General features: G+C 65.3%; 97 protein-coding genes, 1 tRNA gene, 4 pseudogenes and 1 riboswitch (2 of these 103 cut by a window edge). Of the genes and pseudogenes, 81 read left to right on the forward strand and 21 right to left on the reverse strand.

Features of this window, described 5'->3' with window-relative positions; translation table 11 throughout:
- The 5 genes from ugpB to ugpQ form a co-directional block, all read left to right on the forward strand.
- A protein-coding gene (ugpB, locus tag NP80_RS14585; protein WP_006411272.1) for a sn-glycerol-3-phosphate ABC transporter substrate-binding protein UgpB crosses the window boundary here: on the forward strand, positions 1-389 show its 3' portion. 946 nt of this gene lie to the left of the window's left edge; only the last 389 of its 1335 coding nucleotides appear in the window; the start codon falls outside the window, past its left edge; it ends in the stop codon at positions 387-389.
- A gap of 92 nt (positions 390-481) precedes the next feature.
- Positions 482-1366, forward strand: coding sequence for a sn-glycerol-3-phosphate ABC transporter permease UgpA (ugpA, locus tag NP80_RS14590; protein ID WP_035947782.1), 885 nt, complete (start codon positions 482-484; stop codon positions 1364-1366).
- Complete coding sequence (gene ugpE / locus NP80_RS14595) at positions 1363-2208, forward strand: sn-glycerol-3-phosphate ABC transporter permease UgpE (protein WP_006407001.1); 846 nt, start codon at positions 1363-1365, stop codon at positions 2206-2208. Before ugpA ends, ugpE begins: the two co-directional genes overlap by 4 nt.
- Before the next feature lie 31 nt (positions 2209-2239).
- On the forward strand, positions 2240-3325 hold the full coding sequence (locus NP80_RS14600) for a sn-glycerol-3-phosphate import ATP-binding protein UgpC (RefSeq protein WP_045593833.1): 1086 nt from the start codon (positions 2240-2242) through the stop codon (positions 3323-3325).
- Between the two features lie 19 nt (positions 3326-3344).
- A complete protein-coding gene (ugpQ, locus tag NP80_RS14605) occupies positions 3345-4121 on the forward strand; it encodes a glycerophosphodiester phosphodiesterase (RefSeq protein WP_006400612.1) in 777 nt (258 codons plus the stop codon).
- Positions 4122-4261: 140 nt separating this feature from the next.
- Here ugpQ and NP80_RS14610 read toward each other — a convergent pair whose 3' ends face one another.
- Entirely contained in the window at positions 4262-4993 is a 732-nt protein-coding gene (locus tag NP80_RS14610; protein ID WP_006406998.1) for an OmpW/AlkL family protein, read from the reverse strand.
- 192 nt (positions 4994-5185) lie between these two features.
- Between NP80_RS14610 and NP80_RS14615 the strand changes: the two genes are divergently transcribed.
- The 5 genes from NP80_RS14615 (at position 5186) to thpR (ending at position 14839) form a co-directional block, all read left to right on the forward strand.
- Complete coding sequence (locus NP80_RS14615; protein WP_006400610.1) at positions 5186-5899, forward strand: transposase; 714 nt, start codon at positions 5186-5188, stop codon at positions 5897-5899.
- Positions 5900-6188: 289 nt separating this feature from the next.
- Complete coding sequence (locus NP80_RS14620; RefSeq protein ID WP_006400609.1) at positions 6189-10892, forward strand: glutamate synthase-related protein; 4704 nt, start codon at positions 6189-6191, stop codon at positions 10890-10892.
- A gap of 85 nt (positions 10893-10977) precedes the next feature.
- The gene (locus tag NP80_RS14625; RefSeq protein WP_006400608.1) at positions 10978-12444 is read left to right on the forward strand and encodes a glutamate synthase subunit beta; all 1467 of its coding nucleotides are present in this window, start codon (positions 10978-10980) and stop codon (positions 12442-12444) included.
- A gap of 326 nt (positions 12445-12770) precedes the next feature.
- A complete protein-coding gene (locus NP80_RS14630; protein ID WP_006410085.1) occupies positions 12771-14258 on the forward strand; it encodes an alanine/glycine:cation symporter family protein in 1488 nt (495 codons plus the stop codon).
- Positions 14255-14839, forward strand: coding sequence for an RNA 2',3'-cyclic phosphodiesterase (gene thpR / locus NP80_RS14635; RefSeq protein WP_006406994.1), 585 nt, complete (start codon positions 14255-14257; stop codon positions 14837-14839). The genes NP80_RS14630 and thpR overlap by 4 nt, the downstream gene beginning before the upstream one ends.
- On the opposite strand, the gene NP80_RS14640 is transcribed toward thpR, so the two are convergent.
- The 4 genes from NP80_RS14640 to NP80_RS14655 form a co-directional block, all read right to left on the reverse strand.
- Positions 14836-16128 (reverse strand): D-amino acid dehydrogenase, encoded by a 1293-nt coding sequence (locus tag NP80_RS14640; RefSeq protein WP_006410088.1) that lies wholly within the window; start codon positions 16126-16128, stop codon positions 14836-14838. The genes thpR and NP80_RS14640 overlap by 4 nt on opposite strands.
- 25 nt (positions 16129-16153) lie before the next feature.
- The gene (locus NP80_RS14645) at positions 16154-17416 is read right to left on the reverse strand and encodes an MFS transporter (protein ID WP_006406992.1); all 1263 of its coding nucleotides are present in this window, start codon (positions 17414-17416) and stop codon (positions 16154-16156) included.
- Between the two features lie 162 nt (positions 17417-17578).
- Positions 17579-18346 carry an SDR family NAD(P)-dependent oxidoreductase gene (locus NP80_RS14650; RefSeq protein ID WP_006410084.1) on the reverse strand — a complete coding sequence of 256 codons (768 nt, stop codon included), beginning with the start codon at positions 18344-18346 and terminating at the stop codon, positions 17579-17581.
- A complete protein-coding gene (locus NP80_RS14655) occupies positions 18343-20112 on the reverse strand; it encodes an ABC transporter ATP-binding protein/permease (RefSeq protein WP_006406990.1) in 1770 nt (589 codons plus the stop codon). The genes NP80_RS14650 and NP80_RS14655 overlap by 4 nt, the downstream gene beginning before the upstream one ends.
- 268 nt (positions 20113-20380) lie before the next feature.
- A riboswitch (TPP riboswitch) is annotated at positions 20381-20502 on the forward strand.
- A 221-nt stretch (positions 20503-20723) separates the two neighbouring features.
- Between NP80_RS14655 and NP80_RS14660 the strand changes: the two genes are divergently transcribed.
- The 29 genes from NP80_RS14660 (at position 20724) to tatC (ending at position 42232) form a co-directional block, all read left to right on the forward strand.
- Positions 20724-21860 (forward strand): FAD-dependent oxidoreductase, encoded by a 1137-nt coding sequence (locus NP80_RS14660; protein ID WP_006410087.1) that lies wholly within the window; start codon positions 20724-20726, stop codon positions 21858-21860.
- Positions 21861-21892: 32 nt separating this feature from the next.
- Positions 21893-22090, forward strand: a complete 198-nt coding sequence (thiS, locus tag NP80_RS14665; RefSeq protein ID WP_006400598.1) for a sulfur carrier protein ThiS — start codon at positions 21893-21895, stop codon at positions 22088-22090.
- Positions 22091-22127: 37 nt separating this feature from the next.
- Positions 22128-22943 carry a thiazole synthase gene (locus NP80_RS14670; protein ID WP_006400597.1) on the forward strand — a complete coding sequence of 272 codons (816 nt, stop codon included), beginning with the start codon at positions 22128-22130 and terminating at the stop codon, positions 22941-22943.
- Positions 22940-24055 (forward strand): thiamine phosphate synthase, encoded by a 1116-nt coding sequence (thiE, locus tag NP80_RS29640; RefSeq protein ID WP_045593840.1) that lies wholly within the window; start codon positions 22940-22942, stop codon positions 24053-24055. Before NP80_RS14670 ends, thiE begins: the two co-directional genes overlap by 4 nt.
- A 94-nt stretch (positions 24056-24149) precedes the next feature.
- Complete coding sequence (locus tag NP80_RS14680) at positions 24150-24971, forward strand: ABC transporter ATP-binding protein (protein WP_006400595.1); 822 nt, start codon at positions 24150-24152, stop codon at positions 24969-24971.
- The gene (gene mlaE, locus NP80_RS14685) at positions 24968-25735 is read left to right on the forward strand and encodes a lipid asymmetry maintenance ABC transporter permease subunit MlaE (RefSeq protein WP_006400594.1); all 768 of its coding nucleotides are present in this window, start codon (positions 24968-24970) and stop codon (positions 25733-25735) included. The genes NP80_RS14680 and mlaE overlap by 4 nt, the downstream gene beginning before the upstream one ends.
- 24 nt (positions 25736-25759) lie before the next feature.
- On the forward strand, positions 25760-26329 hold the full coding sequence (mlaD, locus tag NP80_RS14690) for an outer membrane lipid asymmetry maintenance protein MlaD (RefSeq protein WP_006400593.1): 570 nt from the start codon (positions 25760-25762) through the stop codon (positions 26327-26329).
- 30 nt (positions 26330-26359) lie between these two features.
- Positions 26360-27313, forward strand: coding sequence for an MlaA family lipoprotein (locus NP80_RS14695; protein WP_006406985.1), 954 nt, complete (start codon positions 26360-26362; stop codon positions 27311-27313).
- 111 nt (positions 27314-27424) lie between these two features.
- Positions 27425-28054, forward strand: coding sequence for an MlaC/ttg2D family ABC transporter substrate-binding protein (locus tag NP80_RS14700; protein WP_012467727.1), 630 nt, complete (start codon positions 27425-27427; stop codon positions 28052-28054).
- Complete coding sequence (locus NP80_RS14705) at positions 28051-28326, forward strand: STAS domain-containing protein (protein WP_006400590.1); 276 nt, start codon at positions 28051-28053, stop codon at positions 28324-28326. The genes NP80_RS14700 and NP80_RS14705 overlap by 4 nt, the downstream gene beginning before the upstream one ends.
- Before the next feature lie 192 nt (positions 28327-28518).
- Positions 28519-29445, forward strand: coding sequence for an ABC transporter ATP-binding protein (locus tag NP80_RS14710; RefSeq protein WP_006406984.1), 927 nt, complete (start codon positions 28519-28521; stop codon positions 29443-29445).
- Positions 29442-30263 carry an ABC transporter permease gene (locus NP80_RS14715; RefSeq protein ID WP_006400588.1) on the forward strand — a complete coding sequence of 274 codons (822 nt, stop codon included), beginning with the start codon at positions 29442-29444 and terminating at the stop codon, positions 30261-30263. The genes NP80_RS14710 and NP80_RS14715 overlap by 4 nt, the downstream gene beginning before the upstream one ends.
- Before the next feature lie 51 nt (positions 30264-30314).
- Positions 30315-30554: a BolA family protein gene (locus tag NP80_RS14720; protein ID WP_006406983.1), complete on the forward strand. Its 240-nt coding sequence runs from the start codon at positions 30315-30317 to the stop codon at positions 30552-30554.
- A gap of 13 nt (positions 30555-30567) precedes the next feature.
- Complete coding sequence (gene murA / locus NP80_RS14725; protein WP_006400586.1) at positions 30568-31917, forward strand: UDP-N-acetylglucosamine 1-carboxyvinyltransferase; 1350 nt, start codon at positions 30568-30570, stop codon at positions 31915-31917.
- On the forward strand, positions 31914-32567 hold the full coding sequence (gene hisG, locus NP80_RS14730) for an ATP phosphoribosyltransferase (protein ID WP_006406982.1): 654 nt from the start codon (positions 31914-31916) through the stop codon (positions 32565-32567). The genes murA and hisG overlap by 4 nt, the downstream gene beginning before the upstream one ends.
- 24 nt (positions 32568-32591) lie before the next feature.
- On the forward strand, positions 32592-33908 hold the full coding sequence (gene hisD / locus NP80_RS14735) for a histidinol dehydrogenase (protein WP_006411133.1): 1317 nt from the start codon (positions 32592-32594) through the stop codon (positions 33906-33908).
- Positions 33909-34017: 109 nt separating this feature from the next.
- A complete protein-coding gene (hisC, locus tag NP80_RS14740; RefSeq protein ID WP_006411134.1) occupies positions 34018-35091 on the forward strand; it encodes a histidinol-phosphate transaminase in 1074 nt (357 codons plus the stop codon).
- Between the two features lie 65 nt (positions 35092-35156).
- The gene (gene hisB, locus NP80_RS14745; RefSeq protein ID WP_006400582.1) at positions 35157-35744 is read left to right on the forward strand and encodes an imidazoleglycerol-phosphate dehydratase HisB; all 588 of its coding nucleotides are present in this window, start codon (positions 35157-35159) and stop codon (positions 35742-35744) included.
- A gap of 62 nt (positions 35745-35806) precedes the next feature.
- Positions 35807-36427, forward strand: a complete 621-nt coding sequence (locus NP80_RS14750; RefSeq protein ID WP_006400581.1) for a YchE family NAAT transporter — start codon at positions 35807-35809, stop codon at positions 36425-36427.
- Positions 36424-37065, forward strand: a complete 642-nt coding sequence (hisH, locus tag NP80_RS14755) for an imidazole glycerol phosphate synthase subunit HisH (RefSeq protein WP_006400580.1) — start codon at positions 36424-36426, stop codon at positions 37063-37065. The genes NP80_RS14750 and hisH overlap by 4 nt, the downstream gene beginning before the upstream one ends.
- Before the next feature lie 163 nt (positions 37066-37228).
- Positions 37229-37984: a 1-(5-phosphoribosyl)-5-[(5-phosphoribosylamino)methylideneamino]imidazole-4-carboxamide isomerase gene (gene hisA / locus NP80_RS14760; protein WP_006400579.1), complete on the forward strand. Its 756-nt coding sequence runs from the start codon at positions 37229-37231 to the stop codon at positions 37982-37984.
- 128 nt (positions 37985-38112) lie between these two features.
- The gene (gene hisF, locus NP80_RS14765; protein WP_006406979.1) at positions 38113-38886 is read left to right on the forward strand and encodes an imidazole glycerol phosphate synthase subunit HisF; all 774 of its coding nucleotides are present in this window, start codon (positions 38113-38115) and stop codon (positions 38884-38886) included.
- Entirely contained in the window at positions 38886-39302 is a 417-nt protein-coding gene (gene hisI / locus NP80_RS14770; RefSeq protein WP_006411137.1) for a phosphoribosyl-AMP cyclohydrolase, read from the forward strand. Before hisF ends, hisI begins: the two co-directional genes overlap by 1 nt.
- On the forward strand, positions 39299-39664 hold the full coding sequence (locus NP80_RS14775; RefSeq protein ID WP_006400576.1) for a phosphoribosyl-ATP diphosphatase: 366 nt from the start codon (positions 39299-39301) through the stop codon (positions 39662-39664). The genes hisI and NP80_RS14775 overlap by 4 nt, the downstream gene beginning before the upstream one ends.
- A gap of 71 nt (positions 39665-39735) precedes the next feature.
- Positions 39736-40128 carry a DUF4870 family protein gene (locus NP80_RS14780; protein ID WP_006400575.1) on the forward strand — a complete coding sequence of 131 codons (393 nt, stop codon included), beginning with the start codon at positions 39736-39738 and terminating at the stop codon, positions 40126-40128.
- 31 nt (positions 40129-40159) lie between these two features.
- A complete protein-coding gene (locus NP80_RS14785) occupies positions 40160-40525 on the forward strand; it encodes a histidine triad nucleotide-binding protein (RefSeq protein ID WP_006400574.1) in 366 nt (121 codons plus the stop codon).
- Between the two features lie 91 nt (positions 40526-40616).
- On the forward strand, positions 40617-40847 hold the full coding sequence (gene tatA, locus NP80_RS14790; RefSeq protein WP_006400573.1) for a Sec-independent protein translocase subunit TatA: 231 nt from the start codon (positions 40617-40619) through the stop codon (positions 40845-40847).
- 24 nt (positions 40848-40871) lie between these two features.
- On the forward strand, positions 40872-41408 hold the full coding sequence (gene tatB / locus NP80_RS14795) for a Sec-independent protein translocase protein TatB (protein WP_006411135.1): 537 nt from the start codon (positions 40872-40874) through the stop codon (positions 41406-41408).
- A 41-nt stretch (positions 41409-41449) separates the two neighbouring features.
- Positions 41450-42232: a twin-arginine translocase subunit TatC gene (gene tatC / locus NP80_RS14800; RefSeq protein WP_006400571.1), complete on the forward strand. Its 783-nt coding sequence runs from the start codon at positions 41450-41452 to the stop codon at positions 42230-42232.
- Between the two features lie 170 nt (positions 42233-42402).
- Here the strand turns inward: tatC and NP80_RS14805 are convergent, their stop codons facing one another.
- Positions 42403-43611 carry a Do family serine endopeptidase gene (locus NP80_RS14805; RefSeq protein WP_006400570.1) on the reverse strand — a complete coding sequence of 403 codons (1209 nt, stop codon included), beginning with the start codon at positions 43609-43611 and terminating at the stop codon, positions 42403-42405.
- A gap of 21 nt (positions 43612-43632) precedes the next feature.
- Between NP80_RS14805 and NP80_RS14810 the strand changes: the two genes are divergently transcribed.
- The 8 genes from NP80_RS14810 to NP80_RS14845 all read left to right on the forward strand — a co-directional run bounded on the left by NP80_RS14810 (position 43633) and on the right by NP80_RS14845 (position 49669).
- Positions 43633-44379: a Nif3-like dinuclear metal center hexameric protein gene (locus tag NP80_RS14810; protein WP_006406975.1), complete on the forward strand. Its 747-nt coding sequence runs from the start codon at positions 43633-43635 to the stop codon at positions 44377-44379.
- Positions 44380-44597: 218 nt separating this feature from the next.
- Positions 44598-45218, forward strand: coding sequence for a ubiquinol-cytochrome c reductase iron-sulfur subunit (gene petA / locus NP80_RS14815; RefSeq protein WP_006400568.1), 621 nt, complete (start codon positions 44598-44600; stop codon positions 45216-45218).
- Positions 45215-46597, forward strand: coding sequence for a cytochrome b (locus NP80_RS14820; protein WP_088930118.1), 1383 nt, complete (start codon positions 45215-45217; stop codon positions 46595-46597). The genes petA and NP80_RS14820 overlap by 4 nt, the downstream gene beginning before the upstream one ends.
- 21 nt (positions 46598-46618) lie before the next feature.
- On the forward strand, positions 46619-47377 hold the full coding sequence (locus NP80_RS14825; protein WP_006400566.1) for a cytochrome c1: 759 nt from the start codon (positions 46619-46621) through the stop codon (positions 47375-47377).
- 94 nt (positions 47378-47471) lie between these two features.
- Positions 47472-48083, forward strand: coding sequence for a glutathione S-transferase N-terminal domain-containing protein (locus NP80_RS14830; RefSeq protein WP_006400565.1), 612 nt, complete (start codon positions 47472-47474; stop codon positions 48081-48083).
- Positions 48084-48155: 72 nt separating this feature from the next.
- On the forward strand, positions 48156-48677 hold the full coding sequence (locus tag NP80_RS14835; RefSeq protein ID WP_006406974.1) for a ClpXP protease specificity-enhancing factor: 522 nt from the start codon (positions 48156-48158) through the stop codon (positions 48675-48677).
- 19 nt (positions 48678-48696) lie between these two features.
- Positions 48697-48772: transfer RNA gene (locus NP80_RS14840), tRNA-Thr, on the forward strand.
- 693 nt (positions 48773-49465) lie between these two features.
- The gene (locus NP80_RS14845; protein ID WP_006400562.1) at positions 49466-49669 is read left to right on the forward strand and encodes a hypothetical protein; all 204 of its coding nucleotides are present in this window, start codon (positions 49466-49468) and stop codon (positions 49667-49669) included.
- A 112-nt stretch (positions 49670-49781) separates the two neighbouring features.
- Here the strand turns inward: NP80_RS14845 and NP80_RS14850 are convergent, their stop codons facing one another.
- The gene (locus NP80_RS14850) at positions 49782-50582 is read right to left on the reverse strand and encodes a transporter substrate-binding domain-containing protein (protein ID WP_035947651.1); all 801 of its coding nucleotides are present in this window, start codon (positions 50580-50582) and stop codon (positions 49782-49784) included.
- A 321-nt stretch (positions 50583-50903) separates the two neighbouring features.
- Here NP80_RS14850 and NP80_RS14855 point away from each other — a divergent pair, with 321 nt between their 5' ends.
- From NP80_RS14855 to NP80_RS29650, 5 genes and pseudogenes are all read left to right on the forward strand, one after another.
- Entirely contained in the window at positions 50904-54083 is a 3180-nt protein-coding gene (locus tag NP80_RS14855) for a type VI secretion system Vgr family protein (protein WP_006411144.1), read from the forward strand.
- Positions 54084-54139: 56 nt separating this feature from the next.
- On the forward strand, positions 54140-58783 hold the full coding sequence (locus tag NP80_RS14860; RefSeq protein WP_006411145.1) for an RHS repeat-associated core domain-containing protein: 4644 nt from the start codon (positions 54140-54142) through the stop codon (positions 58781-58783).
- A 593-nt stretch (positions 58784-59376) separates the two neighbouring features.
- Positions 59377-59975: pseudogene (locus NP80_RS14870) on the forward strand (RHS repeat-associated core domain-containing protein); the annotation flags it as partial.
- Between the two features lie 29 nt (positions 59976-60004).
- Positions 60005-60430: an SMI1/KNR4 family protein gene (locus tag NP80_RS14875; RefSeq protein WP_035489409.1), complete on the forward strand. Its 426-nt coding sequence runs from the start codon at positions 60005-60007 to the stop codon at positions 60428-60430.
- Positions 60426-60560: pseudogene (locus NP80_RS29650) on the forward strand (RHS repeat-associated core domain-containing protein); the annotation flags it as partial. The gene NP80_RS14875 and the pseudogene NP80_RS29650, both read left to right, overlap by 5 nt.
- Before the next feature lie 67 nt (positions 60561-60627).
- Here NP80_RS29650 and NP80_RS14880 read toward each other — a convergent pair.
- The gene (locus tag NP80_RS14880; protein WP_045593854.1) at positions 60628-61887 is read right to left on the reverse strand and encodes an IS256-like element IS1356 family transposase; all 1260 of its coding nucleotides are present in this window, start codon (positions 61885-61887) and stop codon (positions 60628-60630) included.
- A 328-nt stretch (positions 61888-62215) separates the two neighbouring features.
- On the opposite strand from NP80_RS14880, the pseudogene NP80_RS31595 reads away from it, so the two are divergent.
- Positions 62216-62532: pseudogene (locus NP80_RS31595) on the forward strand (DUF7716 domain-containing protein).
- 85 nt (positions 62533-62617) lie between these two features.
- Here the strand turns inward: NP80_RS31595 and icmH are convergent.
- The 3 genes from icmH to tssJ form a co-directional block, all read right to left on the reverse strand.
- Entirely contained in the window at positions 62618-63400 is a 783-nt protein-coding gene (gene icmH / locus NP80_RS14885) for a type IVB secretion system protein IcmH/DotU (protein ID WP_006406963.1), read from the reverse strand.
- A complete protein-coding gene (gene tssK / locus NP80_RS14890; protein ID WP_006409507.1) occupies positions 63397-64743 on the reverse strand; it encodes a type VI secretion system baseplate subunit TssK in 1347 nt (448 codons plus the stop codon). Before tssK ends, icmH begins: the two co-directional genes overlap by 4 nt.
- Positions 64744-64845: 102 nt before the next feature.
- The gene (gene tssJ / locus NP80_RS14895; protein WP_006400550.1) at positions 64846-65445 is read right to left on the reverse strand and encodes a type VI secretion system lipoprotein TssJ; all 600 of its coding nucleotides are present in this window, start codon (positions 65443-65445) and stop codon (positions 64846-64848) included.
- A gap of 387 nt (positions 65446-65832) precedes the next feature.
- On the opposite strand from tssJ, the gene NP80_RS14900 reads away from it, so the two are divergent.
- The 19 genes and pseudogenes from NP80_RS14900 to NP80_RS29660 all read left to right on the forward strand — a co-directional run bounded on the left by NP80_RS14900 (position 65833) and on the right by NP80_RS29660 (position 91235).
- Entirely contained in the window at positions 65833-66465 is a 633-nt protein-coding gene (locus NP80_RS14900) for a tetratricopeptide repeat protein (RefSeq protein ID WP_006406961.1), read from the forward strand.
- 35 nt (positions 66466-66500) lie between these two features.
- Positions 66501-67016 carry a type VI secretion system contractile sheath small subunit gene (gene tssB / locus NP80_RS14905; RefSeq protein WP_006406960.1) on the forward strand — a complete coding sequence of 172 codons (516 nt, stop codon included), beginning with the start codon at positions 66501-66503 and terminating at the stop codon, positions 67014-67016.
- Between the two features lie 15 nt (positions 67017-67031).
- Positions 67032-68522, forward strand: coding sequence for a type VI secretion system contractile sheath large subunit (gene tssC / locus NP80_RS14910; protein ID WP_006400547.1), 1491 nt, complete (start codon positions 67032-67034; stop codon positions 68520-68522).
- A gap of 71 nt (positions 68523-68593) precedes the next feature.
- A complete protein-coding gene (locus tag NP80_RS14915) occupies positions 68594-69097 on the forward strand; it encodes an Hcp family type VI secretion system effector (protein WP_006400546.1) in 504 nt (167 codons plus the stop codon).
- Positions 69098-69159: 62 nt separating this feature from the next.
- The gene (gene tssE / locus NP80_RS14920; RefSeq protein WP_006406959.1) at positions 69160-69645 is read left to right on the forward strand and encodes a type VI secretion system baseplate subunit TssE; all 486 of its coding nucleotides are present in this window, start codon (positions 69160-69162) and stop codon (positions 69643-69645) included.
- 78 nt (positions 69646-69723) lie between these two features.
- Entirely contained in the window at positions 69724-71559 is a 1836-nt protein-coding gene (gene tssF / locus NP80_RS14925; protein WP_035946276.1) for a type VI secretion system baseplate subunit TssF, read from the forward strand.
- Positions 71523-72623: a type VI secretion system baseplate subunit TssG gene (tssG, locus tag NP80_RS14930; protein ID WP_006406957.1), complete on the forward strand. Its 1101-nt coding sequence runs from the start codon at positions 71523-71525 to the stop codon at positions 72621-72623. The genes tssF and tssG overlap by 37 nt, the downstream gene beginning before the upstream one ends.
- Positions 72624-72667: 44 nt before the next feature.
- On the forward strand, positions 72668-75337 hold the full coding sequence (gene tssH, locus NP80_RS14935) for a type VI secretion system ATPase TssH (protein WP_006409508.1): 2670 nt from the start codon (positions 72668-72670) through the stop codon (positions 75335-75337).
- Between the two features lie 38 nt (positions 75338-75375).
- The gene (gene tssA / locus NP80_RS14940) at positions 75376-76497 is read left to right on the forward strand and encodes a type VI secretion system protein TssA (RefSeq protein WP_006409504.1); all 1122 of its coding nucleotides are present in this window, start codon (positions 75376-75378) and stop codon (positions 76495-76497) included.
- Positions 76498-76565: 68 nt separating this feature from the next.
- Positions 76566-79127: a type VI secretion system Vgr family protein gene (locus tag NP80_RS14945; RefSeq protein ID WP_006409501.1), complete on the forward strand. Its 2562-nt coding sequence runs from the start codon at positions 76566-76568 to the stop codon at positions 79125-79127.
- Positions 79127-80167 (forward strand): DUF4123 domain-containing protein, encoded by a 1041-nt coding sequence (locus tag NP80_RS14950; protein ID WP_045593861.1) that lies wholly within the window; start codon positions 79127-79129, stop codon positions 80165-80167. Before NP80_RS14945 ends, NP80_RS14950 begins: the two co-directional genes overlap by 1 nt.
- A 189-nt stretch (positions 80168-80356) precedes the next feature.
- Positions 80357-81193 carry a DUF3304 domain-containing protein gene (locus NP80_RS14955; protein WP_035947934.1) on the forward strand — a complete coding sequence of 279 codons (837 nt, stop codon included), beginning with the start codon at positions 80357-80359 and terminating at the stop codon, positions 81191-81193.
- Positions 81186-83468 (forward strand): DUF2235 domain-containing protein, encoded by a 2283-nt coding sequence (locus NP80_RS14960; RefSeq protein ID WP_045593864.1) that lies wholly within the window; start codon positions 81186-81188, stop codon positions 83466-83468. The genes NP80_RS14955 and NP80_RS14960 overlap by 8 nt, the downstream gene beginning before the upstream one ends.
- A gap of 295 nt (positions 83469-83763) precedes the next feature.
- Positions 83764-84582 carry a DUF3304 domain-containing protein gene (locus tag NP80_RS14965; protein ID WP_006411840.1) on the forward strand — a complete coding sequence of 273 codons (819 nt, stop codon included), beginning with the start codon at positions 83764-83766 and terminating at the stop codon, positions 84580-84582.
- Positions 84575-86329: a DUF2235 domain-containing protein gene (locus tag NP80_RS29655; RefSeq protein WP_006411839.1), complete on the forward strand. Its 1755-nt coding sequence runs from the start codon at positions 84575-84577 to the stop codon at positions 86327-86329. The genes NP80_RS14965 and NP80_RS29655 overlap by 8 nt, the downstream gene beginning before the upstream one ends.
- Positions 86214-87053: a DUF4123 domain-containing protein gene (locus NP80_RS14975; protein ID WP_226823110.1), complete on the forward strand. Its 840-nt coding sequence runs from the start codon at positions 86214-86216 to the stop codon at positions 87051-87053. Before NP80_RS29655 ends, NP80_RS14975 begins: the two co-directional genes overlap by 116 nt.
- Positions 87054-87199: 146 nt before the next feature.
- Complete coding sequence (locus NP80_RS14980) at positions 87200-88033, forward strand: DUF3304 domain-containing protein (protein WP_035947193.1); 834 nt, start codon at positions 87200-87202, stop codon at positions 88031-88033.
- A complete protein-coding gene (locus tag NP80_RS14985) occupies positions 88026-90308 on the forward strand; it encodes a DUF2235 domain-containing protein (protein WP_045593872.1) in 2283 nt (760 codons plus the stop codon). Before NP80_RS14980 ends, NP80_RS14985 begins: the two co-directional genes overlap by 8 nt.
- Positions 90309-90361: 53 nt before the next feature.
- Positions 90362-91235 (forward strand): annotated as a pseudogene (locus tag NP80_RS29660) (DUF3304 domain-containing protein).
- 75 nt (positions 91236-91310) lie between these two features.
- Here the strand turns inward: NP80_RS29660 and NP80_RS14995 are convergent.
- From NP80_RS14995 to NP80_RS15010, 4 genes are all read right to left on the reverse strand, one after another.
- Entirely contained in the window at positions 91311-92270 is a 960-nt protein-coding gene (locus tag NP80_RS14995; RefSeq protein WP_035946653.1) for an OmpA family protein, read from the reverse strand.
- Between the two features lie 4 nt (positions 92271-92274).
- A complete protein-coding gene (gene tagF, locus NP80_RS15000; RefSeq protein WP_006400525.1) occupies positions 92275-93264 on the reverse strand; it encodes a type VI secretion system-associated protein TagF in 990 nt (329 codons plus the stop codon).
- Positions 93261-97190 (reverse strand): type VI secretion system membrane subunit TssM, encoded by a 3930-nt coding sequence (gene tssM, locus NP80_RS15005; protein ID WP_045593875.1) that lies wholly within the window; start codon positions 97188-97190, stop codon positions 93261-93263. Before tssM ends, tagF begins: the two co-directional genes overlap by 4 nt.
- Positions 97191-97488: 298 nt before the next feature.
- Entirely contained in the window at positions 97489-98334 is an 846-nt protein-coding gene (locus NP80_RS15010) for a M15 family metallopeptidase (RefSeq protein WP_006406946.1), read from the reverse strand.
- Between the two features lie 121 nt (positions 98335-98455).
- Here NP80_RS15010 and NP80_RS15015 point away from each other — a divergent pair, with 121 nt between their 5' ends.
- On the forward strand, positions 98456-99442 hold the full coding sequence (locus NP80_RS15015; RefSeq protein WP_045593878.1) for a hypothetical protein: 987 nt from the start codon (positions 98456-98458) through the stop codon (positions 99440-99442).
- Positions 99443-99653: 211 nt separating this feature from the next.
- Positions 99654-100682 (forward strand): transporter, encoded by a 1029-nt coding sequence (locus tag NP80_RS15020; RefSeq protein ID WP_012467450.1) that lies wholly within the window; start codon positions 99654-99656, stop codon positions 100680-100682.
- Positions 100683-100808: 126 nt separating this feature from the next.
- On the opposite strand, the gene NP80_RS15025 is transcribed toward NP80_RS15020, so the two are convergent.
- Positions 100809-102980: a M1 family metallopeptidase gene (locus tag NP80_RS15025; protein WP_006411754.1), complete on the reverse strand. Its 2172-nt coding sequence runs from the start codon at positions 102978-102980 to the stop codon at positions 100809-100811.
- A gap of 643 nt (positions 102981-103623) precedes the next feature.
- Here NP80_RS15025 and NP80_RS15030 point away from each other — a divergent pair.
- From NP80_RS15030 to NP80_RS15040, 3 genes are all read left to right on the forward strand, one after another.
- Complete coding sequence (locus tag NP80_RS15030) at positions 103624-104121, forward strand: LEA/WHy family protein (RefSeq protein ID WP_035948168.1); 498 nt, start codon at positions 103624-103626, stop codon at positions 104119-104121.
- Positions 104122-104230: 109 nt separating this feature from the next.
- The gene (locus NP80_RS15035; RefSeq protein ID WP_006411752.1) at positions 104231-105364 is read left to right on the forward strand and encodes a methyltransferase; all 1134 of its coding nucleotides are present in this window, start codon (positions 104231-104233) and stop codon (positions 105362-105364) included.
- Between the two features lie 89 nt (positions 105365-105453).
- The gene (locus NP80_RS15040) at positions 105454-106344 is read left to right on the forward strand and encodes a class I SAM-dependent methyltransferase (protein ID WP_006406939.1); all 891 of its coding nucleotides are present in this window, start codon (positions 105454-105456) and stop codon (positions 106342-106344) included.
- A gap of 50 nt (positions 106345-106394) precedes the next feature.
- Here NP80_RS15040 and NP80_RS15045 read toward each other — a convergent pair whose 3' ends face one another.
- Positions 106395-106967 carry a DUF1415 domain-containing protein gene (locus NP80_RS15045; RefSeq protein ID WP_006406938.1) on the reverse strand — a complete coding sequence of 191 codons (573 nt, stop codon included), beginning with the start codon at positions 106965-106967 and terminating at the stop codon, positions 106395-106397.
- Between the two features lie 55 nt (positions 106968-107022).
- On the reverse strand, positions 107023-107643 hold the full coding sequence (locus NP80_RS15050) for a TetR/AcrR family transcriptional regulator (protein WP_006411753.1): 621 nt from the start codon (positions 107641-107643) through the stop codon (positions 107023-107025).
- Between the two features lie 212 nt (positions 107644-107855).
- Here NP80_RS15050 and NP80_RS15055 point away from each other — a divergent pair, with 212 nt between their 5' ends.
- The 3 genes from NP80_RS15055 to NP80_RS15065 all read left to right on the forward strand — a co-directional run bounded on the left by NP80_RS15055 (position 107856) and on the right by NP80_RS15065 (position 111297).
- Entirely contained in the window at positions 107856-109139 is a 1284-nt protein-coding gene (locus NP80_RS15055; RefSeq protein WP_006400511.1) for an MFS transporter, read from the forward strand.
- 145 nt (positions 109140-109284) lie between these two features.
- Complete coding sequence (locus NP80_RS15060; protein WP_006406934.1) at positions 109285-109890, forward strand: nitroreductase family protein; 606 nt, start codon at positions 109285-109287, stop codon at positions 109888-109890.
- A 156-nt stretch (positions 109891-110046) separates the two neighbouring features.
- Positions 110047-111297 (forward strand): Hsp70 family protein, encoded by a 1251-nt coding sequence (locus NP80_RS15065; RefSeq protein WP_035948474.1) that lies wholly within the window; start codon positions 110047-110049, stop codon positions 111295-111297.
- A 111-nt stretch (positions 111298-111408) separates the two neighbouring features.
- Here NP80_RS15065 and NP80_RS15070 read toward each other — a convergent pair whose 3' ends face one another.
- Positions 111409-111612 (reverse strand): cold-shock protein, encoded by a 204-nt coding sequence (locus tag NP80_RS15070; RefSeq protein WP_006400508.1) that lies wholly within the window; start codon positions 111610-111612, stop codon positions 111409-111411.
- Positions 111613-112034: 422 nt separating this feature from the next.
- Here NP80_RS15070 and NP80_RS15075 point away from each other — a divergent pair, with 422 nt between their 5' ends.
- Positions 112035-113633, forward strand: a complete 1599-nt coding sequence (locus NP80_RS15075; protein ID WP_006400506.1) for an APC family permease — start codon at positions 112035-112037, stop codon at positions 113631-113633.
- A 144-nt stretch (positions 113634-113777) separates the two neighbouring features.
- Here the strand turns inward: NP80_RS15075 and NP80_RS15080 are convergent, their stop codons facing one another.
- Complete coding sequence (locus NP80_RS15080; RefSeq protein ID WP_006406932.1) at positions 113778-114569, reverse strand: DODA-type extradiol aromatic ring-opening family dioxygenase; 792 nt, start codon at positions 114567-114569, stop codon at positions 113778-113780.
- 218 nt (positions 114570-114787) lie between these two features.
- Positions 114788-115343 carry the 3' portion of a UbiX family flavin prenyltransferase gene (locus NP80_RS15085; protein ID WP_006400504.1) on the reverse strand. It continues 41 nt past the right edge of the window, so only the last 556 of its 597 coding nucleotides appear in the window; the start codon falls outside the window, past its right edge — the gene reads right to left on this strand; the stop codon is at positions 114788-114790.

A 115343-nucleotide genomic window follows, 5' to 3' on the forward strand; every position in this document is an offset into this window, starting at 1 on the left:
GCCTGTGGGTGCTGGCCGGCAAGGATCCGGCGACGTACAAGGGGGTCGCGAAATTCCTCGCGTTCCTCGCGTCGCCGCCGATCGCCGCGAAGTGGCACCAGGAGACGGGCTACCTGCCGGTCACGACCGCCGCCTACGACCTCACGCGCCAGCAGGGCTTCTATGCGAAGAATCCGAGCGCCGAAACCGCGATCAAGCAGATGCTGAACAAGCCGCCGCTGCCCTATACGAAGGGGCTGCGCCTCGGCAACATGCCGCAGATCCGCACGGTCGTCGACGAAGAGCTCGAGCAGGTGTGGGCGCAGAAGAAGTCGCCGAAGGACGCGCTCGACGCGGCGGCGTCGCGCGGCAACGAACTGCTGCGCCGCTTCGAGAAGTCGGGCGGCTGAGCCCGTCTCGCGCCGTGCCGCGGGCCGCGTCGCACATGCGCCGCGCGCCGCGGCGCGGCTTCGTTTCCGTTTCGTCTGACCGGATCTCCGCGATGCAATCCCGTTCCCGTTTCGGCACGAGCCTGCTGCCGTATCTGCTGATCGCGCCGCAGCTCGCGATCACCGCCGTGTTCTTCCTCTGGCCGGCCGGCGTCGCGCTGTGGCAGTCGACGCAGATGCAGGACGCGTTCGGCACGTCGAGCGAGTTCGTCGGCCTCGCGAACTTCGCGCACCTGTTCGCGGATCCGCTCTATCTCGATTCGTTTCGCACGACGCTGGTGTTCAGTGCGCTCGTCACGGTGAGCGGGCTGATCGTGTCGCTGCTGCTCGCCGCATGTGCGGATCGCGTGACGCGCGGCGCGCGCGCGTATCGCACGCTGCTGATCTGGCCGTACGCGGTCGCGCCGACGATCGCGGCCGTGCTTTGGGCCTTCCTGTTCAACCCGAGCATCGGGCTCGTCACGTATGCGCTCGCGAAGCAGGGCATCGTGTGGAACCATGCATTGAACGGCGGGCAGGCGATGTTCCTCGTCGTGCTGGCGTCGGTGTGGAAGCAGGTCAGCTACAACTTCCTGTTCTTCTACGCGGGGCTGCAGGCGATCCCGCGCTCGCTGATCGAGGCGGCCGCGATCGACGGCGCGGGCCCGGTGCGGCGCTTCTTCAACATCGTGCTGCCGCTCCTGTCGCCGACGAGCTTTTTCCTGCTCGTCGTGAATCTCGTCTACGCGTTCTTCGACACGTTTCCGGTGATCGATGCCGCCACCGGCGGCGGCCCGGCGCAGAGCACGAAGACGCTGATCTACAAGATCTTCGCGGAAGGCTTTCAGGGCCTCGACATCGGCAGCTCCGGCGCGCAGTCGGTCGTGCTGATGATCATCGTGGTCGGGCTCACCGTGATCCAGTTCCGCTTCGTCGAACGCAGGGTGCAATACGCATGATCGAGAATCGCAAGGGCTTCGACCTGTTCTGCCACGCGGTGCTGATCGCCGGCGTCGTGCTGATCGTGTTTCCGGTGTACGTCGCGTTCTGCGCGGCGACGATGAACGCGCAGGAAGTGTTCACGGTGCCGCTGTCGCTCGTGCCGAGCACGCATCTGTTCGAGAACGTCGCGTACATCTGGGGGCACGGCAGCGGCGGCACGACCGCGCCGTTCGGCCGATTGCTGCTGAACAGCTTCGCGATGGCGCTCGGGATCGCGGTCGGCAAGATCGCGGTGTCGATCCTGTCCGCGTACGCGATCGTCTATTTCCGCTTTCCGTTTCGCAACGCCGCGTTCTGGCTGATCTTCGTCACGCTGATGCTGCCGGTCGAAGTGCGGATCTTTCCGACCGTGCAGGTCGTGTCGACGCTGCATCTGACGAACAGCTATGCGGGGCTCACGCTGCCGCTGATCGCGTCGGCGACCGCGACCTTCCTGTTCCGCCAGTTCTTCATGACGCTGCCCGACGAGCTGATGGACGCCGCGCGCATCGACGGCGCGGGCCCGCTGCGCTTTTTCTGGGACGTCGTGCTGCCGCTGTCGAAGACGAGCATCGCCGCGCTGTTCGTGATCACGTTCATCTACGGCTGGAACCAGTATCTGTGGCCGATCCTGATCACGACGGAGGCGTCGCTGTCGACGGCGGTGGTCGGAATCAAGACGATGATCGCGAGCGGCGACGCGGCGACCGAATGGCAATACGTAATGGCGGCGACGCTGCTGGCGATGGTGCCGCCGCTCGTCGTCGTGCTGGCGATGCAGCGCTGGTTCGTGCGCGGCCTCGTCGACTCCGAAAAATGAACGACGCACGCAAACGGGAGATGGATCGGGTATGGCTGCGCTGAGCTTGAAGGGCGTCAGGAAATCGTATGACGGCAAGCAGCACGTGCTGCACGGCATCGACGTGGAGATCGCCGACGGCGAATTCATCGTGCTGGTGGGCCCGTCGGGTTGCGGCAAGTCGACGCTGCTGCGGATGATCGCGGGGCTCGAGACCGTGACCGACGGCGAGATCGCGATCGGCGGGCGCGTCGTGAACGCGCTCGAGCCGAAGGATCGCGACATTGCGATGGTGTTTCAGAACTACGCGCTGTATCCGCACATGACGGTCGCGCAGAACATGGGCTATGGGCTGAAGATCCGCGGCATCGACCGCGCGACGATCGACGCGCGCGTCGCCGCGGCCGCGAAGATCCTCGAGCTCGAAGCGCTGCTCGCGCGGCGGCCGCGCGAGCTGTCGGGCGGTCAGCGGCAGCGCGTCGCGATGGGGCGTGCGATCGTGCGCGAGCCGTCGGTGTTTCTGTTCGACGAGCCGCTGTCGAATCTCGACGCGAAGCTGCGCGTGCAGATGCGCCTCGAGATCCAGCGGCTGCACGCGCGGCTCGCGACGACGAGCGTCTACGTGACGCACGACCAGATCGAGGCGATGACGCTCGCGCAGCGCGTGATCGTGATGAACCGCGGCTACGCCGAGCAGATCGGCGCGCCGGTCGACGTGTACGAACGGCCGGCGACGATGTTCGTCGCGGGCTTCATCGGATCGCCGGCGATGAATCTGCTGCACGGCCGGCTGTCGGACGACGGCGCGACGTTTACCGTCGCGGGCGGCGGGCCGGCGCTGCCGGTGGCCGGCGCGCCCGGCATCGGCGGCGCGATCGCGACCGGCCGCGACTGGGTGCTCGGCGTGCGTCCGGAACACATGACGCCGCAGCCCGGCGTCCCGCACGCGACGCTGCCGGTCGATTCGTGCGAACTGCTCGGCGCCGACAATCTCGCGCACGGCCGCTGGGGCAGTCACGACGTCGCGGTGCGGCTGCCGCACGCGGAGCGTCCGGCGCGCGGCAGCGCGCTGGCGGTCGCCCTGCCTGCGCACCGGCTGCATTTCTTCGATCCCGAAACCGGCCGGCGCGCCGACTGAATCCGCAGAGAGGCTGACGATGACTTCCCGCTCCGACTGGCCCTATCCGCGCGTGGTCGCGCACCGCGGCGGCGGCACGCTCGCGCCCGAGAACACGCTCGCGGCGCTCGACGAAGGTGCGCGGCGCGGCCATCGCATGGTCGAGTTCGACGCGAAGCTGTCGGCCGACGACGTCACGTTCCTGCTGCACGACGACACGGTCGAGCGCACCTCGAACGGCCGGGGCGCCGCCGCAGGCATGCGCTATGCGGCGCTCGCGGCGCTCGACGCGGGCGCGTGGCGCGACGCGCGCTTTGCCGGCGAGCGGATGCCGACGCTCGAGGCGGCGGCCGCTCGCTGCATCGCGCTCGGTCTCGCGGCGAACGTCGAGATCAAGCCGTGCCCGGGCCGCGAGCGCGACACCGGGCGGCGCGTGGCCGCCGATGCGGCCGCATACTGGCGCGGCGCGGCGGTGCCGCCGCTGCTGTCGTCCTTCTCGTTCGAGGCGCTGCGCGAGGCGCGCGAGACGGCGCCCGAGCTGCCGCGCGGGATGCTGTACGAAACGGTGCCGCCGGACTGGCACGCGCAGGTCGTCGACGCGCTCGGCTGCGTGTCGCTGCACGCCGACCATACGCGTCTCGACGAAACGCAGGTGCGCGCGATCAAGGCGGCCGGGCTGCGCATCCTGGTTTACACGGTGAACGACCTCGCGCGGGCGCGTGAGCTGGTGCGCTGGGGTGTCGACGCGGTCTGCACGGACCGGATCGACCTGATCGGCCCGCACGCGCTCGACGACGTCGTGCAGGGCGCGGCCTAGCGCGCCAACGAGCCTGACGCGAAAAGACGACGCCCCGGCGCGGTTTGGCCGGGGCGTTTTGCATCGCGGAGACGTTACGGCGGGAAAATTCCGCTACAAATTGCAGCGGGATTAACCATTCCCCAAATATTCGACTACGCTTAGAAACGGTAGCCGACGTTCAGGTACGTGACGATCGGGTTCAGCGAGATGTGGGCTTTCGAGGTTTCGGTCAGCGTGCCGACCTGCGTGCGGCGAGCGGTGGTGAAAGTCGCGGTGACGCTCACCGGCACGTACGAAATCGACAGGCCGGCGAACCAGTGCTTCGTGAAGTTGTACGTGAAGCCTGCGTTGAAGACCGGGGCCCACTGATTGCTCGTCGTTGCACTGGTGGGGCCGCCGAGCACGCCGTTCTCGAACGCGGTGTTCGTGATCTTCGCGCCGGTGAACCAGACGTACGTCGCGCCGATGCCGACATACGGGCGGAATTTCGCGTTCGCGTCGTTGAAGTGGTAGCGCAGCAGCAGTGCGGGGCTCCACTGATACGCGCGGCCGAGCACGCCGAAGTTCGCGAACTGACCTTTTCCGGTGATGTCGAACTTCGGCGGCACACCGAGGACGAATTCGGTGGAAATGTGGTCGGTGAGGAAGTAGCCGGTCGCCAGGCCGAGCGTGTCGGCATCGTTGATGCCCGCACCGGTGTTGGGAACGGACTGATTGACGGGCGTGCCGCCGACGCCATAGACAAAGAGCGGGTCGCTGCTGTCCTGCGGGGACAGGTGAAACCAGCCGGTGCTGACGTAAAAACTACCTGCAGATTGTGCGTGTGCCGTGCCGCCCGCCAGTGCGAATGCGAGCGCCGCGGCCCCCGTAATGGCCAGTTTTCGTTTCATTGTGTCTCCTCCGATCAAAGGCGTGCTCATTATGACGACTGCGTTTAAAACCAAACAAGCTCGTAAGCTAGAGTTTTCTCCCTAGGTTTAGTACGACCGTACGCTTTCGCGCACCGCCGCGCGGGCATTCTACGCAGGTGCGCACATTCGGACCCCCGGGTATTTCCTAACGCGTTCAAACGGACATTCAGCATGGCACGGTTAGCACGACTCTACGTACCCGACCAGCCGCAGCACGTGATACTGCGCGGCCTGGATCAGCAACCCGCGTTCGTTGACGACCAGGACTACGAACTCTTCATCGATTGTCTGAAGGCCGCCGCACGCGATCATCACCTCTCGGTGCACGCCTACGTGCTGCTGCCGCGTCAGGTTCAGCTGCTCGTCACGCCGAGCGACGAGGCGAGCCTGCCGAAAGCGATGCAGGCGGTGGGGCGCCGCTACGTCGCGCATTTCAACCGGCGCTACTCGCGGCGCGGCACGCTGTGGGAAGGCCGCTACCGCGCGACCGTCATCGAAGGCGAACGCTATTTCCTGCTCGCGAGCCGCGTGGTCGAATTGAGCCCGGTGCGCGCGCAGCTCGTCGCGACGCCCGATGCATACCGATGGTCGAGCTACCGGCACCACGTCGGGCTCACCGTCGACAGCCTGATCACCGACCATCCGCTCTACTGGGCGCTCGGCAACACGCCGTTCGAGCGGCAGCGCGCCTACAAGGAGCTGTGCGAGCAGCCGCTCGACGAGCGTCAGGCCGACCAGTTGCAGCAGGCGACGCTGAAGGGCTGGGTGCTCGGCGGCGAAACCTACCGCGAATGGGCTGCGCGCACCGCCAATCGGCGCGTGTCGCCGCTGCCGCGCGGACGCCCCAGAAAGGTGCGCGAGAACACGCCGCCGATCCAGCAGTAAGGGCCGACGGCGGCCACGGAAGCGGCGCTGCGGGCGCCGCTTCTTTTTGCACCAAAACGATACGTCCCCAATAAAACAGCACCAGATCAAGGCGCGCTTTTAAATGGCGTTCGATCAAGCGGTTTTTGTTGCTATTCCTTTGATTCGTCGCGTATATTCCGAATTCCGGTGGCCCGGGCGAAGCGCGCCCTTCCATCGTCGGCCGCGCCGTCTCCCGCCGGGAGCGGGATCGGCGGCAAACAACAAAATGGTTCAACGGCCCTCCGGGCCCCTTTACGACGGTGTCCCCATGAACGACCACCAGCAGCCGCTCGCCGCGGTGCCCGCCGCACAAGGTCTCTACGACCCGCAAAACGAACATGACGCCTGCGGCGTCGGCTTCGTCGCCCACATCAAGGGCAAGAAGAGCCACGAGATCATTCAGCAAGGGCTGAAGATCCTCGAGAACCTCGATCACCGCGGCGCGGTCGGCGCCGATCCGCTGATGGGCGACGGCGCGGGCATCCTGATTCAGATTCCCGACGCGTTCTATCGCGAGGAGATGGCGAAGCAGGGCGTGACGCTGCCGCCGGCCGGCGAATACGGGGTGGGGATGATCTTCCTGCCGAAGGAAAACGCCTCGCGTCTCGCGTGCGAGCAGGAGCTCGAGCGCACGGTGAAGGCCGAAGGGCAGGTCGTGCTCGGCTGGCGCGACGTGCCGGTCGACCACACGATGCCGATTTCGCCGGCCGTAAAGGCCAGCGAGCCGCTGATCCGCCAGATCTTCATCGGCCGCGGCAAGGACATCATGGTGACCGACGCGCTCGAGCGGAAGCTGTACGTGATCCGCAAGACCGCGAGCCACCGCATCCAGGCGCTCAAGCTCAAGCACGGCAAGGAATACTTCGTGCCGTCGATGTCGGCGCGCACGGTCGTCTACAAGGGGCTGCTGCTCGCGGGCCAGGTCGGCGTGTACTACCGCGACCTGCAGGACGAGCGCGTCGTGTCGGCGCTCGCGCTCGTGCACCAGCGCTTCTCGACCAACACGTTCCCGGCGTGGGAGCTTGCCCACCCGTACCGGATGATCGCGCACAACGGCGAGATCAACACCGTGAAGGGCAACGTGAACTGGCTGAACGCGCGCACCGGCGCGATCGCGTCGCACGTGCTCGGCGACGATCTGCCGAAGCTCTGGCCGCTGATCTATCCGGGCCAGTCGGACACCGCATCGTTCGACAACTGTCTCGAACTGCTCGTGATGGCCGGCTATCCGCTCGTGCACGCGGTGATGATGATGATCCCGGAAGCGTGGGAACAGCACACGCTGATGGACGAGAACCGCCGCGCGTTCTACGAATATCACGCCGCGATGATGGAGCCGTGGGACGGCCCGGCCGCGATCGCGTTCACCGACGGCCGTCAGATCGGCGCGACGCTCGACCGTAACGGGCTGCGTCCGGCGCGCTACATCGTCACGGACGACGACCTCGTGATCATGGCGTCGGAAGCCGGCACGCTGCCGATTCCGGAATCGAAGATCGTCAAGAAGTGGCGTCTGCAGCCGGGCAAGATGTTCCTGATCGACATGGAACACGGCCGCATCATCGACGACAAGGAGCTCAAGGACAATCTCGCGAACGCGAAGCCGTACAAGAGCTGGATCGACGCCGTGCGCATCAAGCTCGACGAGATCGAGCCGAAGGCCGAGGAAGTCGCGGCCGGCCGCGCGCAGGGCGCGTCGCTGCTCGATCGCCAGCAGGCGTTCGGCTACACGCAGGAAGACCTGAAGTTCCTGATGGCGCCGATGGCGCAGCAGGGCGAGGAAGCGGTCGGCTCGATGGGCAACGACTCGCCGCTCGCGGTGATGTCGAACAAGAACAAGACGCTCTATCACTACTTCAAGCAGCTGTTCGCGCAGGTCACGAATCCGCCGATCGACCCGATCCGCGAGAACATGGTGATGTCGCTCGTGTCGTTCATCGGCCCGAAGCCGAACCTGCTCGACACGAACAACATCAACCCGCCGATGCGTCTCGAAGTGTCGCAGCCGGTGCTCGACTTCAAGGACATCGCGAAGATCCGCGCGATCGATCAATACACGGGCGGCAAGTTCAGCGCGTATGAGCTGAACATCTGCTACCCGGTCGCGTGGGGCAAGGAAGGCATCGAGGCTCGCCTCGCGTCGCTGTGCGCGGAAGCCGTCGACGCCGTGAAATCCGGCTACAACATCCTGATCGTGTCGGACCGCAAGACGGACGCCGAGCATGTCGCGATTCCGGCGCTGCTCGCGACCTCGGCGATCCACACGCACCTCGTCCAGCAAGGCCTGCGCACGAGCACGGGTCTCGTCGTCGAAACGGGCTCGGCGCGCGAAACGCATCACTTCGCGCTGCTCGCCGGCTACGGCGCGGAAGCCGTGCATCCGTACCTCGCGATGGAGACGCTCGCGAAGATGGCCGAAGGGCTGTCGGGCGACCTGTCGCCGGAGAAGGCCATCTACAACTTCACGAAGGCGATCGGCAAGGGCCTGCAGAAAGTGATGTCGAAGATGGGCATCTCGACGTACATGTCCTACACGGGCGCGCAGATCTTCGAAGCGCTCGGCCTGTCGAGCGACCTCGTCGAGAAGTACTTCAAGGGCACCGCATCGAAGGTCGGCGGGATCGGCCTGTTCGAAGTCGCGGAAGAGGCGATCCGCCTGCACCGCGACGCGTTCGGCGACAACCCGGTCCTGCGCGACATGCTCGACGCGGGCGGCGAGTACGCGTACCGCGTGCGCGGCGAAGACCACATGTGGACGCCCGACTCGATCGCGAAGCTGCAGCACGCGACGCGCAGCAATTCGTACCAGACGTACAAGGAATACGCGCACCTGATCAACGATCAGACCAAGCGTCACATGACGTTCCGCGGGCTGTTCGAGTTCAAGGTCCAGCCGACCAAGGCGATCCCGATCGACGACGTCGAACCGGCGAAGGAAATCGTCAAGCGCTTCGCGACGGGCGCGATGTCGCTCGGCTCGATCAGCACCGAAGCGCACGCGACGCTCGCGATCGCGATGAACCGGATCGGCGGCAAGTCGAACACCGGCGAAGGCGGCGAAGACGAGAACCGTTATCGCAACGAGCTGCGCGGCATTCCGATCAAGGCCGGCGAGACGCTGAAGTCGGTGATCGGCGACGAAGTCGTCTCCGACATTCCGCTGAAGGAAGGCGATTCGCTGCGCTCGAAGATCAAGCAGGTCGCGTCGGGCCGCTTCGGCGTGACGGCCGAGTATCTCGCGTCGGCCGACCAGATCCAGATCAAGATGGCGCAGGGCGCGAAGCCGGGCGAAGGCGGCCAGCTGCCGGGCCACAAGGTGTCCGAGTACATCGGCAAGCTGCGTTATTCGGTGCCGGGCGTCGGCCTGATTTCGCCGCCGCCGCACCACGACATCTACTCGATCGAGGATCTCGCGCAGCTGATTCACGACCTGAAAAACGTGAACCCGGCCGCGAGCATCTCGGTGAAGCTCGTGTCGGAAGTGGGCGTCGGCACGGTCGCCGCAGGTGTCGCGAAGGCGAAGGCCGATCACGTCGTGATCGCCGGCCACGACGGCGGCACCGGCGCATCGCCGCTGTCGTCGGTCAAGCATGCGGGCACGCCGTGGGAGCTCGGCCTCGCGGAAACGCAGCAGACGCTCGTGCTGAACCGCCTGCGCGGGCGCATCCGCGTGCAGGCCGACGGTCAGATGAAGACCGGCCGCGACGTCGTGATCGGCGCGCTGCTCGGCGCGGACGAATTCGGCTTCGCGACGGCGCCGCTCGTCGTCGAAGGCTGCATCATGATGCGCAAGTGCCACCTGAACACGTGCCCGGTCGGCGTCGCGACGCAGGATCCGGTGCTGCGTGCGAAGTTCAAGGGCCAGCCCGAGCACGTCGTCAACTACTTCTTCTTCGTCGCCGAGGAAGTGCGCGAGATCATGGCGCAGCTCGGCATCGCGAAGTTCGACGATCTGATCGGCCGCGCGGATCTGCTCGACATGCGCAAGGGCATCGAGCACTGGAAGGCGAAGGGGCTCGACTTCTCGCGCGTGTTCTACCAGCCGGAAGGCTGCGAGGAGGTCGCCCGCCGCCACGTCGAAAGCCAGGATCACGGGCTCGAGCGCGCGCTCGACCACGTGCTGATCGAGAAGGCGAAGGCCGCGATCGAGAACGGCGAGCATGTGTCGTTCATCCAGCCGGTGCGCAACGTGAACCGCACGGTCGGCGCGATGCTGTCGGGCGTGATCGCGAAGAAGCACGGCCACGACGGCCTCGCGGACGACGCCGTGCACATCCAGCTGAAGGGCACGGCCGGCCAGAGCTTCGGCGCGTTCCTCGCGAAGGGCGTCACGCTCGATCTCGTCGGCGACGGCAACGACTACGTCGGCAAGGGGCTGTCGGGCGGCCGCATCATCATTCGTCCGACCAACGACTTCCGCGGCAAGTCCGAGGAAAACATCATCTGCGGCAACACGGTGATGTACGGCGCGCTCGAAGGCGAAGCCTTCTTCCGCGGCGTCGCGGGCGAACGCTTCTGCGTGCGCAACTCGGGCGCGACGGCGGTCGTCGAGGGCACGGGCGACCACGGCTGCGAATACATGACGGGCGGCACGGTCGTCGTGCTCGGCGAGACGGGGCGCAACTTCGCGGCCGGCATGTCGGGCGGCGTGGCCTACGTGTACGACCCGGACGGCACGTTCGCCGCGAAGTGCAACAAGTCGATGGTCGCGCTCGATCCGGTGCTGCAACAGGCCGAGCAGGAGCGCACGGTCGACCGCGCGCTCTGGCATGCGGGCATGACCGACGAAGCGTTGCTCAAGGGGCTCGTCGAGCGTCACTTCCAGTTCACCGGCTCGCCGCGCGCGAAGTCGCTGCTGGAAAACTGGGACGCGGCGCGGCGCCAGTTCGTGAAGGTGTTCCCGCACGAATACAAGCGCGCGCTGGGCGAGATCGGTGCGAAGAAGGCGGCGAAGGAAGCGCTGGCCGCCTGAGCGACGAACGACATAGCGAAGGCCGCGCGCGCATGAACGCCGCGCGCGGCTCCCCCACCCGATACATCGAACAGAAGAGCACCTTATGGGCAAGGCAACCGGTTTTCTGGAGTTCGAACGCCGCCACGAGGCGTACGAAGCACCGCTCACGCGCGTGAAGCACTACAAGGAATTCGTCGCGGCGCTGTCCGACGCGGACGCGAAGATCCAGGGCGCGCGCTGCATGGACTGCGGCATCCCGTTCTGCAACAACGGCTGCCCGGTCAACAACATCATTCCGGACTTCAACGATCTCGTTTACCGCCAGGACTGGCAGCAGGCGATCGAAGTCCTGCATTCGACGAACAACTTCCCCGAGTTCACGGGCCGCATCTGCCCGGCGCCGTGCGAAGCCGCGTGCACGCTCGGCATCAACAACGATCCGGTCGGCATCAAGTCGATCGAGCACGCGATCATCGACAAGGCGTGGGCCGAAGGCTGGGTGAAGCCGCAGCCGGCCGCGCACAAGACGGGCAAGAAGGTCGCCGTCGTCGGCTCGGGCCCGGCGGGCCTCGCGGCTGCGCAGCAGCTCGCGCGCGCGGGCCACGACGTGACGGTGTTCGAGAAGAACGACCGGATCGGCGGCCTGCTGCGTTACGGGATTCCCGATTTCAAGCTCGAGAAGTGGCTGATCGATCGCCGGATGCGCCAGATGGAAGCGGAAGGCGTGACGTTCCGCACGAGCGTGTTCATCGGCAAGGATCCGCTGCCGGAATCGATCGGCAATCTCGCGAAGGAAACGATCTCGCCGGAGACGCTGAAGGAGGAGTTCGACGCGGTCGTGATCGCGGGCGGCTCGGAGACGCCGCGCGACCTGCCGGTGCCGGGCCGCGAACTGGCCGGCATCCATTTCGCGATGGACTTCCTGCCGCAGCAGAACCGCGTGAATGCCGGCGACAAGCTCGTCGATCAGTTGCTCGCGAAGGGCAAGCACGTCGTCGTGATCGGCGGCGGCGACACCGGTTCGGACTGCGTCGGCACGTCGAACCGCCACGGCGCGAAGCACGTCACGCAGTTCGAACTGCTGCCGCAGCCGCCGGAAGAGGAAAACAAGCCGCTCGTGTGGCCGTACTGGCCGATCAAGCTGCGCACGTCGTCGTCGCACGAGGAAGGCTGCGAGCGCGACTGGGCCGTCGCGACGAAGCGCTTCGAAGGCAAGAACGGCAAGGTCGAGAAGCTCGTCGCGGCGCGCGTCGAGTGGAAGGACGGCAAGATGCAGGAAGTGCCGGGCTCGGAGTTCGAGATGAAGGCCGATCTCGTGCTGCTCGCGATGGGCTTCACGCAGCCGGCCGCGCCGGTGCTCGAGGCGTTCGGCGTCGCGAAGGATGCGCGCGGCAACGCGCGCGCGGCGACCGAAGGCGATCGCGCGTACTACACGTCGGTCGACAAGGTGTTCGCGGCCGGCGATATGCGCCGCGGCCAGTCGCTCGTCGTCTGGGCGATCCGCGAAGGCCGCCAGTGCGCGCGCTCGGTCGACGCGTACCTGATGGGGCATTCGGAACTGCCGCGCTGAGCATCGCGAGCGGGTTTCGATGAAGCCGGGCGTCCGAGAGGGCGCCCGGTTTTTTTTCGGCCGCACGCCTGCGTGCATGCGGTTTCTTGACCGCGTTTCTTCGGCTTCGGCAAGCTTCGCCTCGCCGCCATCGACGCTGCGCCCTGACGCCACGAGCGCCGCATTTTCGCGAAGCATCGCCTAACCTGATCACATTCGACGGCTATTTTTCGCGATCGCGAATCCTTTCGGTTTGTAATGATCCTCGCAAACTGTCATATCATGTCGCCCCTCCGGCCGCTGACGGCCGCCGCCGCATGTTACTGACCTATTTGTAAGGACACTGGATGGAAGCACTCGTGCATGGGCTGATCGACGCCGTCAACGGCGTGCTGTGGAACTACGTGCTGATTGCGCTGCTGCTCGGCGTGGGCGCGTGGTTTACGCTGCGGTTCCGGATGATTCAGCTGAAGGCGTTGTTCCTCAGCATCCGGCTCGTCGGCAGCAAGGGCGAGCCGGGCAGCATCTCGTCGTTCCAGGCATTCGCGACGGGGCTGGCGAGCCGCGTCGGCACCGGCAATATCGCGGGCGTCGCGGTCGCGCTGACGGTCGGCGGGCCGGGCGCGATCTTCTGGATGTGGATGACGGCGCTGGTCGGGATGTCGTCGGCATTCGTCGAGGCGACGCTCGCACAGATCTTCAAGGTGTCGCATCCGGACGGCTCGTATCGCGGCGGTCCCGCATACTACATCCAGACCGGCCTGCGCTCGCGCGGCTTCGGCGTGCTGTTCTCGCTGTCGCTGATCCTCGCGTTCGGCTTCGTGTTCAACGCGGTGCAGGCCAATGCGATCGCCGACGCGTTCGACACATCGTTCGGCTGGCGCCGCGAGACCGTCGGCCTCGGCCTCGTGCTGCTGACCGCGCCGATCATCTTCGGCGGGATCCGACGCATCGCGTCGGTCGCGCAGGTGATCGTGCCGGTGATGGCGATCGGCTATCTCGCGCTCGCGGTCTACGCGGTCGCGACGCACATCACGCTGGTGCCCGGCGTGATCGCGTTGATCGTGAAGAGCGCGTTCGGCCTCGAGCAGGCGGCCGGCGGCCTGACCGGCTATGCGGTCGGCCAGGCGATCGCGATCGGCGTGAAGCGCGGGCTGTTCTCGAACGAGGCCGGCATGGGCAGCGCGCCGAACGCGGCCGCGACGGCGGGCACGCGGCATCCGGTCACGCAGGGGCTGATCCAGATGCTCGGCGTGTTCGTCGACACGATCGTGATCTGCAGTGCGACCGCGTTCGTGATCCTGCTGTCCGGCCAGTATGAGCTCGGCACCGGCATGGAAGGCGCGGCGCTCACGCAGCGCGCGATCTCGAGCCACGTCGGCGACTGGGGCGGCATTTACATGGCCGTCGCGATCTTCTTCCTCGCGTTCTCGTCGGTGATCGGCAATTACGCGTATGCGGAGGGCAACGTCGACTTCATCACGAAGCGGCGCGGCGTGCTGCCGCTGTTCCGCGTCGCGGTGCTCGGCATGGTGATGTTCGGCAGCGTCGGGCAGCTGCCGCTCGTCTGGGCGATGGCCGATACGAGCATGGGGCTGATGGCGATCGTCAACCTGATCGCGATCGTCGCGCTCGGCAAGTACGTGCACGCCGCGTGGCGAGACTATCGTCGCCAGCGTGCGGCAGGCGTCGCCGATCCGGTCTTCACGCGCAACACGATTCCCGAACTCGCGCGCGTGCTGCCGGCCGACGTATGGGGCGAGCACGGCCCGCTACCGCAGCGCCCGGCGGCCGATGCGGTCGGCGGGCCGCGCGTGGCGGTGCGCGAATCATGAACGGCGACCGGCTGCGCGTGTTCGTCGCGCTGATGCCCGATGCGGCGTCGCGCGATGCGCTGCACGCGTTGCCTGTCACACGCGGCGCGCGGCGCACGCTCGCCGCGCAACTGCACGTCACGCTCGCGTTCATCGGCGCGATCGAGCGCGATCGATGCGACGCGCTCGCGGCGCGTCTGCCGGCGCTCGCCGCCGCGCATCCGTTGCCGCCGCAGCCGGTCGAGCGCATCGCGTGGTGGCCGAGCCTGCCGCGGGCGCGGCTGATCGTCGCCGAACTCGCGCGCGAGTCCGCCTGTGCGGCGCTCAACGCGGCGCTGGCGGCGTCGCTCGCCGAACTCGGCCTGCCGGCCGATCCGCGTCCGTTCCGGCCGCACGTGACGCTCGCGCGATTGCCGCGCGAGGCGGTCGGGCAGCCCGCGCACGGCGGCGCGCCGGGGCGGCCGGTCGCGCTGCGCTTCGATGCGCTGACGCTGTTCGAAAGCCGGCTGTCGCACGAAGGCGTATCGCATCGGCCGATCGTGTCGGCGCCGATCGCGTGCCTCGAGCACCGCGGGCCCGGCGAGCCCGGCGAGCGGACCTAACGCGCGTAGCGCGCGAGCGTCAGGCCGGACAGATCGATCTCCGGTTCGCGGCCGGTCACGAGATCCGCGAGCACCTTGCCCGATCCCATCGACATTGCCCAGCCGGTCGAACCGTGGCCGACGTTCAGCCAGAGACCCTCGATTCCGCTCGCGCCGAGCAGCGGCGGCCCGTCGGGCGTCATCGGCCGGCGGCCGGCCCAGAAGCGTACCGACGCGCGGTCCGCCGCATGCGGAAACCAGTCGTCGAGCACGGTCATCAGCGTGTCGAGCGCGCGCTGCCGCAGTGCCGCGCGCCGGTTGCCGAGTTCCGCGGTGCCGGCCACGCGCAGCGTCGGGCCGAAACGCGTGATCGCCGTCTTCAGCGATTCGTCCATCAGCGCGGCCCGTGGCGCGCGTTCGTCGTCGACGACGGAGAGCGTCGCCGAATAGCCCTTCACCGGATACAGCGGCACGTCGATGCCGTAGCGGCCCAGCAGATCGGCACTGTCGACGCCGAGCGCGACGACGATCGCATCGGCGGCGAGCACCGCATCGCCGCGGGCGTCGCCGTTGCCGCCATGCGGACCGGTCGGCGCGATGCACACGCCGCGCGCACGCCGCCCGGCGACGTCGAGCGCACGCACGTCGGTGCCGAAGCGAAACGCCACGCCGTTCGCTTCGCAGAGCGCCCGCAGTTCGCGCGTGAAGCGCGCGCAGTCGCCGGCTTCGTCGTCGGGCAGGTAGATGCCGCCGACGGGCGCCTGCCGCGCCCAGCGCAGCCCCGGTTCGACCGCGATGCAGCCGGCCGCGTCGAGCTCGTGAAACGCGATGCCGGCATCGCGCAGCACGTTCAGTGCGGGCTGCACCATGTCGACGTCGAATGCGCTGCGCAGCAGCTGCAGATAGCCGCGGCTCGCGCCGTAGTCGAACGGATGCCGCGCGCGAAACGCATGCAGACACGCGCGGCTGTAATACGCGATGCGCTGCATCCGCTGCTTGTTCGCGCGGAACCGTTCGAATTCGCATTCGCGCAGCCAGCGTGCGATCCAGCGCCATTGCGCGGGATCGAGCGTCGGGCGGAGGATCAGCGGCGACGCGGGCCGAAACAGGTATTTGACGAGCTTGCCCGGCATCCCGGGCGCGGCCCACGGCGTCACGTAGCCGGGCGCGATCACGCCCGCGTTGCCGAAGCTCGTCGCCTGCGCGACGTCGGCCTCGCGTTCGATCACGGTGACGTCGCAGCCCGCTTCGCGCAGGTGCCAGGCGGTAGCGACGCCGATCACGCCGGCGCCGAGGACGATCACATGCATGCGGTACCCGGCGCGAAACGGCGGTTCACGATGCGACGGCCGGATCGTCGGCCAGCGACTTGCCGCGCGTTTCCGGCAGCACGAGCGCGGCGACGATCACGAGCAGATAGCCGCCGCCGGCGACGAATCCGATCGCCTTCACGAGCGACATCGACTGCGACAGCGAGCCGACGAGGATCGGAAAGAACGAGCCGAGCCCGCGGCCGAGGTTGTAGCAGAAGCCCTGGCCCGAGCCGCGGATCGCACCCGGATAGAGTTCGGACAGATACGCGCCGACGCCCGCGAAGATGCCCTGCACGACGATGCCAAGCGGAAAGCCGAGCGCGAGCATCGCGGTGTCGGTGATCGGCAGCATCGTATAGGCCATCCCGAGCGTGAAGGATCCGATCGCGAACAGGATGAACGATGCGCGGCGGCCGAGCCGGTCGGACAGGATCGCGCCGACCACGTAGCCGACGAACGATCCGACGATCAGCACGACCAGATAGCCGCTCGTGTTGAATACGGACAGGTGCCGGACGGTTTTCAGATAGGTGGGCAGCCAGGTCGTGATCGCGTAGTAGCCGCCGAGCATGCCGGTGCACAATGCGCTGCCGAACAGCGTCGCGCGCAGATGCGGCGGCGAGAAGATCTCGAGGAAGTGGCCCGACACGCGGCCTTCGTCGCGTGCGCGGCGCGTGGCCGTGTAGATGTCGGGATCGCTGACGTTGCGGCGGATATACAAAATCCACAGCGCGGGTGCGATGCCGATCCAGAAGCACGCGCGCCACGCGACCGGTTCCGGCAGCAGCGCGAAGAAGGCCCAGTAGAGAATCGCGGCCGCGGCCCAGCCGAACGACCAGCTGCTCTGCACGGTGCCGACCGCCTTCGCGCGATGCTCGGGCGAGCGGATCGTTTCGGCCATCATGATCGTCACGACCGACCATTCGCCGCCGAAGCCGAAGCCCTGCAGCGTGCGCGTCGCGAGCAGCTGCCAGAACGAGTGCGTGAAGCCGGACAGGCACGTGAACAGCGCGAACGTCGCGATCGTCCACTGCAGCACGCGCACGCGGCCGTAGCGGTCGGCGAGGATGCCGGCGACCCAGCCGCCGATCGCGGACGAGATCAGCGAGCTCGTCGCGATCATGCCGGCCTCGCTCTTCGTCATGCCCCAGGTCGCGATCAGCGTCGGAATCAGGAACGAGTAGATCATGAAGTCGAACGCGTCGACTGCATAGCCGCCGAAGCCCGCATACAGCGTGCGGCGCTCGCGCGACGACAGTTCTCGAAACCACTGGATTGCCTGCATGCCGCTGTCTCCCGTCCCGTTCGTCATCGTGGTGCCGTGTGGCGGCTATTGTACGGTCGGGATCGCGTGTGCCAAAAAGGCTGACGCGAGGCGGTGCGATCGGCGAGGCGGGAAGGCGGGATGCGACGCAAACCGTTGCGGTCGCAACGGTGCACGCGCACGTCAGAGCGTCAGGCCGCCGTCGACATGCACGACCTGACCGGTGATCTGTCGCGCCGCGTCGGAGAGCAGGAACGCGATCAGCGCGGCGACATCGTCGGGTTCGGCGATCCGGCCGAGCGGCGTCGCGTGCGCTGCGTGCGCCCACGCACCGGCGTTGTCGGCGCTCGGGCCGCGGTCCTTGCGCGTGAAGCCCGGCGCGACCGCGTTGACGGTGATCGCGCAAGCCGCGAATTCGGCGGCCGCGCTGCGTACCAGCGATTCGAGCGCGGCCTTCGCCGCCGCGGTCGCGGCGAACGGCGCGTCCGCGCGATAGCGGTGTGCGACGAACGAGCTGACCGCGACGATCCGCGCCGCGGCCGACGCTTCGAGCAGCGGCCGCGCACGCGATGCGAGCGCCGCGAATGCGCCCGGCATCGCCGCAAACGCGGACGCGAGCGCATCGGCGGACAGATCGGACACGGACTGCCGCGCCGCGAAGCCGGCGTTCGCGACCAGATGGTCGAGCCCGCCGAATTCCGTAGCGGTCGTATCGACGAGCCGGGCCGCGACGCCCGGATCGGCGAGATCGCCGGTCAGCGCGATGCATCGTGCGCCGGCGGCCGTGCACGCGTGCACGACGTCGGCGAGCCGCGTACGCGACGCGTCGTCCGCGCCGCGCGCGTGCAGCGCGAGCACGACGCCCGGTGCGGCGAGCCGGCGCGCGAGCGCCGCGCCGATCCCCGAACCGGCGCCGGTGATCAGTGCGATGCGCGCCGCGCGCGCGCTCACGCGGCCACCTTGTCGCTGTCGTTCACGCGCTCGACGTTGATCGTACCGCCGTGGAACGCGGCCAGCGATTCGCGGTGCGCGATGCTGACGATCGCGGCCTTCGGCAGCCGCTCGGCGAACAGGCGATAGAGCCGCGCCTCGTTGTCGGCATCGAGCGCGCTCGTCGCTTCGTCGAGGAACAGGAAGTCGGGCTTGTGCAGCAGCACGCGCGCGCCGGCGAGACGCTGCTGTTCGCCGGGCGACAGCACGCGCGTCCAGTGCGCGGTTTCGTCGAGCCGGTCGACGTAGTCTTCGAGGTGGCATGCGCGCAGCGCGTCGCGGCACGCGTCGTCACCGAACGCATCGGGCGCCGACGGATAGGCGAGCGCCGCCTTCAGCGTGCCGATCGGCAGATAGCTCGATTGCGGGACGAACATCATGCGCGCGCCGACCGGTGCGTCGATCGCGCCGTCGCCGAACGGCCACAGCCCGGCGAGCGCGCGCATGAACGTGCTCTTGCCGGAGCCCGACTTGCCGACCACGAGCCAGCGCGAACCCGGCTCGATCGTCACGCTGCCGATGTTGGCGAGCGCGTTGCCGTTTGGCAGTGCGAGCTTCAGCGACGACGTCGACAGCTTCGCGGCATTCACATAGTGCAGGTTGATGCCGCCGTGCTCGGTCGCGGGCGACAGGCTTTCCTTCAGATGCGAGGTGCGCATCACGCGCTTGAATTCGCGCAGACGGTTGACGGTCGCGCGCCACTCGACCAGCGTGCGATAGCTGTTGAGGAACCACGAGAACGAATCGCTGACCGTGCCGAATGCGGACGAGATCTGCATCAGCACGCCGAGCGTGAAGGCGCCCGCGAAGTAGCGCGGCGCTGCGACGACGAACGGGAAGATGATCGCGATCTGTCCGTAGAACGCGTTCACGAACGTCAGGCGCTTCGTGTATTTCATGACGCGCCACCAGTTGTCGCGGATGCGCAGGAAGAGGCCCTGCGCATTGCGGTTTTCGGTGTCTTCGCCGTCGTAGAACGCGATCTGCTCGGCATTTTCGCGCACGCGGATCAGCCCGAAGCGGAAGTCCGCCTCGACGCGCTGCTGCTGGTAGTTGATCGACACGAGGGGCCGGCCGACCTTCTGGATCACGAGCGAGCCGACCACCGCGTAGAGCGCGGCGGCCCACACCATGTAGCCGGGGATCGAGACGGGCGTGGCGCCGAGCGACAGCGTCAGCGCGCCGCCGAGCGTCCAGAGGATCGTGATGAACGACGCGAGCGTGACGACCGTCGAGAGCAGATCGAGCGACAGCGACAGCGTGGTCGTCGCGAACGCCTGCAGGTCGTCGGCCACGCGCTGGTCGGGGTTGTCGGCGAGGCGGTCGCGTTCGATGCGGTAGAACGCGCGGTCGCCGAGCCATTCGCCGAGAAAGCGGTCGGTCAGCCACTGGCGCCAGCGGAAGCCGAGCATCTGCCGCAAGTACAGCCCGTACACCGCGAGGATGATGAAGCCGAACGCGAGCATCGAGAACTGCATCATCAGATGCGGGAAATCGTGCACGTTCTTGGTCTGCAGCGCGTTATAGAACTGCGCGTTCCACTTGTTCAGCTGGACGTTGATCCAGACGACGCAGAGATTGATCGCGATGATCGTGACGAGCAGCGCCCACGCGACTTTCCATTCGGACGACACCCAGTAGGGCTTGATGAGGCTCCATGCGGATACCGGGCGCTCGTCCTGCGGCGCGTCGGAGGCGGAGCGGACGGGATCGATCGATTGGGTCATGTGCTTCCTGATGAGTGGCCGGCGCACGGGCCGGGCGAAGCCGGGCGTGCGCCGCGAGACGGCATGCCGGGACGAGTGCTCGCCGACGGCGGGCGTCCGGATGGTGACCCGCGCGTCTTAAACGGCACTTAAAGGCCGGCGGTGGCGCAACAACCGGCCGCTCGCGCGGCCGGCCTGCCGGGCATTGTGCCAGAGCGGCGCCGCGCGACGTCGATTTGCCGAACGGGGACAGTTTGCGACGTTTTCCGCTTTTATGGTCTAATGGCCGACGACGAAACAGGGGTGCTTCGTGCGCGGCCGACGGTGTTCCGGGCGGCGCGGCGAGGCTGAGAAAGACCCTTCGCACCCGATCCGGGTAATACCGGCGAGGGAAGTTTCTGATCCCGCCGGGCCGCGCTGGCTGCCATCCCATTGTCAGCGCCCGAGTCCCGCCCGGCCGGCCTTTGCTGCCGGTTTCGTCCTTTTGGGTACGCGCGCCGCGCGTTACGGAAGGAACCGATGACCGATCAATCTTCAGTTGTTTCAGTCTGTCGCGCGGGTTCGCGCGCCGCTTCGCCGCATGCGTCGGCGTGCGCCGGGCGCGCGCGGGCGGGCGGCGCGGAGGGCGCGCGATGAACGTTCACGATTCGCGGCCCGACTTCGCGATCCTCGGCGGCGGCCTCGTCGGCCGGCTGATCGCGTGGCGGCTCGCGGGCGACGGGCATCGCGTCGCGCTGTACGAGCGCGGCGGCCCGGACGGCGAGCGTTCGGCGGCGTGGATCGCGGCCGCGATGCTCGCGCCGCTCGCCGAAGCGGCCAGCGCCGAACTGCTGATCACCGAGCTCGGCGCCGCGTCGCTGGCGCGCTGGCCGCAGTGGCTCGCCGAACTGCCCGAACCGGTGTTCTTCCAGCAGCACGGCACGCTCGTCGTCTGGCATCACGCCGACCGCGCGGAAGCGCCGCTGTTCGAGCGCCGCGTGCGCGCGAATGCGCCGGCCGACCTGTTCGACGGTGGCTTCGTCACGCTCTCGGGTGCGCAGGTCGACGCGGCCGAGTCCGCGCTCGCGGGCCGTTTCGCACGCGGCCTGCTGCTGCCGCGCGAAGGTCAGCTCGACAACCGGCAGGCGCTGCGCGCGCTCGCCGCGGGGCTCGCCGAACGCGGCGTCGACACGCACTGGCACGCGGCGGTCGACGACGCCCACCTGCCGGCTGCGCATTTCACGATCGACTGCCGCGGGCTCGGCGCGAAACCGGCGCTGCCGGCGTTGCGCGGCATCCGCGGCGAAGTCGCGCGCGTGCATGCGCCGGGCATCGGGCTCACGCGTCCGGTGCGGCTGCTGCATCCGCGCTACCCGCTGTACATCGCGCCGAAGCAGGACGATCTCTATGTGATCGGCGCGACGGAAGTGGAGGGCGAGGACATGTCGCCCGTGAGCGTGCGTTCCGCGCTCGAGCTGCTGAGCGCCGCGTTCTCCGTGCATCCCGCATTCGGCGAGGCGCGCATCCTCGAGCTGAACGCGCAGTGCCGGCCGACGCTGCCCGATCATCGCCCGGCCGTGATCTGGGACGGCGCATCGACGCTGGCCGTCAACGGCCTGTACCGGCACGGCTTCATGATCGCGCCGGAAGTCGCGCACGCGGCCGTCGCGCTCGCGCAGGCCGCGCTCGACGGCACGCTGCGCGATCCCGACGCGTTCGCCGCATGGCGCGACGCGGCGCGCTGGCCGACGCTCCTTCATCACCGCGACGACGCGCGCCAGCCGGCCTGACGCACGCCGCCGCCCGATTCCGACGAAGCCTCATGGACATCCAGATCAACCAACAGACCCTGACGCTGCCCGACGGCGCGACGGTCGCCGACGCGCTGGCCGCGTACGGCGCGCGCCCGCCGTACGCGGTCGCGGTGAACGGCAACTTCGTCGCGCGCACGCAGCACGCGGCGCGCACGCTCGCGGCGGGCGACCGGCTCGACGTCGTGCACCCCGTCGCGGGCGGCTGAACGCCGCCGGTTCGTCCCGCTCTTCCAGGAAAACGACATGACGTCCCTCACCCCCGCCGACGCGCTGACGCTGTACGGCGAAACCTTCGCAAGCCGCGTGCTGCTCGGCACGTCGCGCTATCCGTCGCTGCAGTCGCTGTCCGATTCGATCGCCGCGTCGCGGCCGGGCATGGTCACGGTCGCGCTGCGCCGCCAGATGACGGGCGGCACGGCCGAAGCCGGCTTCTTCGATCTGCTGAAGCGCCATGCGGTGCCGTTGCTGCCGAACACGGCCGGCTGCCAGACCGTCGCCGAGGCCGTGACGACCGCGCACATGGCGCGCGAAGTATTCGAAACCGACTGGATCAAGCTCGAACTGATCGGCGACGACTACACGCTGCAGCCGGATCCGGTCGGGCTGATCGAGGCGGCCGCGCAACTGATCAAGGACGGCTTCAAGGTGCTGCCGTACTGCACCGAGGATCTGGTGATCGGCCGCCGCCTGCTTGACGTCGGCTGCGAGGCGCTGATGCCGTGGGGCGCGCCGATCGGCACCGGCAAGGGCGTCGTCAATCCATACGGCCTGCGTGTGCTGCGCGAGCGGCTGCCCGATGTGCCGCTGATCGTCGACGCGGGGCTCGGCGTGCCGTCGCACGCCTGTCAGGTGATGGAGTGGGGCTTCGACGGCGTGCTGCTGAATACGGCCGTGTCGCAGGCGACGCACCCGGAAATCATGGCGCGCGCGTTCGCGCAGGGCGTCGAGGCCGGCCGCGCCGCGTATCTCGCCGGCCCGATGGACGCACGTGAAACCGCGCACGCGAGCACGCCGGTCGTCGGGATGCCGTTCTGGCATCAGGACGGAGGCGGCGCATGAGCGCGCGTTTTGCCGACGCCTTCTGGCCGCCCGCCGACGAGCTCGCCGAAGCGGCCGAACGCATCCGTGCGCGGCTCGGCGACTGGCCGCGCGCCGCTGCGCCGTGGCGGCTCTGCATGACCGCGCCCGACGCGCCGGCCGACGGCGACGTGCTGATCGTGTCGCGCGGCGATCGCGCGGGGCAGGCGCGCGCATCGGCCGTGTCGCGGCCCGCATCGCCGAACGCCGTCGCGATCGAATTCGACGAGCGCGGCGCGGCGCTGCACGCGGCCGGCGCGCGCTACGCGCTCGATGCCGCGCATGCGCTCGCGGACGACTGGATCGCGGCGCTCGCCGCCTTTCTCGATTGCGGTTTCGCGCCGCTCGACGCGCTGGTGCTCGCGCTCGCGTGGCGCGACGGCGACGAGACGCGCGCCGACGACGCATGGCCCGTCGACGCCGCGCAGTTTCCGCGCGTCGCCGGGCTGCCGGCCGCCGCCGAGCCGGCATTCGCGCCATGCCCGGCGCGCCTGGGCCTCTATCCGGTCGTACCGGACGCCGAGTGGGTCGAACGCGTGCTCGACTGCGGCGTGCAGACGGTACAGCTGCGCGTGAAGGGCGCGGCGCCGGACGCGCTGCGCCGCGAAATCGCGCGCGCGGTCGCGGCGGGCCGCCGCTATCCGGATGCGCGCGTGTTCATCAACGATTACTGGCAGATCGCGGCAGATGAGGGCGCGTACGGCGTACATCTCGGTCAGGAAGATCTCGAAACCGCCGATCTCGCCGCGCTCGCACGCGCGGGGCTGCGGCTCGGGCTGTCGAGCCACGGCTATTACGAGATGCTGCGCGCACTGCACGAACGGCCGAGCTACCTCGCGCTCGGGCCCGTGTTCGCGACCGCGACCAAGGCCGTTGCCGCGCCGCCGCAGGGGCTCGCGCGGATTGCGCGCTACGCGCGCTTCGTCGGCTCGAGCGTGCCGCTCGTCGCGATCGGCGGCGTCGGGCTCGACGCCTTGCCGGCCGTGCTCGCGACCGGCGTCGGCAGCGTCGCGGTGGTCAGCGCGGTGACCGGCGCGGCTGATTACCGCGCGGCGATTACTGCGCTGCAGCGGTGCTTTGTGCCCCCTATTTGACAATCGTTGACCGCGCGGTCGGGAAAGGCGTCACGACATCATTCCGAGGCAGGCCCTATAATTCGGCGTTCTGCGTAAAAGGACTGTCCGCTCCGTGAGCCCCTCTCCTACCGAGACACTGCTGGAACTTCGCGACGTCGACTTTGGCTACGGCGACCGCCTCGTGCTGTCGAACCTGAACATGCGCTTCGGGCGCGGGCAGGTGGTCGCGGTGATGGGCGGGTCGGGTTGCGGCAAGACGACCGTGCTGCGCCTGATCGGCGGGCTCGTGCGCGCGCGTCGCGGCCAGGTGCTGTTCGACGGCGCCGACGTCGGCGCGCAGACGCGCGACGGCCTGTACGCGCTGCGCCGCAAGATGGGGATGCTGTTCCAGTTCGGCGCGCTGTTTACCGACATGTCGGTGTTCGACAACGTCGCGTTCGCGCTGCGCGAGCACACCGACCTGCCCGAAGAGCTGATCCGCGACCTCGTGCTGATGAAGCTGAACGCGGTGGGCCTGCGCGGCGCGCGCGACCTGATGCCGTCCGAGGTGTCGGGCGGCATGGCGCGCCGCATCGCGCTCGCGCGCGCGATCGCGCTCGATCCGCAACTGATCATGTACGACGAGCCGTTCGCGGGCCTCGACCCGATCTCGCTCGGCATCACCGCGAATCTGATCCGCACGCTGAACCAGGCGCTCGGCGCGACGTCGATCCTCGTCACGCACGACGTGCCGGAATCGTTCGCGATCGCCGACTACGTCTACTTCCTGGCCAACGGCGGCGTGCTCGCGCAGGGCACGCCCGACGAGCTGCGCGCCTCGACCGATCCGAGCGTGCGTCAGTTCATCGACGGCGCGCCGGACGGCCCGTTCAAATTTCACTACACGAGCCCGCCGCTGGCGGCGGATTTCGGGCTCGGCGGAGGACGCGCATGATCAGCGCGATCGGACGTTACGTCATCGGCGGCCTCGAACGCGCGGGCTACGGCACGCGGCTGTTCGTGCGTCTCGTGCTCGAATTCTTCCCGTTGCTGCGCCGGCCGCGGCTCGTCACGAAGCAGATCCACTTCCTCGGCAACTACTCGTTCGTGATCATCGCCGTGTCGGGGCTGTTCGTCGGCTTCGTGCTCGGGCTGCAGGGCTATTACACGCTGAACCGCTACGGCTCCGAGCAGGCACTCGGGCTGCTCGTCGCGCTGTCGCTCGTGCGCGAGCTCGGCCCGGTCGTCACGGCGCTGCTGTTCGCGGGGCGCGCGGGCACGTCGTTGACCGCCGAGATCGGGCTGATGAAGGCCGGCGAGCAGCTGACCGCGCTCGAAATGATGGCCGTCGATCCGATCAAGACGGTGATCGCGCCGCGTATGTGGGCCGGGATCATCACGATGCCGCTGCTTGCGGCGATCTTCAACGCGGTCGGCGTGCTCGGCGGCTATTTCGTCGGCGTCGTGCTGATCGGCGTCGACCCGGGCGCGTTCTGGTCGCAGATGCAGGGCGGCGTCGAAGTGTGGGCCGACGTCGGCAACGGCGTGCTGAAAAGCATCGTGTTCGGCTTCGCGGTGACCTTCATTGCACTGTTTCAAGGGTACGAGGCGAAGCCCACGCCCGAGGGCGTGTCGCGCGCGACGACCAAGACCGTCGTGTTCGCATCGCTTGCCGTACTCGGTCTCGATTTCCTGCTGACCGCGCTGATGTTCAGCTAAGCCTCAGCCAAGCCAAATTTTGGGATGACGATGAAAAAGACTGCTCTCGACTTCTGGGTCGGCCTGTTCGTGGTGGTGGGGTTCGTTGCGCTGCTGTTCCTTGCGCTGAAGGTCGGCAACATGAGCTCGCTGTCGTTTCAGCCGACGTATTCGGTGAGGATGAAGTTCGACAACATCGGCGGGCTGAAGCCGCGTGCGGCCGTGAAGAGCGCCGGTGTCGTGGTCGGCCGCGTGAAGTCGATCGGCTTCGATCCGAATACCTATCAGGCGGTCGTGACGGTCGATCTCGACAGCCAGTATCCGTTTCCGAAGGATTCGTCCGCGAAGATCCTGACGTCGGGCCTGCTCGGCGAGCAATATATCGGACTCGATCCGGGCGGCGACACCGAGATGCTGAAGTCGGGCGACACGATCGCGATGACGCAGTCGGCGATCGTGCTCGAAAACCTGATCGGGCAATTCCTGTACAGCAAGGCGGCCGACGCGGGCGGCTCGAAGCCGGCTGCAGGCGCAGCGGGGGCGCCCGGCGCGCCGGCCGCACCGGCTCCCGTGCCGGTGCCGGCGTCGGCGGTCGCGGGTTCGGCCGCACAATAAACACACAAGAGAACAAAGAGGGTAACCAACATGCAGACGATCCGGATCAGGCACGCCGCGCTCGCGGCTGTGGCCGTCGCCGCGTTGAGCGGCTGCGCGACCGTGCAGACGCCGACCAAGGGCGATCCGCTCGAAGGCTTCAACCGCACGATGTACAAGTTCAACGACACCGTCGACACGTACGCGCTGAAGCCGGTCGCGAAGGGCTATCAGTACGTGGTGCCGCAGCCGGTGCGCGACAGCGTGACGAACTTCTTCTCGAACATCGGGGACGTCTATATCGCGGCGAACAACCTCGTGCAGCTGCGCATCGCGGACGGCGTCGGCGACCTGATGCGCGTCGTGATCAACACGGTATTCGGCGTCGGCGGCCTGTTCGACGTCGCGACGATCGCGAAGCTGCCGAAGCACACGGCCGATTTCGGGATCACGATGGGCCGCTACGGCGTGCCGTCGGGCCCGTACCTCGTGCTGCCGCTGCTCGGCCCGAGCACGCTGCGCGATGCGGCCGGCCTGGGCGTCGACTACGTCGGCAATCCGCTCACCTACGTGAAGCCGGACAGCGTGAGCTGGGGGCTGTACGGCGTGAACCTCGTCAACACGCGCGCGAACCTGCTCGGCGCGGGCGACGTGCTCGATGCCGCGGCGCTCGACAAGTATTCGTTCGTGCGCAACGCCTATCTGCAGCGCCGCCAGATGCTGATCAACAACGCACGCGGCGAGGCCGGCGCGCCGGCGTCGAACGACGCGCTGCCGCAGTACGAGCTGCCGGACGACACGGCGGCCCCGGCGGCAGCCGGCGCAGCAGGCAGCGCGGGTGCCGCGGCGGTCGGCGGCGCGGCCGCGCCCGCGGGCGCATCGGCTGCCGAGCCGGCCTCCGGCGCAGCCGCGCCGAACCCGGCCAGCGCAACGACGGTGCCGCCGATGCAGGTGACGCCGCCGGCACCCGGCGGTCTGCGCCTGCCGAGCTTCCGGCTGCACTGACCGGCTTACAATCGTTACAGCCGGAAACGATTCAGTCGGTAGCGCACGCGAACTTGCGCGTAAGCTACCGGCTCCAACCTTCGCATCGACTCACTCATGCAGGTCACTATGATGAAAAAACTGTTCCTGATCCCCGTTTTCGCGGCGCTGTTCTCGTTCGGCAGCGCAGCCCACGCGCAAGTCGACCAGTCGAACCCGCAGGCGCTGATCAAGACGGCGACGCAGCAGGTCCTCGATGAAGTGAAGCAGCAGACGATCAAGCCGGGCGACACGAATCGCATCATCTCGATCGTCAACAAGGACATCCTGCCGTACACCGATTTCCGCCGTACCACGCAGCTCGCGATGGGCCGCAACTGGCGCACGGCGACGCCCGAGCAGCAGCAGCAGGTGCAGGAGCAGTTCAAGCTGCTGCTGATCCGCACCTACTCGGGCGCGCTCGCGCAGCTGAAGCCGGACCAGCAGATCCAGTACCCGCCGTTCCGTGCCGATCCGGCCGATACCGACGTCGTCGTGCGTACGGTCGCGATGAACAACGGCCAGCCGGTGCAGATCGACTACCGTCTGTACAAGACGGCGAACGGCTGGAAGGTGTATGACCTGAACGTGCTGGGCGCGTGGCTGATCCAGACGTATCAGCAGCAGTTCAACGAGAAGATCCAGCAAAGCGGCGTCGACGGCCTGATCAAGTTCCTGACGCAGCGCAACCAGGAGCTTGCCGCCGGCAAGCAGGCATCGTGAGCGGCTTCGAAGCCGGCCCCTCGCTGACCGTCGCGAGCGCGAAGACCGCGCTCGCGGCCGGTCTCGCACACGTCGCCGCGGGCGCCACCGCGGTCGATTGCGCATCGCTCGCGCAGTTCGATTCGTCCGCGCTCGCGGTGCTGCTCGCATGGCAGCGCGCCGCGAAAGCGCGCGGCGCCACTCTCGACATCCTCCATCTCCCGCCGAAGCTCGCCAGCCTTGCGCGCGCCTATGGCGTCGACGCCCTGATCGACGGCAACGCGCGACATTGACGCTGTCCGACCGGAGCCTGCCGCGCCGCCCGGCGCGCGCATGCTCGACGCGGCGCGCCCGCCGCATCGGCTTCGCCAGCCGGTTTGCCCTATAATCAAGCGTTTTGCGGGGCTGCCAATCGGCGTCCGTCCCCCATTTTCTTTCGCAGCAAGCACAGAATAGGCGTCGCGGCCGATGCGCCGCGCACAGTCATGTCAGCCATAGAAATCCGTCACGTCAAGAAGCGCTACAAGTCGCTTCAGGCGCTCAAGGGCGTCAGCCTGTCGGTCGAGGAGGGCGAGTTCTTCGGTCTGCTCGGCCCCAACGGCGCCGGCAAGACCACGCTCATCAGCATCCTCGCCGGGCTCGCCCGGGCCGACGAAGGCAGCATCTCGGTGCGCGGCCACGACGTCGTCAAGGACTTCCGCGGCGCGCGTCTTGCGCTCGGCGTCGTCCCGCAGGAGCTCGTGTTCGATCCGTTCTTCACCGTGCGCGAGACGCTGCGGATCCAGTCCGGCTATTTCGGGCTGCGCCGCAACGACGACTGGATCGACGAAGTGATGGCGAACCTCGACCTGACCGAAAAGGCCGACGCGAACATGCGTGCACTGTCGGGCGGCATGAAGCGCCGCGTGCTGGTCGCGCAGGCACTCGTGCACCGGCCGCCGGTGATCGTGCTCGACGAGCCGACGGCCGGCGTCGATGTCGAGCTGCGCCAGACGCTTTGGAAATTCATCTCGCGGCTGAACCGCGAAGGTCACACGATCGTGCTGACGACGCACTATCTCGAGGAAGCGCAGTCGCTCTGCGATCGCATCGCGATGCTGCGGCGCGGCGAGGTGGTTGCGCTCGATCGCACCGACGCGCTGCTGCGGCGCTTCGCGGGATTGCAGCTGTATCTGCGCTTTGCGACCGGCGCGCTGCCGGCCGAGCTGCGCGGGCTCGAGACCGATCCGGCCGCGCGCGCGCCGCGCGAGCATCTGCTGAGGCTGTCGAGCTACGACGATGTGGAACGGATTCTCGCGCAGTGCCGCGCGGCCGGCTGCACGTTCGACGAGATCGAGGTCCGCAAGGCCGACCTCGAGGATGTGTTCGTTCAGGTGATGAACGGCGGCGAGGTGATCGAGGGACTGGCATGAAACAACAACCGACGCAGCCGCTGCGCGCACTGCCCGCCGATGCGGCGGCCCGGCAGGTCGCCGGAAGCGGCTTTCGCACGCTGTTCTACAAGGAGCTGCTGCGCTTCTGGAAGGTATCGTTCCAGACGGTCCTGGCGCCCGTCGTCACCGCGCTGCTGTATCTGACGATCTTCGGCCACGCGCTGTCGGGCCGCGTCGAAGTGTATCCAGGCGTCGAGTACGTGAGCTTTCTCGTGCCGGGCCTCGTGATGATGAGCGTGCTGCAGAACGCGTTCGCGAACAGCTCGTCGTCGCTGATCCAGTCGAAGATCACCGGCAACCTCGTGTTCGTGCTGCTGCCGCCGCTGTCGTACCGCGACATCTTCGGCGCGTACGTGCTCGCGTCGGTGGTGCGCGGGCTGACGGTCGGCGCGGGCGTGTTCGTCGTGACGATCTGGTTCATCCCCATGCATTTCGCGGCGCCGCTGTTCATCGTCGCGTTCGCGCTGCTCGGCTCCGCGATCCTCGGCACGCTCGGGCTGATCGCCGGCATCTGGGCCGAGAAGTTCGACCAGCTCGCCGCGTTCCAGAACTTCCTGATCATGCCGCTGACGTTCCTGTCCGGCGTGTTCTATTCGACGCACTCGCTGCCGCCCGTGTGGCGCGAGGTCTCGCGTCTGAATCCGTTTTTCTACATGATCGACGGCTTCCGCTACGGGTTCTTCGGCGCGTCCGACATCCACCCGTTCACGAGCCTCGCGATCGTCGCCGGTTTCTTCGTGCTGCTCGCGATGTTCGCGATGCGGCTGCTCGCGACCGGCTACAAGCTGCGTCATTGATATCGAATGGCAGCGGCCGCAGCAGGCGGCGCGCGCCGACAGGAGCCTTTCATGTTGCCGACTCCCGAACAGGTCAAGCAATACATCGCAGGCGGGCTCGCCTGCACGCATCTGGAAGTCGAAGGTGACGGCCAGCATTTCTTCGCGACGATCGTGTCGCCGGCCTTCGAAGGCAAGCGGCCGATCCAGCGCCATCAGCTCGTGTATGCGGCGCTCGGCGACCGCATGAAGCAGGAAATCCACGCGCTCAGCATGAAGACGCTGACGCCCGCCGAATGGCAGAACGCATAACCGGAAAAACTGAGTGCAAGTCACCGTCAACGAGCGCGACGCCGTGCAGAGCGTCGCGACGGCACACCCGGCCGCCAACGGGGAAACGCAGGGGCAGGGGATGGACAAGCTCGTGATCGAAGGCGGCCGCCGGCTCGCGGGCGAGATCGTCGTGTCGGGCGCGAAGAACGCGGCGCTGCCGATTCTGTGCGCGGGGCTGCTGAGCGCCGAGCCCGTGCACCTCGACAACGTGCCGAATCTGCAGGACGTGCGCACCACGCTGAAGGTGCTCGGCCAGATGGGCGTGAAGAGCGAGACCGACGGCTGCCGCGTGCAGCTCGACGCGTCGCGCGTCGACAATCTCGTCGCGCCGTACGAGCTCGTGAAGACGATGCGCGCGTCGATCCTCGTGCTCGGCCCGCTGCTCGCGCGCTTCGGCGAGGCGAAGGTATCGCTGCCCGGCGGCTGCGCGATCGGTGCGCGGCCCGTCGACCAGCACATCAAGGGGCTGCAGGCGATGGGCGCCGAGATCAGCATCGAGCACGGCTTCATCGAGGCGCGCGCGAAGCGCCTGAAGGGCGCGCGCATCGTGACCGACATGATTACGGTGACGGGCACCGAAAACCTGCTGATGGCCGCCACGCTCGCCGACGGCGAGACCGTGATCGAAAACGCGGCGCGCGAACCGGAAGTGAGCGATCTCGCACACTTGCTGGTCGCGATGGGCGCGAAAATCGACGGCATCGGCACCGACCGCCTCGTGATCCAGGGCGTCGAGCGCCTGCACGGCGCGCACCACGCGGTGATTCCGGACCGCATCGAGGCCGGCACGTTCCTGTGCGCGGTCGCGGCGGCGGGCGGCGACGTGACGCTGACCGGCGTGCGTCCGCACATCCTCGACGCGGTGATCGACAAGCTCCGTGAAGCCGGCGTGACGGTCGAGGAAGGCGATCGCTGGCTACGCGTGAAGATGGATCGCCGGCCGAACGCGGTGACGATCCGCACGTCCGAATACCCGGCGTTTCCGACCGACATGCAGGCACAGTTCATGGCGCTCAATTCGGTGGCGACCGGCACCGCGCAGGTCGTCGAAACGATCTTCGAGAACCGCTTCATGCACGTGCAGGAGCTGAACCGCCTCGGTGCGAACATCACGGTCGACGGCAACACGGCGCTCGTGACGGGCGTCGACAAGCTGTCGGGCGCGAACGTGATGGCGACCGATCTGCGCGCCTCCGCGAGCCTCGTGATCGCCGGGCTGCGCGCCGAAGGCGAGACGCGCGTCGACCGCATCTATCACCTCGATCGCGGCTACGACCGCATGGAAGCCAAACTGACCGCCGTCGGCGCGAATGTGCGCCGCGTCTCCGGGAGCCAAGCATGAGCGCGCCGCTGACCCTCGCCCTGTCGAAGGGCCGCATTTTCGAGGAAACCCTGCCGCTGCTGGCCGCAGCCGGCGTGCAGGTTGCCGAGGATCCGGAAACGTCGCGCAAGCTGATCCTGCCGACGACCGATCCGAACCTGCGCGTGATCATCGTGCGCGCGAGCGACGTGCCGACCTACGTCGAATACGGCGCGGCCGATTTCGGCGTGGCCGGCAAGGACGTGCTCGTCGAGCACGGCGGCTCGGGGCTGTATCAGCCGATCGATCTGAACATTGCGCGCTGCCGGATGTCGGTCGCGGTGCCGGCCGGCTTCGATTACGCGAACGCGGTGCGCCAGGGCGCGCGGCTGCGCGTCGCGACGAAGTACGTCGAAACGGCGCGCGAACACTTCGCCGCGAAGGGCGTGCACGTCGACCTGATCAAGCTGTACGGCTCGATGGAGCTCGCGCCGCTCGTCGGGCTCGCGGACGCGATCGTCGATCTGGTCAGCTCGGGCGGCACGCTGAAGGCGAACAATCTGGTCGAGGTCGAGGAGATCATGGCGATCTCGTCGCGTCTCGTCGTGAACCAGGCTGCGCTGAAGTTGAAGCGCGCGGCGCTCAAGCCGTTCCTCGACGCGTTCGAACGCGCGTCGCAGAATGGCGTATGAGCGCATCACCGTAACGGAACTCCCATGTCCATCACCATCCGCAAACTCGATTCGACGAGCGAAGGCTTCGACGCCGCGCTGCGTGCGGTGCTCGCGTTCGAAGCGAGCGAAGACGAGGCGATCGAGCGCTCGGTCGCGCAGATCCTCGCCGACGTGAAGTCGCGCGGCGACGCCGCGGTGCTCGAGTACACGAACCGCTTCGACCGGCTGAACGCGGACAGCGTCGCCGCGCTCGAACTGCCGCAGGACGCGCTGCAGGCCGCGCTGGACGGCCTCGAGCCGAAGGCGCGCGCCGCGCTGGAAGCGGCCGCCGCGCGCGTGCGCGGGTACCACGAGAAGCAGAAGATCGAATGCGGCACGCATAGCTGGCAGTACACGGAAAGCGACGGCACGGTGCTCGGCCAGAAGATCACGCCGCTCGATCGCGTCGGCCTCTACGTGCCGGGCGGCAAGGCCGCGTATCCGTCGTCGGTGCTGATGAACGCGATTCCCGCGCGCGTCGCGGGCGTCGGCGAGATCGTGATGGTGGTCCCGACCCCGGACGGCGTGAAGAACGACCTCGTGCTCGCCGCCGCGCTGCTCGGCGGCGTCGACCGTGTGTTCACGATCGGCGGCGCGCAGGCCGTCGGCGCGCTCGCGTACGGCACCGAGACCGTGCCGGCCGTCGACAAGATCTGCGGGCCCGGCAATGCGTACGTCGCGTCGGCGAAGCGCCGCGTGTTCGGCACGGTCGGCATCGACATGATCGCCGGCCCGTCGGAGATCCTCGTGCTGTGCGACGGCACGACCGATCCGAGCTGGGTCGCGATGGACCTGTTCTCGCAGGCCGAGCACGACGAACTCGCGCAGTCGATCCTGCTCTGCCCGGACGCGTCGTTCATCGAGCGCGTCGAGAAGGCGATCGCCGAGCTGCTGCCGTCGATGCCGCGCCAGGACGTGATCCGCGCGTCGCTCGAAGGGCGCGGCGCGCTGATCAAGGTGCGCGACATGACGGAAGCATGCCGGATCGCCAACGACATCGCGCCCGAGCACCTCGAGATTTCCGCGCTCGAGCCGCAGCAATGGAGCCAGCAGATCCGCCATGCGGGCGCGATCTTCCTCGGCCGCTACACGAGCGAGAGCCTCGGCGACTACTGCGCGGGGCCGAACCACGTGCTGCCGACGTCGCGCACGGCGCGCTTCTCGTCGCCGCTCGGCGTGTACGACTTCATCAAGCGCTCGAGCCTGATCGAGGTCAGCGCGGAAGGCGCGCATACGCTCGGCGAAATCGCGGCCGAACTCGCGTACGGCGAGGGCCTGCAGGCGCACGCGAAGAGCGCCGAGTTCCGGATGAAGGGGTGACCGGCCGCCGGAACCGCGTTCCGGCGCCGCGCAGGAGACGAGCGCAGGGCGGCAGCCGCCGCCTTGCCGACCATTTGACGCCGGCGCGATGCACGCCGGCTTGCCTACCATGACGACGCCACAAGACATCATCCGCCGCGACGTGCTCGCCATGACGAGCTATCCGGTGCCGGACGCGAGCGGGTTCGTGAAACTCGACGCGATGGAGAACCCGTACCCGCTGCCCGAGCCGCTCGCCACGGCGCTCGGCGAACGGCTCGGGCGGGTCGCGCTGAACCGCTATCCGGCGCCTCGCCCGGCCGCGCTGCTCGACAAGCTGCGCCATGCGATGGGCGTGCCCGGCACGTGCGACGTGCTGCTCGGCAACGGTTCCGACGAAATCATCAGCATGATCTCGGTCGCGTGCGCGAAACCGGGCGCGAAGGTGCTCGCGCCCGTGCCCGGCTTCGTGATGTACGAACTGTCCGCGCGATTCGCGCAGCTTGACTTCGTCGGCGTGCCGCTGAAGGCCGACCTGACGCTCGACGTCGATGCGATGCTCGCGGCGATCGCCGAGCATCGGCCGGCCATCGTGTATCTCGCGTATCCGAACAACCCGACCGGCACGCTGTACGACGATGCCCACATCGAGCGCATCCTGCGCGCGGCGACGCACAGCCTGATCGTGATCGACGAGGCGTACCAGCCGTTCGCGCAGCACAGCTGGCTGCCGCGCGCGGGCGAGTTCGACAACGTCGTCGTGATGCGCACGGTGTCGAAGCTCGGCCTCGCGGGGATCCGGCTCGGCTACCTGGTCGGCCGGCCTGCGTGGCTCAACGAATTCGACAAGGTGCGCCCGCCGTACAACATCAACGTGCTGACGCAGGCAACCGCCGACTTCCTGCTCGACCATCTCGACGTGCTCGACGCGCAGGCGGCCGAATTGCGTGCCGAGCGCGCGCGGCTCGCGCAGGCGGTGGCCGCGCTGCCGGGCGCGACGGTGTTCCCGAGCGCCGGCAATTTCCTGCTGGTGCGCGTGCCCGACGCGGCTGCCGTGTTCGACGCGCTGCTCACCGAGCGGGTGCTCGTCAAAAACGTGAGTAAAATGCATCCGTTGCTGGCCGAATGCGTGCGGCTGACCGTCGGTTCTCCCGACGAAAACGCGCGCCTGCTGGCTGCCCTGAAACTCGCGCTGCCCGATTGACGCCACGGCGCGGCGGCGCGCGACGATCAATCCCCATTTACATCAGACTCATTCAAGGAATTGCCATGCGTGTGGCGGAAGTCGTTCGCAATACCAGCGAAACGCAGATCCGTGTGAAGCTCGATCTCGACGGCACCGGCCGGCAGAAGCTGGCCACCGGCGTGCCGTTTCTCGACCATATGCTCGACCAGATCGCGCGACACGGTCTGGTCGACCTCGAGGTCGAAGCGCATGGCGACACGCATATCGACGATCACCACACGGTCGAGGACGTCGGCATCACGCTCGGCCAAGCCGTCGCGAAGGCGATCGGCGACAAGAAGGGCATCCGCCGCTACGGCCACGCGTACGTGCCGCTCGACGAAGCGCTGTCGCGCGTCGTGATCGACTTCTCGGGCCGTCCCGGCCTCGAATTCCACGTGCCGTTCACGCGTGCGCGGATCGGCACGTTCGACGTCGATCTGTCGATCGAATTCTTCCGCGGTTTCGTGAACCATGCAGGCGTCACGCTGCATATCGACAACCTGCGCGGCATCAACGCGCACCATCAGCTCGAGACGGTGTTCAAGGCGTTCGGCCGCGCGCTGCGCGCGGCGGTCGAACTGGACGAGCGCGCGGCCGGGCAGATTCCGTCGACCAAGGGCAGCCTCTGAACTGACGACCGGACGGACGGCAAGGACAAGCTCACGGCTTCGGCGCAACGCGCCGGCTTGCGATGGATCTGCTCAAATCGTTCATTTCGCTGCTCGCGCTGATCAATCCGGTCGGCGCGGTGCCGTTCTTCCTGAGCCTGACTGCGCAGCAGAACGAAGCGGAACGGCGCCGCACGATCCGGATCGCGTCGGTATCGGTGTTCTGCGTGATGACGGTGACGGTGCTGCTCGGGCAGCAGATCATCCGCTTCTTCGGGATTTCGGTCGGCTCGCTTGAAGTCGGCGGCGGGATCATCATGTTGCTGATGGCGATCAGCATGCTGAACGCGCAGATCGGCAACACGCGCTCGACGCCCGAGGAACGCGACGAGGCCGAACTGAAGGACAACATCGCGGTGGTGCCGCTCGCGATCCCGCTGCTCACGGGCCCCGGCTCGATCAGCACCGCGATCGTGTATGCGGCGAATGCGCATCACTGGTATGAGCGGGCCGGGCTCGTCGCGATCGGCGCGATTCTGGCACTGCTGTGTTTCGTTGCGATGCGGCTCGCGGAGCCGATCGCGAACTGGATCGGCCGTACCGGCATCAACATCGCCACGCGGCTGATGGGTCTGATGCTGTCGGCGCTGGCGGTGGAATTCATCGTCAATGGACTGAGGGCGCTACTGCCTGCACTGAGATGAAAACTTCGATTGCGATTGTGGATTATGGGATGGGCAACCTGCGCTCGGTCGCGCAGGCGCTCAAGAAGGCCGAGCCGGCCGCCGACGTGGCGATCGTCGATACGCCGGCCGCGATTCGCGCAGCCGACCGCGTCGTGCTGCCGGGCCAGGGCGCGATGCCGGACTGCATGCGCTGCCTCGGCGAGTCGGGCCTGCAGGAGGCCGTCGTCGAAGCGTCGCGCACGAAGCCGCTGCTCGGCGTGTGCGTCGGCGAGCAGATGCTGTTCGACTGGAGCGCGGAAGGCGACACGAAGGGGCTCGGGCTGCTGCCCGGCAAGGTCGTGCGCTTCGAACTCGACGGGCGGCTGCAGGACGACGGCTCGCGCTTCAAGGTGCCGCAGATGGGCTGGAACCGCGTGCGCCAGTCGCGCGCGCACGCGCTGTGGGACGGCGTGCCCGACGATGCGTATTTCTATTTCGTGCACAGCTATTACGTGATGCCGGACGATCCGGCGCATACGGTCGGCGAAACGGCGTACGGCGCGCCGTTTACGTCCGCGGTCGCGCGCGACAACATCTTCGCGACCCAATTCCACCCGGAAAAAAGTGCGGAGGTCGGGTTGCGTCTGTATCGCAACTTCGTACACTGGAAACCGTAAACGTGGTGCGCGAACCACAGTCGACGGGCCGGAAACGCCCGTCGTACGGGGCTCGCGCGCGTAGGCGCCGAAAGAGTTGTACTAAACTAGCGAGACGGCGCGGCACCGGTTTGGCCGGTACGCGCCGGATTCTTTTCTTTTTCCACGACGACACCCGATTGCTATGCTGCTGATTCCGGCCATCGATCTCAAAGACGGTCAGTGTGTGCGCCTCAAACAGGGCGATATGGACCAGGCCACGATTTTCTCCGAGGACCCGGCGGCGATGGCCCGCAAGTGGGTCGATCTCGGCGCCCGGCGGCTGCATCTCGTCGACCTGAACGGCGCATTCGCCGGCAAGCCGAAGAATCTCGATGCGATCGAAGCGATCCTCGACGAAGTCGGCGATGAAATCCCGGTGCAGCTCGGCGGCGGCATTCGCAGCCTCGAGACGATCGAGAAGTATCTCGACGCGGGCCTGTCGTACGTGATCATCGGCACGGCGGCCGTGAAGGACCCGGGCTTTCTGCGCGACGCATGCACGGCGTTCCAGGGCAACATCATCGTCGGCCTCGACGCGAAGGACGGCAAGGTCGCGACCGACGGCTGGAGCAAGCTGACCGGCCACGAAGTGATCGACCTCGCGCAGAAGTTCGAGGATTACGGTGTCGAATCGATCGTCTACACCGACATCGGCCGCGACGGAATGCTGCAGGGCATCAACATCGACGCGACCGTGAAGCTCGCGCAGGCGGTCGGCATCCCGGTGATCGCGAGCGGCGGCCTGTCGAACCTCGAAGACATCGACAAGCTCTGCGAAGTGGAAGAAGAAGGTGTCGAAGGTGTGATCTGCGGTCGCGCGATCTACTCCGGCGATCTCGATTTCGCGGCCGCGCAACGGCGTGCCGATGAACTGAACGGCGAGCTCGACGACGCCTGAGCGCGTTCTTCGCTTTCGCCGGGGCCGCCTGCGGGCGGCCCGACCGGGCGTCTCGTGCGAGACGTCCGCAACCGGCCGCCCGACCGGCCGTAACCGGCCGTCCCCGTCGCGGCATTTGGCGCAACATCATGGCTCTAGCTAAACGCATCATCCCCTGCCTGGACGTGACTGCCGGGCGTGTCGTCAAGGGCGTCAACTTCGTCGAACTGCGCGATGCGGGCGACCCCGTCGAGATCGCCCGCCGCTACGACGAGCAGGGCGCCGACGAACTGACGTTCCTCGACATCACCGCGACGTCCGACCAGCGCGACCTGATCTTGCCGATCATCGAGGCCGTCGCGTCGCAGGTCTTCATCCCGCTGACGGTCGGCGGCGGCGTGCGCGCCGTCGAGGACGTGCGGCGCCTGCTCAACGCGGGCGCGGACAAGGTCAGCATGAATTCGTCGGCAGTCGCGAATCCGCAGCTCGTGCGCGACGCGGCCGACAAGTACGGTTCGCAGTGCATCGTCGTCGCGATCGACGCGAAGCGCGTGTCGGCCGACGGCGAGCCGCCGCGCTGGGAAGTGTTCACGCACGGCGGCCGCAAGGGCACGGGCCTCGACGCGATCGAATGGGCGCGCAAGATGGCCGAGTTCGGCGCGGGCGAGATCCTGCTCACGAGCATGGACCGCGACGGCACGAAGTCGGGCTTCGACCTCGCGCTCACGCGCGGCGTGTCCGACGCGGTGCCGGTGCCGGTGATCGCATCGGGCGGCGTCGGCTCGCTGCAGCATCTGGCCGACGGCATCAAGGACGGCCGTGCGGATGCGGTGCTCGCCGCGAGCATCTTCCACTACGGCGAGCACACGGTCGGCGAAGCGAAGCGCTTCATGGCCGAGCAGGGCATCCCGGTGAGGCTGTGATGAATACCGAAACGAAACCGCTGCCCGCGTGGCTCGACAAGGTCCGCTGGGACGACAACGGCCTCGTGCCCGTGATCGCGCAGGAAGCGTCGACGAACGACGTGCTGATGTTCGCGTGGATGAACCGCGAAGCACTGGCGAAGACGATCGAGACGCGGCGCGCGGTCTATTATTCGCGCTCGCGCAAGCGCCTGTGGTTCAAGGGCGAGGAGTCGGGCCACGTGCAGCACGTGCACGAGGTGCGGCTCGACTGCGACGAAGACGTCGTACTGCTGAAGGTCGAGCAGGTGTCGGGCATCGCCTGCCACACCGGCCGGCATTCGTGCTTCTTCCAGAAATTCGAAGGCACCGTCGACGCAGGCCAGTGGGTCGCGGTCGATCCGGTGCTGAAAGACCCCGAACATATCTACAAATGACGCAATCGACCGAAGACACGCTGCTGCGCCTCGCCGGCGTGATCGACAGCCGCAAGGGCGGCGATCCCGAACAATCGTACGTATCGCGCCTGTTCCACAAGGGCGACGACGCTGTGCTGAAGAAGATCGGCGAAGAGGCGACCGAAGTCGTGCTGGCCGCGAAGGACGTGCGCCAGGGCGGCGCGCCGTCCGCGCTGGTCGGCGAGGTCGCCGATCTCTGGTTCCATTGCCTCGTGATGCTGTCGCATTTCGATCTGAGCCCGGCCGACGTGATCGCCGAGCTCGAGCGGCGCGAAGGGCTGTCGGGGATCGAGGAGAAGGCGCTGCGCAAGCGCCGCGAGCGCGAGGCAAACGGCGGCTGACGTACGCCGACCCGCGCCGATGGCGGTCGTGCGGTAAGCTGTAAGAATTGTCATCTGACGGGGGTAGCATCATGACCGATACGTCGAGCCAGTTTCCGCCGCCGGCGGTGTCCGCCGCGGCGGAGGCCGAGCGCCTGAAGGGGCTGCGCACGCTCACGCACGTGCTGTACGCGCTGTACGCGATCCATTGGCTGACCGGCGGGATCACGGGCATCATCGCGATCATCATCAACTACGTGAAGCGCGGCGACGTGGCCGGCACGCCGTACGCCGATCACTTCGAGTGGCAGATCCGCACGTTCTGGCGCGCGCTGATCGCCTACGTGATCGGATTCGCGCTCGCGTTCGTGGCGGTCGGGTTCGCGGTGATGTTTGTCACGTGGATTTGGACGCTGTACCGTATCATCAAGGGTTGGCTGTACCTGAACGACAACAAGGCGCTCGATCCGCAGGCCTGGTTCTGACGGGCCGCGTGCGGGCACCAGCAGGAGCAACATGAGTCACGATCCGAATTGCCTGTTCTGCAAGATCGCGGCAGGCGAAATCCCGAGCACGAAAGTGCACGAGGACGACGAATTCGTCGCGTTCCGCGACATCCGCCCGGCGGCCGACACGCACGTGCTCGTGATCCCGCGTCGCCATCTGCCGACGCTGTCGGCGGCGACCGACGACGACGCGCCGATGCTCGGCCGGCTGATGGTGCTCGTCGCGCGGCTTGCCGATCAGCTGGGCGTCGCGTATACGGGCGGCGAAACGGGTTTCCGCACCGTGATCAACACGGGCCCCGGCGGCGGGCAGGAGGTTTACCATCTGCACGCGCACATCCTGGCCGGCCCGCGCCCGTGGCAGCGGATGGGTTGACGGCGCGGGGCATTTTCCGCATTGACAGTCGAAGCCGGCGCGTCGCCGGCGATTTGCGCCGCGCGCGGCGTGGTTGAGGAGAGGTTTCATCATGGGTGGATTGAGCATTTGGCACTGGCTGATCGTGCTGCTGATCGTCGCGCTGGTTTTCGGCACGAAGAAGCTGCGCAACATCGGCAACGATCTCGGCAGCGCGGTGAAGGGCTTCAAGGACGGCATGAAGGACGGCGATGCGCCGGCCGACGCGCAGCAACTGCCGCGCTCGGGCACGGTGGACGTGAACGCGAAGGAAGCGACGCGTTCCGATTCGAACAAGGCGTAACGCCGGCGCTGACAGGCATTCGCGATGCTGGATCTCGGTCTTTCGAAGATGGCGCTGATCGGCGTCGTCGCGCTCGTGGTGCTCGGCCCCGAGCGCCTGCCGCGCGTTGCGCGCACGGCCGGCGCGCTGTTCGGCCGCGCGCAGCGCTACATCAACGACGTGAAGGCCGAGGTCTCGCGCGAAATCGAGCTCGATGCGCTGCGCACGATGAAAAGCGATTTCGAGACGGCGGCGCGCAACGTCGAGACGACGATTCACGACAACCTGCGCGAGCACGAGAAGGACCTCAACGAATCGTGGAATGCGGCGATCGGCGGTCTGAACGACGCGGTGCACGGCACGTCGGCTTCGTCGGAATCCGATCCGCAGCCGGCCGCCCCGACATGGCGCGGCAGCGTCGCGGCGTCGGCGCCGAAGCGGCGCAACTGGCGCGTGAAGCAGAGCGCGACGCCGGTCTGGTACAAGCGCGCCACGACGCGCCGCACGCACGTGCAATCGGGCGCGGCGCGCGTCGCGCGGCACCAGCCGGCGAGCCTGCGCCGGCCGGCGCGCTTCTTCTGAGCTGAGCGCATGCGCGCTCGTCAATCCTACCGAGGGCCGGTGTGAGCGACCCCCAGCAGAATCCGGACGACGCTCCGGAAGAAACCTTCATTTCCCATCTCGTCGAGCTCCGCGATCGCATCATCCGCGCGGGGCTGGCCGTCATCGTCGTGTTTCTCGGGCTCGTCTACTGGGCGCCCGACATCTTCCGGCTGCTCGCGCGGCCGCTGATGGAGAATCTGCCGAAGGGCGGCAAGATGATCGTCACCGACGTGACGGGCTCGTTCTTCGTGCCGATGAAGGTCACGATGCTCGTCGCGCTCGTGATCGCGCTGCCGGTCGTGCTGTACCAGATCTGGGCATTCGTTGCGCCCGGGCTGTACCAGCACGAGAAGAAGCTCGTCGCGCCGCTCGTCGGCAGCAGCTACGTGCTGTTCCTCTGCGGGATGGCGTTCGCGTACTTCCTCGTGTTCCCGACGATCTTCCGCGTGATGGCGCACTACAACGCCCCGCTCGGCGCGGAGATGTCGACCGATATCGACAACTACCTGAGTTTCGTGCTCGGGATGTTCATCGCGTTCGGTGTCACGTTCGAAGTGCCGATCGTCGTCGTGCTGCTCGTGCGGATGGGCGTGCTGACGCTGCAGAAGTTGAAGGAAATCCGGCCGTACGTGATCGTCGGCGCGTTCGTCGTCGCGGCGGTCGTCACGCCGCCGGACGTATTCTCGCAATTGATGCTCGCGTTGCCGCTCGTCGTGCTGTACGAGGCCGGCATTCTCGCCGCGCGATTCTTCGTGCCGAAGCCGAGCGCCGAGGCCGAAGCGGAGAACGGCGCCGCGAGTTGAGCGGCGGGCCGGTCATGCCGCCGACGTGCGCCGCGCCGCTTGCACGTCGCGCTCGAAAGTAGAAAGGGCAGCCTGCCGGCTGCCCTTTTTCGTTGCGTGTCCGCCGTTTGCGATCGCGGCGGCTGCCGGCCCGCGCACCGCGGTGCGCCATGCCGGCCGCGCGGCGCGCGTTACTCGGTGTCGCTGTCCTGATCGTCGAGCGTCTGCTTCGGCGGCGGCGGACGCTTGCCGATCACGACGTTGACGTCGAATTGCTTGCCCTTGCGCACCACGTGCACCTTCGTCGACGTGCCGGGCTTGATCTGCGCGACGACGTTCAGCAGCTTCGTCGTATCGGTGATGTCCTCGCCGTTGACCGTCACGAGGATGTCGCCCGGCTTGATGCCGGCCTTGTCGGCCGGGCCGCCCTGCAGCACGCCCGCGACGATCGCGCCCGATTTCTGCTGGAGCCCGAACGACTCGGCGATTTCCGGCGTCACGTCCTGCGGTTCGACGCCGATCCAGCCGCGCGTGACCGAGCCGGTCGTGATGATGCTCTCGAGCACCGTGCGCGCGGTCGACACCGGAATCGCGAAGCCGATGCCGAGCGAGCCGCCCGAGCGCGAGTAGATCGCCGTGTTGATTCCGAGCAGGTTGCCGTTCACGTCGACGAGTGCGCCGCCCGAGTTGCCGGGGTTGATCGGCGCGTCGGTCTGGATGAAGTTCTCGAACGTGTTGATCCCGAGGTGGTTGCGGCCGAGCGCGCTGATGATGCCCATCGTGACCGTCTGGCCGACGCCGAACGGGTTGCCGATCGCGAGCACGACGTCGCCGACGCGTGCTTGGTCGGAGCGGCCGAGCGTGATCGTCGGCAGGTTCGTCATGTTGATCTTCAGCACCGCGAGATCGGTTTCGGGATCGCTGCCGATCACCTTCGCGGTCGCGGTACGGCCGTCGGCGAGCGCGACTTCGATCTGGTCGGCGCCGTCGACGACGTGCTGGTTCGTTAGAATGTAACCTTCCGGGCTCACGATGACGCCCGAGCCGAGATTGGCCGCCGGTTCGTCCTGCTGCTTGCGCGCGTTGCGGTCGCCGAAGAAATAGCGAAACAGCGGATCTTTCGCGCGCGGATCGGGCGGCAGCGAGCCGTCTTTGCTCGAGAATACGTTGACGACTGCCGGCATCGCCTTTTGCGCGGCATCGGCGTACGACGTGGTCGCCGCTGCACCGCCGATGCTGCCCGGCGCGACTTCGCGCAGCGCGACGATCGGCGTGGCGAGCTGCTTGCCGAGCTGTCCCTGACGTTGCAGCCATTGCGGCTTGAGCGTCACGACGATGAACATCAGCGCGAGCAGCACCGTGACCGCTTGCGCGAAGAACAGCCAGAAGCGTCTAAGCATCTGAATGGATTAGAGGTTTATATGGATCGGATCGAACTTGAATTGTACTTGAACAATACCCTCGAAACCGCGCGCTTCAAGGACTATTGCCCGAACGGGCTGCAGGTCGAGGGGCGCCGCAAGATCGAGAAGATCGCGACCGGCGTGACGGCTTCGGTCGCGTTTCTCGAGGCGGCGCTCGAGTGGGGCGCCGATGCGGTCCTCGTCCATCACGGCTATTTCTGGCGCAACGAGGCGCCGCAGATCACCGGCCGCAAGTACCAGCGCCTGAAGCTGCTGCTGGCGAACGACCTGAACCTGTTCGCGTTCCATCTGCCGCTCGACGCGCATCCGGAGTTCGGCAACAACGCGCAGCTCGGTGCGAAGCTCGGCCTGATCGGCGAGTCGCATTTCGGCGACGGCGATCTCGGCTGGATGGCCACGCTGCCGATGCCCGTCACGCTCGAGCACTTCGTCGCGAAGGTCGAGAACACGCTCGGCCGCGCACCGCTCGTGCTCGGCGATCGCGACATGCAGCTGCGCCGCATCGCGTGGTGCACCGGCGCGGCGCAGAGCTATTTCGACGCGGCGATCGAGGCCGGCGCCGACGTGTACCTGACCGGCGAGGTATCCGAATTCGTCACGCATACGGTCGCGGAGAGCGGCGTCGCCTACGTTGCCGCAGGGCACCATGCGACGGAACGCTACGGAATCCAGGCACTTGGTGCGCATTTGTCGGAGCAATTCGACCTCGAACACCTGTTCATCGATATTCACAATCCGGTCTGACGGCCGGAATTGCGGCGGCGCATCGAAAAGCGTCTATGAAGCGCTCGCTTAAAACGCCTGTGAGTTAACTGCTCCTATAGTGGGGGAAAACCCTTGACTATCAATCACTTCGAGGGGATTTTTGCCGTCGGGCCTTGTAAATGGCGACTCCATTCGCGCAAACTAGCGGCGGAATGGAAAGTCGTGACGGTAAATCCAACTCAGAAGTGGGGCGTGTGATGCGAGACAAGGAAGAGAAACGCGTCGACAGCGGCCGCCGTACCTGGCTGATTGCGACATCCGTAGCAGGTGGCGTAGGAGGCGTTGCCACCGTCATACCTTTCGCGGCGTCGCTGGCGCCGTCCGCGAAAGCCAAAGCGGCCGGGGCGCCGGTCGAGGTCGATATCAGCGGCCTGAAGCCCGGCGAAATGATCACCGTGCCGTGGCGCGGCAAGCCCGTGTGGGTCCTCAATCGTACCGACGCGATGCTGGCCGACGTGGTCAAGGCCGACAAGGAAGTCGCCGACCCCAACACGAAATCCCCGTATTCGATGCCGTTGCCCGCGTACTGCGCGAACGAATATCGCTCGCGGGCCGATCGCAAGAACATTCTCGTCGTGATGGCCGTGTGCACGCACCTCGGCTGCACGCCGAGCCAGCGCTTCACGCCGGGTCCGCAGCCGAACCTGCCGGACGACTGGCCGGGCGGTTTCCTCTGCCCGTGCCACGGTTCGACGTACGACCTTGCCGGCCGCGTGTTCAAGAACAAGCCGGCGCCTCAGAATCTCGACATCCCGCCCTATATGTTCACGTCGGCGACGACCCTCGTGATCGGCAAGGACGAGAAAGGAGAAGCGTGATGGCCGACAACAAGGAAGTCTCCACGACAGGTCTCACCGGCTGGATCGACCAGCGCTTCCCGCTGACGACCACCTGGAAGAAGCACGTTTCCGAGTACTACGCGCCGAAGAACTTCAACTTCTGGTACTTCTTCGGCTCGCTCGCGCTGCTGGTGCTCGTCAACCAGATCGTCACCGGCATCTTCCTGACGATGAACTACAAGCCCGACTCGATGCTCGCGTTCGCATCGGTCGAGTACATCATGCGCGAGGTGCCGTGGGGCTGGCTGATCCGCTATATGCACTCGACGGGCGCGTCGATGTTCTTCGTCGTCGTGTATCTGCACATGTTCCGCGGGCTGATGTACGGCTCGTACCGCAAGCCGCGCGAGCTCGTCTGGATCTTCGGCTGCGCGATCTTTCTCTGCCTGATGGCCGAGGCATTCTTCGGCTACCTGCTGCCGTGGGGCCAGATGTCGTTCTGGGGCGCGCAGGTGATCGTGAACCTGTTCTCGGCGATCCCGTTCGTCGGCCCCGACCTGTCGCTGTGGATTCGCGGCGACTACGTCGTGTCGGACGTCACGCTGAACCGCTTCTTCGCGTTCCACGTGATCGCGATTCCGCTCGTGCTGGTCGGGCTCGTCGTCGCGCACCTCGTCGCGCTGCACGAGGTCGGATCGAACAACCCCGACGGCATCGAGATCAAGGCGAAGAAGGACGCGAACGGCATTCCGCTCGACGGCATCCCATTCCATCCGTACTACTCGGTGCACGACTTCTTCGGCGTCTGCGTGTTCCTGATGGTGTTCGCGCTGATCGTGTTCTTCGCGCCGGAAATGGGCGGCTACTTCCTCGAGTCGAACAACTTCGTGCCGGCGAACCCGCTGCAGACGCCGCCCGAAATCGCGCCGGTCTGGTATTTCACCGCGTTCTACGCGATGCTGCGCGCGACCACCGACCCGTTCAAGATCGTGCTAATGATCGTGATCGCGCTGCTCGGCGTGCTTGCGCTGATCCGCGCGCGCGGCAAGTGGAAGATCGGTCTGCCCGTGCTGGCCGCCGCGATCGTCGTGTTCATGTATCTGACGGAGTCGAAGTTCTGGGGCGTCGTCGTGATGGGTTCGGCGGTGATCACGCTGTTCTTCCTGCCGTGGCTCGACCGCAGTCCGGTGAAGTCGATCCGCTACCGGCCGCTGTTCCACAAGGTGTTCCTCGGGATATTCGTCGCCGCCTTCTTGACCCTCGCGTTCCTCGGCACACGGCCGCCGTCGCCGGCCGCGACGCTGATTGCGCAGGGCTGCGCGCTGATCTATTTCGCGTTCTTCCTCGGCATGCCGGTCTGGACGCCGCTTGGCACGTTCAAGCAGCCGCCGGAACGGGTGCGCTTCAAGCCCCATTAACGTGAGCGAGGAGAGAACGACATGAAGAAACTGCTTTCGACGCTCGCGCTGATCGGCGCGACCGCGTGTGCGCTGCTGGGCGCGCCCGCCGCGTCGGCGGAGGGCAATTTTCCGCTCGACCGGGCGCCCGATAACACGGAAAATCTCGTTTCGCTTCAGCACGGCGCGCAATTGTTTGTAAACTATTGCCTGAACTGCCATAGCGCGAACCTGATGCGCTACAACCGTCTGACGGATCTGGGCATATCCCAGAAGGAGATCGAAAAGAATCTCCTGTTCACGACCGACAAGGTCGGCAACACGATGACCGTCGCGATGCGGCCCGAAGACGCGAAGAACTGGCTCGGCACCACGCCGCCCGACCTGTCGGTCGAGGAGCGCGCGCGCGGCCGCGACTGGCTGTATACGTATCTGCGGAGTTTCTACCGCGACGATACGCGGCCGACCGGCTGGAACAACGCGGTGTTCGAGAACGTCGGCATGCCCCATGTGCTCTGGCAGTTGCAGGGGCAGCGCGCCGCGAAATTCGAGGAAAAGACGGACGAGGAGACGGGCGAGAAGGTGCGTACGCTCGTCGGCTTTCAGCAGGTCACGCCGGGCACGCTGTCGCCGCCCGATTATGATGCTGCCGTTGCCGACCTGGTGGCGTACATGACGTGGATGGCCGAGCCGGCTCAGCAGACCCGCAAGCGCCTCGGCGTATGGGTGCTGATCTTTCTCGGTGTCCTGACTTTCCTGGCCTGGCGGCTCAATGCCGCGTACTGGAAAGATATCAAGTAATCACGCCTGACCGGCGTGGGGCCGGCGCAACGCGAAACTCGCGCAACGGGTTTCGCCGCGCGCCGGCCCTCGGCTTTTTTGAGGAAACGCAAATATGATGGTTCTGTATTCCGGCACAACTTGCCCGTTCTCCCAGCGTTGCCGGCTGGTGCTGTTCGAGAAGGGCATGGACTTCGAGATTCGCGACGTCGACCTGTTCAACAAGCCGGAAGACATTTCGGTGATGAACCCGTACGGCCAGGTGCCGATTCTCGTCGAGCGCGACCTGATCCTGTACGAATCGAACATCATCAACGAGTACATCGACGAGCGCTTCCCGCATCCGCAACTGATGCCGGCCGACCCGGTGCAGCGCGCGCGTGCGCGTCTGTTCCTGCTTAACTTCGAGAAGGAACTGTTCGTCCACGTCAGCACGCTCGAGAACGAGAAGGGCAAGGCGGCGGAGAAGAACCACGAGAAGGCGCGCCTCGCGATCCGCGATCGCCTGACGCAGCTCGCGCCGATCTTCGTGAAGAACAAGTACATGCTCGGCGAGGAATTCTCGATGCTCGACGTCGCGATCGCGCCGCTGCTGTGGCGTCTGGATCACTACGGGATCGAGCTGTCGAAGAATGCTGCGCCGCTGATGAAGTATGCCGAGCGGATCTTCAGCCGTCCGGCGTACATCGAAGCACTGACGCCGTCCGAAAAGGTCATGCGTCGCTGATGATGCAATGAAGGCATGACGGGGCGGGCAGTGCGGGATGCCGCCTTGCCCGCCCCGGGTTCGAGGATTGTGATGCAAGAGATTTCAACGAAGCCTTATCTGCTGCGCGCGCTGTACGAGTGGTGCACCGATAACGGTTACACGCCGCATATCGCGGTGAGAGTCGACAATTCGACACGCGTGCCGCGTCAGTTCGTGCGTGACGGCGAGATCGTGCTCAATATCAGTTTCGAGGCGACGAGCCAGCTGCAGATGGGCAACGAGTGGGTCGAGTTCACTGCGCGGTTCTCCGGAAAGGCGCACAAGATCGAGATTCCCGTGGCGAACGTGCTCGCGATCTATGCGCGCGAGAACGGGCAGGGGATGGCGTTTCAGGTCGATGCGGTGGCCGGTGAGGGCGAGGACTCCGGTGCGTTCGACGACGATGCCGAGCACGCGGACGATGCGCAGCGCGGCGAGTCGTCGGCCGGGCTGACGCCGGTCGGCGATGCAGGTGCCAACGAGGAGCCGTCGGAGGGCGCGGACGAGCCGCCGAAGAGCGACGGCGACGGGTCGAAAGGCAGCAGCAGGCCTCGCCTCAAGATCGTGAAATGAGGTAGAATCTCGCGCTTACGCCGGCTTAGCTCATCTGGTAGAGCAGTTGATTTGTAATCATCAGGTGGCGGGTTCGAGTCCTGCAGCCGGCACCAGTAAAATCAAGGGGTTACGCGATGTTTGCGTAACCCCTTCGCATTTCCGATAAGCCGCTCGCGTTTCCAAACGATGAGACCGTGCTCGCAGACGGCTCGTCCAAGTTGACGGGCGCGCACGAATCGCCATCGCGCGGAGGTCAAGCTGTCGGCCGGGCCGACGCGTGCCACAACGGCAAATCCGATAAAACCGACCCTGCCGTTTTCCCGTATCCCCGGGCTTGAGGTTTTCGGCTCCGTTGCCGCGATCCCCGTCGTGTTCCGGCACTACGGCGCCAACCCGATGCATATCATCGGCCGCAATCAGATGGACGGCGAAACCGGCCGCGCACATACCGCCTCGTTGCTCCCCCGTTTTCATGTCACGGTCGCGTCACGATGCGGCCATAAGGTTGCTCCTTCCTGGCGCGGCCTCGCGTGCAATTCGGGTGCCAATGTATTGTTTCCCGGGCTTTTTTGCCAGACAGAAAGGCTCCCGCGACATCCGTACATGCGTACCTGAATCCGCGGCGATACGTTCGCGCGTCAGGACGTGCGCAACCCTCGAGCGACGACGTGCCCGCGTCGCCTAAGGGCGTCCGGGATCTCGCTCCCTGCAACGCGTACCGTTTCGTGCATGGCACCGTTCATTCAAAGACACGATCGACGCCGATTCATCCTGAATGAATCGCGAACGATCAGGAGACAACCGTCATGTTGAGTCCGCATGAATTTTCGATGCTGCTTCGCGTCGCCCGCGCGCCGGACAGCGTCGATCGATCCAACCCGGCTTTCACCGTTCTCGTCGAAAAGCGTCTGGTTGACGATACGCAAGCGCGCATGAGCGCGGTAGCGGCGCGCCCCGCATTGACGCCGATCGGCCAGATGCTGCTCGCGCGCTTCGACGAGGCGGCTTGACGGAGACGAAACGGAGGAGACCGGAACAGAAGAGCCCGGTACAGAACCGCAGAAACGCGTCACGCCGCCGCACCGGCGAACGGCGTGACGCAACGAAACCGCGGCGAACCGCTTACTGGGCGACCGGCACCGTCACATCGCTGCCGAACCAGTGCATCGAGATCTTCTTCAGCATGCCATCCTTGCGCAGCGACTCCAGCGCATCGTTGATCGCCTTCTCGAACTTCGGATTGCCCTTGCGGAACGGGATCGCCATCTCCTGCTTGCCGCCGTTCAGCACCGCACCGGCACGCAGCGGCAGATTCGACGTCTTGATCATGTACGGCAGCATCAGCCGATCGTCGAGCGTCGCCTCGATCCGGCCCGCGGCCAGGTCGCGCAGCTTTTCCGGCGCGCCCGGATACGTCTGCACCTCGATGCCGGGCACGCTGCGCGCCATCTGATCGTAGTTCGTGCCGAGCGTCACGCCGAGCTTCTTGCCCTTGAAATCCTCGAGCGACTTGAAGTCGCGCTTGTCGTCCTTGCGCTGGATCAGCTGTGCAGCCGAATACGTGTACGGCTCGCTGAAGTCGAGTGCTTCCTTGCGCTGCGGCGTAATCGTCACCTGGTTCACGATCACGTCGAACTTGCCGGCCTGCAGGCCCGCGATGATGCCGCTCCATTCGGTCGGGATGAACTGCGTCTTCACGCCGAGCTTGCCGGCCACCGCATTGGCGACGTCGACGTCGAAGCCCTCGAGCTGCCCCGACGTGCCGCGCGAGTTGAACGGCGGATACGTGCCTTCGAGGCCGACGCGCAGCACGCCGGCCTTCTTCACGGAGTCGAGCAGGTCTTCGGCGTGGGCGGCGACAGCCGTAAAGCCGAGGGCCGACGCAAGCAGCAGGCCCGACAGCAGGAACTTCGTACGTTTCATCGCGGATCTCCAGTAGTTCAGTGTGTGGTTGGGCGAGCCCGGGCAGCGGTCGCGGCCGGAATACGGCACGTCGACACTACTCGCAACTGGGCCGCGCCGAAAGTCGAATTGGCCCTGATTGCAATCGATTTCAACGGCAAAAAGCAACGGCGACGGATCCGCGCGGTGGCACGCAAAACGATTTTTGGCGCGTTCGAATTACCGCTCTTTTAAATCAGGTCAGTTTTACGAGAAACGCCGAGATTTGTCTGTAAAATCGCGCGAGCGAAGTCGAATGCTCGCGCCGCCGAGGGTGCGTCAAAAGAAGAAAAGGCCGTAGCCATGAACATGCAGAACACAATTGCCGCATTGCGCGGCGGGTTGCTTCAGCGGGACCGGCTGTTGAAGCTCGATACGCCGCTGGGAGCCAATGTCCTCACCGTACAGCGCGCGGTCGGGCGTTCGCGCATTGGGCGCGCGTACGAATTCGCGCTCGACGTGCTGTCGACCGACAGCGATCTGGAACTCAAAAAACTGATCGCGCAGCCGATCACGCTCTGGCTCCAGCAGGCCGATCGCAGCTACCGGCCGATCAACGGCTACGTGCATACCGCGCGCCGACTCGGCGCCGACGGTGGGCTGACAACCTATCAGCTCACGTTCGCCGATTTCACCCATTTTCTGAAGTTTCGCCGCGATCAGCGCATCTGGAACGACGCGGCAGTCGATCAGATCATCTCCGACGTCCTGAACTGCCATCCGCAAGCGCAGGGCCACTTCCGCTTCGCGCTATCCAAGCCGCTGCCGAACCGCTCGTACACGCGCCAGCACGATACCGACTGGCATTTCATCCATCGGTTGCTGGAGGACGAGGGGCTCTATTGCACGTGGCAGCAGGCCGACGACGGCAAGTCGCATACGCTCGTGATCACCGACAACCTGCAGGCGTTTGCGCCGCTGTCGCCGGAGACCGTGCGTTTCTATCGCGGCGGGGCGGCGAGCGAAGCCGACGCGTTCACGCAATGGTCGGGCACGCGCACGCTGCAGAGCGTGACGCGCACGACGCGCACGTTCGACTACAAGAATCCGTCGCAGCCGTCGAACCCGAAGGGCACGTCGCTGCCGACGATGGCCGGTCAGGGCGAATTGCCCGACCAGCTCGAAGTCTACGAATACACCGGCGCGTACACGTATCTCGACCAGACACGCGGCGACCATCTGACGAAGATCCGGATGGAGGAGTGGGAATCGCAGGCCAAGCGCTTTCATGGCGCGGGCGGCGTGCGTGCTATCGATGCGGGCCGGCGCTTTACGTTGGCGGACCATCCCGAACACGATCGCGATCCGGCGGACCAGCGCGAGTTCGCGACGATCGAAGTCGCATGGTGGATCGAGAACAACCTGCCCGTGTCCGAGAGCGATTCGAATTTTCCGCACAGCCTTGCGTCGTCGCTCGCACAGGTACGCGCTCGATACGGGGACATGCGAGAACTTCAGGTGCCGCATCCCGACGGTTCGCTCGGCTTCTATCTCGTCGAAGTCGAGGCGCAGCGCACGAGCGTGCCGTATCGCAGCCCGTTCGAGCACGCGAAGCCGAAGATGCACCTCGAGACGGCGATCGTCGTTGGTCCGCAGGGCGAGGAGGTCTATACCGACGAGCTGAACCGGATTCGCGTGCAGTTCGTATGGGATCGCCTCAATCCGGGCAACGAGAACGCATCGTGCTGGGTGCGTGTGGTGCAGTCGGACACCGGCGGCGGCTACGGCGGCGTGCACGTGCCACGAATCGGCGAGGAAGTGCTGATCGACTACGTCGGCGGCGACTGCGACCGGCCGCTTGCGGTCGGGCGCGTGTACAACGGCGCGAACAAGCCGCAGTGGCATAGCGACGGCATTCTGTCCGGATATCGATCGAAGGAATACGCGGGCGGCGGCTACAACCAGCTCGTGATGGACGACGCCACCGGGCAGAACCGCGTGCAACTGATGAGCAGCAGCGCGAACAGCCTGCTGCATCTGGGCTACATCATCGATCAGAACGGCAATGCGCGCGGCTCGTATCTCGGCAGCGGGTTCGATCTGCGCTCGGATGCGTACGGTGCGGTGCGCGCGAGTCAGGGGCTGTACGTGACCACGCATCCAAAGGCGGCGAACAGCCAGCCGCTCGACGTGAAGGAAGCGCAGCAGCAGCTCGTGACCGGCGAGAGCCTGATCGAAGCGATGTCGGGCGTGAGCGAACAGCATCAGGCGGAAAGCCTGAAGGAAGCGCACGACACGATGCGCGCATTCGCGGACGCGACGCAAAGCAGCGTGTCGGGCAGTGCGTCGGGCGGGCGTACTGCGGGCGGTGGAACGGGCAGCGCGAACGCATTCAAGGAACCGGTGATGCTGTTCGGCAGCCCCTCGGGGATCGCGATGTCGACGCAGCAGTCGGTGCACATGGTCGCGAACGATCACGTGAACGTCGCGAGCGGGCAGAGCGTGCACGTGGCCGCAGGCAAGTCGCTGATCGCGAGCATCGGACAGAAGCTGAGCCTGTTCGTGCAGAACGCGGGGATGAAGCTGTTCGCGGGCAAGGGCAAGGTGGAGATCCAGGCGCAGTCGGACAACGTCGAAGTGACTGCGCAGAAGGCGGTAAAGGTTGTGTCCGCAACCGACAGGATCGAGATCGCGGCCGATCAGGGGATTCTGCTGACGAGCGGCGGCGGCTATATCCGTATTCAAGGCGGGAACATCGAGATTCATACGCCGGGTGCGGTCGATGTGAAGGGCGCGTCGCATACGTTCGCGGGGCCGGCGAGCATGGGCTATCCGTTGCCGAGCCCGAGGCCCGATCAGCCGGGGCAATTGGAACTGTTTCACAAGTATGCGAACGGCGAGGCGGTGAAGGGCGGCTTGTTCACGGTGAAGGACGTGAACGGCGCGGTGCTGAAGAAGGGGGCGCTCGACAACAGCGGCTATACGGTTGTGAGCGGACTGCCGCCCGGCGCAGTGCGTGTCGAATTCGGAAAGGATCCGCGCGAGTCGGATCAGCCGGCGAACTACTTCAAGGAAGCGAAGTGGCCGGCCGAGCCTGTCACGCCGTCGCCGGACGGTGCGCAGGCCGCGGCAGCCGGTCAGCTCGCCAGCCAGTTGAAGGGAATGGCGCCCGCGGCTGCGACGGCTGCGGCGGGGCTGGCGAGTGGAGGCGACGCCGGTGCTGCGTTGGGCGGACTGGCGAGCTCCGCGTTGCCGGCTGCGGCGGCTGCGCTGGGCGGCGCGGGTGCGGTGTCCGCGTTGCAGACCGCTTCAAGCTTGGGCAGCGCCGCGAAGCAGGTGGCGGGGATGGTGCAGGCCGCGCGTCAAGGCGGCCTCGCGGCCTTGGCTGCGCCAGCCGCGAATGCTGCATCCGGGGCGCTGCAGGGCGCTTTGCCCGGTGTGGCGGGGATCGCCGGCAAGGGCGCTACGGCGATGGCATCGGCTGGCGGCGCCGCCGGCATGAAGTTGCCGACCAGCGGCTTCGGCGGCCCGCTTAAATCCTGAGAGGGCGGCGTATCGGCCGTCGAGAACAACAAATCGCGATTTGAACGAAAAACGACATGGCACAGCAACTTCCACCGGGCGCCGAGAAAGAACAGGCCGTTACCTGGCTTAGCGATGTTTCGCCAAAGGACGTCGCCGCAGTCGGCAACCGCTTCGACGCGTGGTTGCGCCGGATCAGCGGCAACCACATTACGTTCGAGGACGTGAAGACTTTTGCCGGCGCGGTGCCGATCGTCGGCAACATCATGGCGATGGTCGACGCGCTTGGCGATATTGCCGAGATCGTCGAGAAACGCGGCGGCCAGGTGCTCGATTACATGAGCCTCGCGATCAATCTTCTCGGCATCATTCCGATTCCGCCAACGCTTGCGCCGTTCCGGATGTCGGCGCGTCCGCTACTCGCGCTCGTTCGTCACGAATTACTGGCAACGCGCAACAATCTCGGTGCAGCGATCATCTCCGTGCTGGTCACGCACATCAACGCGACATGCGCGACCGAAATCGAGGATTTTCTCAACAAGCTGAAGGCCGGACTCACCGAGCTGCTCGACGGTTGCGCGTCGAAGTGCGAAGAGATCATGATCGCGCTGGCGAACGGCATGGACAAGGCGCTGCACGGGCAGCTCTTCGACGCCGGCGGCAATCTGAGACGTCAGCAGCAGCTCGCGAAGAAGATCGCCGACGATCGGCCGTGGTACAGCCCAAGCCGCGTCGGTGACGGCATCCAGTTCGCATACGAGGGCACCAAGGCACTTGGCAAGAAGGTAGCGAACAAGACGGCGGGCACGATGGCGAAGCTCGCGCCGGACGCGTGGCTGGAGCCGTTTCGCGGCACGGTGACCTTCCTGCGGACCGAGGCGCCGAAGGTCGCAACGTCGATCCGTTCGCTCGCCGGGAGCGAAGAAGGCAAGATGATGTGGCTCGTGTTGCAGTTGATCGAGGCCGTTGGGCGTGTGAAGGCGCGCGCGAAGCTCCATGAACAGAGTGCGGACGTCAAGGCCGCCGGAAAGAGTCAGGCGAAGAAGACGCGCGGCCAGGAGGGGCTGGAGAAAACCGACGCGCAGGCACCGGCCGAAGGGCAGGGAAAGAGCAAATGCAAGGCTTGCGGCATCGGCGGGTCACCGGCTTCCATCGATTTCGCGTTCGGCGATGAGACGTTCTCGCACGTGGATTTCGATCTGCCGGGCGCGTTGCCGCTCGTATGGGAGCGTACCTATCGCTCGCGGCTGTCTGCATATGACAGCGGCGAGCTGGGTGCACGCTGGATCACGCCTTATACGACGCGCATCGACGTCAAGAACGACCGGTGGATCTACCGCGATGCAGAGGGGCGCAGCATCGACTACCCGGCACTCGCGGCCGGAGCGGTGCACGACGATCTGTCGGAGAACCTGACGCTGTCGCGGCTCGACGATACGTGGGCGACGATCGCATACGGCCATGACGTTCTGCATGTATACGAACGCCGAGGCGATGCGTTCCGGCTCGCGATGCAGAAAGATCGCGCCGGGAACACCGTCACGTTGGACTACGATGCGCTTGATCGCCTCGCGCGCCTGATCGACGCGAGCGGCAATGTGCTTGCGCTCGAGCATGACCGGCATGGCCGGATCGTACAGATCGAGCAGGTGCTCAAGGACGGTGAGCGCCGTACGTTGGCGAGCTATGAATACGATGCGAACGGTGATCTCGTCCGTGCGGTCGACCGCCATGGCAATGCACGGACGTATCAATATCACCGGCATCTTGTGACGCGCTATACAGATCGAACGGGCCGCGGCATGTCGCTCGAATGGGATGGCGCGGATGCCGAAGACAACGCGGACGCGAAATGCATTCGTGAATATGCGGATGACGGCAGCCTGGACATTCGGCTCGCATGGAATCCGAACATCCGCCTCACATACGTGACCGATGCGCTTGGTCGGATGACGCGGTACTACTTCAACATTCACGGCTATGTGTACCGGATCGTGTATCCGGATGGCAATCAGGAGTGGTTCCGTCGCGACGCGAATCACAATCTGGTGCTGCATATCCGGCAGGATGGCAGCATCGAGCGCAGGGAATACGACGCACGCGGCAATCTCGTTCGGCACGAACGCGCCGACGGCAGCATCATCGAGATGGCGTACGACGACAAGGACCAGATGATCCGGCTCGTCGATCCGAATGGGCACGTGTGGCAGCGCAAGTACGACGATGCGGGCAATCTCGTCGAGGAGATCGATCCGCTCGAGCACGCGACGAAGTATGCGTACAACGATAAGGGGTTGCCGACGCAGATCACCGATGCGAAGGGCGGGACCAAGACGCTCGAATACAACGACGCCGGGCAGCTCACGAGCTACACCGATTGCTCCGGAAAGAAGACGGAGTGGCAGTACGACGATATCGGACGCGTGGTGGAGGCCAAGGATGCGTCCGGCGGCGTGGTCGCTTATGGTTACGGACCTAACGGGCAGCTGTCGGAGATTCGTTCTCCCGCCGGCGTCGAGCACGTGCAGTACGACGCCGAAGGCAGATTGCTGCGGCATACCGATCAACTGAACCGTTCGACGCGATACAGCTACGACGCGGCGGGCCGCATTGCGAGCCGCGCAGACGCACTCGGGCAGACGATTGCGTATCGCTACGATCGTCTCGGCCGGCTCACTGCACTGACCGATGCGAACTTCGCAACGTATCAGTTCCACTACGATCCGGCGGGACGGCTGATCGAAGAGATCGGCTTCGACGGCAAGTCGACGCGTTATCAATACGACAAGGACAGCGGTAGTCTCGTTGCCGTCGACGAAGCCGGCTGCGTGACGTCGGTTGACCTCGACGTGAACGGGCGGCTGCTGAAGCGTGCTTCTGGCGAAAGCGAGGAGCGGTTTGCGTACGATCGGAGTGGCCGCCTGATCGACGCGGTGAACCGCTACAGTCGCGTGCAGTTCTTCTTCGACCCGGTCGGGAACCTCGTCCGAGAGCATCACGCCTACAATGTGTTCGGCGAGCGACGCAGCTACGTGTGGCATCACGAATACGACGAACTCGGCAATCGACGGCGCACCGTGCGACCTGACGGCCACGCGATCGACTGGCTGATGTACGGCTCCGGGCACGTGCACGGGATGCTGCTGGATGGCGACGAGCGCGTGCAATTCGAGCGCGACGATCTGCATCGAGAGACGGTGCGGATGCTGTCGAGCAAGGTCGGGCAACGCACGCACTACGATCCGGCCGGACGCGTGCTGCAACAGACGATACAACGGTCCACGTCGCCGGCGCCGCTGGTCGAGCGACGGTATCGCTATGACGCGGCCGGTCAGTTGTCGCGGATCGAGGACAGCCGCAAGGGCGGCATCGACTATCGGTACGATCCGGTCGGACGGCTGATCGAGGCGATCAGCCCGGTCGCGAAGGAGCGGTTCGCGTTCGATCCGGCGAGCAATATCGTCGATCCGGCGCGATCGAGCGACACGCCTGCGTCGCGGCCGAGCCCGGTGCGGCCGGAAAGCACGTTGCCGGCAGAGGTACCGAAAGTGCTCGGCAACCTGCTGAAGGCGTATGCGGGGATGCGCTTCGAGTACGACGCGCGGGGCAATCTCGTGCGCAAGCATACGCCGGCGGGCGAGCAGGAATACGAGTGGGATGCGTTCAACCGTCTGCTGTCGGCGCGCGTTGCGGAGACGTCGCGGCAGAGCGAGGCGCGGTACTTTTACGACGCGTTCGGCCGCCGGATCGCGAAGGAGGTGAACGGCGAGCGGACGGTGTTCGGATGGGATGGCGACACGCTCGCGTACGAAAGCGATGGAGAGCGCGGCACGCACTATATCTACGAGCCGGGGACGTTCGTGCCGCTCGCGCAGTATGTGGCCGAGCCGGTTCTCGGAATCGAGACGCCGGAGTGGAAGAGCAGCGATCGGTACGTGCCGGAGGACGATCCGCTGCAGAAGGTGCCGCAGCGGCGGGCTGACGCGAAGCTTTTCTATTACCACTGCGACCAGATCGGCACGCCGCAGTTGCTGACGGACGAGGATGGGGATGTTGTCTGGGAAGCGTCGTACAAGGCGTGGGGCGAAGCGCGGGGGGTGATCGCGCGGGCGTCGAAGGCGGCGGGGATCGTGGCGAGGAATTCGTTGCGGTTTCAGGGGCAGCAGGAGGATGAGGAGACGGGGCTGCATTACAACCGGCACCGGTATTATGATTCCAGCATTGGGCGTTTCACATCGCAAGACCCGGTCGGCGTGGCCGGTGGAATCAACCTGTTCCGGCATACGGCGAATCCGACTCAATGGATCGACCCCCTTGGACTCACACCATGTGCTGGTAAGGCAGTGATTCGACACTACGATACGGGAAGCCGAACTGGGCACTATACGGTTGAAGTGCAGAGTCCGACTGCATCTGTCCATACTCATCAAGTAATCACGGGCGATACGACTACAACAGTTGTAAACGAGAGGCGCGAAAGGTTAATGGTGGGCGACCCCATCCTTCATACCACGGAAGTACCCCTTCCGAATGCCAATGCTGCGATTGCCTATCAGCAGGCCCAAATCGGACGGCAGTTAGGTCAATATGATGAGAGGTCAAATAGTTGCGTCGATCACGTTGCGAATGTCCTGCGGGCCGGTGGAGAAAACGTTCCCTCTGGGCCTTTGGGTCAATCACGGTATCTTACTCAACGTGGATTTAAAATGAAGGTCAGATAATATGGCTCACGCAAGATGTGAAAAACATGGCTCCCAACCTGCTGAATTGGTGACGAACAATGTTGTCGATCTGATCCGAAACGGTGTGGGATCCGACTTTAAGCGAGTGTTTCCGATGACGTTGGTTTATCAGGAGCTGGAATATCCCGGCTATGGAACCGCGGAAGACCGGACTATTCTACAAAGCTTGGGGGGAGTTTGGGACTCCGAGGAAATATGCACGTTCGTGGACGAAGGTGCGATGGAGAAGGCAATAGGGCTATTTAGTGCGATTTGCGCGAAGTGCTTGGCTGAAGTGCTTTGACGGTCTATTCGGCGATCGCAGCGTCAAGCAATTGTTTGGCCAGTTCATTCTGCTCTGATCCAGCGCACCAGGCGGCACAAAAAAAGAGGGCCGCGGAGCGACCCTCGACAGCGTTGGAAGAAGCGCAACCTCAAGGCAACGAAATCGTCAAATTCGCCGACTCCGGCTCGGTCTTGGTCACCCGTGAGCAAGACGGCAAGGTATGTTGTCCGCAGAGGTACTGAAGGTGCGGGGTAACCTGAAGGCATATGCAGTGATGCACTTCGAGTAGTGGGACGAGTTCAATTAAGCGTCGTACAAGGCGTGGGCGAAGCGCGGGAGGTGATCGCGCGGGCGTCGAAGGCGGCGGGGATCGTGGCGAGGAATTCGTTGCGGTTTCAGGGGCAGCAGGAGGATGAGGAGACGGGGCTGCATTACAACCGGCACCGGTACTATGATCCGAGTAGCGGACGGTTCGTGTCGAAAGACCCGATCGGCCTCGATGGCGGCATCAACGTCTATCAGTACGCTGATAACCCGACGGGCTGGATTGATCCACTTGGTCTCGCGAAGCGATGCGGGTGCCCATGTGGCGTTGAGCCCCACGGTAATCAACCGAGCCCCCGGCCGTCTGGCTATCAGAGTCACCACATCATTCAGGATCGTTGGGCTAAGGCGAACGAAATCGAGGGGTACAACTACCGAGAAGCTCCTGCGATTCTTATCCCACAAAACCCGATCCACAAAGCGATCAGCGATAGCCAGAACGCACGTCGCGACGCAATGACGGCTGCGGGACAGGACCCGTGGGCTACCAGCATTCAGGATCAATTCAACTATTCGTCTCAAGATATGCGGGCTGCTGGGATCTCGGACGACTGCCGTAAGCGTGCCTTGAAGAAGGCGTAGAAGTATTTCGACCAACTCGGAGCCATCAAATGACGGATTTCACAGCGTTGCTGGGCGTCGACTTTCGCAGAAGGGCTCCCGCTACCCGTGCAGAAATCGCTCGCCTGGAAAAGACACTAGGCGTCCTGCTTCCATTGAACTATAAGGACTTCCTTGCGTGGTCGGATGGGGGCGAGGGCGAAGTTGGTGACCTCTATCTGTCCATGTGGGCCGTCGAGCAGGTCATCGAACTCAATGCCTTGTACTCGATCACGACACGCATGGGCCGGGGCTTTGTGGGCATCGGTACCGACGGTGGGGATTACTGCTTTGCTCTGGATCTCCGAAGGGACCAACGTTTCGTTGTCGTGCCGCTCGGTGCGCTAGCTGAGGATGAGGTCAAATCACTGGCAAGCGATCTCGTTGCCGGGTTGACCGCCATCCACGACGGCCACATAACGGGCAACGATCTATAACCGGCATCGCTACTATGATCCCCAACTCGGCAGGTTCACCAGCAGAGATCCCGTCGGGTTTAGCGGTGGGATAAACGTGTTTCGATACGCACCCAACCCCGTGGGGTGGGTTGATCCGCTCGGCTTGACGTGCTGCGATTGTTTGTATAGGGGGTGAGGGAGGTATCCGGAATTTCGTGTGTGAGGCGGGTTGAGATTCAGATTCCAATGTTGAATCGTTCCGGGTAAAGCAGCGCGAACTGGGTCATCGCGCTCTTCCAATCGTGCCGAGAGCCGGTCCACTTGGCCACGACGTTGCGCAGTGCCAGCCAGATCAGTTTGAGCGCGGCCTCGTCCGACGGGAAGTGACCGCGCGCCTTGATGATCTTTCGAAGCTGCATATGCAGCGACTCGATCGCGTTGGTCGTATATACAATTTTCCGGATATCAGGCGCGAAGGCGTAGAACGGAATCACCTGATCCCAGGCCCGGCGCCAGAGCGCGGCAATCGGAGGGTATTTCGTACCCCACGGGCTCGTATCGAACGCGTCCAGCGCCACGGCGGCCGCTTCGGCCGACGGTGCCCGATAGACCTCCTTGAGCGCCGCTGCGACCGATTTCCTGTCTTTCCAGCTGGCAAAGTCCAGCGAGTTCCGGATCAGATGCACGATGCAGGTCTGGACCGCCGTTTCCGGGAACACCGTGTTGATCGCTTCCGGGAAGCCCTTCAGGCCGTCGACCACGGCGATCAGAATGTCCTGCACGCCGCGCAGCTTCAGGTCGTTGACCACCCGCAGCCAGAACTTGGCGCCCTCGGTCTGCTCGATCCAAAGGCCCAGCACGTCGCGTGTGCCGTCGCGGCGCACGCCCAGCGCCAGGTAGATCGCCTTGTTGCGCACCACGCCTTCGTCGCGGATCTTGACTCGCAAGGCGTCGAAGAACACGACCGGGTACATCGGCTCGAGCGGTCGCTGCTGCCATTCGCGCACTTCGTCGATCACGGCATCAGTCACCGTGCTGATGAAGTCCGGCGACACCTCGATGCCATACATCTCCAGCAGGAAGCCCTGAATCTCCCGCACGCTCATGCCGCGGGCATACATCGCGATGATCTTGTCGTCGAAGCCTGTGAAGCGTCGCTCGCCCTTGGCGATCAGCACCGGATCGAACGTGCCTTCGCGGTCGCGCGGAATCTCGACGTCGAGCAGGTCATTGTCGGTTGCGATGCGCTTGCGGCTGGTGCCGTTGCGATGGTTCGTGCGGCCTACCGGCTTGGCTTCGCCCTTCTCGTAGCCCAGGTGGTGGGTCAGTTCGCCGCCCAGCGCGCGCTCGAATATCGCCTTCTTCAGGGCCGCGAATTGCTCGTTGATCGAAGCCCGATCCAGCGTTCCGGGCACCAGTTGCTTGATGAGTTCCGGGTCCAGGTTCAAGCCCTTGCCCGGTTCTACCGGCACTTCTTCCTTGCGTTTGCGTGGCATAACGTGGCTCCTTGGCCATCAGTTTATGCCTCACACACAAAAGTTCGGATAGGCTCACGCCGCATGGCGACGGGCATCGCTCCCGCTCGTCGTACTGGGGCTCGACCGGCTCGACCGCCTCGGCAAGCGCAATGGATGACCATCCTGCGCTTGACGATGTATATCGGAGAACGGAGCGCTCGACCGACAACAACCGCCGATCCGCCTCGCGCCTCCGAAATTGGCATAATCACGGCTCGTTGCCGCGAGCGCTGCGACGCAGGCGCATTCGTTCCAGTGGCATCACCCGACTTGCATCGACTTCAGCCTGGTTATAGCCGCAACACCCATGCCGACCATCCCCGAGACCACCGCGTCGCTGAAACACATCCTCGAACACCCTGGCGATTTCCACGGATGGCTCTGCCTCCCGCGGACGCCATGGACCCTCGACGCAGAGGCCGCATTCATCGAAGATGCCGCCAACACCGAAGCTGCTTCGCCACCACCACCGCCCCACACCCCGATTGGCGCGTGACCTTGAACAGCGCGACGATCGAGGACATCGTAATCAATGCGCATGACCAGGTCGACGAGCCGACCGCCACGCAGCTGTTCGACGCATTCACGTTCTACGTCGACAACGAAGACTTCATCCTGCTCTGAAGCCACACGTCACATACCATAGCAAAAAAGGACCGCCAAGCGGTCCTCTCTCATACAGCGTCAACGTCCGAACGAAGCACAGCCGTCAAGGCAACGAAATCGTCAAATTCGCCGACTCCGGCCCGACCTTGATCACCTGCGAATAAGGCGCCAACGCCTGCAGCGTCTTGTCCTTGAGGTAGGCATTGAGCCCGAGATACCCGAGCAGGGCCACCAGCGCGAACACGGCCCCGATCGCCCAAACCGGCACCTCCCGCTTCAACCGGTGCGCGATCTGATCCGGCAGCGGCCAATGCGGCGCAAACGCGGCCCGCTTGCCCTTCATGTGCGCGATCTCGTCGCCCAGCCGCGCCGTGAGATACGCGAGCTTCTCCGGCCCCTCGAGCAGATATTTGCCCTGGAACCCGAGCAGCAGGCACATGTGAAACACCTCGAGCGATTGCAACCGCGCCGCGCCCTGCGCGCGACATTCCTCGAGATACTGGAAGAATTTCTCGCCCGCGAGCTGCTCGCCGAACAGCACGAGCTGCAGCGGCCGGCGCTCCCAGTCGGCGCGGATCTTGAACTGCGACGACAGCACCATTTCATCGACCGCCGCGCAATAGGCGAACTTCGCGCCGTACACATCTTCGGCCGCAATATTGAGCTTCTTCGCGCCGCGCTCGAAATCCGACAGGAATTCCTGGATCTTCGTGCTGAACTCGCTCGCGCTGTCCGGCTCGCGGCCGTTCTTCAGCAGGAACAGCATGAAGAACCCGTCGTACAGCAGATCGAGCAGCGAACGGGCCTGAAATGCGGCGTCCGTCGACGACGGGGTATGCACGGGTGTCGGCGCGTTGTCGCCGAACAGGGAAGGCGCGTAGCTCATGATGTGACCGCGATCAGTTCGAATTTCAGGTCATTGATGCCGGTCGGCGCATAGATCATCGCCGACTGGGCCTGCAGCATGCGCTCGTACAGCGCGCCGCGCGAATCAAGCTGGAAATAGCACGCGCCCGGCCGCACGGGAATCGCGGGCGGCACCTGCGGCGTGTACGACAGCCGCACGCCGGGCATCGCCGACAGCACGAGCTTGTCGACGTCGTCGGGCGCGCCGACCTTGAAGCGCGCAGGCACCGCATCGACGAGCTCGACACTCGGCATGTCGGCGGACACTGCCAGGTAGAACTCGGTCTTGTCGTCGATCTTGCCCGAGTCGAGCCGGCCGAGATGGAACGACGGCCGCACCTCGTCGAGCGTGATCGCGAAGTAGCGCGTCGAGATCACGGTGTCGAGCAGTTCGCGCAGCATCACGTCCAGACGCGCGAAGCCGGGGCCCGGATCGTCGTGGCGATAGACGGGCAGATCGGCAAGCGAATAGCCTTTCGAGAACGTCATCAGCTGACCCGTGAGCCTCAGCAATTCATGGAACAGCCGCTCGGGATGCAGCGCCGCGTGCTGATGCAGGTGCGCGAGCGTCGCGAACGCGGCGTTCGCCGTGTGCAGCAGCCAGAACGAGGCGATGTCGCCCGAGCGGAACTCGATGATGTTCTTCGACGGCTCGCGATGAAAGCCGTACAGTGCATTGACTTTCGCCTGCAGCGCGTCGACGAGCTGGCGCAGCCGCTGATGCAAAAGCGGCGACGCTTCAATCGCGAGGCACGGCGGCACGAAGCTGTCGTCGACCTCGAACCCGGACGTCGCGGTGCGCCGCACGCGCACGAGCGGCACCGACAGCAGCTGGTCGCGCGGCTCGCTGTGCGCAATCAGCTTGACCTGCGTCTTCAGGAACGTGATGTCGGCTTCGGCCGCGTCGGTGAAGTTGTCGGCGACGCTGCTCTGCTGGCTGACGAAGCGCGTCGTGAAGCCGGCGGCCGGATCGTCGCTGTAGTTGGTGCCGTTCTCGCGCAGCGGGTGCAGCGCCAGATAGAACACGAATTCGTTGATGCCGTCGGGCAGCGTGTCGAGCGCGATCGGCGGCGGCAGATCGTCGCCCTGCGGCGCCGCGTACAGCGTGCCGTCGGGGAACACGAGCGCGAGTTCGGCGACGCGCAGCACGTTGCTGCCGAGCGCGTCATGGTCGATCCGCAGCGTGCGCAGCCCCCAGTTGTACGGCTGGATCGCCTGGATCGATTCGAACAGGCGCGCCTCGTGGTACGCGTCCTGCCGCTGAAAATGTTGAGGCCGGAGGAACAGCCCTTCTCCCCACAGCACCTTGGCCGAATAACTCATGTCGAATCCGGTTAATGTCGCGTTGCGATGTAATCGATCTGTTCGTGCCCGAATTAAATCGCGATTTGTTAACTCTTGTTAATTGACATTCGCGCGTCACGTTTAACCGCAACTGACCGACGACAGCATATTCAGCGGTTGCGAAGGCGCGCCCTGCTGCGGTGCGATCACCGTGCCCCCGGTCACCGTCATTGCGCAATTATGCAGGCCGATGATTATGCCGGATTTCTCCGACTTCGCCGGGTCGAATGTCAGCTTCCATCGCTGCAGTGCGGGATCGCGGAACAGCGCGACGATGCCGAATGCCTGCGCTTCGCGCGACACTTTCTCGGTCGCCGTATAGCGCTGCCCGGGAATCAGCGTGATTTCGCGGACGTTGAGCAAATCGGCGCCGAGTGCGGCTTTTTCCTTGTTCGGATCGGTAAATGCGTCGAACGGCGCCTGCTGGAACGAAGTCGGGTCTTTCAGCGCGTAAAGCCGCACGACGAGCGCGAGCGGCTTGTTATCGGTCGCCGCATTCAGATTCGGCGCGGCGGCGAGCGTGAGGCCGATGTTGCGCGGCGGTTTTTGCGAGTCCGGCACCTCGGGCTTGCCGATGCCGGTGGCCGACATCACGGCGCTCGCGGCCGATCCGAGCAGCGGCGCGGCGGCGCATCCGGCCAGCAGCGCGCAAGCGATCAACGGCAATCCGTAGCGAATCATGGGCGATCTCATCTTATTTCCGGCGTGCCGCCTTTTGCTCCCTGTCAAAACTGCCGGGCATTTCGCGTATCGGCGCGATGCACGGCCGGTCCCTCGTTCAACTATTAAGCCTGCGTGCGTCGCGACAGAGCGATTCGGCAATTTTTTCCGATGCCCCCGGCGAGCCGCCGCAAGACAGCAAAACCGCGGCTTTCCGGCGGATTCGAACGGTGTCTCGAACCCGCCGCCGCCGTGTTTCATCGGGGCAGCGCCCGGTTTTAAAAGAAATTAGCCTGCACGCGACGATTGAATTATGAAAAATTGATCGGTACTATACCCGCGCGCTTCTTGCAAAGCAAAAGAACGGATTCTCAACGATTTAAAACTCACGCGCCGGTGGATATAACGATGAAAGATCGTCTCTTCGCAAAGCTGTCTGGGGTAGTGCTGGCTTGCGGCGTGATTGCGGGCTGTGCAAGTCAGCCGACCACGCCGCCGACCGCCGAAGTATTCAACAAATCGCTGGCAGAAGCGGACGAAGTGGCCAAATCGGGCGATCAGGATCGCGCGCTCGGCCTCTATCAGGCGCTTGCCAAGTCGGACCCGACACGCGAAGAGCCGTGGTCGCGCATTGCGCAAATCCAGTTTGCCCAGAACCATTACGGCCAGGCGATCGTCGCCGCTCAGGAAGCGCTGCAGCGCGACTCGACCGACCGTCAGGCCAAGAGCGTGCTCGCGGTCGCGGGCCTGCGGATCGCGACGCAGTCGCTCGGCGAACTGCGTCAGGATGCGTCGCTGGCCGGCGACGCGAAGTCCGATGCGCAGGCGCTCGCGAAGCAGCTGCGCGAAACGCTCGGCGAGAACGCGCTGTTCCCGCCGGAGCAGAAGGTCCAGGCGCGCAAGGTCCGGCGTCCGATTCACCGAGCGAAGGCCGCGGCCGCAACGGCGGCCGCCGACAGCGGCGCCGCGACGCAGCCCGCGCAGACGTCGAGCAGCAGTGCGCCGCAAAAGGGCGGCGATCCGTTCAGCGCGCTGCGTTGATCGGCGCATAACCACAACCAACCTGGGAGCCGTCGATGGCCAAGAAAGAGAGCATTCAGAAAAGCTTGCAGAAAATACGGCCGCCGCGCGTCCAGCTGACCTACGAGGTCGAGAAGGGCGATGCGATCGAGGTGAAGGAGCTGCCGTTCGTCGTCGGGGTCGTCGCGGATCTGGCCGGCCAGTCCGAAGTCGAGCAGCCGAAACTGCGCGATCGCAAGTTCGTCAACATCGATCGCGACAATTTCGACGACGTGATGAAGGCGATCGAGCCGCGCGCGGCGTTCCAGGTGGAAAACCGGCTGAGCCCTGAGGGCGGCAAGTTCGCGGTCGACCTGAAATTCCGTTCGCTGTCGGATTTCAATCCGGACGAAGTCGTCGAGCAGGTCGAGCCGCTGCGCCGCCTGCTCGAGGCGCGCTCGAAGCTCGCCGACCTGCGCAACAAGCTCGCCGGCAACGACAAGCTCGAAGACCTGCTGTCCGAGGTGCTGAAGAACACGCAGCAGCTGCAGGCGCTCGCGAAGGGCACGGGCGGCGACAAAGACGGCGAATGACGACGGAGTGTTGAGATGAACCAGCAAACGGCTCCGGCCCAAGCGAGCGGCGCGGAATACGCCGCCGGGACTTCGCTGCTCGACGAAATCGTCGAGAAGAGCAAGGTCGCGAAATCCGATTCCGAGCATGCGCGCGCGAAGGACCTGATCGGCGAACTCGTGCACCAGGTGCTCGACGGCACGGTCGTCGTGTCGGACAACCTGTCGGCGACGATCGACGCGCGCGTCGCGGAGCTCGATCGGCTGATCTCGGCGCAACTGTCCGCGGTGATGCATGCACCGGAATTCCAGCGCCTCGAAAGCACATGGCGCGGGCTCGACTATCTGGTCAAGGAAAGCAACACGGGCCAGACGATCAAGATCAAGGCGCTGCACGCGCCGAAGCGCGACCTCGTGCGCGACTTCAAGGGCGCCAGCGAGTTCGACCAGAGCGCGCTGTTCAAGAAGGTCTACGAAGAAGAATTCGGCACGTTCGGCGGCTCGCCGTTCGGCGCGCTGATCGGCGACTACGAGATCTCGCGCCAGCCCGAGGACATGTACTTCATCGAGCAGATGTCGCACGTCGCGGCGGCCGCGCACGCGCCGTTCATCGCGTCGGCGTCGCCGGAGCTGCTCGGCCTGGAATCGTTCGCCGATCTCGGCAAGCCGCGCGATCTCGGCAAGGTGTTCGACACGGTCGAATATGCGAAGTGGAAGTCGTTCCGCGATTCCGAGGATTCGCGCTACGTCGGCCTCACGCTGCCGCGCTTCCTCGGCCGCCTGCCGTTCAATCCGAAGGACGGCCAGACCGCGGAAACCTTCAACTTCGTCGAAGACGTCGACGGCACCGACCACGACAAGTATCTGTGGTGCAACGCCGCGTGGGCATTCGCCGCGCGGCTGACGGCCGCATTCGACGACTTCGGCTGGTGCGCGGCGATTCGCGGCGTCGAGGGCGGCGGGCTCGTCGAGGATCTGCCGACGCACACGTTCAAGACCGACGACGGCGAAGTCGCGCTGAAGTGCCCGACCGAGATCGCGATCACCGATCGCCGCGAGAAGGAGCTGAGCGATCTCGGCTTCATCCCGCTCGTCCATTGCAAGAATTCTGATTACGCCGCGTTCTTCGCTGCGCAATCGGTGCAGAAGCCGAAAAAATACAGCACCGACAGCGCGAACGCGAACGCCGTGCTCTCTGCCCAGCTTCAGTACATCTTCTCGGTATCGCGCGTTGCGCACTACCTGAAGGCGATGATGCGGGACAAGATCGGCAGCTTCGCGTCGGCGCAGAACGTGGAGACCTTCCTCAACCGGTGGATTTCGCAATACGTGCTGCTCGACGACAACGCGACGCAGGAGCAGAAGGCGCAATTTCCGCTGCGCGAGGCATCCATACAAGTATCGGAGATTCCGGGCAAGCCGGGCTCGTATCGTTCGGTCGCGTTCCTGCGCCCGCACTTTCAGCTCGACGAACTCTCGATTTCTCTGCGACTTGTCGCTGATCTGCCCAAACCGGCAAATTCATAAGCGAGCAAAATCGCCCGGGCGGGCCGCCTGGGTAGGACGTTAAAACCACCTCTTTGGGGAGTCGAAGGGCCATGTTACACATGCACATGCAGTTTGGTAGTCCGGCGATCAAAGGCGAATCCGCGGACAAGGACCACCAGGGCTGGATCGAACTGAAATCGTGGGATCACTCGATCATCCAGCCGCGTTCGGCGACCGCGTCGACCGCAGGCGGCCACACCGCCACGCGTTGCGAGCACGGCGACATGATCTTCACGAAGGAAATCGATTCGTCGAGCCCGCTGCTGTATCAGCACGCGTCGGGCGGCACGACGTTCGATGAAGTGACGATTCATTTCTCGCGTGCGGACGGCGAAGGCAAGCGTGTCCAGTATCTGGAAATCAAGCTCAAGTACGTGATCATCTCGAGCATCGCGCCGAGCGTGCGCGAGGAAGGCCTGCCGGTCGAGACGTTCTCGCTGAAGTATGCGGCCGTGCAGTGGAAGCAGACGCAGCAGAAGATCGGCGGCAACCAGGGCGGCAACACGCAGGGCGCCTGGAGCCTGACGAAGAACGACAAGACCTACGCGGTCTAAGGTCGGTTGCGGCAACGGGGCGCGCGGCGCTCCGTTGCCGTTTTCGCAGCAGATGCCGGCCGATGAAACGCTTCGAACCCAGTTTTCTCGACAAGCTGTTCGACGACGAACCGCATCTGCCGGCCTCGGCCGCGATGCGGCAATTGTCGCTGGACGAGCTGAAGAACACGGTCGCCCGCGACGTCGAGGCGATCCTCAATACCCGTATCGCACACACCGAAACCGAGCTGGCCGCGCTGCCGGAATGCCAGAAGTCGGTGCTGACTTACGGGCTCAACGATTTCGCGGGGCTGAGCCTCGCCAGCCACTACGATCGCGCATTCATCTGCAAGTCGATCCAGCAGGCGATCGCACGCCATGAGCCGCGGCTGCAGCAGGTGCAGGTGACGTTCGAGCTGAACGAGCAGTCGACCAACGCGCTCTACTTCGCGATCCAGGCGCTGCTCGTCGTGCATCCGGCCGAAGAGCCGGTCAGCTTCGATGCAATGCTGCAGCCTTCGACGCTCCAGTATTCGGTCACGCGCGCACGCACGGCACGCATGCTGTAATTCAAGCCGCCGCGCGGGCCGGACCGCACGGCGGCGGAACAGGGTCCGGCACGGAATGGAAGAGGTTCGGGGTCGTCGATGGAAGAATTGCTGCCGTACTACGAGCGCGAATTATCGTTTTTGCGGCGCTATTCGCGGGATTTCGCCGAACGCTATCCGAAGATCGCGGCGCGCCTCGCGCTGTCCGGCGAGCACTGCGAGGACCCGCACGTCGAGCGGATGATCGAGTCGTTCGCGCTGCTCGGCGCGCGGATCAACAAGAAGCTCGACGACGACTACCCGGAATTCACCGAAGCGCTGCTCGAAGTGCTGTATCCGCACTATCTGCGGCCGTTTCCGTCGTGCTCGATCGCGCAGTTCGCGGCGGCGGCGCCCGGGCAGCAGACGGAGCCGGTCGTGATCCGGCGCGGCACCGAGCTCAAGAGCCGCCCGATCCGCGGCGTGCAGTGCCGGTTCCGCACCGCCTACGACGTGACGCTCGCGCCGATCCGCATTTCGGAGGCGCGCTATACGCCGGTCGCACTCGCGCCGAGCGCGACGGTGCTGCCGTCGAACGCGACGGGCGTGATCTCGATCACGTTCGAATCGCTCGCCGCGCAGCTCGATCTCGGCGCGCTGAAGCTGCCGACGCTGCGCGCGCATCTGCACGGCGAGCAGTCGTTCGTCGCCGCGCTGACCGACTGCCTGTTCGTCAACGTGCTCGGCGCGTACGTCGAACCGGAGCGCAACGGCCGCTGGACCGCGCTGCGCCAGTTGCCGATCGCGCAGGCCGGCTTCGACGAAGGCGATGCGCTGATCGACTATCCGGCGAAATCGCATCCCGCGTATCGTCTGCTGACCGAATACTTCGGCTTTCCCGACAAGTTCGACTTCGTCGATTTCGACATCGCCGCGATCGCGCGCGCATCGGGCCGCTGCCAGCGCGCGACGCTGCATCTGGTGCTGCAGGACGTGCGCAGCGATTCGCATGTCGCGCGGCTGCTCGAGCTGCTCGCCGCGAGCCACTTCCGCTTGTTCTGCACGCCGGTCGTCAACCTGTTCCGCCAGCACGGCGAGCCGATCCGCATCACGCATCGCGCGGTATCGTATCCGGTGATCGCGGAGGCGCGCCGCGCGTTCGCGTATGAGGTCTATTCGATCGACTCGGTGAAGCTCGTGCGGCAGCAGGCGCACGAGGAATCGGTGATCGAGTTCCGGCCGTTCTATTCGCTGCATCACGGCGAAGCGGCGCGGATCGGCCATTACTGGTTCGCGCGCCGCAACGACTCGGTCGCGCAGAAGAGCCCGGGCTACGAGACCGAGATCTCGATCGTCGACATCGATTTCGAGCCCACTTCACCGCAGACCGACACGCTGAGCCTCGATCTCACGTGCACGAACCGCGACCTGCCGGCGATGCTCGCGTTCGGCCTCGAAGGCGGCGACCTGTTCCAGGACGGCGGCGCGCAGACGGCCGGGATCGCGCTGCTGCGCCGTCCGACGCAGACGGTACGCTTCGAGCGCGGCCGCGCCGCGCACTGGCGTCTCGTGTCGCACCTCGCGCTCAACCACGTGTCGCTCGTCGCGCACGGGCTCGCGCCGCTCAAGGAGATGCTGACGCTGTACGACCTGCGGCGCACCGCGGTGTCGACGCGCCAGATCGACGGGCTCGTCGCGATCGAGCAGCGCGGCGCCGTGCAGTGGCTGCCCGGCAAGCCGTTTGCGACATTCGTGCGCGGGATCGAAGTGCGGCTGACGATCGACGAGGAGCATTTCGTCGGCGCGAGCCTCGCGTCGTTCGTGCGCGTGCTCGACAGCTTCTTCGGGCTGTACGTGCACCTCAACAGCTTTGTTCAACTGGTCGTCGTGTCGAAGCGCACCGGCGAGGAGATCATCCGATGCAAGCCCCGCACCGGCGAATCGATTCTGGCGTAGTCGATACGCTGCTCGACGAACCGCACCGCTTCGAATTCTTCCAGGCGGTGCGCGTGCTCGAAGGGCTGTTCGCGCGGCAGGCCGCCGATGCGCCCGGCGCGTGGCGGCAAGGCGACGTCGTCGCGCACCGGATCGCGTTCCGCAATACGCTGTCGCTCGGCTTTCCGCCGAGCGAGATCGAAGGCGCGCGCTCGTTCGACGACGACGGCCTGCCGCTCGACTCGACCGAGCAGCGCGAAGCGGCGGTCGCGGGAGGCGAGCTCGGGCGCGTCGAACTGACGCCGGCGTTCTTCGGGCTGCTCGGCGCGCAGGGCGCGCTGCCGCTGCACTACACCGAACAGATCGCGGCGCGCGAGCATCTGAAGCGCGACCATGCGGCGCGCGCATTCTTCGACGTGTTCTCGAACCGCGCGACCGCGCTGTTCTACGCGGCCTGGAAGAAATACCGGCTGCCGTTCCACTACGAGCTCGATCGCGACGAGCGCTATCTGCCGCTGCTGCTCGCGATCGCGGGCGTGGCGAGCGACGACGTGCGCGACAGTCTCGCGGCAGGCGCGGGCGGCGTGCTCGACGAAGCGGTCGCCGGCTATGCGCTCGCGGCGCGACACCGGCCGATGTCGGCCGCCTATCTGCAGCGCACGCTGTCCGATTATTTCCGCGTGCCGGTGAAGATCGATCAGTTCGTCGGCAAGTGGTACGACGTGCCGCCCGATCAGCTGAGCGTGCTCGGCCAGGTCAACGCGGTGCTCGGCGCGACGGCGCTGGTTGGCGAACGCGTGTGGCAGCGCGACATGCGCGCCCGGATCGTGATCGGCCCGCTGTCCAAGCGCGACTACGAGGCGTTCCTGCCGGGCGGCGCGCAGGCCGTTGCGCTCGAGCGGATGCTGACGCTGCTCGCCGGCGTTACGCTCGAATACGAAGTGAAGCTCGTGCTGAAGCGGACCGAAGTCGGTGCGAGCGTACTCGGCGCCGGCTCGCGGCTCGGCTGGGACGCGTTCCTCTGCACGCGCGACGCCGACGAAGACCGGTCCGACGCGCGCTACGAGCTGCACGTGATTCACTGATACCGAACGACAACAAACACGCAAACGAACCTGAGATCGACGCCATGAGCACGCCTCTGAAGACCCTCATCACGAAACTGAATCCGCTGTGCCGGCATGCGGCCGAGCGCGCGGCGAGCGCGTGTCTTGCGCGCGGCCATTACGAGGTCGATCTGGAGCATCTGTTTCTCGCGCTGCTCGAGGAGCCCGCGGGCGACCTGTCGCTCGCGCTGCGCGCGAGCCGCATCGACGCGCATGCGTTGCGCGCCGATCTCGAGCGCGAACTCACGCGCCTGAAGACCGGCAACACGCGCACGCCCGTATTCTCGGTGCATCTGATCGCGCTGTTCGAGCAGGCGTGGCTCATCGCGTCGCTCGACTCGCAGCTCGGCCGCATCCGCTCGGGCCACCTGCTGCTCGCGCTGCTCACGGCGCCGGACCTCGCACAGTTCGCGCAACGGATGTCGGCGCGCTTCTCCGAAGTGAACGTGACCGATCTGAAGCACAAGTTCGACGAGATCACGGCCGGGTCCAGCGAAGCCGAGCCGCATCGTGCGGACGCGGAGCACGGCGACGCCGCTGCGCCGGCCGAGGGCGGCGTGCCGGCAGCGGGCGCATCGAAGACGCCTGCGCTCGACACGTACACGACGAACCTCACGCAGCGTGCACGGGACGGCAAGATCGACCCGGTAATCGGCCGCGAAGCCGAGATCCGTCAGGCGATCGACATCCTGATGCGGCGCCGCCAGAACAATCCGATCATGACGGGCGAGGCCGGCGTCGGCAAAACGGCCGTGGTCGAAGGGCTCGCACTGCGCATCGCGGCCGACGACGTGCCGCCGCCGTTGCGCGGCGTCGCGCTGCACGTGCTCGACATGGGGCTGCTGCAGGCCGGCGCGAGCGTGAAGGGCGAGTTCGAGAACCGCCTGAAGAGCGTGATCGACGAGGTCAAGAAGAGCCCGCATCCGATCATCCTGTTCATCGACGAGGCGCACACGATCATCGGCGCGGGCGGACAGGCCGGCCAGAACGACGCGGCGAACCTGCTGAAGCCCGCGCTCGCGCGCGGCGAGCTGCGCACGATCGCGGCGACGACGTGGAGCGAATACAAGAAGTACTTCGAGAAGGATGCCGCGCTCGCGCGACGCTTCCAGGTGGTGAAGGTCGAGGAACCGAGCGAGCCGCTGGCGGCCGCGATGCTGCGCGGCATGGCAGGACTGATGGAGAAGCACTTCAACGTGCGGATTCTCGACGATGCGATCACCGAGGCCGTCCGGCTGTCGCATCGCTATATCAGCGGCCGGCAACTGCCGGACAAGGCGATCAGCGTGCTCGACACCGCGTGCGCGAAGGTCGCGCTCGCGCACAGCGCGACGCCGGCCGCGATCGACGACACGAAAAAGCGCATCGAGCGCATCGACGCGGAAATCGCATCGCTCGAGCGCGATGCGGCAAGCGGCGCAGCGCACGACGAACGGCTCGGCGAGCTGCGCGGCGCGCGTGACGCGGCGCTCGAACAGCTCGCGAAGGACGAAGCGCGCTACGAGGCGGAACGCGCGATCGTCGCCGAGATTACCGCGCTGCGCGAGACGCTCGACCGCGCCCGCGCGCCGGCCGAGGACGGCCAGCCGGTCGACGTGCAGGCCACGCGCGAGAAGCTCGCCGAACGCGTCGCGGCGCTGCATGCGTTGCAGGGCGGCGAACCGATGGTGCCGCTGCAGGTCGACGGTCACGTGGTGGCCGAAATCGTCGCTGCGTGGACCGGCATTCCGCTCGGCCGGATGGTGAAGGACGAGATCGGCACCGTGCTCAATCTGAAGCCGCTGCTCGCCGCGCGCGTGATCGGCCAGGACCATGCGCTCGAAGCGATCGCGCAGCGCGTGCGCACCGCGTCCGCCAATCTCGAGGATCCGAACAAGCCGCGCGGCGTGTTCATGTTCGTCGGGCCGTCCGGCGTCGGCAAGACCGAGACGGCGCTGGCGCTCGCGGACATCCTCTACGGCGGCGAGCGCAAGATGATCACGATCAACATGAGCGAGTATCAGGAGGCGCACAGCGTGTCGGGGCTGAAGGGTTCGCCGCCGGGCTACGTCGGTTACGGCGAAGGCGGCGTGCTGACCGAGGCCGTGCGGCGCAATCCGTATTCGGTCGTGCTGCTCGACGAGGTCGAGAAAGCGCATCCGGACGTCCTCGAGATGTTCTTCCAGGTGTTCGACAAGGGCATGATGGACGACGCCGAAGGGCGCGAGATCGACTTCCGCAACACGCTGATCATCCTGACGTCGAACGTCGGTTCGGCCGCGGTGATGCAGGCGTGCCTGAACAAGCCGGCCGAGGAATTGCCCGATCCCGATGCGCTCGCGGAGGCGCTGCGCCCGCAGCTGTACAAGGCGTTCAAGCCCGCGTTCCTCGGCCGGATGAAGGTGGTGCCGTACTACCCGATCTCCGACGACGTGCTCGCCGAGATCATCGAGCTGAAGCTCGAACGGATTCGCAGCCGCATCGAGGCGAACCACAAGGCCGCGTTCGAATGGGACGAATCGCTCGTCGACGCGGTTCTCGCGCGCTGCACCGAAGTCGACTCGGGCGCACGCAACGTCGACCACATTCTGAACGGGACGCTGCTGCCGGAGATCGCGGGTCACGTGCTGGGCCGGATCGCCGACGGCGCGTCGATTACGCGCATCGCGGTGTGCGCGGACGACGCCGGCGAGTTTGCGTATACGGTCGAATGAGCGCGCCCCTTCCGATGCATCAACGGATTTACTGAACCATGCCCATCAATCTCCCCGAGCTGCTGACGCCGATCAGCGATGCGTCGCCCACCGGCGACGACCTGCTGTTCTCGAACGAATTCGACGCGATCCAGGAGGCGCGGCGCTACGACGATCCGACGCTCGATCAAGGCGAGTGGGTGACCGAGATCAAGGAGGCCGACTGGGGCCTCGTCGTCGAGCGCGCGACCGACCTGCTGCGCACGCGCACGAAGGATCTGCGCGTCGCGGTGTGGCTGACCGAGGCGCTCGCGCTCGAGGACGGCATCACCGGTCTCACCGAAGGCTATGCGCTGCTCGAAGGACTGTGCCGCGAGTATTGGGACACCGTTCATCCGCTGCCCGAAGGCGAGGACGTCGAATACCGGCTCGGCAACGTCGCGTGGCTGGCCGGCCGCACGGCCGAGCTGCTGCGCGGCATACCGATGACGGACGGCGCGGCGAACGCGTTCACGACGCTCGACTGGGAGGTCGCGCAGCACGTGGCGCAGGCGATCAAGCGCGATCCCGAGCATGCGGACGACATCGCGCGCGGCAAGCCGTCGGTCGAGCAGATCGATGCATCGCGGCGCGTGACGCCGATCGCGTTCTACGCGACGCTGCTCGCGAACCTGAAGGCATTCGAGTTCGCGCTCGATGCGTTCGAGGACACGCTGGTCGCGCGTGCAGGCGATGCCGCGCCGAGTTTCCGGCAGACGCGCGATGCGTTCGAGACCGTGTATCGGCTTGCCGAGCGCTTTGCGCGCGAGCAGGGCTATACCGGCAGCGCGCCGCATAAGGAAGTGCCGCCCGCCGCGCAGCCCGAGCGCATCGAGCCGAGTTTCGGCACGCCGATCCAGACCGAGGAGACCCACGTGCAGTCGCAAACCGCTCCGCGTCCGCCGGCGACGCAGATGATCGCCGGCATTCAGAACCGTGCGCAGGCCGTCGATCAGTTGCGTGCGGTCGCGCGCTACTTCAGGCAGACGGAGCCGCATAGCCCGGTCGCGTATCTCGCCGACAAGGCGGCGGAATGGGCCGACATGCCGCTGCACAAGTGGCTCGAGAGCGTCGTCAAGGATGACGGATCGCTGTCGCATATTCGCGAGCTGCTGGGGGTGAGGCCGGACGAGCAGTCGTGAGCGACCGGGATTTCGACCTGAGAGCGCGGGCCCGGCGGGTTCGCGAGGAACAACAAGAAGGGTGACGTATGAACGTGACCGAACTGATACAGGCGATTCGCGGCGGGCTGATTCAGCAGGATCGTCTGCTGAAGACCGACATCCCGTCGCTGCCGAGCAATGCACTCGTGCCGCGCCGCGCAGTAATCCGCGCCGAACTGGGCCGCGATTTCAGCGTCGCGCTCGACTTCGTGTCCGCTGCGAGCGACATCGAGCTCAAGACGCTGATCGCCAAGCCGATCACGCTGTGGATCCAGCAGGCGGACAAGTCGTATCTGCCGATCAACGGATATGTGCATACCGCTCGCCGGCTCGGCGCGGACGGCAGTCTGTCGAGCTATCAGTTGACGTTCGCGTCGTGGATGCACTTCCTGAAGTTCCGCAGCGATATGCGCTACTGGCAGGACGAGAGCGTCGACGCGATCCTGGCCGACGTGTTCGATACCCATCCGCAGGCGAAGGGCCGGTATCAGTTTGCGTTATCGAAGCCGCTGCCGTCGCGCTCGTACTGCCGCCAGAGCGAAACCGACTGGAACTTCGTGCATCGGCTGATGGAGGACGAAGGGCTGTTCGGGTTTTGGCGGCACGCGGAAGACGGCAGTGCGCACACGCTTGTCGTGACCGACGATCTGCATGCGATCGACGCGCTGTCGCCGAACGTCGTCAGGTTCGAGCGGTCAGGCGCGGGCACCGAAACCGCGGGGTTTACGCAGTGGGCCGCGTCGCGGACGCTGCAAAGCTCGCTGCATACGACGCGCACGTTCGACTACAAGTCGCCGTCGTCGGCCGCCAGTCCGAACGGCACGTCGTTGCCGACGAAGAGCGGCCACGGCGATCTGCCGGAGCAGGCGGAAATCTACGAATACACCGGCGCGTACACGTATCCGGGCCAGGATCGCGGCGAACAGCTGTCGAAGATTCGTCTCGAGGAATGGGAGTCGCGCGCGAAGCGCTTCGTCGGCGTGGGCGGCGTGCGCGGCATCGACGCGGGCCGACGCTTCACGCTCGCCGATCATCCAGAGCATGACCGCGATTCGGCGCAGGATCGCGAATTCGCGGCGATCGCCGTGAGCTGGTATGTCGAGAACAACCTGCCGCTTTCGGCCGAGGAGGCGCACTTTCCGCACAGTTTGCAGGACGAACTTGCGCGGGTGAAAGCGGCGTACCGCGATGCTGCGGCATTCGTTGTCGGCCACGACGACGGCTCGGCAGGGTTCTATCTCGTCGAGGTCGAAGCGCAGCGCGCGAGCGTGCCGTACCGCAGCCCGCTCGTGCATCGCAAGCCGGAGATGCAGCTCGAGACGGCGGTCGTCGTCGGTCCGCCGGGCGAAGAGGTTTACACCGACGAACTGAACCGGATCAAGGTGATGTTCGTGTGGGATCGGCAAAGCGAAGGCCGCGAGAACGCGTCGTGCTGGGTGCGCGTCGTGCAGTCGGATACCGGCGGCGGTTACGGCGGCGTGCATATTCCGCGCGTCGGCGAGGAAGTGCTGATCGGCTATGTGGGCGGCGACTGCGACCGACCGATCGCGTTGCACCGCGTGTATAACGGTGCGACCGCGCCGCAGTGGCACAGCAACGGGATTCTGTCGGGCTTCCGGTCGAAGGAGTATGCGGGATCGGGGCACAACGAGATGGTGCTCGACGACGCGACCGGGCAGAACCGCGCGCGGCTGTTCAGCAGCAGCGCGAATTCGCTGCTGCATCTCGGCTATCTGATCGAGCAGGACGGCAACACGCGCGGCGCGTATCTCGGTTCGGGGTTCGATTTGCGCACGGACGCGTATGGCGCGGTGCGCGCGGGGCAGGGGCTGTATGTGACGACGCATCCGAAGCAGGCGAGCAGCCAGCCGCTCGATGTGTCGGAAGCGCGGCAGCAGCTCGTCAATGCCGAGGGGCTGATCGAGTCGATGTCGCAGGTCAGCGAGATGCATCAGGCTGCGGGGCTCGGCGATGGGCACGATGCGCTGAAGCAGTTTGCCGATGCGACGCAGAACAGCGTCGCGGGCGCGACGGCGGGTGGCGGCAGGACTGGCGGTGGCGGGACCGGGAATGCGAATGCGTTCAAGGAGCCGGTGATGTTGTTTGGGAGTCCGGCGGGCGTCGCGTTTTCGTCGCAGCAGTCGGTACACGTGTCGGCCGATCGGCAGACCAATATCGTCAGCGGCCAGAGCACGTTCATTGCCAGCGGAAAATCGCTGATTGCCGGCATCCGCGATCGCATCAGCCTGTTCGCGCAGAATGCCGGAATGAAGCTGTTTGCCGGCAAGGGGAAGGTCGAGATACAGGCGCATGCGGATAGCGTCGAGGTCACTGCGCAGAAGGTGGTCAAGCTGATGTCGGCAACCGAGCATGTCGACGTGGCCGCCAAGCAGGAGGTCCTGCTGACGTCGGGCGGCGCCTATATCCGGATCAAGGGCGGCAACATCGAGATTCATGCGCCGGGGAAGGTGGATTTCAAGGGCGCGCAGCACCAGTTCAACGGACCGGCCAGCATGCCGTATCCGCTGCCCGCGATGCCGGGCGGAACGTGCAAGCAGTGTGTGCTGAATGCGCATAGCGGGCGCGAAGCAATGGTCGAGGCGGATTGATGGACGAGCTTAACGACGTGACCGGTCGGAATGACGCGACTGGCGCAAACGAAACCATCGACACTGCTCGGAATCCGCGCGAGCCGGAGTGGCCGGCGTTTCTGGCAATGCTGAAGGCTTCGCTGGCTCACACCGACGAAGTCGGCAGGGCGATGCGGCTGTATGTCCTCGTCGATACACGGGGCTATCAGGAGCTCGATGTGCGACTCGCGACGGTGCATCGTCTACGCTACGCGTCGCTGTGGACCGATACGGGGCTCGAAGCCTATACGGATATCGCGCCGTACCTGATCGCGTTCGATCGCGACACGCTTGACGACGAGAGCGCCGAGCAGCATCGGCTGCTGCGCCAGCTGTGGCTTGATGCGGTCGATCTGCATGCGGTGACGTGGATGTGGTCGACGTGGTCGTTCGATGCGCTTGATGCGCATCTGCGCCAGTACGTGCAGTACAGATTGCCGAACGGTCGCGCGTACTACCTGTTCTTCTTCGACAACCATGTGTTCGACCGTATTCGACGGGTGTGGAGCGATGCGCAGACACGGCAGTTCGTTGCGCCGTTCAACGAGATTCGGTATCGCGATCGACAGCTCGATGAGGTGGTGTGGCGCAACGATGCGCCGGCGGTCGAAGGAGCGATGCCGGCGGCCGATGCGGCGGGACTCAGCGAGCAACAGCATGCGAAGTTGATCGAGCTCGGGTATCCAGACAAGCTCGTGCTGAAGTTCAGGGAGACGATGGCGGCGGTGGTCGATCACCTGTCGGATGCGGAGCTTCACGACCTGGTTGTTGAGCAGCTCGATCGTGCGGCGGCGCACGGGATCGTCGATGAGGTCGGGCTGCTCTCCTATGTCGTGACCGGCGTGCAGGTTGCGCCGCGGTTCGACGAGCATCCGATCGTGAAGTCGTGTCTTGAAGCGGCGTCACGCGGAGAAACGAGCGTCGATGCAGCGCTGGCGTCGATCGATGATGCGACTTGGGATGCGATTCGCGACATGCATGAGCGGGAGTTGCTGGAGGCGCGTGAGGATGCGGCGTAGGCCCGCGGTAGCGGTGGGCGCGATTGCGATGGTTCTGGGCTTGAGCGGGTGCGGTAAGTCGGAGCCAGCGTATATGCGCGGCGCATTCGGTGGACTAGGCCGCCGGGAGCATTCGGATGATTGCGGTTGTTCGACGCCTGAAAGGCGAGTCGAGCGCGATTCAGAAGGGAAACATCAATGGGTAGCGTAATGAGATTGTCGAGTTTGGTAAGTCACGTTCTGGCAGCGTGCTTGCTCGTGGTGGCAGTGACCGCATGTGGGAAGTCCGAGCCGACCTACAGCGGGATTTCGATCATGGCCCAGAATTACCTTCCTTATAACCTCGACAAATTCACGATCGTCGACGCATACGGCAACAAGGCGAGCGGCGGTGGCGACAGCATGCCGGGCGGTGGCGGTGGCGTGACTTGCTGCTATCAGCTCAAGGGTACCGATTTCACGGTCAAGTGGGACTACTACGACGTTGATCAGTGGCATAAAGGCGACGAACAGACGTTTCACGCCGAAGCGAAGGTTACGTTGCCGCAGTCAACGATTCCGGAGAAAGTAGGGACTCGAATCCTCGCGGTTCATTTCTATCCGGATCGTCATGTTGAGCTTCAATTTCCCGCCGCGCCAGCGGACGATTCGCGCATTCCAATGATCGCCGTATCTCACCGGATATCGACCCATTACCAGGCGCAATTGAATAAGCGCTACGACGAGCGTGAGGATCAACAGTATCGGCGCATCGCCCGCGTCGTCGCTGCGGCTTGGCTCAAATACAGGCTCACCGACGTCGACGATCTCGAGCAATACGCGTATTTTGATCTACTCGTTAATAGCAGATTCGACGCCCATCCGGCGGTACAGCAGATCCTGAAAGCGGCCAGCAGCAAGCCCGGTACGTTCGCGAAATCGATGCAATCGCTGCCGACGACCATTTTGTCCGAGCTGAAAAGCAATAAATTCGAAGCAGTGGCGGTACCGACTATTCCCGTCGGTCTACTGCCATCACCACGCGTAGAGGAGAAACAGCATGGCTGAGAAACTCAAGCTCGACCCGGACGACGCGACACCGGCCTCAGTGTATTTGGCGCTTGCTCGTCAGAATGCAACCGCGTATCCGAAGGCCGACTGCATGCCGTGCGGAGCTACGATCCGAATTGGATTTTTCTTCGATGCCTTCGGTCGCAATCGCGACATCGATGATGCATCAAGTTCGCAGTATTCGAACATCGCGCGACTTTGGGAAGCACATCGTGAAATGAAGGACGAAAGGCGGCCCGCGAACCAGTTCTGGTATCGCTACTATTACTCGGGGCTCGGTACGCCGTTGAATGACGACAGCAACTCCGACGCGCTGGAGAACATGAAGAAGGCTGCCGTCGTGTCAGGGGCCAAAAAGGCCGCGAGTGCTGCAATATCCGTCGGCGAATCGTTCACGCGCGTCAATACGCCAATTAAACAGATGGATATGAAAAAGCGCGTCGACGATGTGAAGAAGCAGATCCTCACGGGAGATTTTTCACTTCGACCGGTTGAGAAGGCGTTCGAGGACTTTCGAAGGGATATCGAGCGTATTCCCGCCCAGGCGCGACGCGTCACGAACGTGCTGAATGCATCGCCAGAGCGCCTCTGGGAGCGAACGAAAGCGACTGGCAGGCTGCTGTGGCGCAATGCCAAGAACGATGTCAGGACCAACGTCAGGGGTAATCCAATCAAGACGGCCTGGTCGGTTGCTCGCGGCCTTTTCGTGGGGTTGGTGATGGAGAACGTGCCTATCGTTCGAGACAACGCAGCGATGGCAGAGGCCTTCGGAACGGGTGTCGACACTCGACTGACCGCAGCGAAAGACCAGTTCGAGGCGGCATACCACGAAGTGAAGAGCAAGATGCCGAAAGTTCGCGTCATCGAGGTATCTGTATTCGGCGCGGATCGTGGCTGCGTATTGGCTCGGGCTTTCGTCAATGATCTGGCGGAGAGGTATAAACGAAGAGACGATACCGACCTTGCAATCGACAATGTTCCGATCCAGATCAAGTTCGTGGGCCTCCTTGACGCGGTTTCTTCGATCATGTCGGAAGAGGCTGGTGAACTGATTGGCATGGTGCCGTATCTGGGCCTGATCAAAACCAGCTACAAGGATCGCAAGCTTTCCATACCCCCAAGCGTGCAGCACTGCGTGCACTTCGCGGCCGCCCATGAAATGCGATTTTACCAGCGCCTCGATAGTCTTGAAAAAACCCGAGGAGCTCAATTCCTATACCCCGGAACGAGCTGCGACATCGTGGGTGGAGCGCCAACTGGTTCGCTTGGCGTGAATGCAGAACTTATGAGGGTGCCGCTGAGAGACATGTTGCTGCAAGCGCTGATGGCCGGGGCGGCTATGGATACGATGGAGGACATGTACCTGTACAAGCGGAAGACTTTCGATAAGTTTTCGATTGCCAAACCCATCAACAGTAACGGTAAGCAATACCGTATCCGGCAACTCGTCGATGCATACGCGGCACTCGTTCCCCATAGAGCAGGTCTTGACCTCGTCTCCCATTCGAAGATCTTCCTGCGTTGGATTGCCGTTCGCTACCAGGATCCCGAATTCCGCCGCACGATGTCAGATCCGGTCGCCGATTGGAAGCGCAACATGGCCGACGCCGACCTGCAGCGCAAGACGACGAAGTCGAAACTCGACTGGGAACTGCAGCGCCAGGGCATCAACATGAGCATGCTGGCGAGTCGGAGCCCCGCCGATCAAGCGACGTTGCGGGGGATGAAGGCGGCGAGCGACGCGGCGCAGAAGCGTTACGAGAAGTTGCTCGCGGAGGCGCCGAAAGACTACACGACCGTGTGGGAACGTCTTCACAAGGAGTCGGAAAGGATGCTGTACCGCGCGTCCCTTCAGGACGGCTTGCGGAAATCAGCAGAACGAATCCGGAACACGCCGGACACATGGGATTCCGATAACAAGGCGAGCGCGGACGCGATCGAGGCAGCCATGCTGCCCGAACCTCAGATGGAACTAGTGTCGGCCTGGAAAGAAGGAATCGAAGGCAAGCACCCGCTTCCTCCCGACGTGATGGCACTATTCGACCTGCTCGTTCACGACACGTTGTTGACGAGTTGGCAGGATCACGTGCTCGCGCCCTCGCTGTACTTCCGCACGCGGGACACGGACGAGTTCGGGGTCTCCGATCTCGACAAGGAAGCAAAGCAACGCCAGAAAGACGATCGCGTCGCTGCTCGAATCGATCAGGCCGCCAAGCAGAGCAAGGAATGGGCGCGCGGATACAAGGGCGGCGCAACGCCTTCCGTCCATTGAGCGGCGACGAGAACTTCCTACCGCCGGCCGTCGCCCGGGCCGTATGGTCCGCGATTCTGCCGAACGCGCTGGCGGTAGCGCGTACGTTCGTCGTGTTGCGAATTGCCGCGGCCAATCTACTATTCGTGTCGATCGCAGCATGCAGCAAATCCGAGCCGACATGAGGCTGCGACGCTCGATGCTGTTGAGCGGATCGTTGAGCAGTATGTCGACGAACTCACGGCGCATTCGTAAAGCGAGATCGTGAGCATCTACCGAGAACCGGCGGAAGTCAGCGCAGAGGACGTCTGCAGGAATGGATAAGCATTCGAAAGGATTTGGGCAAGTTGTGCGAATGGTCTGCAGGGTGCCGGTCGTCGCGGTGCTTGCTACGGCCATGCTGCTGTCGGCATGTGACAAACCGTCGCCAGAACCGGTTTATGGCGGGCTGAGCGTCGAAGGGTTCAACTACCTGCCGTACAACCTCACGCGCTTTACCGTGACGGACAAGTACGGAAACAAGGCAAGTGGTGGTGGCGACCTGATACCGGGCTCAGGTGAGGGAAGCGTCAGTTGCTGTTACACGCTCAAGGGAACAGAATTCACCGTCGACTGGACATACTACGATATCGACAAGCATGCTGATCCGTACGCACCGCTCGAAAAAATACATGAGACGGCCCGCGTGCGTCTGCCTCCGACTGAGATGTCCGGTACTGCAGGCGAAACAATCCTGGGTATTCACTTCTACCCCGACAATCACGTCGAAGTGGAGTTCCGGAACGATTTGCATGGAACTCGTATTCTCTACGTCGAAGTCTGGGATTGGGTGCGAAAACACCACAAGCAGTTACTGAACCCCTCCAACGATGACGAAGCGGTCGAGTATCGGCGTGCAGCCAGACTGGCTGCGGCGGGCTGGACGAAATACCGGTTGACTGACACCGGCGATCTCCAGCAGTACGTCTACTTCACGCTGCTCAATCCACGCTTCGACGAATATCCTGCCGTGCGCAAGATAATCAATGAAACCAAGGGGAAGCCTGGTGCATTTGGCGACGCAATGCAGAACCTGTCTCCGGAAGTCGTGAACGACATCAAACGTTTCGATACAAAGGGGGCGAGCCGTGGTTGATCCAGATTTTGACGATAGCGTGCTTCACCCTGTCGACAGGACGCCGAAAACGGTCAGAACCAAACGTGCCAACAGCGAGCTGGCCTATAAGCACGACGATTGCATTCCGTGTGGTGGCATCGTGCACATGGGGTTCTTTTTTGATGGCTTTGCACGCCATCGCGACATGGACGATCCGGATACGTCTCGGTATTCGAACATCTGCCGTCTTTGGGAAGCGCACCGGACCAACATAGATCCCCGTCGCAAGGATGCGCCTTATGCAAACCAGCTCTGGTACCGCTTCTACTATTCCGGTCTTGGCACCGAGCTGAATGCGGAGGCCGCATCGGGCGCAGTCGAGTCCGCTGCACTTAAGGCCGTGAAGGGGACGGTAGGAGCGGTGGGCGACAAGCTTAAGGCGTTACCCGGAAAGATCGCGGGGACGGAGCGGCTAAAGATCGATCCGGCGAATGCGGCCGAGGAAGCGATCAAGAAGGGTTTGTCCGAGGGATCGTGGAAACCGGTGACGAACTCGTTCAACGATATCGTGAAGACGGTGGAAAAAGCGCCGGATTCGGCGATGCGCGTACTCCGGCTGATGAGAGACGATCGGTGGGTTTCGCGCGGCCGCGCGGTGGTACGGTCGGTGTTGTATGACGCGAAGGAATCGCCGCTCAAGCTGCCGGGATCGATTCTTCGAAGCGTAGTCGTCAACTACGGTATCGATACGATTCCTTGGTTCCGTGACAATCGCGCCATTTCGCGTGTGCTCGGCACCGGCGTAGAGGATCGCGTTTCGGCGGCATTGCGTCAATTTGAGCGTACCGTCGATGATGCGCGGGCCGTGCGGGACAAGCTGCAGCGTATTCAGATTTCCGTGTTTGCTGCGGATCGCGGCGCGGTTATTGCGCGCGTATTCGTCAACCGGCTTGTGGAAAAGTACAAGCTTCGTCACGCGACCGATCTGGAGGTGCACGGCATTCCGATCGAGATCAAGTTTATGGGTTTGTTCGACGCGGTGTCGTCACTTATGGAGGAAAACAAGCTGCTGTCAATGCTGCCGGTTTTGGGGTTATTGAAGCAGAACTATGGGGATTTGTCGCTCGCGGTGCCTGAAGCGGTGCAGCGTTGCGTGCATTTCGCGGCTGCGCACGAGTTGCGGTTTTATCAACGCCTTGACAGCCTGGAAAAAACGCGCGGCGAGCAGTATTTGTATCCGGGAACGAGCGAGGACGTGACTGGCGGTTCGCCGCCGGGATCGTTGGGCGCGCGTGCCGAACTGCAGCGCGTGCCGTTGCGCGACATGCTCGATGCCGCTTATGAGTCAGGGGTGGCGATCGACTCGATGGAGTTGCTGAGTCGGTATAAGCGGGATACGTTCCTCAAATTTTCGCTGGCGCGCGTCATTTCCGACGGACCCGAGTCCTATAACATGGGCGAGCTTATGGAAGCGTATCGGGCGCTGGTGCCACGCAAGCCGGGGCTGAACTTTGACGAGCACATGAAGGTGTTCCTCCGCTGGATCGCGGTTCGCTATCAATCGCCAGCATTCCGCAGTGCTGAAGGCTTCGCTGGCTCGCACCGACGAAGTCGGCAGGGCGATGCGGCTGTATGTCCTCGTCGATACACGGGGCTATCAGGAGCTCGATGTGCGACTCGCGGCGGTGCATCGTCTACGCTACGCGTCGCTGTGGACCGATACGGGGCTCGAAGCCTATACGGATATCGCGCCGTACCTGATCGCGTTCGATCGCGACACGCTTGACGACGAGAATGCCGAGCAGCATCGGCTGCTGCGCCAGCTGTGGCTTGATGCGGTCGATCTGCATGCGGTGACGTGGATGTGGTCGACGTGGTCGTTCGATGCGCTTGATGCGCATCTGCGCCGGTACGTGCAGTACAAATTGCCGAACGGTCGCGCGTACTACCTGTTCTTCTTCGACAACCATGTGTTCGACCGTATTCGACGGGTGTGGAGCGATGCGCAGACACGACAGTTCGTTGCGCCGTTCAACGAGATTCGGTATCGCGATCGACAGCTCGATGAGGTGGTGTGGCGCAACGATGCGCCGGCGGTCGAAGGAGCGATGCCGGCGGCCGATGCGGCGGGACTCAGCGAGCAACAGCATGCGAAGTTGATCGAGCTCGGGTATCCAGACAAGCTCGTGCTGAAGTTCAGGGAGACGATGGCGGCGGTGGTCGATCACCTGTCGGATGCGGAGCTTCACGACCTGGTTGTCGAGCAGCTTGATCGTGCGGCGGCGCACGGGATCGTCGATGAGATTGGGCTGCTCTCCTATGTCGTGACCGGCGTGCAGGTTGCGCCGCGGTTCGACGAGCATCCGATCGTGAAGTCGTGTCTTGAAGCGGCGTCACGCGGAGAAACGAGCGTCGATGCAGCGCTGGCGTCGATCGATGATGCGACTTGGGATGCGATTCGCGATGCGCATGAACGGGAGTTGCTGGAGGCGCGTGAGGATGCGGCGTAGGCCCGCGGTAGCGGTGGGCGCGATTGCGATGGTTCTGGGCTTGAGCTGAGCTATGTCGCTGAGGGCATGCCGAGGATTGCGGTCGGCTCTATGCCTGTGTCGCGCGCTGAGAGCGATTCAAAAGGAAAACATCAATGAGTAGAGCAATGAGATTGTCGAGTCTGATGAGTCGTACGCTGGCGGGGTGTTTGCTCGTGGTGGCAATGACTGCATGCGGAAAGTCAGAGCCGACGTATACCGGGATTTCGGTAATCGCGCACAACTATCTGCCATACAACCTGGACGGATTCACGATTACCGACGCATACGGTAACAAAGCTGGGGGGGGTAATAGCTTGCCAGGTGGCGGAGGTGGCGTGACGTGCTGCTACAAACTTAAAGGCACGGAGTTTACAGTCAAATGGAACTATGTCGACGTTGACCAGTGGCACAAGGGCAACGAACAGACGTTTCACGCGGAGGCCAAGGTGACGATGCCGCCGGCGCAGGTTCCAGAGAAGGTCGGTGATCGAATTCTCGAAGTGCACTTTTATCCAGACCGTCACATCGAGTTCCAGTTTCCTGGTGCGCTGATGGATGAGTCGCGTATCCCAATGGTCGATGTGTCGCGTTGGATGGCGAGTCAGTATCAGACGCAGTTGAACAAGCGGTACGATGAGCGCGAAGACCAGCAGTTTCGTCGTGTCGCCCGTGTGGTCGCGATTGCATGGCTGAAATACCATCTCACCGATCTCGACGATCTGAAGCAATACGCTTACTACAATCTGCTCGTCAATAATCGCTTCGACTCGCATCCGGAGATTCAGCGCATCCTGCAAGCGGACGCCAGCAAGCCGGGGGCCTTTGCGAAGGCGATGCAATCGTTGCCGAAGAAGACTCTGTCTGAATTGACGAGCGGCAAGTTCGAGTCGGTAGCGGTGCCGTCCCTACCCGATGGACTGGTTCCGCCCCCGCGCGTAGAGGAGAAAAAGCATGGCTGAAAGAATCAAACTGGATCCGGATGATGCAACACCGGCATCGGTGTACATGCAGATCGTCAATCAGAACGCGACCATGTACCCGAAGAGCGATTGCATGCCTTGCGGGGCGACGATCCGTATGGGTTTTTTCTTCGATGCGTTCGGGCGCAACCGAGATATAGACGATAAATCGAGTTCGCGGTATTCAAATATCGCCCGGCTTTGGGAGGCACATCGTGACATTGAGGACCCGAGGCGACCAGCGAACCAGTTCTGGTTTCGCTTTTACTATTCCGGCCTGGGTACGCCGCTGAACGACGATGCCAAATCCAACACATGGAACAACATTGGCGTAGCCGCCGCCAAACTGGCGGGCAAGAAGCTCGCCAAGGGGGCGTCGTCGGTGGCCCAATCGTTCGCGCGTGTCAATACGCCGCTCAAACAGGCCGACGTAAAAAGGCGGGTCGACGACGTGAAAAAGCAGTTTCTCGCGGGAGATTTTTCGTTTCGACCAATCGAGAAGGCATTCGAGGATTTTCGAAAGGATATTGAGCACATTCCTGCTCAGGCGCGTCGAATCGCGAATGTGCTGAATGCGTCGCCGGAGCGAATCTGGGAGCGAACCAAGGCCACTGGCACGTTGCTGTGGCGCAATGCCAAGAACGACGCCAAGGCGAACATTAAGGGAACCCCGATGAAGGCGGCCATGGCCGTTGTGCGCGGACTCTTCGTTGGCTTGGCAATGGAGAACGTACCGATCGTACGTGACAACGCTGTCATGGCCGAGGCATTCGGAACTGGCGTCGACACCCGGTTGATCGCGGCCAGGGATCAATTCGAGGCTGCATACCATACCGTCAAGAACCAGATGCCGAAGGTTCGCCTCATCGAGGTATCGGTCTTTGGGGCGGATCGGGGATGCGTGCTCGCACGTGCGTTTATCAACGATCTGGCAGAGAAATACAAACGCAGGGACGATACGGATCTTGCGATTGACGGCGTATCGATTCAGATCAAGTTTGTCGGTCTTCTCGACGCCGTTTCGTCGATCATGTCGGAGGAGGCCGGCGAACTGATCGGGATGGTGCCTTATCTTGGATTGCTAAAAACCAGCTACAAGGATCGGCCTCTCGGCATTCCGGCAAGCGTCCAGCGCTGTGTTCATTTCGCTGCTGCGCATGAGATGCGCTTCTATCAGCGTCTTGATAGTCTCGAGAAAACCCGCGGCGAGCAGTTTCTCTATCCGGGCACTAGTTGCGATGTCGTCGGTGGAGCACCGAACGGGTCCTTGGGTTTTAATGCCGAACTGATGAGGATCCCGCTGCAAGATATGTTGCTGGAAGCACTGAAGGCGGGGGCCGCTATGGACACGATGGAGGATCTGTATCTGTACAACGCACCCGTGTTCCAGCGCTTCAAGCTCTCTGATCCAATCAAATGCGATGGAAGGGAATACCGGATTAGGGCACTGGTCAACGCCTACCGCGCACTCGTCCCCCGCAAAGCCGGCATCGACCTCGTCTCCCATTCGAAAATCTTCCTGCGCTGGATTGCCGTCCGCTATCAGGACCCCGAATTCCGGCGCACGATGTCCGACCCAGTGGCGGACTGGAAGCGCAACATGGCCGACGCCGACCTGCAGCGCAAGACGACGAAGTCGAAACTCGACTGGGAACTGCAGCGCCAGGGCATCAACATGAGCATGCTGGCGAGTCGGAGCCCCGCCGATCAAGCGACGTTGCGGGGGATGAAGGCGGCGAGCGACGCGGCGCAGAAGCGTTACGAGAAGTTGCTCGCGGAGGCGCCGAAAGACTACACGACCGTGTGGGAACGTCTTCACAAGGAGTCGGAAAGGATGCTGTACCGCGCGTCCCTTCAGGACGGCTTGCGGAAATCAGCAGAACGAATCCGGAACACGCCGGACACATGGGATTCCGATAACAAGGCGAGCGCGGACGCGATCGAGGCAGCCATGCTGCCCGAACCTCAGATGGAACTAGTGTCGGCCTGGAAAGAAGGAATCGAAGGCAAGCACCCGCTTCCTCCCGACGTGATGGCACTATTCGACCTGCTCGTTCACGACACGTTGTTGACGAGTTGGCAGGATCACGTGCTCGCGCCCTCGCTGTACTTCCGCACGCGGGACACGGACGAGTTCGGGGTCTCCGATCTCGACAAGGAAGCAAAGCAACGCCAGAAAGACGATCGCGTCGCTGCTCGAATCGACCAGGCCGCCAAGCAGAGCAAGGAATGGGCGCGCGGATACAAGGGCGGCGCAACGCCTTCCGTCCATTGAGCGGCGACGAGAACTTCCTACCGCCGGCCGTCGCCCGGGCCGTATGGTCCGCGATTCTGCCGAACGCGCTGGCGGTAGCGCGTACGTTCGTCGTGTTGCGAATTGCCGCGGCCAATCTACTATTCGTGTCGATCGCAGCATGCAGCAAATCCGAGCCGACCTATGTGGCTGTTTCCACGGAAGCACTGAATTACCTGCCGTACAACCTCGCTCGATTTACGATCACAGACCAATACGGCAATAAGGCTCGCGGAGGTGGCGATTTGGAACCGGGAGCGGGCGAGGGCAGCATCGCATGCTGCTATTCGCTGAAGGGCACGAACTTCAAGGTTCAGTGGACGTATTACGACGGGGACGACTGGCGGCCCGGCGAGCAGGTGAAGAAGCAGCAGGCGGAAGCGAACGCATCGCTGGCTCCGACCAACGTGCCGGACTCGATCGGTTCGCGCATTCTCGAGATTCATTTCTACCCCGATCACCATGTCGAACTGGCATTTTCTGGCGAGATGCTGGGGAGTACGCGCTTGCCCATCGTGGACGTATCGCGCGAGCTGACGAAACGATACGGAAAGCAGCTCGACGAGAAACGGGGACAACGATGCCCAACTGCATCGCCGAATTTCGCGGACGGTCGCGGCAGCGTGGCTCAGGTACCGCTTCACCGATCGCGATGATCTCGCGCAATACGCGTATTTCGCGCTTCTGGTGAACGCTCGGTTCGACGCGCACCCGGCGGTGCAGAAACGCATTCGGTCGAGCAACGGGACGCGCGGCGCATTCGCGAAAGAGATGGCCGCTTTGTCGCCGGACATTGCGGCGGAACTGGCGCAGGATCGATTCCCGTCGGTTGCTGTGCCGCCGATCGAAGCGGGACTATTGCCGCCGCCGCGCGACGATAGCCGAGGCAGCCGAGGCAGTCGAGGCTGACGCACACGGGCGTGCTCGGGCCGCGTCAATGACGCGGCCCGTTTCGAATTCGGTCAAACGGCCCCGTCTCCCCACCTACTGCCCAACCCGAAACTCGATCCGCCGATTCCTCGCCCGCCCGTCCGCCGTATCGTTCGGCGCAATCGGCTGATCCGGCCCGACGCCTGTCGTCGTCATCTGCTGCGGCGCGATTCCCTTCGTGATCAGATATCCCTTCACAGCATCCGCACGAGCCTGGCTCAGCGCGATGTTCGACGTTCGATTCCCCGAGTTGTCGGTATGCCCGATGATGTCGACGGTCCGGTTCTGCAGCTTCGCGAGCGCGGCCGCCATCTGGTCGAGAATCTGCTTGCCCTGCGGCGTCAGCGTCGCGCTGCCGGTCTCGAACTCGATCGTGCGGTTCGCGAGCGTTTGATCGAGCAATCCCTGCTCGGACGCCGACACACGCAACCCGTTCCGGATCGTATACGTCGGGTTCAGCGTATTGGCCATGTCGCTCGCGATCTGCTGACGCTGCGCCTCGTTGTGCACCTCGCCCTTCATCTCGATCTGCGTGCCGTTGATCTTCAGCTGCCCCTTGCTGATCTGCTTGAGCTGCGCGCCGAGCAGCTTCTGCACGTTCGCGCTCCAGTTCGGCGGCGTCGCGACGTCGCCGACCTCGATCTGATCGACGACGTTTGCGGCGCCGTACGTGTCGCGCAGCTTCTGCAGCACGGCGGCCTTGGTCGCTTCGTCGGGCACCTTGCCGCCGACCACAACCTGGCCGGGCGTCGCATTCGCAGGCGGCGGCGCAAGCGTGCCGGCCGTGCCGCGCACGAGCGTGCCGGATGCGGCCGCGCTTGCCGAACCTGCGCCGGCATTCGCGGGCAGCGCACTCGCCGCGACGGTGCCGTTGCCGACCGGCGTGACGGTCGCGCCACCGGCGTTCTGCGCGTAGGCCGCACCGTTGCCGACGAGGCCGGCAGCGAGAAGGGCGGCAACGAAGGACGACAAGCGCGACAAGCGCATACGCCGGACATGAATCGTACGTTGCATCCCGTCAGCCTCCGATGAACGCTTCGCGGAACGCGTCGATGGCGACGCGCAGCGACAGCTGTGGTTGATCGAGATAGCTGACGAGTTTGCTGACCTGCGGATCGTTTTGCGCATGAGCGTCGATCCACTCGGGATCGTCGATATCGATGTTGTGGGCGGCGTACGTTTGCGGATCGACGACGCTCAGCAGCGTCTTCGCCGACGCACCGTTGAACCCGATGATCAGTCGTTCGCGCTCGGCGATCGTACCGATGAAGATCGCGAGCTCGAAATCGGCCTGCGCGACGAACGGCGCGATCAGTTCGAGCCAGAACGCGGCGACGAGGCTGCGGTAGAACGGATCGACGGGCAGCGGCAGCGTGAGGCCCCGTTCGATATGCGACGAGCCGCTCTGCATCACCGGCCGCAGCAGCGAGCCGAGCGCGAGCATCGCGCCGCGCAGCCGCACGGGATGGCCGCTTTCGAGCAGCATCTGCTGCAGCCCGTACAGCGACTGATGTTCGACGAAGTCGTTGAACGTGCCGTCATGCGACGTGCCGGGCCCGCCGATGTCGATCGGCACCTGCGTGTCGCCGAGCGCCTGCAGCGCGCCGGGCGGCTCCTCGCTCGCGAGCAGCGGCGCGATCTGCGCGGCGACGCGCGACCACAGCCGCGCGAACGCGAGCGGGCTGCGCGCGAGGAACGCGAGCGGCCGGTCGACTTCGAGCGCGGTCGCGCCGAGGAACGGGAAGCGGCGCATCGATACGTCGTGGCTCGCGACCATATGGCCCGCGATCGCCAGCTTGCTGCGCGAGCCGAGGAACGCGAAATGCATCGGCTTCGCATCTTCGTAGACGATCTTCCAGCGCGGATCTTCCGCAAGCAGTTCGAGCGCCTGCGCGATCCAGCGATCGAGCGTCTGCAGCAACTGCGGATTGTGCGCGCTCTTCACGAAATCGCCGCGCGAAGGAATCTTGCCGAAATAGGCGACTTGCGCCTGAACGGTTTGCGTCATTGCGCCCCCTGTGCATTCGAACCGGTAGCGGCCGCGACGGTCGGCGCGGCGGCCGGCGCGCCGGCGCCGGCCTGGGCCGCGTTCTGTGCGGCGCCCGCGCTCGCGTCGACGACCGACGACGGCAGTTGGAGCCCGCGCAGGCTCTGCTGCTGCGGCTGGTCGCCGCCGCCGCTTGTCGGCTGCGACGTGCTGATGATGCGCATCGTCACCGACACGCTCACGCTGCCCTGCGTCCACGTGAGGTCGAACGTGCCGTCCGGCCGGCGCTTGCGCTGCGCGGAGTTGATCAGTTTCTCGAGACCGTAGCGGCCGGGCTCGTTGACGAGCTGCACGGTGCGCCCGTCGAACGTCGTCGCCGACAGCGTCGCGCCCGGCGAGCCCTGCGGGTTCGGCCACACGAAGTTGGTCCACTGCGGCGGCGTGTTGCGGTAGCGCAGCTGCTGGCCGTCGATCGCGACCGTGTATTCGGTCGTGCCGGTGCTCGGCTGCGGCAGGATCTGGAACACGGTCTGCGGTTCCGACGACGCGGCGGCACCGCCGGCCGCGCCGCCCGCGAGCGGTGCGACCCAGCGCGCGAAGCCGTTCGTGAAGTCCGGCGCGAGCGCGAGGCCCATGTCGCCCCACGTACGCGCGGCGAGCGTATCGCCGCGGCGGACGGCGAGCGGCCCGAGCGTCGTGCCGACGAACTTCGCGATCGAGCCCTCCGGACCGAACACCTGCGCGATTTCGCCGGCGCCGGCCTCGACCTTCGCGTTCGCCGCGAACGGATACTTGGTCGCGAGCGAGCTCTGGAACGGCTGATAGACCTGCGCGTTCCACACCTTGTTGACCTCGACGCTGGCCGGCTGAATCACGACCGAGAACGCCTGCATCAGCGGACGCACGAGCAGCGGGCGCAGCGCCTTGCGTTGCGAATCGGTGAGGCCGGTCAGCATCTGCTCGTCGACGAACTTCAGCGAATCGGCGAGCTCCGAGCCGTTGCCGTCGAGCGTCTGCTGCATCAGCTGGCGCGCGCCGGGCCCAGGATCGCCCTGGTTCTTGATCACGTTGAAGCGCGTGCGCACCTTCGACAGCGTGTCCATGTAGCCCTTCAGCATCGACGTGCCGTCGTGCGTCGCGACGATTCGCGCGAGGCCGATGAACTCCTGGCCGATCGGGCCCATCGGCACCTCGACCGGATTGCCGTTGATGTCGATGTTGGCGGCCGCAACCTGGCCGGCCTGCGAGCGCGTGAACAACTGCTTGACCCAGTTCACCACGCCGGTCTGCGCCTTCTTGATCGCGACGTTCGCCAGCGACGGGTTGTCCCACGAGGTCTGCTCATACGCGGTCTCGAGGATCTTGCGGATCGGCGAGTCCTGCGGGTCGCCGAGGCGATTCATGCCGTCGACGGCCTGGCCGAAGCTGCTGAAGCCTTGCACCGCGATGCCCTGCATGAACTTCTGCCAGTGCTGCGCGTACTCGGTCTTGTACATCCCGACCAGCGTCTTCTGGATCTGCTCGGGACTGCCCTCGAGCGTGAGGTCGTCCTGCGTCGACGTATTGAGCACCCAGTCCTTCGCCTGCAGCTCCTTGGTCGCCGCGTCGCGGATCGCAGGCTGCACGTAGTCGAACCACGCGTCGCGCGTGAACGTGCCCGGGATCGCGTAGCTGCCGGCAATCAGCCCCTGGTTGCCGTCGCCGACGATGCGCGCGACGGTCATCGGCGCGAAGCGCGTCGACGCGCGTGCCTTGATTTCCTCGTACACGCGCTGGCGGGCCGGCATGCCGCGCACCACGCGACGCAGGTTCTCGCGCGTCTGGTCGACGAGCGCGAGGTTCGCGTCGATCATCGGCCAGTCGTCGTCGTTCACGCGCGCGAGATAGAACGAGATCATGCGCTCGGCGCTCTTGATCATCTCGTCGCGCGGCATGTTGCCGCGATTCGTCTCGAGCCAGCCGCGCCAGAAGCGCGCGAGCTGGTCGGTCAGGTGCGCTTGTTCGACGTGACGCTTGTCGGACAGCATCAGGTAGGTCTTCAGCGCGTTGTACGCGTCCTGCACGTTGGTCGGCGACGCGTCGCTGTACAGACCGCCTTGCGGCGCGGCCGGCGGTTGCGGCGCGGCGAGCGCGCCCGCGACGGACGACGACGGTTGCGCGGCGCCCGCCGGATTCGTCGATACCGGCAGCGCGCTCGCCTGCACGGCGCCCGATTCGGGCGGCCGCGTCATCGGCACGAGCTGGTCGGGGTGTGCGTTCACGTCCTTCAGGAACGATGCGAGGTTCTGCGAAACCGGGTTCAGCAGGATCTGGCGCACGCCGTTGTAGTACTCGGTCAGCAAGTGCTGTTCGAGACGATCGCCCTGATACAGGCCGAGCGACACCGACAGCGGCTTGTCGCGGCGGAACTGTTCGAGCTGCTCGATGCGGTCCTCGAGGATGTCCATCGCCTGCAGCCGCGACTGCAGATCGTTGCGGCCCTGCTGCAGGCGCGTGACGTTGTCGAGATCGGCCTGCACGTTCGCGACGAGCTGCTGGTTGCCGATCGTCGACCACGTCCAGCCGCCGAGCGCCAGCGCGAGCGCCGCGACGAAGCCGAAGAAGGTCGCGTAGCGCAGCCGCGTCTTGGTCGGGCTCGCGAACTGGCGCACGGTCTGGCGGTCGGCGAAGATCACCTTCGAGAACAGGTCGCGCAGGAAGAAGCCGTTCTTCGAGAACGCGCTGTGCGGCTTCGGCAGCGCGCTCGCGTCGAGGCCGAAGCGGTGTGCGATGCGCTGCGCGGCCGCGCTGCTGGTTTCGCCTTCCTGCAGCGCGCTCGTGAAGTAGAAGCCGCGGAAGATCGGCTTGTACTGGAACGGGTTGTTCTCGAACAGCGTCGCGAGGAACGCGCGCAGCGCCGGCTTGATCGTCGAGAACTCGAGCGGGAAGCTCAGTTGGCCCGGCGACAGCTGATGGCCGCGCGACAGCGACAGCTGCGCGATGCTGATTTCCTTCAGCCCTTCGTAGAGCTCCTCGAAGCGCTCGTCGAACAGCGCGACGACGTCGCGCTTCTCGTCCGGTTCGTACGGCAGCGTCGCACCCCACACGCGGTCGTACTCGTGCTTGTCGCTGCTGCTGAAGAATTCGGTGAAGCCGGTGATGAGGTCGGCCTTCGTGAACATCACGTAGACCGGCGCGAACACTTCGAGCTTTTCCGTCAGTTCCTGAACGCGCTGGCGGAGGTTCTTCGCGAGATTGATCGCGAATTCGGGGCGGTTGCCGGTGAGTTCGGCAATGCTCGCGGTCACGATGATGCCGTTGATCGGCGCCTTCGGCCGGTAGCGTTTCAGCAGGCCGAGGAAGCCGAGCCATTCGCTGCGGTCTTCCTCGTGAACCGAGTAGCGGCCCGCGGTGTCGAGCAGGATCCCTTCGGTCGTGAAGAACCAGTCGCAGTTGCGCGTGCCGCCGATGCCGTGGATCACGGCGCTGTTCTTGTCGGCGAACGGGAACTGCAGCCCCGAGTTGATCACCGCGCTGCTCTTGCCGGCCGCGGGGTTGCCGATCACGATGTACCACGGCAGTTCGTACAGCGCTGAGCCGCCCGATACCTGGCCGATCTTCGAGGTCTTGATCGTCTTCACCGCATCGGACAGGCGCGTGCGCAGCGCGTCGAGGTCGGCCGTCTTCGCGTCGGGCGCGACGGCCGCCGCGGCGGGCGCCGCGATCTTGCCGGTTTCGGCCTGTTCTTCGAGCACCTCGCCGAGCTGCCGGTTCGCGCGCTTCACGCGCCAGCGCCGCCAGAGCGCGACCGCGAGCCACAGCGCGAGGATCGCCGCGAGCGCGATCGCGGCCCACAGCAGCGGCAGCTGCAGCATGTCGGCGACGATGAAGAGGATCGCCGCGAGCGCGACGATCCCGACGATCGAGAGCGTACGCGGGTGAGTCAACACGTTGAGGATGCGTTGCATAGGACGTTCAGGTTCCGGTGCGATTCGGTGAGGCGACGGGCGTGCGAGCGGCAAGCGTGACACCGCGACGTGTCGCCATGCTGTCAAACGGGGTGAAGGGGGCTGGCATCAATGCGCCCGCGGCATCGGAGAAGGCGCGCGCATGGATGAAAGGACGCTGTGAGTTTTAAAACGCAGGCGGCGGCCGGAAAAAATCGCGCATCGAAATGCCCGATCGATTGCGCCGCCGATATCGTTTCCTGTCGGGTGATTAACAAGCCCCATGCCGCCCTCATTATTTCCTGTCCGGCAGCCCTGGCTAGCTGCCGCGTCCCAGTTTAAAACCGGGTTTATGGTATTCCACGTGCCCGAGATCCATCATTTTCCATCGGCCGCCCCACGTGAGACCGACCTGTTCGGCCACCTGTCCGTACAACTGGTAGCCGCGCATTGCCCACGGATCTTTCTCGGAAATGACGAGCTTGCCGTCGCGCAGGAATGCATTGTCGGCCGCGAGCCCGAATTGGTGATAGCTCTGGAACGCCGCCGCATTTGTTACGTTGCTGCCCATCTGCGCGAGCCGGTTTTGCCGTTCCGGGCTTCGATAACCCTCGAGCAGCGCCATTTCATAACCGTACTGCTCGTGCATGATCTTGTAGACCAGCAGCAAGCGCGTACGGAAATCCGGATCGAGCAGATTCCAGTCGCGGCTCGCGTCCTTCAGCGCCGGCCTTACCTGCTCGACTTCCCGCGTGGCAAAGACTTCCGGCGGCAACGGCGGCGGCGGCACGAGCTGCTCGCCCTGCAATAGCGCGGCGATCTTTTCGTCCGGCACGCGCGCCGTGTCGTCGTACTGAAACAATTGCCTGCCGCGTAACGCAATCGCGACCAATGGCGGCGTCGCAAGAATACCCGCCGAGACCATAATCATCAAGCGCCGCCGAACCAGTAAATTTTGCACGTCGCTCAGCGTGGTGCGCGTGACGCGTGCCGATTTAACAATCTGACTTCGTGCGCGTGCGGCGCGATCGTTCGCGCGGCGCGTAAGACGGCCGTGAAATTGCGCGACGGAATCGAAAACCGTCGCGCGGATGCCTGGTAAAAGCAACAGTGCCGCAACGGCGACGGCAACGGCGAAATAGGCGACGAGTGCGACGGCAATCAATGAAATCCCCGGAAATTGGAATTGATTGTGTTTTGCAATGCTTGCTCTTAGAATCAGGCTGCTTCGAGAGGCCGGGCTATATTATCGCGGTGAATTAAACCAGGATTCAATGAGACGCTGAATGAGTGCGCCGGAAAATTCAAATTCGAAAACTCCACCGAGCCTGCTGTCCGATACAAAGCCGGCGGACAACGGCGGCTCGCAGCCGTCGCGCATTCTCGCGGATCTGGAAGGACGCGTCACGCCGCCGGCCGAGCCGCCGCGCCGGTCGCTGAAGGCGCCGATCGCCGCCGTCGTCGCGCTGCTGGTCGCCGTCGGCGGCTGGGGCGCATGGCGCTGGCAGCAGCAGTCGGCCGACGAGCCGGCCGCGGTGGCCGCCGCGCCCGCGCAAGCGGCCGGGAAAGCGACGCCGGCAAGCGGGGCGACCGCGCAGGTTGCGCAGAACGGCGCATCCGCGGCGTCGGCCGTGCAGCCGGCGACGATCGTCAACGACGAGCCGGCATCGGCAGCGGTTGCGTCCGCATCGGCACCGCCGGCAGCGGACGACAGCCGGCTGTCGCGCGCGCTCGCGAACGGCGCCGACGAGGCATCCGGCGCGACGACGGCCGGCGCAGCGGCTACGGCCGCCACGGCGGCCACTGCTGCCGCGACGACGGCTGCAGCCGCCACGACGGCGAAAACCGCGAAGGCCGATGCGAAACCGGACGCGAAGAGCGCGAAGGTGGCCGCCCGCAGCAAGGCGGACGCCAAGGTCGACGCAAAGGCCGAGGCCCGCAAGCACCGCAAGGAGCAGGCCGAACTCGCGCAGAAGAAGCATCGCGACACGTCGGTGCGGACGGCGTCCGCGAAGGACGATCCGGACGCCGACCTGCTCGCCGCGCTCGTCGCACGTACGAAGCCGGCCGACAAGAAAGCGGCCGCGCAAAAGGCGCAGCCCATGCCGACCAAGGCGGCAGCCGCGACCGGCGGCTCGCTCGCGGCACGCGTGAAGGAATGCTCGGAGCGCGGCTTCTTCGAAGATCAGCTGTGCCGCTGGAGAGTCTGCGACGGCCATTGGGGCAAGGATCCGGCGTGCCCGACTGCCGCGCAGTCGGACGCGCGCCAGTAAGGCTCCGCACCCACCGAATCGCCGCATGCGCGCCGCCCACCGGGCGGCGCGTTGCTTTTGGGGCCCATGCATCGGCGCGGCACAGTCGCAGCAGGGCATACATGACACTGTCACGAAACCGTCACACATGTGCGGCATACGTCATGTTTCCCTTCCCGGTGCGCTGCCGGCGACGCGCGACGCGCGCTCGACGCACCCTCGCTTCGACACGATGGACCTGATCGCACAGACTTACGGCGCCGACACGTCCGGCATGATATGCGGGTTCCGCTTCATGCGCGGCGAGCCCGGCGTGCCGCTCGACGCATCGGCTGCGGCCGACTGGCTGCGCACGTGCTGCGCGCGCGATGCAGCCGACGCCGACGATTTCGTGTGGCTGCACTTCAATCTCGCGCACGGCGCGAGCGAGCGCTGGATGCGCACGCATCTCGGGCTGCCCGACAGCTTCTTCGAATTTCTGCATGAAGGCTCGCGTTCGACGCGTATCGAGCAGGAAGACGGCGCGCTGCGCGCGATCGTCAACGACGTGATGTTCAACCTCGAGCTGACGCCGTCGGAGATCGCGACGCTGTTCGTGCACGTCGAGCAGCGCATCATGGTCACCGCGCGGCTCAAGCCGCTGCGTTCGGTCGACACGCTGCGCGCGTGCGTGCGCGACGGCGAGCGCTTCCGGTCGCCGGCCGAGCTGCTGATGCATCTGCTGCGCGATCAGGCCGACCTGCTGATCCAGATCATGCGGCGCACGAGCGTCGACGTCGACCGGATCGAGGACAGCTTCCTGTCGCAGCGGCTCACGTCGAACCGCATCGAGCTCGGCACGATGCGGCGCACACTGACGCGCCTGCAGCGCATGCTCGCGCCGGAACCGGGCTCGATCTTCCGGCTGCTCGCGCGGCCGCCCGCCTGGCTGCACGCGGACGACGTGCAGGAGCTGCGCGAATCGACCGAGGAGTTCTCGCTCGTGCTCGCCGATCTCGCGGGGCTCGTCGAGCGCATCAAGCTGCTGCAGGAAGAGATCGGCTCGCGTCTGGACGAACAGAACAACCGCACGCTGTTCACGCTGACGCTCGTCACCGTGATCGCGCTACCGATCAATATCGTCGCGGGCTTCTTCGGGATGAACGTCGGCGGCGTGCCGTTCGCCGAGAACAAGCACGGGTTCTGGTTGATGGTGCTGTTCGTCGCCGGCTTCACCGCGCTCGCCGCATGGTGGGCGTTTCGTCGGCGCAACGATCGGTGAGCGGCGCGGCGGCACCGCGCGACGCATCCGCAAGAAAACGGGCCTCGCTCGCGAGGCCCGTCGTACGGGTAAGCGCATGCGCCGGCCGGCGCGGCGCCGCAAGCGGCGTCGGCCGGCCGTGCATCGTTACTGCGTGAGCACCTTGCGCGGCTTGAACGCGCCCTGGTAACGCAGTGCCGGACGTTCCTTCGTCGTCGGCGCGATGCCGTCGAACGTCGGCGTCTGACGCAGCTTCATCGCGGCCGGCGAGGCGACCGAACCGATCGACGTCGAGCGCGAGGCCGGCGCGAGGTTGTTCGCGACGAGCAGCGCGGCTTCGCTCTTCAGGTTCGCGAGCAGCACCGGATCGGTCGAGCCGTTGACCTGCGTGAGCACGCCGCTCCAGGCCGCGTCGCTGTAGTTCACAACGTAGTAGTCGAGACCGCTCGGATCGGCGACCACGCCCGTGCAGCCGTCGAGCCGCGTTTGCGCCTGCGTGTCCTTCAGCGCGAGCGTCGTGCGCTTCGACAGGCCCTGACCGTACGCGAGCGTGATCGGCACCGTCCATTGCAGGCCCGGATACGCGTTTTTGTTCGGGAACGGCTGCTGTTTCAGCGTGACGATCGTCTGGTTCTTCGTCAGGTCGCACTGCGTGTCGAGCGAGACCAGCGGCACGCCCGTCTGCCGCACGTAGCTGTCGCCGATCGGGCCGACCGGCTGGCCGCTCGCCTTCGACAGCGCGTCCCACAGACGCTTCGGCGTCCCGTTGCCGAACGAATAGTCGGTCAGGTACTGCTGCAGGCCCTTGCGCAGCGTCTGCTCGCCCAGATAGTTCTCGAGCGTCTTCAGCACGTGGCCGCCCTTGTCGTAGGTAAACGCGCTCGCGCTCAGCACGAAGTCGTTCGACGCCCAGCCGTTGAAGTTCGGTGCGACCGGGAACGCGTTCGGCCCGATGTCGCGATTGATCACGCGGTACTTGTTCTTCACCTGATCGAGCCAGCTGAACTCGTCGGGGAAGAACTGAATCGTCGTCTTCGTTTCGAAGAACGTCGCGAACGACTCGTTGAGCCACACGTTGTCCCACCAGTCGGTCGTCACGAGATCGCCGAACCACTGGTGCGCGACTTCATGCGTGAGCACCTCGTTGCCGTACTGCGACATCGGCTGGCCCGGCTCCGGCAGGATGTCGTCCGCGAATTCGAGAATCGAGCCCCAGTTCTCCATCCCGCCGAAGTTCAGGTCCTTCTGCTCCTTGAACGCATCGTTCGCGGCGACCGTGTCGAACTTCGTGAGCGGCAGCGGAATGCCGGTGTACCGATAGTAGAAGTCGAGCGCCTGCTTGGTGCGGTCCATCGCCGGCTTCGCCCAGTCGCGCATGCCCGGCGGCGTGAACACGCGCAGGTGCAGGCCGCCCTTGCCGCCCGGCAGCGGGCTCGTGAAGTCGTCCTCGTAGGTGTCGAACAGGCCGCCGCCGAAGAACAGCAGGTACGACGGCATCGGCGGCGTCTTCTCGAACTGCACGAGCTTGTAGCCGCCGCCGACGTTCGTCGACGGCTTCTCGGCCGCGTTCGACACGACGCGCCAGTTCTGCGGCACTTCGGCCGTCACTTCATAGGTCGGGCGGAACGCAGGCTCGTCCCAGCCGGGGAACCACTGGCGCGCGAGGTTGGTTTCGCCCTGCGTGAGAATCGCGCCGCTCGTCGTGCCGTCGGTCGCCTTCAGGTCGACGCGGAAGATCCCTTCGGCGGCCGAGCAGCCCGGATACGGATCGTCGCCGCAGCTGCCGCCGGTCTTGTTCACCGGATCGTCGTACGACTTGAAGTTGATGATGCCCGACCACTCCATGTGCAGCGAATAGTTGCCCGGCGAGATCGAGCCGCTGACAGGGCGCAGCTGATAGAAGTCGCCCTTGTCCTGCGGCGTCGCGATCAGCTGGATGTTGCCCGGCTGCAGCGTGATGCGGCCGTTCGTGAACTTGATCCGGTGGCCCGCGATCACGATGTTGTTCACGGGCTTCAGCACCTTGATTTCGACGTCGGCGCGGCCGTCGAACGCGTTGAGCGCCTCGTTCGGACGGAACCAGAGGCGGTAGTTGATCGGCACGACGGTGTCCGGCAGCTCGACGGGCGCGACGCTCTTGTCGACGTTGGACGCGCTGGTCTGCGGGCCGCCGGCGGCGGGCGACGAGCCGGCGTTCGGCGCGGCGGCCGAACTGAGCGCGGAAGCGGAGCCTAGGCCGCCGTCGTCGCCGCCGCACCCGGCGAGCGCGAGCGCGGCAACGAGCGGCAGATAACGCACCTTGCGAATAGAAATCGACATGACTGAAAACCTCGATTGTAGAAAGAGTCGTTCAGTGCTGCGAAAACGCCGGCAAAAGCAATCCCCCGCCGCTGGATAAGCGGCGAAAAAAGCCAATGACGGATTTATTCGAAAAGACGGCCGGCCGACTACGTAAAGGTAATCATGGTTTGCTGCCCCCTCTGTGTTTCCGGATATCGGTTGACTTGCCGGTTCGAAATCGCCGGGCGCGTGTTGTACTGAATGGAATGCGCGCGCACGACAGGCGGCGCGCCGTGCACGGGCGCGCGCCTGCTTTGAACCGACGCCCCACGGGGCGGGCCGGGCCAGGCCGCCGGACGGAAGGACGGCGTGGTGTCGCCGTTCCGCAATGTCGCCGTCATGCGGCTTGAAGGTTTGTCGGCCTGCTCGAAGGATGCGTCAATATACTTGATGGTTTTGGGTAAAGGAAATGAAAAAATTAGAAAGTCAGCCTATTGCGGTTTTTGCGCTTCATTGAATTGCGGATGGAATGAATTAACGATTTGGTTATTTGTGGAATTCCGTAGTTTTAATCTGTTAAGGAACCGGCGGTGCGCTGGAACTACGAAATCGCTCGCGTGCGGGTGCGGTCGGTACAATGCCGGATCGATCCGACGAATTCGCTGCCGCGAGGAGGCTGTCCATGCTGCGAGCCCTGTTCCGTTTCGCGCCGCTGCGCGCCGTGCTGTTCCTGTTCGCGGCGGCATTCGTGCTCGACGGTTGCGCGAGTCTCACGCGCGAGCCCCTCAGCGTGTCGGTGGTCGGGCTCGATCCGCTCGTCGGGCAAGGGCTCGAGATGCGTTTCAGCCTGAAGCTGCGCGTGCAGAACCCGAACGACACGCCGATCAAATACGACGGCATCGCGGTCGCGCTCGAGCTGAACGGCGCGCCGTTCGCGAGCGGCGTCAGCGATCGCTCGGGCGTCGTGCCGCGCTTCGGCGAGGCCGTGCTCGACGTGCCGGTGTCGGTATCCGCGTTCGCGGCCGCGCGGCAGGCGTGGAACCTGCCCGGCGCCGCCGCGAACGGCGAACTGCCGTATGCGCTGCGCGGCCGGCTCGCGGGCGGCGTGCTCGGCACGGTGCACTTCAGCGACGCGGGCACGCTGCGCCTGCCCGCGATGCCGGGCTGGGGCGCATCGTGACGCGCCTGTACCGTGCCGTGCCCGCTTTGCCGCACGATGCAAAGCGCGGTATGGTGTCGTCCGCGCGGCGAATGTCCGCCGCGCCGAAGCCAACCGTAGCCGAGCTCGCGTGACCGATTTCCCCGTTTTCCACTGGACCGACGCCGACGGCGTCGATCATGCCGTGCGCTGGCGCTCCGAAGCCGGCGTACCGCCGCCGAAGCGCGCGGTGCCCGCCGACGACCGCCTCACTGCCGACGCCGCCTATCGCCTCGCGTGCGAGGGCACCGCGCTCGTCTGGCAGGGCGATTTCCAGAATGCGCGCCAACTCGTGCAGGCGATGGCGCGCCGCGTCGAGCGCAAGCCGAAGAAGGCGAAGGCTGCCGCCGGCGTCGAGGCATTCAACCTGCACCGGCTCGCGCAGTCGCAGCGCGCACGTACGCTCGGCATGCTGCTGATCCCGCTCGACGCCGACTATACGATCCCGCTGCGCCGCGCGCCCGACGTGCGCGCCGCGTGCGAGGAAGCGTACGGGCCGGGCGACGCGCCGTCGATGGTGTCGCTGCGCGAACTGCTCGGGCTCGTCGGCGCGCACGAATGGCGCAAGAAAGGCGTGCCGATTCCGGCGCTCGGCGGCGCGGCGATTCATCCGCACTACGGCGTGTTCTCGCCGGTGCGCGGCGAATACGTGACGCTCGTCGCGCGCGCGCCGCTGCCCGCGACGTCGGTTGCCTTCGACATCGGCACCGGTACCGGCGTGCTCGCGGCGGTGCTCGCGTCGCGCGGCGTCGAGCGCGTCGTCGCCACCGATCAGGATCCGCGTGCGCTGGCCTGCGCGCGCGAGAACCTCGAACGGCTCGGTTACGCAGGCCGCGTCGACGTCGTCGAAGCCGATCTGTTTCCGCCGGGCCGTGCGCCGCTCGTCGTCTGCAATCCGCCGTGGGTGCCCGCGCGGCCGAGCGCCCCGATCGAGTTTGCGGTCTACGATCCCGACAGCCGCATGCTGCGCGGGTTTCTCGCGGGGCTCGCCGCGCACCTCGAACCGGGTGGCGAAGGCTGGTTGATCCTGTCCGATTTCGCGGAGCATCTCGGGCTGCGGCCGCGCGACACGCTGCTGCAATGGATCGACGCGGCCGGCCTCGTCGTGCTCGGCCGCGACGACATCCGCCCCGCGCACCCGAAGAGCGCCGACGCCGACGATCCGCTGCACGCGGCGCGCCGTGCCGAGCTCACGTCGCTATGGCGGCTCGGCGCGCGAGCCTGAGCGCGCGTTTTCGGTAAACTGTCGCCATTCCTCACGATTGCCCGCCGCCGGGCCGTGGTCGACCGACCGCGGCCCGGCCGCGCTTCACGATGTCCAACAAGACTTACGAAATCCGTCCGGAGCAGTCCGTCGAACTGCTGAAGGAACTGCATATCCTGACCCGCGACGGCAAGATGAACCAGGACAGCCGCCGCAAGCTGAAGCAGGTGTATCACCTGTTCCAGTTCATCGAGCCGCTGCTCGCGAACGTGCAGGCCGACCGCGGCGCGGTGACGCTCGTCGATCACGGCGCCGGCAAGTCGTATCTCGGCTTCATCCTGTACGACCTCTTCTTCAAGCAGCAGCCGGGACACGGCACGCCGGCGTTCGCGTCGCATGTGTACGGGATCGAGACGCGCGAGGAGCTCGTCGCGCGTTCGACCGAACTGGCCGCGCGGCTCGGGTTCGGCGGCATGTCGTTTCTGAACCTGTCGGTTGCCGATTCGATCACGTCGCCGAAGCTGCCCGATACGGTCGACGTCGTCACCGCGCTGCACGCGTGCGACACCGCGACCGACGACGCGATCCGCTTCGCGCTCGCGAAGCGCGCACGGCACATCGTGCTCGTGCCGTGCTGCCAGGCCGAAGTCGCGGGCGTGCTGCGCCGCCACAAGGGCAAGTCGCTCGCGAACGCGCTGACCGAAGTGTGGCGTCATCCGCTGCATACGCGCGAATTCGGCAGCCAGATCACGAACGTGCTGCGCTGCCTGCAGCTCGAGGCGCACGGCTATCAGGTGAGCGTGACCGAGCTGGTCGGCTGGGAACATTCGATGAAGAACGAGCTGATCATCGCGCAGTACAAGAACCTGCCGCGCCGACGCCCGAGCGAGCGGCTGAACGAGATCCTCGACATGTTCGGGCTCGCCGAGCTGCGCGAGCGCTTTTTCGTTCCGCAGCGCGACGCGGCGGCCGGCGAAACGGTCGAACAGCACGCCGGCTGACGCCTGCGCGCCCGGCGCGCGTGCGCGCCAATCGGGCGGAGCCGGCGGCGCTAGACGTCGTCGCCCGTGCCGCTCATCCACTCGCGCCAGCCGTCGTGGCCAAGGCGGCGCAGGGTTTCCTGGTTTTTCTCGTAGATCGCGGCGGCGTCCGGAAACGCGTCGACCGCGCGCGCGATGCTGTCCTCGCGCAGCAGATGCAGGATCGGATACGGCGCGCGGTTCGTGTAGTTCTCGATGTCGTCCGGTTCGCTGCCGTCGAACCGATACTGCGGATGAAAGCTCGCGATCTGCAGCACGCCGTCGAGTTTCAGCTGCTGCACGAGGCGATCGGCGAAGAACAGCGCGTCGTTGTAGTCGACGAAATCCGCGAACGCGTGCGGATAGATCACGAGCGTCGTGTCGATCTGCCGCGGATCGGCCGCTTCCAGCGCCCGCAGTTCGGCTTCGAGATCGGCGAGCGCCGTGTCGAGCGCGGTCGCGTCGCTGACCGCATAGCGCACCTGATCCTTCACGTACACGCTCTTCGCGAACGGGCACAGATTGAGTCCGATCACCGCCCGCGCGAGCCAGTGACGCGTGGCGGCGACGATTTTGTCGGTGGATTCGGGGCGGGTGTCGATCATCGGAAACGGGCGGGAAGGGCGGCAACGGCCGCATTGTAGCGGGCGCGCGCGGCCGCTACGCGCAGGCGGCCGCGATCAGCTGCGTGACGAGCGCCGGTGCGATGCCGATCGGCGTTTCGCCGTGCCGGTACGTCTGGCTTGCCGCATAGATCCCTTCGATGACGAGCGCGAGCGAATCGGCGAGCGCCTTCGGATCGCGCGCGCCGGCCGCTTCGCAGAGCGCGACCAGCCGCTTCATCAGCTGTTCCTTGTTCTGCGCGACGCGCTCGCGCGCCGGATGCGACGCGTCCGGAAATTCGGCGGCGACGTTGACGAACGGGCAGCCGCGGTAGTCTTTCTGCGTCGCGCGCTCGGCAAGATCGACGAAATACTGGATCAGCTGCGCCTTCGGGTCGCCCGGATGCTTCGCGAGGCTCGCGTCGACGCGCTCGAAGAAGCACGCATCCATGCGCGCGAGATACGCGAGGATCAGGTCGTCCTTCGACGAGAACTGACGATACAGGCTCATCTTGTTGACGCCGGCGAGCTCGACGACCGCTTCGACGCCGACGCTGCGCACGCCTTCCCGGTAAAACAGTTCCTGCGCGGCGCGCAGCAGATGCTCCTGTGCGGTGGCGCCGGCGATCGCGCGGCGCGTGCGGCGAGCTGGCGGCTTGGCGGCCTCGATGCCCGACATGATGACCCTCGACTGCGTGGTGAATTGCTTGACATGTTACCGACTGGTCACTACGATCGCAACACACTTGTGACCGGTCAGTAACAATGCCGGTCCGGACAATGGAAAAAATGCCAAGCATCGGCCCGGGTCAGCCGATGCGGTGTGCGGCGGAGGTGGCCCGGTCAAATGGGCGGCGCGCGGGCGCGTGCCGGCCGACTGGAGAACGCGAGATGAACTGGGCAGTGACACGAATCGGCGGGCGGTTCCATTACGGATGGCTCGCGGCGGCGGTGGTATTCCTGATCCTGCTGGCCGCGGCCGGCACGCGCGCGACGCCGAGCGTGCTGATGGTGCCGCTCGAGCGCGAGCTCGGCTGGAGCCGCGCGGCGATCTCGCTCGCGATCTCGGTCAATATCGCGCTGTACGGGCTGACGGGGCCGTTCGCGGCTGCCGCAATGCAGCGCTTCGGCCTGCGCCCGACGATCCTGACGGCGCTCGCGACGATGGGCGCGGGCGTCGCGCTGTCGTCGATGATGACGCAGAGCTGGCAGATGGTGCTGATCTGGGGGCTGATGGTCGGCTGTTCGACGGGCGTCGTCGCGCTGACGCTGTCCGCGACGTTCGTCACGCGCTGGTTCCACGCACGCCGCGGCCTCGTGATGGGGATTCTGACCGCGAGCACGGCCACCGGCCAGCTCGTGTTCCTGCCGATGCTCGCGGCGATCGCGCAGCGTCACGGCTGGCGGCCGGTCGTGCTGGTGGTCGCGCTCGCGGCGGCGATCGTGATTCCGCTCGTCGCGTTGCTGCTGCCCGAACGGCCGGCGGACGTGAACCTGCGTCCATACGGCGAGCCGGCCGATGCGCCGGCCGCGCCCGACGCGACGAAGGAGAATCCGCTCGCGGTCGCGTTCCGCACGCTGCTCACGGCGAGCCGCTCGCGCGATTTCTGGCTGCTGTTCTTCAGCTTCTTCATCTGCGGCGCGAGCACCAACGGCTACGTCGGCACGCACCTGATCGCAATGTGCAGCGACTACGGGATGACGGAAGTGCAGGGCGCGTCGCTGCTCGCCGCGATGGGCGTGTTCGACCTGTTCGGTACGACGCTGTCGGGCTGGCTGTCCGATCGCTACGACAACCGCGTGCTGCTGTTCTGGTACTACGGGCTGCGCGGGCTGTCGCTGATCTATCTGCCGCATGCGTTCGGCATCGACTTCTTCGGGCTGCCGCTGTTCGCGATGTTCTACGGGCTCGACTGGATCGCCACCGTGCCGCCGACCGTGCGGCTCGCGACCGACGTGTTCGGCAAGGCGGCCGCGCCGGTCGTATTCGGCTGGATCGTCGCCGGCCATCAGCTCGGCGCGGCGTTCGCGGCGCTCGGCGCGGGGATGCTGCGGGCGAGCCTCGGCACCTACACGATCGCGTCGATGATCTCGGGCGGGCTCTGCATTATCGGCGCGCTGATCGTGCTGCGGATCAACCGCGGACCGTCGCGCGCGGCCGCGCAGGCGGCCTGAATACCGCGGCCGCCGCGTGCGGCCGCCTTTGCAGGTGCGGCGATTTGCATTGTCCGACGCGATCGGGCGCGTGTCGCCGCAAGCGGTTATGCTTGCGTTTCGGCGAGGCGTTCGCGCCCCTTCATCGATGTCAGCGAGGAACCGCATGTCTGTCAAACCTGCTCCCACTACCGTTTCGATTCACGAACTGATCGCGGGCCGCTGGAGCCCGCGTGCCTATTCCGACGCGCCGATCAGCGCCGCCGACCTGCATGCGGTGCTGGAGGCGGCGCGCTGGGCGCCGTCCGCGTACAACGCGCAGCCGTGGCGCTTCATCGTGTTCGATCGCACGCGGGACGAAGCCGCGTTCAAGCGTGCGTTCGCGACGCTCGTGCCGTTCAATCAGGGCTGGAACGCACCGGCGCCGGTCCTGATCGCCGTCACCGCGCATACGCTGACGCCGAAGGGCGAGCCCGCGCCGACCGCGCTGTACGACGCGGGCGCGGCTGCGATGTCGCTCGTGCTGCAGGCGCACGCGCTCGGGCTCGCCGCACATCAGATGAGCGGCTTCGACGCGAACGCGTTCCGCGAGGCGTTCGAGATCCCGGCCGACGTCGCGATTCCCGCGATCATCTCGCTCGGCCACTACGGCAACGTCGACAAGCTCGATCCGGTGTTGCGCGATCGCGAGAAGGCGCCGCGCACGCGCCATCCGCTCGGCGAGATCGTCTACGCGGGCGCGTGGAAGAAGGGCTTCGAAGCGGCCGCGTGACGGCCTGCGCGCGCCGCGGCGGAGCGCGCCGCGGGCGCCGCGCGACCGGCGCGACGGCCATACGCCGATCGCGCCCGCCCGTTGTGATCGCGCGGGCTTCATGTTAAAAAGCCCGTCCTTTCCGTTTTCGCGCCGGCCATGCGGCGGCTCTTTCCCATGACTTACTGCGCGATCGATTTCGGTACGTCCAATTCCGCCGTGGCGCTGCCCCACGGCGACGGCATGCGGCTCGCGCCCGTCGAGGGCGACCATCTGACGCTGCCCACCGCGATTTTCTTCAACAACGACGAGGAGACGGTCGAATACGGCCGAGCGGCGCTCGCATCGTACATCGACGGCTTCGACGGCCGGCTGATGCGCTCGATGAAGAGCATCCTCGGTTCGCCGCTCGCCGAGACGACGACCGATCTCGGCGACGGCACCGCGATCGCCTATACCGACGTGATCGCGCGTTTCCTGCAACACCTGAAGCAGAAGGCCGAGGCGTGCGCAGGCGCGCCGATCCGCCGTGCGGTGCTCGGCCGCCCGGTGTTCTTCGTCGACGACGATCCGCGCGCCGACCGCCTTGCGCAGAACCAGCTGCAGGCGGCCGCGCAGTCGGTCGGATTCGCCGACGTGCGGTTCCAGTACGAGCCGATCGCGGCCGCGTTCGACTACGAGTCGCGCCAGCAGGCGGAGCGGCTGGTGCTCGTCGCCGACATCGGCGGCGGCACGTCCGACTTCTCGCTGGTGCGCGTCGGCCCGGACCGCATGACGCGCCTCGACCGCAAGGACGACGTGCTCGCGCATCACGGCGTGCACGTCGCCGGCACCGACTACGACCGGCGCGTCGAGCTGTCGGCGATCCTGCCGGCGTTCGGCTATCGCGCGCTCGATCCCGAAGGCCGCGAGTTGCCGAACCGGATCTACTTCGATCTGGCGACCTGGCATCTGATCAATACGGTCTATACGCCGAAGCGGCTCGGCGAGCTGAAGCTGATGAAGCATCTGTACCGCGACGCGCGGCAGCACGAGCGGCTCGTGCGCGTGGTCGAGCAGCGGCTCGGGCATGCGCTGATGGCGCGCGCGGAAGAGGCGAAGATCGGCGTGGCCGCGGGCGGGGAGACGATGATCGACCTGAACGATGTCGAAGAGGACCTGCAGATCGCCTTCGACGCGGCGCGCCTGATCGATGCGAGCCGCGAGGACACTGCACGGATCGTCGACGCCGCGCGCGAAACGGTGCGGCTGGCGGGCGTCGCGCCGCGCGACGTCGGCGCGCTGTACTTCACGGGCGGCTCGACGGGTTTGGCGTTCCTGTCCGGCGCGCTGGCGGCCGCGTTTCCGGACGCGCAGCCGGTGTTCGGCGACCGCCTCGCCAGCGTCGCGACGGGCCTCGGCATTCACGCGCAGCGACTGTTCGGCTGACCGGCCGACGCGCGGTGCGCACGCGCTGCGCGCCGTGCCTGGCACGCTCCGACGCGACAAATAAAAAGCCCCGCCGAAGCGGGGCTTTTTTCACGAAATCTCGCGCAGCAATTACAGCGGGCGGATGTTCGCAGCTTGCAGACCCTTCGGGCCCGTCTTCACTTCGAATTCGACCTTCTGGTTTTCTTGCAGCGTCTTGAAACCTTCGACGCGGATTTCCGAGAAGTGCGCGAACAGATCGTCGCCGCCGCCTTCCGGGGTGATGAAGCCGAAGCCCTTTGCGTCATTGAACCACTTGACGGTACCGGTTGCCATGTTACTTGTTCCTAAAAAGATAAAACGGGGCCGAAGCCCATGGGGTGCGGAAAATCAAGGAAGGGGGTAATGGGACCAACCGGAGTACCGTTGATGGGCGAACTACGAAAGACCAATTCACTCGCCGCTTGAAATCCTGCGAAGTCCGTTATACGGCTAATCGGGCGCGCGGTCAACCGTATTTCCATGTCCTCAGGGTTATTGCGGATATTTAAGCTTACAAACATTGCAGAAACGCCGGATTTTTTGTAGGGGGCGATCGATTTTGGCGCCAACTTGGAGGTGCAACCGTTAAACTACGCGCCGCGCGGACCAGGTTGCCCCGATCGGGTGACCTGTCCCCCCAAGAATGCGTGCGCGGCGCAGTTCGAGCCGATCCCGAACTGCGGGCCGACCATGCTTTTTGAGACACAGGAGAGGATGTGAAGAGTTCTATACAACGGAACATCGGCCCGTTTGCATTGATGCTGACGGGGCTGGGTTCGATTATCGGCTCGGGCTGGCTGTTCGGTGCCTGGAAAGCCGCCAAGATCGCCGGTCCGGCGGCGATCTGCGCGTGGATCATCGGCGCCGTCGTGATTCTCGCGATTGCGCTCACGTACGCGGAGCTCGGCGCGATGTTCCCCGAGTCGGGCGGGATGGTGCGTTACGCGCGCTACTCGCATGGGTCGCTGGTGGGCTTCATCAGCGCATGGGCGAACTGGATTGCGATCGTGTCGGTGATTCCGATCGAGGCCGAGGCATCGATCCAGTACATGAGCACGTGGCCGTATCCCTGGGCGCATGCGCTCTTCGTCAACGGGGAACTGACGACGCCGGGCCTGCTGCTGTCGGCCGTGCTGGTGGTCGTGTACTTCCTGCTGAACTATTGGGGCGTGAAGGCCTTCGCGCGGGCGAACACCGCCATCACGATCTTCAAGTTCCTGATCCCGGGCCTGACGATCCTCGGCCTGATGCTGACGAGCTTCCATTCGGAAAACCTCGGCACGAGCTCCGGTGCGAGCTTCGCGCCGTACGGCTGGTCCGCCGTGCTGACCGCGGTGGCGACGAGCGGCATCGTGTTCGCGTTCAACGGCTTCCAGAGCCCGGTGAACCTTGCCGGTGAAGCGCGCAACCCGTCGCGCAGCGTGCCGTTCGCGGTGATCGCGTCGATTCTGCTCGCGCTCGTGATCTACGTGCTGCTGCAGATGGCGTACATCGGCGCGGTGAATCCGGCCGACGTCGCGAAGGGCTGGCAGCACTTCAACTTCTCGTCGCCGTTCGCGGAACTCGCGATCGCGCTGAACCTGAACTGGCTCGCGATCCTGCTGTACGTCGACGCGTTCATCAGCCCGAGCGGTACCGGCACGACGTACATGGCGACGACCACGCGGATGATCTACGCGATGGAGCGCAACAACACGATGCCGAAGATGTTCGGCAACGTGCATCCGCTCTACGGCGTACCGCGTCAGGCGATGTGGTTCAACCTGCTCGTGTCGTTCATCTTCCTGTTCTTCTTCCGCGGCTGGAGCTCGCTCGCGGCAGTGATCTCGGTCGCGACCGTGATCTCGTATCTGACGGGTCCGATCAGCCTCATGGCGCTGCGCCGTGCGGCGACCGACATCGAGCGCCCGCTGTCGATTCCGGCGATGAAGCTGATCGCGCCGTTCGCATTCGTCTGCGCGTCGCTGATCCTGTACTGGGCGAAGTGGCCGCTGACCGGCGAAATCATCCTGCTGATGATCGTCGCGCTGCCGGTGTACTTCTACTTCCAGGGCAAGTCGGGCTGGACCGGCTGGGGTGCCGACCTCAAGGCGGCATGGTGGCTCGTCGCGTATCTGCCGACGATGGCCGTGCTGTCGCTGATCGGCAGCAAGGAGTTCGGCGGTTACGGCTATCTACCGTACGGCTGGGACATGCTGGTCGTCGCCGTGATCTCGCTCGGGTTCTACTTCTGGGGCGTGAACACCGGCTACCGGACGCAGTATCTCGACGAGCGCGAGTCGCACGACGAGATCCTCGAAGGCATCGGCGCCTGACGCAAGCAGTCCGCTCTGCCGCCGGAATCGGCGGCGGCCGAGCGCGCAAGCAAGCCCGCCCGAGCAGCGATGCTCGGGCGGGCTTTTGTTTTGTGCGTTCCGGGGCAGGGGGCGGGCAGCGGGGCCGGCGGCCCGCGCGGCCGCTCAGGCCGTCGCGCTCGAGAACACGTAGTTCGTCATGGCCAGCACGCGCTGATACGTGCCGAGCGCCTGGATGCCGAGCCGGTAGTCGTCGTCGGCCGCGCCGAGCGCCGCGAACACCGGCAGCAGATGCTCGTCGGTCGGATGCATCAGCGCCGCGTGCGGCGCCTGCCTGCGGTAGTCGAGCAGCGCGTCGATGTCGCGCTCGGCGAGCTTCGTCTCGAACCAGTCGGTGAATTCGGCGACGCGCGGATCGGCGTCCTCCGGCGAGGCGCCGAAATCCGCCGCGCGCAGATTGTGCGTGATCTGGCCCGAGCCGATCACCATCACGTCCTCATCGCGCAGCGGCCGCAGCGCGCGGCCGACCGCGAAGTGATGCGCGGCGTCCGCGCGCGGCTGGATCGACAGCTGCGCGACCGGCACGTCGGCGTGCGGGAACATCAGCAGCATCGGCACCCACGCACCGTGATCGAGGCCGTGCTCGAGCGTCGCGGTCGCGATGCCCGCCGCATTCAGGAGGTCGGCCGCATGCTGCGCGACGTCGGGCGCGCCGGGCGCCGGGTAGCGGATTTCATAGAGCGCGCGCGGAAAGCCGTAGAAGTCGTGAATCGTGTCCGGATGCGCGGCAATGCTCGCGACGGGTTGCTGCGTGCCCCAGTGCGCGGACAGCATCAGCACCGCGCGCGGGCGCGGCAGCTCGGCACCGAGTTCGGTGAATGCGCCGGACGGCAATGCCGGATCGATCGGCAGCGTCGGCGCGCCATGCGACAGGTAAAGCGAAGGCAAGCGGTTCATGTCGGTGGCCTGCTGAAGGGATGTTGCGTTCGACTATAGATCCGCACGAGAGATTGATAAACAGCGGTTCTGGATTTTATTGAATCTCTCGAGTTGATAATCGAGCCGCGCATCGGCTCGGCGGCCATCCGCGCCATGAGCGGATGGCTTTCTCCGAACTTGCGCGAAAATCGGCGAAGATGGCTCGGAAACGGCGAGGTTTCGCCGCGAGAGGCGCGCTACTGCGCGTGACGGAGCCCGGCCCACGGCGTCGTGAGCGGCGTATCGGGCGCGAACAGGTCGAGCACGCGCGTGACGGTCTGGTCGACGAGTTCGTCGATCGTCTTCGGCATTGCATAGAACGCCGGCAGCGGCGGGAACACGATGCCGCCCATTTCGGTGACGGCCGTCATGTTGCGCAGATGCGCGAGATTGAACGGCGTTTCGCGCACCATCAGCACTAGGCGGCGACGTTCCTTCAGCGTCACGTCGGCCGCGCGCGTGATCAGGTTGTCGGACAGCCCGTGCGCGATGCTCGCGAGCGTCTTCATCGAGCACGGCGCGATCACCATGCCGTGCGTCGCGAACGAGCCGGACGCGATCGTCGCGCCGACGTCGCGCACCGAATGGACGACGTCCGCGCGGCTTTCGACGTCGGACTTCGACAGCTTCAGTTCGTGCTGGATATTGAGCCAGCCGGCGTTCGAGATCAGCAGGTGCGTCTCGACGCCGCCGGCGGCGCGCAGCAGATCGAGCAGCCGCACGCCGTAGATCGCGCCCGTCGCGCCGGTGATC

It is taken from the genome of Burkholderia multivorans ATCC BAA-247 (assembly GCF_000959525.1).
GTDB lineage: Bacteria > Pseudomonadota > Gammaproteobacteria > Burkholderiales > Burkholderiaceae > Burkholderia > Burkholderia multivorans.

Bases quoted from the DNA above. Each gene is read 5' to 3' on its own strand.
- NP80_RS14645 (WP_006406992.1), bottom strand. From the start codon at position 17,416: ATGCAGGCAATCCAGTGGTTTCGAGAACTGTCGTCGCGCGAGCGCCGC.
- hisH (WP_006400580.1), top strand. From the start codon at position 36,424: ATGAAAACTTCGATTGCGATTGTGGATTATGGGATGGGCAACCTGCGC.
- thiE (WP_045593840.1), top strand. From the start codon at position 22,940: ATGAGCGCGCGTTTTGCCGACGCCTTCTGGCCGCCCGCCGACGAGCTC.
- NP80_RS14960 (WP_045593864.1), top strand. From the start codon at position 81,186: ATGGCTGAGAAACTCAAGCTCGACCCGGACGACGCGACACCGGCCTCA.
- NP80_RS14780 (WP_006400575.1), top strand. From the start codon at position 39,736: ATGACCGATACGTCGAGCCAGTTTCCGCCGCCGGCGGTGTCCGCCGCG.
- tssK (WP_006409507.1), bottom strand. From the start codon at position 64,743: ATGAGTTATTCGGCCAAGGTGCTGTGGGGAGAAGGGCTGTTCCTCCGG.
- NP80_RS14695 (WP_006406985.1), top strand. From the start codon at position 26,360: ATGCAGACGATCCGGATCAGGCACGCCGCGCTCGCGGCTGTGGCCGTC.
- NP80_RS15020 (WP_012467450.1), top strand. From the start codon at position 99,654: ATGGACCTGATCGCACAGACTTACGGCGCCGACACGTCCGGCATGATA.
- NP80_RS14995 (WP_035946653.1), bottom strand. From the start codon at position 92,270: ATGCAACGTACGATTCATGTCCGGCGTATGCGCTTGTCGCGCTTGTCG.
- tssG (WP_006406957.1), top strand. From the start codon at position 71,523: ATGCAAGCCCCGCACCGGCGAATCGATTCTGGCGTAGTCGATACGCTG.
- NP80_RS14750 (WP_006400581.1), top strand. From the start codon at position 35,807: ATGGATCTGCTCAAATCGTTCATTTCGCTGCTCGCGCTGATCAATCCG.
- tssA (WP_006409504.1), top strand. From the start codon at position 75,376: ATGCCCATCAATCTCCCCGAGCTGCTGACGCCGATCAGCGATGCGTCG.
- hisA (WP_006400579.1), top strand. From the start codon at position 37,229: ATGCTGCTGATTCCGGCCATCGATCTCAAAGACGGTCAGTGTGTGCGC.
- NP80_RS15025 (WP_006411754.1), bottom strand. From the start codon at position 102,980: ATGTCGATTTCTATTCGCAAGGTGCGTTATCTGCCGCTCGTTGCCGCG.
- NP80_RS14900 (WP_006406961.1), top strand. From the start codon at position 65,833: ATGAAAGATCGTCTCTTCGCAAAGCTGTCTGGGGTAGTGCTGGCTTGC.
- NP80_RS14715 (WP_006400588.1), top strand. From the start codon at position 29,442: ATGAAACAACAACCGACGCAGCCGCTGCGCGCACTGCCCGCCGATGCG.
- hisB (WP_006400582.1), top strand. From the start codon at position 35,157: ATGCGTGTGGCGGAAGTCGTTCGCAATACCAGCGAAACGCAGATCCGT.
- NP80_RS14985 (WP_045593872.1), top strand. From the start codon at position 88,026: ATGGCTGAAAGAATCAAACTGGATCCGGATGATGCAACACCGGCATCG.
- tatB (WP_006411135.1), top strand. From the start codon at position 40,872: ATGCTGGATCTCGGTCTTTCGAAGATGGCGCTGATCGGCGTCGTCGCG.
- NP80_RS14825 (WP_006400566.1), top strand. From the start codon at position 46,619: ATGAAGAAACTGCTTTCGACGCTCGCGCTGATCGGCGCGACCGCGTGT.
- NP80_RS14805 (WP_006400570.1), bottom strand. From the start codon at position 43,611: ATGCTTAGACGCTTCTGGCTGTTCTTCGCGCAAGCGGTCACGGTGCTG.
- tssM (WP_045593875.1), bottom strand. From the start codon at position 97,190: ATGCAACGCATCCTCAACGTGTTGACTCACCCGCGTACGCTCTCGATC.
- NP80_RS14980 (WP_035947193.1), top strand. From the start codon at position 87,200: ATGAGATTGTCGAGTCTGATGAGTCGTACGCTGGCGGGGTGTTTGCTC.
- hisF (WP_006406979.1), top strand. From the start codon at position 38,113: ATGGCTCTAGCTAAACGCATCATCCCCTGCCTGGACGTGACTGCCGGG.
- NP80_RS15055 (WP_006400511.1), top strand. From the start codon at position 107,856: ATGAACTGGGCAGTGACACGAATCGGCGGGCGGTTCCATTACGGATGG.
- petA (WP_006400568.1), top strand. From the start codon at position 44,598: ATGCGAGACAAGGAAGAGAAACGCGTCGACAGCGGCCGCCGTACCTGG.
- NP80_RS15015 (WP_045593878.1), top strand. From the start codon at position 98,456: ATGAGTGCGCCGGAAAATTCAAATTCGAAAACTCCACCGAGCCTGCTG.
- NP80_RS14610 (WP_006406998.1), bottom strand. From the start codon at position 4,993: ATGAAACGAAAACTGGCCATTACGGGGGCCGCGGCGCTCGCATTCGCA.
- NP80_RS14850 (WP_035947651.1), bottom strand. From the start codon at position 50,582: ATGAAACGTACGAAGTTCCTGCTGTCGGGCCTGCTGCTTGCGTCGGCC.
- ugpE (WP_006407001.1), top strand. From the start codon at position 1,363: ATGATCGAGAATCGCAAGGGCTTCGACCTGTTCTGCCACGCGGTGCTG.
- NP80_RS15060 (WP_006406934.1), top strand. From the start codon at position 109,285: ATGTCTGTCAAACCTGCTCCCACTACCGTTTCGATTCACGAACTGATC.
- NP80_RS15040 (WP_006406939.1), top strand. From the start codon at position 105,454: ATGTCCAACAAGACTTACGAAATCCGTCCGGAGCAGTCCGTCGAACTG.
- NP80_RS15045 (WP_006406938.1), bottom strand. From the start codon at position 106,967: ATGATCGACACCCGCCCCGAATCCACCGACAAAATCGTCGCCGCCACG.
- NP80_RS14710 (WP_006406984.1), top strand. From the start codon at position 28,519: ATGTCAGCCATAGAAATCCGTCACGTCAAGAAGCGCTACAAGTCGCTT.
- icmH (WP_006406963.1), bottom strand. From the start codon at position 63,400: ATGAGCTACGCGCCTTCCCTGTTCGGCGACAACGCGCCGACACCCGTG.
- NP80_RS14945 (WP_006409501.1), top strand. From the start codon at position 76,566: ATGAACGTGACCGAACTGATACAGGCGATTCGCGGCGGGCTGATTCAG.
- NP80_RS14955 (WP_035947934.1), top strand. From the start codon at position 80,357: ATGAGATTGTCGAGTTTGGTAAGTCACGTTCTGGCAGCGTGCTTGCTC.
- ugpQ (WP_006400612.1), top strand. From the start codon at position 3,345: ATGACTTCCCGCTCCGACTGGCCCTATCCGCGCGTGGTCGCGCACCGC.
- NP80_RS14845 (WP_006400562.1), top strand. From the start codon at position 49,466: ATGTTGAGTCCGCATGAATTTTCGATGCTGCTTCGCGTCGCCCGCGCG.
- NP80_RS14640 (WP_006410088.1), bottom strand. From the start codon at position 16,128: ATGCATGTGATCGTCCTCGGCGCCGGCGTGATCGGCGTCGCTACCGCC.
- NP80_RS14615 (WP_006400610.1), top strand. From the start codon at position 5,186: ATGGCACGGTTAGCACGACTCTACGTACCCGACCAGCCGCAGCACGTG.
- NP80_RS14880 (WP_045593854.1), bottom strand. From the start codon at position 61,887: ATGCCACGCAAACGCAAGGAAGAAGTGCCGGTAGAACCGGGCAAGGGC.
- NP80_RS14775 (WP_006400576.1), top strand. From the start codon at position 39,299: ATGACGCAATCGACCGAAGACACGCTGCTGCGCCTCGCCGGCGTGATC.
- mlaE (WP_006400594.1), top strand. From the start codon at position 24,968: ATGATCAGCGCGATCGGACGTTACGTCATCGGCGGCCTCGAACGCGCG.
- NP80_RS15065 (WP_035948474.1), top strand. From the start codon at position 110,047: ATGACTTACTGCGCGATCGATTTCGGTACGTCCAATTCCGCCGTGGCG.
- NP80_RS14600 (WP_045593833.1), top strand. From the start codon at position 2,240: ATGGCTGCGCTGAGCTTGAAGGGCGTCAGGAAATCGTATGACGGCAAG.
- NP80_RS14875 (WP_035489409.1), top strand. From the start codon at position 60,005: ATGACGGATTTCACAGCGTTGCTGGGCGTCGACTTTCGCAGAAGGGCT.
- NP80_RS14700 (WP_012467727.1), top strand. From the start codon at position 27,425: ATGAAAAAACTGTTCCTGATCCCCGTTTTCGCGGCGCTGTTCTCGTTC.
- NP80_RS14950 (WP_045593861.1), top strand. From the start codon at position 79,127: ATGGACGAGCTTAACGACGTGACCGGTCGGAATGACGCGACTGGCGCA.
- NP80_RS15030 (WP_035948168.1), top strand. From the start codon at position 103,624: ATGCTGCGAGCCCTGTTCCGTTTCGCGCCGCTGCGCGCCGTGCTGTTC.
- tssF (WP_035946276.1), top strand. From the start codon at position 69,724: ATGGAAGAATTGCTGCCGTACTACGAGCGCGAATTATCGTTTTTGCGG.
- NP80_RS14830 (WP_006400565.1), top strand. From the start codon at position 47,472: ATGATGGTTCTGTATTCCGGCACAACTTGCCCGTTCTCCCAGCGTTGC.
- NP80_RS14835 (WP_006406974.1), top strand. From the start codon at position 48,156: ATGCAAGAGATTTCAACGAAGCCTTATCTGCTGCGCGCGCTGTACGAG.
- NP80_RS14620 (WP_006400609.1), top strand. From the start codon at position 6,189: ATGAACGACCACCAGCAGCCGCTCGCCGCGGTGCCCGCCGCACAAGGT.
- NP80_RS14670 (WP_006400597.1), top strand. From the start codon at position 22,128: ATGACGTCCCTCACCCCCGCCGACGCGCTGACGCTGTACGGCGAAACC.
- NP80_RS14965 (WP_006411840.1), top strand. From the start codon at position 83,764: ATGGATAAGCATTCGAAAGGATTTGGGCAAGTTGTGCGAATGGTCTGC.
- NP80_RS14720 (WP_006406983.1), top strand. From the start codon at position 30,315: ATGTTGCCGACTCCCGAACAGGTCAAGCAATACATCGCAGGCGGGCTC.
- hisI (WP_006411137.1), top strand. From the start codon at position 38,886: ATGAATACCGAAACGAAACCGCTGCCCGCGTGGCTCGACAAGGTCCGC.
- NP80_RS15070 (WP_006400508.1), bottom strand. From the start codon at position 111,612: ATGGCAACCGGTACCGTCAAGTGGTTCAATGACGCAAAGGGCTTCGGC.
- tatA (WP_006400573.1), top strand. From the start codon at position 40,617: ATGGGTGGATTGAGCATTTGGCACTGGCTGATCGTGCTGCTGATCGTC.
- thiS (WP_006400598.1), top strand. From the start codon at position 21,893: ATGGACATCCAGATCAACCAACAGACCCTGACGCTGCCCGACGGCGCG.
- NP80_RS14855 (WP_006411144.1), top strand. From the start codon at position 50,904: ATGAACATGCAGAACACAATTGCCGCATTGCGCGGCGGGTTGCTTCAG.
- ugpA (WP_035947782.1), top strand. From the start codon at position 482: ATGCAATCCCGTTCCCGTTTCGGCACGAGCCTGCTGCCGTATCTGCTG.
- hisG (WP_006406982.1), top strand. From the start codon at position 31,914: ATGAGCGCGCCGCTGACCCTCGCCCTGTCGAAGGGCCGCATTTTCGAG.
- mlaD (WP_006400593.1), top strand. From the start codon at position 25,760: ATGACGATGAAAAAGACTGCTCTCGACTTCTGGGTCGGCCTGTTCGTG.
- tssH (WP_006409508.1), top strand. From the start codon at position 72,668: ATGAGCACGCCTCTGAAGACCCTCATCACGAAACTGAATCCGCTGTGC.
- NP80_RS14625 (WP_006400608.1), top strand. From the start codon at position 10,978: ATGGGCAAGGCAACCGGTTTTCTGGAGTTCGAACGCCGCCACGAGGCG.
- hisD (WP_006411133.1), top strand. From the start codon at position 32,592: ATGTCCATCACCATCCGCAAACTCGATTCGACGAGCGAAGGCTTCGAC.
- tssJ (WP_006400550.1), bottom strand. From the start codon at position 65,445: ATGATTCGCTACGGATTGCCGTTGATCGCTTGCGCGCTGCTGGCCGGA.
- NP80_RS14785 (WP_006400574.1), top strand. From the start codon at position 40,160: ATGAGTCACGATCCGAATTGCCTGTTCTGCAAGATCGCGGCAGGCGAA.
- tagF (WP_006400525.1), bottom strand. From the start codon at position 93,264: ATGACGCAAACCGTTCAGGCGCAAGTCGCCTATTTCGGCAAGATTCCT.
- NP80_RS15080 (WP_006406932.1), bottom strand. From the start codon at position 114,569: ATGAACCGCTTGCCTTCGCTTTACCTGTCGCATGGCGCGCCGACGCTG.
- NP80_RS14860 (WP_006411145.1), top strand. From the start codon at position 54,140: ATGGCACAGCAACTTCCACCGGGCGCCGAGAAAGAACAGGCCGTTACC.
- NP80_RS14630 (WP_006410085.1), top strand. From the start codon at position 12,771: ATGGAAGCACTCGTGCATGGGCTGATCGACGCCGTCAACGGCGTGCTG.
- tssC (WP_006400547.1), top strand. From the start codon at position 67,032: ATGAACCAGCAAACGGCTCCGGCCCAAGCGAGCGGCGCGGAATACGCC.
- NP80_RS14810 (WP_006406975.1), top strand. From the start codon at position 43,633: ATGGATCGGATCGAACTTGAATTGTACTTGAACAATACCCTCGAAACC.
- tssB (WP_006406960.1), top strand. From the start codon at position 66,501: ATGGCCAAGAAAGAGAGCATTCAGAAAAGCTTGCAGAAAATACGGCCG.
- tssE (WP_006406959.1), top strand. From the start codon at position 69,160: ATGAAACGCTTCGAACCCAGTTTTCTCGACAAGCTGTTCGACGACGAA.
- NP80_RS14655 (WP_006406990.1), bottom strand. From the start codon at position 20,112: ATGACCCAATCGATCGATCCCGTCCGCTCCGCCTCCGACGCGCCGCAG.
- NP80_RS14915 (WP_006400546.1), top strand. From the start codon at position 68,594: ATGTTACACATGCACATGCAGTTTGGTAGTCCGGCGATCAAAGGCGAA.
- NP80_RS14660 (WP_006410087.1), top strand. From the start codon at position 20,724: ATGAACGTTCACGATTCGCGGCCCGACTTCGCGATCCTCGGCGGCGGC.
- thpR (WP_006406994.1), top strand. From the start codon at position 14,255: ATGAACGGCGACCGGCTGCGCGTGTTCGTCGCGCTGATGCCCGATGCG.
- hisC (WP_006411134.1), top strand. From the start codon at position 34,018: ATGACGACGCCACAAGACATCATCCGCCGCGACGTGCTCGCCATGACG.
- NP80_RS15050 (WP_006411753.1), bottom strand. From the start codon at position 107,643: ATGTCGGGCATCGAGGCCGCCAAGCCGCCAGCTCGCCGCACGCGCCGC.